Origin of the sequence: Pseudomonas sp. DD1 (assembly GCF_044510355.1) — a bacterium.
GTDB lineage: Bacteria > Pseudomonadota > Gammaproteobacteria > Pseudomonadales > Pseudomonadaceae > Aquipseudomonas > Aquipseudomonas shahriarae.
In genome coordinates this window covers 346,029-461,371 of record NZ_MSAJ01000029.1, presented here as the reverse complement: position 1 = coordinate 461,371, position 115,343 = coordinate 346,029, and the positions used below count along the sequence as shown (strand labels likewise).

Annotated in this window: 90 protein-coding genes, 2 tRNA genes and 1 riboswitch (2 of these 93 cut by a window edge); of the genes, 32 read left to right on the top strand and 60 right to left on the bottom strand. The window is 61.6% G+C overall.

The window, feature by feature from the left end; translation table 11 throughout:
* The 8 genes from PSFL_RS18370 to rnr all read right to left on the bottom strand — a co-directional run.
* Nucleotides 1-1,270, bottom strand: the 5' portion of a protein-coding gene (locus PSFL_RS18370) for a YgiQ family radical SAM protein (protein ID WP_057958158.1). It extends 1,034 nt beyond the left edge of the window; the window shows 1,270 of its 2,304 coding nt (coding positions 1-1,270); the start codon lies at nt 1,268-1,270; its stop codon lies beyond the left edge, outside the window.
* A gap of 191 nt (nt 1,271-1,461) precedes the next feature.
* Nucleotides 1,462-2,859 (bottom strand): replicative DNA helicase, encoded by a 1,398-nt coding sequence (gene dnaB / locus PSFL_RS18365; RefSeq protein ID WP_017138451.1) that lies wholly within the window; start codon nt 2,857-2,859, stop codon nt 1,462-1,464.
* Between the two features lie 110 nt (nt 2,860-2,969).
* Complete coding sequence (gene rplI / locus PSFL_RS18360) at nt 2,970-3,416, bottom strand: 50S ribosomal protein L9 (protein WP_003171376.1); 447 nt, start codon at nt 3,414-3,416, stop codon at nt 2,970-2,972.
* An 18-nt stretch (nt 3,417-3,434) separates the two neighbouring features.
* Nucleotides 3,435-4,328 (bottom strand): hypothetical protein, encoded by an 894-nt coding sequence (locus PSFL_RS18355; protein WP_057437422.1) that lies wholly within the window; start codon nt 4,326-4,328, stop codon nt 3,435-3,437.
* Between the two features lie 36 nt (nt 4,329-4,364).
* The gene (gene rpsR / locus PSFL_RS18350) at nt 4,365-4,595 is read right to left on the bottom strand and encodes a 30S ribosomal protein S18 (protein WP_003171373.1); all 231 of its coding nucleotides are present in this window, start codon (nt 4,593-4,595) and stop codon (nt 4,365-4,367) included.
* Between the two features lie 29 nt (nt 4,596-4,624).
* On the bottom strand, nt 4,625-5,047 hold the full coding sequence (rpsF, locus tag PSFL_RS18345; RefSeq protein WP_003217491.1) for a 30S ribosomal protein S6: 423 nt from the start codon (nt 5,045-5,047) through the stop codon (nt 4,625-4,627).
* A gap of 324 nt (nt 5,048-5,371) precedes the next feature.
* Nucleotides 5,372-6,127: a 23S rRNA (guanosine(2251)-2'-O)-methyltransferase RlmB gene (rlmB, locus tag PSFL_RS18340; protein WP_397470354.1), complete on the bottom strand. Its 756-nt coding sequence runs from the start codon at nt 6,125-6,127 to the stop codon at nt 5,372-5,374.
* The gene (gene rnr, locus PSFL_RS18335; RefSeq protein WP_115127258.1) at nt 6,124-8,757 is read right to left on the bottom strand and encodes a ribonuclease R; all 2,634 of its coding nucleotides are present in this window, start codon (nt 8,755-8,757) and stop codon (nt 6,124-6,126) included. The genes rlmB and rnr overlap by 4 nt, the downstream gene beginning before the upstream one ends.
* Before the next feature lie 224 nt (nt 8,758-8,981).
* Here rnr and PSFL_RS18330 point away from each other — a divergent pair.
* From PSFL_RS18330 to PSFL_RS18315, 4 genes are all read left to right on the top strand, one after another.
* Nucleotides 8,982-9,068 (top strand) — tRNA-Leu (locus tag PSFL_RS18330).
* Nucleotides 9,069-9,247: 179 nt separating this feature from the next.
* A tRNA-Leu gene (locus PSFL_RS18325) sits at nt 9,248-9,334 on the top strand.
* Nucleotides 9,335-9,478: 144 nt separating this feature from the next.
* The gene (locus PSFL_RS18320; protein ID WP_057958156.1) at nt 9,479-10,504 is read left to right on the top strand and encodes an extracellular solute-binding protein; all 1,026 of its coding nucleotides are present in this window, start codon (nt 9,479-9,481) and stop codon (nt 10,502-10,504) included.
* Entirely contained in the window at nt 10,504-12,069 is a 1,566-nt protein-coding gene (locus PSFL_RS18315; protein ID WP_128593133.1) for an iron ABC transporter permease, read from the top strand. The genes PSFL_RS18320 and PSFL_RS18315 overlap by 1 nt, the downstream gene beginning before the upstream one ends.
* A gap of 72 nt (nt 12,070-12,141) precedes the next feature.
* On the opposite strand, the gene PSFL_RS18310 is transcribed toward PSFL_RS18315, so the two are convergent.
* The 12 genes from PSFL_RS18310 to PSFL_RS18255 all read right to left on the bottom strand — a co-directional run bounded on the left by PSFL_RS18310 (nt 12,142) and on the right by PSFL_RS18255 (nt 26,493).
* A complete protein-coding gene (locus tag PSFL_RS18310; RefSeq protein WP_170059985.1) occupies nt 12,142-14,076 on the bottom strand; it encodes a methyl-accepting chemotaxis protein in 1,935 nt (644 codons plus the stop codon).
* 139 nt (nt 14,077-14,215) lie between these two features.
* On the bottom strand, nt 14,216-15,505 hold the full coding sequence (locus PSFL_RS18305) for an adenylosuccinate synthase (RefSeq protein ID WP_057437412.1): 1,290 nt from the start codon (nt 15,503-15,505) through the stop codon (nt 14,216-14,218).
* Nucleotides 15,506-15,559: 54 nt separating this feature from the next.
* Nucleotides 15,560-16,747, bottom strand: coding sequence for an ATP phosphoribosyltransferase regulatory subunit (locus PSFL_RS18300; RefSeq protein ID WP_057958153.1), 1,188 nt, complete (start codon nt 16,745-16,747; stop codon nt 15,560-15,562).
* Between the two features lie 296 nt (nt 16,748-17,043).
* Complete coding sequence (hflC, locus tag PSFL_RS18295) at nt 17,044-17,910, bottom strand: protease modulator HflC (RefSeq protein ID WP_017849753.1); 867 nt, start codon at nt 17,908-17,910, stop codon at nt 17,044-17,046.
* Nucleotides 17,910-19,088 (bottom strand): FtsH protease activity modulator HflK, encoded by a 1,179-nt coding sequence (gene hflK, locus PSFL_RS18290; protein WP_115127254.1) that lies wholly within the window; start codon nt 19,086-19,088, stop codon nt 17,910-17,912. The genes hflC and hflK overlap by 1 nt, the downstream gene beginning before the upstream one ends.
* A 96-nt stretch (nt 19,089-19,184) precedes the next feature.
* Complete coding sequence (hflX, locus tag PSFL_RS18285; protein ID WP_029299582.1) at nt 19,185-20,486, bottom strand: ribosome rescue GTPase HflX; 1,302 nt, start codon at nt 20,484-20,486, stop codon at nt 19,185-19,187.
* A 12-nt stretch (nt 20,487-20,498) separates the two neighbouring features.
* Entirely contained in the window at nt 20,499-20,759 is a 261-nt protein-coding gene (hfq, locus tag PSFL_RS18280; RefSeq protein WP_010221594.1) for an RNA chaperone Hfq, read from the bottom strand.
* Between the two features lie 95 nt (nt 20,760-20,854).
* Complete coding sequence (miaA, locus tag PSFL_RS18275; protein WP_057958151.1) at nt 20,855-21,826, bottom strand: tRNA (adenosine(37)-N6)-dimethylallyltransferase MiaA; 972 nt, start codon at nt 21,824-21,826, stop codon at nt 20,855-20,857.
* Complete coding sequence (gene mutL / locus PSFL_RS18270; protein WP_162947781.1) at nt 21,826-23,724, bottom strand: DNA mismatch repair endonuclease MutL; 1,899 nt, start codon at nt 23,722-23,724, stop codon at nt 21,826-21,828. The genes miaA and mutL overlap by 1 nt, the downstream gene beginning before the upstream one ends.
* A gap of 14 nt (nt 23,725-23,738) precedes the next feature.
* Complete coding sequence (locus PSFL_RS18265; RefSeq protein ID WP_115129351.1) at nt 23,739-25,160, bottom strand: N-acetylmuramoyl-L-alanine amidase; 1,422 nt, start codon at nt 25,158-25,160, stop codon at nt 23,739-23,741.
* A 17-nt stretch (nt 25,161-25,177) separates the two neighbouring features.
* Nucleotides 25,178-25,645 (bottom strand): tRNA (adenosine(37)-N6)-threonylcarbamoyltransferase complex ATPase subunit type 1 TsaE, encoded by a 468-nt coding sequence (gene tsaE, locus PSFL_RS18260; protein WP_397470353.1) that lies wholly within the window; start codon nt 25,643-25,645, stop codon nt 25,178-25,180.
* Complete coding sequence (locus tag PSFL_RS18255) at nt 25,633-26,493, bottom strand: NAD(P)H-hydrate dehydratase (protein ID WP_397470352.1); 861 nt, start codon at nt 26,491-26,493, stop codon at nt 25,633-25,635. Before PSFL_RS18255 ends, tsaE begins: the two co-directional genes overlap by 13 nt.
* Nucleotides 26,494-26,556: 63 nt before the next feature.
* Between PSFL_RS18255 and queG the strand changes: the two genes are divergently transcribed.
* Nucleotides 26,557-27,636 carry a tRNA epoxyqueuosine(34) reductase QueG gene (queG, locus tag PSFL_RS18250; RefSeq protein WP_057958149.1) on the top strand — a complete coding sequence of 360 codons (1,080 nt, stop codon included), beginning with the start codon at nt 26,557-26,559 and terminating at the stop codon, nt 27,634-27,636.
* On the opposite strand, the gene PSFL_RS18245 is transcribed toward queG, so the two are convergent.
* A complete protein-coding gene (locus PSFL_RS18245) occupies nt 27,618-28,232 on the bottom strand; it encodes a trimeric intracellular cation channel family protein (RefSeq protein WP_169851492.1) in 615 nt (204 codons plus the stop codon). The genes queG and PSFL_RS18245 overlap by 19 nt on opposite strands.
* 282 nt (nt 28,233-28,514) lie before the next feature.
* Nucleotides 28,515-29,057, bottom strand: a complete 543-nt coding sequence (gene orn, locus PSFL_RS18240) for an oligoribonuclease (protein WP_003188046.1) — start codon at nt 29,055-29,057, stop codon at nt 28,515-28,517.
* Nucleotides 29,058-29,163: 106 nt separating this feature from the next.
* Between orn and rsgA the strand changes: the two genes are divergently transcribed.
* Nucleotides 29,164-30,195 carry a small ribosomal subunit biogenesis GTPase RsgA gene (gene rsgA, locus PSFL_RS18235; RefSeq protein ID WP_057437388.1) on the top strand — a complete coding sequence of 344 codons (1,032 nt, stop codon included), beginning with the start codon at nt 29,164-29,166 and terminating at the stop codon, nt 30,193-30,195.
* 283 nt (nt 30,196-30,478) lie between these two features.
* Nucleotides 30,479-30,874 carry a type II toxin-antitoxin system PemK/MazF family toxin gene (locus PSFL_RS18230; protein WP_397470351.1) on the top strand — a complete coding sequence of 132 codons (396 nt, stop codon included), beginning with the start codon at nt 30,479-30,481 and terminating at the stop codon, nt 30,872-30,874.
* A gap of 53 nt (nt 30,875-30,927) precedes the next feature.
* Here the strand turns inward: PSFL_RS18230 and motB are convergent, their stop codons facing one another.
* Both motB and motA read right to left on the bottom strand, forming a co-directional pair.
* On the bottom strand, nt 30,928-31,950 hold the full coding sequence (gene motB, locus PSFL_RS18225) for a flagellar motor protein MotB (RefSeq protein WP_057437385.1): 1,023 nt from the start codon (nt 31,948-31,950) through the stop codon (nt 30,928-30,930).
* 3 nt (nt 31,951-31,953) lie between these two features.
* Nucleotides 31,954-32,805, bottom strand: coding sequence for a flagellar motor stator protein MotA (gene motA, locus PSFL_RS18220; RefSeq protein ID WP_057437383.1), 852 nt, complete (start codon nt 32,803-32,805; stop codon nt 31,954-31,956).
* A 166-nt stretch (nt 32,806-32,971) separates the two neighbouring features.
* Here motA and PSFL_RS18215 point away from each other — a divergent pair, with 166 nt between their 5' ends.
* The 3 genes from PSFL_RS18215 to asd are packed head-to-tail and all read left to right on the top strand — an operon-like array spanning nt 32,972 to nt 36,257.
* On the top strand, nt 32,972-34,507 hold the full coding sequence (locus tag PSFL_RS18215) for an HDOD domain-containing protein (protein WP_120731391.1): 1,536 nt from the start codon (nt 32,972-32,974) through the stop codon (nt 34,505-34,507).
* A gap of 57 nt (nt 34,508-34,564) precedes the next feature.
* Nucleotides 34,565-35,380: a rhodanese-like domain-containing protein gene (locus tag PSFL_RS18210; protein WP_315492232.1), complete on the top strand. Its 816-nt coding sequence runs from the start codon at nt 34,565-34,567 to the stop codon at nt 35,378-35,380.
* 16 nt (nt 35,381-35,396) lie between these two features.
* Entirely contained in the window at nt 35,397-36,257 is an 861-nt protein-coding gene (gene asd / locus PSFL_RS18205; protein ID WP_057437374.1) for an archaetidylserine decarboxylase, read from the top strand.
* Between the two features lie 126 nt (nt 36,258-36,383).
* On the opposite strand, the gene serB is transcribed toward asd, so the two are convergent.
* Nucleotides 36,384-37,595, bottom strand: a complete 1,212-nt coding sequence (serB, locus tag PSFL_RS18200; protein ID WP_115127251.1) for a phosphoserine phosphatase SerB — start codon at nt 37,593-37,595, stop codon at nt 36,384-36,386.
* 133 nt (nt 37,596-37,728) lie between these two features.
* Here serB and PSFL_RS18195 point away from each other — a divergent pair, with 133 nt between their 5' ends.
* Complete coding sequence (locus PSFL_RS18195; RefSeq protein ID WP_057437372.1) at nt 37,729-39,258, top strand: AhpA/YtjB family protein; 1,530 nt, start codon at nt 37,729-37,731, stop codon at nt 39,256-39,258.
* A gap of 163 nt (nt 39,259-39,421) precedes the next feature.
* Here PSFL_RS18195 and PSFL_RS18190 read toward each other — a convergent pair whose 3' ends face one another.
* From PSFL_RS18190 to PSFL_RS18165, 6 genes are all read right to left on the bottom strand, one after another.
* Complete coding sequence (locus PSFL_RS18190) at nt 39,422-40,129, bottom strand: membrane integrity-associated transporter subunit PqiC (protein ID WP_057444497.1); 708 nt, start codon at nt 40,127-40,129, stop codon at nt 39,422-39,424.
* Nucleotides 40,130-40,305: 176 nt separating this feature from the next.
* Nucleotides 40,306-42,570 (bottom strand): DNA topoisomerase IV subunit A, encoded by a 2,265-nt coding sequence (gene parC / locus PSFL_RS18185; RefSeq protein ID WP_057437367.1) that lies wholly within the window; start codon nt 42,568-42,570, stop codon nt 40,306-40,308.
* Nucleotides 42,571-42,580: 10 nt separating this feature from the next.
* Complete coding sequence (locus PSFL_RS18180; protein ID WP_057437365.1) at nt 42,581-43,102, bottom strand: TIGR02281 family clan AA aspartic protease; 522 nt, start codon at nt 43,100-43,102, stop codon at nt 42,581-42,583.
* Complete coding sequence (locus PSFL_RS18175) at nt 43,099-44,094, bottom strand: esterase-like activity of phytase family protein (protein WP_170059978.1); 996 nt, start codon at nt 44,092-44,094, stop codon at nt 43,099-43,101. The genes PSFL_RS18180 and PSFL_RS18175 overlap by 4 nt, the downstream gene beginning before the upstream one ends.
* Nucleotides 44,094-45,998 carry a DNA topoisomerase IV subunit B gene (parE, locus tag PSFL_RS18170; protein ID WP_057437361.1) on the bottom strand — a complete coding sequence of 635 codons (1,905 nt, stop codon included), beginning with the start codon at nt 45,996-45,998 and terminating at the stop codon, nt 44,094-44,096. The genes PSFL_RS18175 and parE overlap by 1 nt, the downstream gene beginning before the upstream one ends.
* A gap of 44 nt (nt 45,999-46,042) precedes the next feature.
* Nucleotides 46,043-46,651: a YqiA/YcfP family alpha/beta fold hydrolase gene (locus PSFL_RS18165; RefSeq protein WP_057437354.1), complete on the bottom strand. Its 609-nt coding sequence runs from the start codon at nt 46,649-46,651 to the stop codon at nt 46,043-46,045.
* Between the two features lie 133 nt (nt 46,652-46,784).
* Here PSFL_RS18165 and PSFL_RS18160 point away from each other — a divergent pair, with 133 nt between their 5' ends.
* From PSFL_RS18160 to PSFL_RS18150, 3 genes are all read left to right on the top strand, one after another.
* On the top strand, nt 46,785-47,675 hold the full coding sequence (locus PSFL_RS18160; protein WP_397470350.1) for a LysR family transcriptional regulator: 891 nt from the start codon (nt 46,785-46,787) through the stop codon (nt 47,673-47,675).
* Between the two features lie 226 nt (nt 47,676-47,901).
* Complete coding sequence (locus PSFL_RS18155; protein ID WP_315492230.1) at nt 47,902-49,251, top strand: MFS transporter; 1,350 nt, start codon at nt 47,902-47,904, stop codon at nt 49,249-49,251.
* 71 nt (nt 49,252-49,322) lie between these two features.
* Complete coding sequence (locus PSFL_RS18150; RefSeq protein WP_397470349.1) at nt 49,323-50,306, top strand: M14 family metallopeptidase; 984 nt, start codon at nt 49,323-49,325, stop codon at nt 50,304-50,306.
* Between the two features lies 1 nt (nt 50,307).
* Here PSFL_RS18150 and cpdA read toward each other — a convergent pair whose 3' ends face one another.
* From cpdA to PSFL_RS18135, 3 genes are all read right to left on the bottom strand, one after another.
* Entirely contained in the window at nt 50,308-51,123 is an 816-nt protein-coding gene (gene cpdA, locus PSFL_RS18145; RefSeq protein WP_115127244.1) for a 3',5'-cyclic-AMP phosphodiesterase, read from the bottom strand.
* A 98-nt stretch (nt 51,124-51,221) separates the two neighbouring features.
* Nucleotides 51,222-51,671 carry a DUF1249 domain-containing protein gene (locus tag PSFL_RS18140; protein ID WP_057437343.1) on the bottom strand — a complete coding sequence of 150 codons (450 nt, stop codon included), beginning with the start codon at nt 51,669-51,671 and terminating at the stop codon, nt 51,222-51,224.
* On the bottom strand, nt 51,662-52,279 hold the full coding sequence (locus PSFL_RS18135) for an NUDIX domain-containing protein (protein ID WP_397470348.1): 618 nt from the start codon (nt 52,277-52,279) through the stop codon (nt 51,662-51,664). The genes PSFL_RS18140 and PSFL_RS18135 overlap by 10 nt, the downstream gene beginning before the upstream one ends.
* A gap of 202 nt (nt 52,280-52,481) precedes the next feature.
* Here PSFL_RS18135 and PSFL_RS18130 point away from each other — a divergent pair, with 202 nt between their 5' ends.
* The gene (locus tag PSFL_RS18130; RefSeq protein ID WP_057437337.1) at nt 52,482-53,228 is read left to right on the top strand and encodes an RsiV family protein; all 747 of its coding nucleotides are present in this window, start codon (nt 52,482-52,484) and stop codon (nt 53,226-53,228) included.
* Here the strand turns inward: PSFL_RS18130 and cytX are convergent.
* The gene (gene cytX, locus PSFL_RS18125) at nt 53,197-54,486 is read right to left on the bottom strand and encodes a putative hydroxymethylpyrimidine transporter CytX (protein WP_115127243.1); all 1,290 of its coding nucleotides are present in this window, start codon (nt 54,484-54,486) and stop codon (nt 53,197-53,199) included. The two genes, PSFL_RS18130 and cytX, sit on opposite strands and share 32 nt — an antisense overlap.
* Nucleotides 54,487-54,546: 60 nt before the next feature.
* Nucleotides 54,547-56,436 carry a phosphomethylpyrimidine synthase ThiC gene (gene thiC, locus PSFL_RS18120; RefSeq protein ID WP_170044469.1) on the bottom strand — a complete coding sequence of 630 codons (1,890 nt, stop codon included), beginning with the start codon at nt 56,434-56,436 and terminating at the stop codon, nt 54,547-54,549.
* 150 nt (nt 56,437-56,586) lie between these two features.
* A riboswitch (TPP riboswitch) is annotated at nt 56,587-56,692 on the bottom strand.
* 196 nt (nt 56,693-56,888) lie between these two features.
* Here thiC and PSFL_RS18115 point away from each other — a divergent pair.
* Entirely contained in the window at nt 56,889-58,328 is a 1,440-nt protein-coding gene (locus PSFL_RS18115; protein WP_115127242.1) for a TolC family outer membrane protein, read from the top strand.
* 942 nt (nt 58,329-59,270) lie between these two features.
* On the opposite strand, the gene waaA is transcribed toward PSFL_RS18115, so the two are convergent.
* Nucleotides 59,271-60,548, bottom strand: a complete 1,278-nt coding sequence (gene waaA / locus PSFL_RS18110; protein ID WP_120731372.1) for a lipid IV(A) 3-deoxy-D-manno-octulosonic acid transferase — start codon at nt 60,546-60,548, stop codon at nt 59,271-59,273.
* Nucleotides 60,549-60,571: 23 nt separating this feature from the next.
* Nucleotides 60,572-61,462 carry a LysR family transcriptional regulator gene (locus PSFL_RS18105; RefSeq protein WP_057958130.1) on the bottom strand — a complete coding sequence of 297 codons (891 nt, stop codon included), beginning with the start codon at nt 61,460-61,462 and terminating at the stop codon, nt 60,572-60,574.
* Nucleotides 61,463-61,565: 103 nt separating this feature from the next.
* Between PSFL_RS18105 and PSFL_RS18100 the strand changes: the two genes are divergently transcribed.
* The 4 genes from PSFL_RS18100 (at nt 61,566) to PSFL_RS18085 (ending at nt 64,978) form a co-directional block, all read left to right on the top strand.
* Nucleotides 61,566-61,901: a multidrug efflux SMR transporter gene (locus tag PSFL_RS18100; RefSeq protein ID WP_057437331.1), complete on the top strand. Its 336-nt coding sequence runs from the start codon at nt 61,566-61,568 to the stop codon at nt 61,899-61,901.
* A gap of 85 nt (nt 61,902-61,986) precedes the next feature.
* Complete coding sequence (locus PSFL_RS18095) at nt 61,987-63,162, top strand: FAD-binding oxidoreductase (protein WP_169959893.1); 1,176 nt, start codon at nt 61,987-61,989, stop codon at nt 63,160-63,162.
* A complete protein-coding gene (locus PSFL_RS18090) occupies nt 63,159-63,971 on the top strand; it encodes an aldo/keto reductase (RefSeq protein ID WP_115127239.1) in 813 nt (270 codons plus the stop codon). The genes PSFL_RS18095 and PSFL_RS18090 overlap by 4 nt, the downstream gene beginning before the upstream one ends.
* Nucleotides 63,972-64,012: 41 nt before the next feature.
* Entirely contained in the window at nt 64,013-64,978 is a 966-nt protein-coding gene (locus PSFL_RS18085; protein WP_397470347.1) for a metal ABC transporter ATPase, read from the top strand.
* Between the two features lie 27 nt (nt 64,979-65,005).
* Here PSFL_RS18085 and PSFL_RS18080 read toward each other — a convergent pair whose 3' ends face one another.
* From PSFL_RS18080 to msbA, 3 genes are all read right to left on the bottom strand, one after another.
* Nucleotides 65,006-65,935, bottom strand: a complete 930-nt coding sequence (locus PSFL_RS18080; RefSeq protein ID WP_057437323.1) for an NAD-dependent epimerase/dehydratase family protein — start codon at nt 65,933-65,935, stop codon at nt 65,006-65,008.
* Nucleotides 65,936-65,945: 10 nt separating this feature from the next.
* The gene (gene hldE, locus PSFL_RS18075) at nt 65,946-67,382 is read right to left on the bottom strand and encodes a bifunctional D-glycero-beta-D-manno-heptose-7-phosphate kinase/D-glycero-beta-D-manno-heptose 1-phosphate adenylyltransferase HldE (protein WP_115129349.1); all 1,437 of its coding nucleotides are present in this window, start codon (nt 67,380-67,382) and stop codon (nt 65,946-65,948) included.
* A 105-nt stretch (nt 67,383-67,487) separates the two neighbouring features.
* The gene (msbA, locus tag PSFL_RS18070; RefSeq protein WP_397470346.1) at nt 67,488-69,308 is read right to left on the bottom strand and encodes a lipid A export permease/ATP-binding protein MsbA; all 1,821 of its coding nucleotides are present in this window, start codon (nt 69,306-69,308) and stop codon (nt 67,488-67,490) included.
* Nucleotides 69,309-69,432: 124 nt separating this feature from the next.
* Here msbA and PSFL_RS18065 point away from each other — a divergent pair, with 124 nt between their 5' ends.
* On the top strand, nt 69,433-70,089 hold the full coding sequence (locus PSFL_RS18065) for a phosphotransferase (protein WP_169989278.1): 657 nt from the start codon (nt 69,433-69,435) through the stop codon (nt 70,087-70,089).
* 2 nt (nt 70,090-70,091) lie between these two features.
* Here PSFL_RS18065 and PSFL_RS18060 read toward each other — a convergent pair whose 3' ends face one another.
* The 4 genes from PSFL_RS18060 to PSFL_RS18045 form a co-directional block, all read right to left on the bottom strand.
* Nucleotides 70,092-71,480, bottom strand: coding sequence for a hypothetical protein (locus PSFL_RS18060; RefSeq protein ID WP_397470345.1), 1,389 nt, complete (start codon nt 71,478-71,480; stop codon nt 70,092-70,094).
* 245 nt (nt 71,481-71,725) lie between these two features.
* Nucleotides 71,726-72,631 (bottom strand): glycosyltransferase family A protein, encoded by a 906-nt coding sequence (locus PSFL_RS18055; protein WP_057437703.1) that lies wholly within the window; start codon nt 72,629-72,631, stop codon nt 71,726-71,728.
* The gene (locus PSFL_RS18050) at nt 72,624-74,378 is read right to left on the bottom strand and encodes a carbamoyltransferase (RefSeq protein WP_057437314.1); all 1,755 of its coding nucleotides are present in this window, start codon (nt 74,376-74,378) and stop codon (nt 72,624-72,626) included. Before PSFL_RS18050 ends, PSFL_RS18055 begins: the two co-directional genes overlap by 8 nt.
* Nucleotides 74,379-74,529: 151 nt before the next feature.
* Nucleotides 74,530-74,871, bottom strand: coding sequence for a YceK/YidQ family lipoprotein (locus PSFL_RS18045; RefSeq protein ID WP_397470344.1), 342 nt, complete (start codon nt 74,869-74,871; stop codon nt 74,530-74,532).
* 163 nt (nt 74,872-75,034) lie between these two features.
* On the opposite strand from PSFL_RS18045, the gene PSFL_RS18040 reads away from it, so the two are divergent.
* Nucleotides 75,035-77,137, top strand: coding sequence for a TonB-dependent receptor family protein (locus PSFL_RS18040; protein ID WP_397470343.1), 2,103 nt, complete (start codon nt 75,035-75,037; stop codon nt 77,135-77,137).
* 150 nt (nt 77,138-77,287) lie between these two features.
* Here PSFL_RS18040 and PSFL_RS18035 read toward each other — a convergent pair whose 3' ends face one another.
* From PSFL_RS18035 to glnE, 9 genes are all read right to left on the bottom strand, one after another.
* On the bottom strand, nt 77,288-77,599 hold the full coding sequence (locus tag PSFL_RS18035) for a hypothetical protein (protein WP_157717210.1): 312 nt from the start codon (nt 77,597-77,599) through the stop codon (nt 77,288-77,290).
* A 209-nt stretch (nt 77,600-77,808) separates the two neighbouring features.
* Nucleotides 77,809-79,260 carry a lipopolysaccharide kinase InaA family protein gene (locus PSFL_RS18030; protein ID WP_397470342.1) on the bottom strand — a complete coding sequence of 484 codons (1,452 nt, stop codon included), beginning with the start codon at nt 79,258-79,260 and terminating at the stop codon, nt 77,809-77,811.
* Nucleotides 79,260-80,012 (bottom strand): lipopolysaccharide kinase InaA family protein, encoded by a 753-nt coding sequence (locus PSFL_RS18025; RefSeq protein WP_115127232.1) that lies wholly within the window; start codon nt 80,010-80,012, stop codon nt 79,260-79,262. Before PSFL_RS18025 ends, PSFL_RS18030 begins: the two co-directional genes overlap by 1 nt.
* Nucleotides 80,009-80,743 carry a lipopolysaccharide kinase InaA family protein gene (locus tag PSFL_RS18020; protein ID WP_057958119.1) on the bottom strand — a complete coding sequence of 245 codons (735 nt, stop codon included), beginning with the start codon at nt 80,741-80,743 and terminating at the stop codon, nt 80,009-80,011. The genes PSFL_RS18025 and PSFL_RS18020 overlap by 4 nt, the downstream gene beginning before the upstream one ends.
* Nucleotides 80,743-81,549 carry a lipopolysaccharide core heptose(I) kinase RfaP gene (gene rfaP / locus PSFL_RS18015; RefSeq protein ID WP_057958118.1) on the bottom strand — a complete coding sequence of 269 codons (807 nt, stop codon included), beginning with the start codon at nt 81,547-81,549 and terminating at the stop codon, nt 80,743-80,745. The genes PSFL_RS18020 and rfaP overlap by 1 nt, the downstream gene beginning before the upstream one ends.
* A complete protein-coding gene (locus tag PSFL_RS18010; protein WP_397470341.1) occupies nt 81,549-82,670 on the bottom strand; it encodes a glycosyltransferase family 4 protein in 1,122 nt (373 codons plus the stop codon). The genes rfaP and PSFL_RS18010 overlap by 1 nt, the downstream gene beginning before the upstream one ends.
* The gene (gene waaC, locus PSFL_RS18005; RefSeq protein ID WP_397470340.1) at nt 82,670-83,731 is read right to left on the bottom strand and encodes a lipopolysaccharide heptosyltransferase I; all 1,062 of its coding nucleotides are present in this window, start codon (nt 83,729-83,731) and stop codon (nt 82,670-82,672) included. The genes PSFL_RS18010 and waaC overlap by 1 nt, the downstream gene beginning before the upstream one ends.
* A 1-nt stretch (nt 83,732) precedes the next feature.
* Nucleotides 83,733-84,767 carry a lipopolysaccharide heptosyltransferase II gene (gene waaF / locus PSFL_RS18000; protein WP_115127229.1) on the bottom strand — a complete coding sequence of 345 codons (1,035 nt, stop codon included), beginning with the start codon at nt 84,765-84,767 and terminating at the stop codon, nt 83,733-83,735.
* A gap of 198 nt (nt 84,768-84,965) precedes the next feature.
* Nucleotides 84,966-87,905: a bifunctional [glutamate--ammonia ligase]-adenylyl-L-tyrosine phosphorylase/[glutamate--ammonia-ligase] adenylyltransferase gene (glnE, locus tag PSFL_RS17995; protein ID WP_273865232.1), complete on the bottom strand. Its 2,940-nt coding sequence runs from the start codon at nt 87,903-87,905 to the stop codon at nt 84,966-84,968.
* A 383-nt stretch (nt 87,906-88,288) separates the two neighbouring features.
* On the opposite strand from glnE, the gene aceE reads away from it, so the two are divergent.
* The 4 genes from aceE (at nt 88,289) to msrA (ending at nt 96,315) form a co-directional block, all read left to right on the top strand.
* Nucleotides 88,289-90,934 (top strand): pyruvate dehydrogenase (acetyl-transferring), homodimeric type, encoded by a 2,646-nt coding sequence (gene aceE, locus PSFL_RS17990; protein ID WP_057958114.1) that lies wholly within the window; start codon nt 88,289-88,291, stop codon nt 90,932-90,934.
* An 11-nt stretch (nt 90,935-90,945) separates the two neighbouring features.
* Nucleotides 90,946-92,595, top strand: coding sequence for a dihydrolipoyllysine-residue acetyltransferase (aceF, locus tag PSFL_RS17985; protein WP_120731358.1), 1,650 nt, complete (start codon nt 90,946-90,948; stop codon nt 92,593-92,595).
* 314 nt (nt 92,596-92,909) lie between these two features.
* Nucleotides 92,910-95,600: a bifunctional diguanylate cyclase/phosphodiesterase gene (locus PSFL_RS17980; protein ID WP_115127226.1), complete on the top strand. Its 2,691-nt coding sequence runs from the start codon at nt 92,910-92,912 to the stop codon at nt 95,598-95,600.
* A 67-nt stretch (nt 95,601-95,667) separates the two neighbouring features.
* On the top strand, nt 95,668-96,315 hold the full coding sequence (msrA, locus tag PSFL_RS17975; protein ID WP_057444633.1) for a peptide-methionine (S)-S-oxide reductase MsrA: 648 nt from the start codon (nt 95,668-95,670) through the stop codon (nt 96,313-96,315).
* A 96-nt stretch (nt 96,316-96,411) separates the two neighbouring features.
* On the opposite strand, the gene PSFL_RS17970 is transcribed toward msrA, so the two are convergent.
* Nucleotides 96,412-97,248, bottom strand: coding sequence for a 23S rRNA (adenine(2030)-N(6))-methyltransferase RlmJ (locus tag PSFL_RS17970; protein WP_057958111.1), 837 nt, complete (start codon nt 97,246-97,248; stop codon nt 96,412-96,414).
* A 252-nt stretch (nt 97,249-97,500) separates the two neighbouring features.
* Here PSFL_RS17970 and PSFL_RS17965 point away from each other — a divergent pair, with 252 nt between their 5' ends.
* On the top strand, nt 97,501-98,769 hold the full coding sequence (locus PSFL_RS17965) for an O-acetylhomoserine aminocarboxypropyltransferase/cysteine synthase family protein (protein WP_057437305.1): 1,269 nt from the start codon (nt 97,501-97,503) through the stop codon (nt 98,767-98,769).
* A gap of 1 nt (nt 98,770) precedes the next feature.
* Here PSFL_RS17965 and PSFL_RS17960 read toward each other — a convergent pair whose 3' ends face one another.
* The 3 genes from PSFL_RS17960 to putP all read right to left on the bottom strand — a co-directional run bounded on the left by PSFL_RS17960 (nt 98,771) and on the right by putP (nt 103,190).
* A complete protein-coding gene (locus PSFL_RS17960) occupies nt 98,771-99,484 on the bottom strand; it encodes a DUF4123 domain-containing protein (RefSeq protein ID WP_397470339.1) in 714 nt (237 codons plus the stop codon).
* Entirely contained in the window at nt 99,481-101,517 is a 2,037-nt protein-coding gene (locus PSFL_RS17955; RefSeq protein ID WP_397470338.1) for a type VI secretion system tip protein VgrG, read from the bottom strand. Before PSFL_RS17955 ends, PSFL_RS17960 begins: the two co-directional genes overlap by 4 nt.
* A gap of 188 nt (nt 101,518-101,705) precedes the next feature.
* Nucleotides 101,706-103,190 (bottom strand): sodium/proline symporter PutP, encoded by a 1,485-nt coding sequence (gene putP / locus PSFL_RS17950; RefSeq protein ID WP_115127223.1) that lies wholly within the window; start codon nt 103,188-103,190, stop codon nt 101,706-101,708.
* A 458-nt stretch (nt 103,191-103,648) separates the two neighbouring features.
* Between putP and putA the strand changes: the two genes are divergently transcribed.
* Nucleotides 103,649-107,602 (top strand): trifunctional transcriptional regulator/proline dehydrogenase/L-glutamate gamma-semialdehyde dehydrogenase, encoded by a 3,954-nt coding sequence (gene putA, locus PSFL_RS17945; RefSeq protein ID WP_115127222.1) that lies wholly within the window; start codon nt 103,649-103,651, stop codon nt 107,600-107,602.
* 221 nt (nt 107,603-107,823) lie between these two features.
* Nucleotides 107,824-109,626: an acyl-CoA dehydrogenase gene (locus PSFL_RS17940; RefSeq protein WP_169959907.1), complete on the top strand. Its 1,803-nt coding sequence runs from the start codon at nt 107,824-107,826 to the stop codon at nt 109,624-109,626.
* On the opposite strand, the gene PSFL_RS17935 is transcribed toward PSFL_RS17940, so the two are convergent.
* On the bottom strand, nt 109,627-109,920 hold the full coding sequence (locus PSFL_RS17935; RefSeq protein ID WP_057437293.1) for a cell division protein ZapA: 294 nt from the start codon (nt 109,918-109,920) through the stop codon (nt 109,627-109,629).
* Nucleotides 109,917-110,147 carry a hypothetical protein gene (locus PSFL_RS17930; RefSeq protein WP_029299225.1) on the bottom strand — a complete coding sequence of 77 codons (231 nt, stop codon included), beginning with the start codon at nt 110,145-110,147 and terminating at the stop codon, nt 109,917-109,919. The genes PSFL_RS17935 and PSFL_RS17930 overlap by 4 nt, the downstream gene beginning before the upstream one ends.
* Nucleotides 110,148-110,422: 275 nt before the next feature.
* Here PSFL_RS17930 and PSFL_RS17925 point away from each other — a divergent pair, with 275 nt between their 5' ends.
* From PSFL_RS17925 to mscK, 3 genes are all read left to right on the top strand, one after another.
* Nucleotides 110,423-112,048, top strand: coding sequence for a methyl-accepting chemotaxis protein (locus PSFL_RS17925; RefSeq protein WP_057437287.1), 1,626 nt, complete (start codon nt 110,423-110,425; stop codon nt 112,046-112,048).
* A 163-nt stretch (nt 112,049-112,211) separates the two neighbouring features.
* Nucleotides 112,212-113,954, top strand: coding sequence for a potassium/proton antiporter (locus PSFL_RS17920; RefSeq protein ID WP_115127220.1), 1,743 nt, complete (start codon nt 112,212-112,214; stop codon nt 113,952-113,954).
* A gap of 70 nt (nt 113,955-114,024) precedes the next feature.
* Nucleotides 114,025-115,343, top strand: partial view of a mechanosensitive channel MscK gene (mscK, locus tag PSFL_RS17915; protein WP_057437285.1) — the 5' end (the start) only. It continues 2,020 nt past the right edge of the window; the window shows 1,319 of its 3,339 coding nt (coding positions 1-1,319); the start codon lies at nt 114,025-114,027; its stop codon lies beyond the right edge, outside the window.

Sequence of the window (115,343 nt, the reverse complement as noted above, 5' to 3'; positions counted from 1 at the left end):
AGCCTGGGACCTTGTCGCGGATCTCTTCGATCTCGCGGATGATCGACTCTTCGGAACGGTTCTGAATGATCCGGCCTTCGTGCTCGGTAATCGAGCAGAAGGTGCAGCCGCCGAAGCAGCCACGCATGATGTTCACCGAGAAGCGGATCATGTCGTAGGCCGGGATTTTTTCCTTGCCGTACACAGGATGCGGGACACGGGCGTAAGGCATGCCAAACACGTAGTCCATTTCTTCGGTGGTCATGGGAATGGGCGGTGGGTTGAACCACACGTCCACTTCGCCGTGCTTCTGCACCAGGGCGCGGGCGTTGCCTGGGTTGGTTTCCAGGTGCAACACGCGGTTGGCGTGGGCATACAGCACTGCGTCGCCACGGACCTTTTCCACCGATGGCAGGCGGATCACGGTCTTGTCGCGGGTCATGCGCGGGCTGGCGAGGATCTGTACGACCTTGGCTTCTTCCGGGTCTTCAACCGGGCCCTTTTCCTGCTCGATGGCGCAGGCCTGGGTGTCCTGGGTATTCACGTACGGGTTGATGATCTTGTCGACCTTGCCCGGGCGGTCGATACGGGTGGAGTCCACTTCGTACCAGCCCGCTGGCGTGTCACGGCGAATGAACGCGGTGCCACGCACGTCGGTGATGTCTTCGATCTTGTGGCCCCACGACAGGCGCTGGGCAACTTCGACAATCGCCCGCTCGGCGTTGCCATACAACAGGATGTCGGCGGTGGCGTCGATCAGGATCGAGTTGCGCACCCGGTCCTGCCAGTAGTCGTAGTGGGCGATGCGGCGCAGGGAAGCTTCGATGCCACCGAGCACGATCGGCACGTTCTTGTAGGCTTCCTTGCAACGCTGGCTGTACACCAGGCTCGCACGGTCCGGACGTTTGCCGGCCATGCCGCCAGGGGTGTAGGCGTCGTCGGAGCGGATTTTCTTGTCGGCGGTGTAGCGGTTGATCATCGAGTCCATGTTGCCGGCCGCGACGCCGAAGAACAGGTTCGGCTCGCCGAGCTTCATGAAGTCGTCTTTGGACTGCCAGTTGGGCTGGGCAATGATCCCGACGCGGAAGCCCTGGGACTCCAGCAGCCGGCCAATGATCGCCATGCCGAACGAAGGATGGTCCACGTAGGCATCACCGGTGACGATGATGATGTCGCATGAATCCCAGCCAAGCTGATCCATCTCCTCCCTGCTCATGGGCAGGAATGGCGCTGGACCGAAACATTCGGCCCAGTACTTGGGATAGTCAAATAACGGCTTGGCTGTTTGCATGACGGTGACCGGTGTTGAGATGAAAAATCGCGGGCGCGGAATATAGCACAAAATTTGACCAATTCCGACGGTAATGGTCGGAATTGTGCTGACTCCATCGCGGGCTAGCCCCCCCCCCACACTTGAATGGTGAATGCTTTCAAATGTGCGGGCGGGCTTGCCTGCGACAGGGCCCTTATAGACGCTGGAAACTATTCGTCGTCGTCGAAGTTATAACTGCCCGGCGCCAGGTTCTCGAAGCGCGTGTACTTACCGATGAACGCCAGGCGGATAAAGCCGATCGGCCCGTTCCGCTGCTTGCCGATGATGATTTCGGCAATGCCCTTGTGCTCGGTTTCCGGGTGATACACCTCGTCGCGGTACACGAACATGATCACGTCGGCGTCCTGCTCGATCGCTCCGGATTCACGCAAGTCAGAGTTCACCGGGCGCTTGTTGGGACGCTGCTCCAGGGAACGGTTGAGCTGGGACAACGCCACCACCGGGCAGTTGAATTCCTTGGCCAGGGCTTTGAGGGACCGGGAGATTTCGGAAATCTCGTTGGTCCGGTTGTCGCCGCTGGAGCCGGGGATCTGCATCAACTGCAGGTAGTCGATCATGATCAGGGCGATATCGCCGTGCTCACGCACCAGGCGCCGGGTACGCGCACGCATCTCGGACGGGCTGATACCGGCGGTGTCGTCGATAAACAGCTTGCGGTCGTTGAGCAGGTTGACCGCCGAGGTCAGGCGCGGCCAGTCGTCGTCTTCCAGACGACCGGCACGCACTTTGGTCTGGTCGATCCGGCCCAGGGACGAGAGCATACGCATGATCAGCGATTCGCCTGGCATCTCCAGGGAGTACACCAGCACGGCCTTGTCGCTGCGCAACACGGCGTTTTCCACCAGGTTCATCGCAAAGGTCGTCTTACCCATGGATGGACGGCCGGCGACGATGATCAGATCGGACGGCTGCAGGCCGCTGGTCTTCTCGTCGAGGTCGGTGTAGCCGGTGGAAATACCGGTGATGGCGTTGTCAGTGTTGAACAAGGTGTCGATACGGTCGATGGCCTTGGTCAACAGGTCGTTGACGCTGACCGGGCCGCCAGTTTTCGGGCGGGCCTCAGCGATCTGGAAGATCTGCCGTTCGGCTTCGTCGAGGATCTCGGCGGCGGTGCGACCTTCAGGGTTAAAGGCACTGTCGGCGATTTCAGTGCTGATGCCGATCAACTGGCGCAGGGTCGCCCGCTCGCGCACGATCTGGGCATAGGCCTTGATGTTGGCGACGGACGGGGTGTTTTTTGCCAGTTCACCAAGGTAGCCGAGGCCACCGACTTGCGAGGTCTGGCCTTCCTTGTCCAGTTGCTCGGCCAGGGTCACCACGTCAATCGGTGAGTTCTGGTCGGCCAGCTTGGCAATGGCGCGGAAGATCAGGCGGTGGTCATGCCGATAGAAATCACCGTCCGAGACTTGATCGAGCACACGTTCCCAGGCGTTGTTATCCAGCATCAAGCCACCGAGCACGGCCTGTTCGGCCTCGATGGAATGCGGCGGCACCTTCAGGGCAGCGGTTTGCAGATCGTATTGCTCAGGAGCTGAAATATCGTTCATGGCCACTTGGAATTAGGGGGTGTGAAAAAAACAAAAGGCACGACCTGTAAACAGGATCGTGCCCGATGTTAACCGCCTGGCACGCGAGGTGCCAGTCAGTTAGGTGCTACTTAAGCTGCTACCACGACAACGCGTACGGTGGCTTCAACTTCAGCGTGCAGGTGCACGGCTACGTCGAATTCGCCTACGTTGCGGATGGTGCCGTTCGGCAGACGAACTTCGCTCTTCTGCACTTCAACGCCGGAGGCGGTCAGTGCATCAGCGATGTCGTGGGTGCCGATCGAACCGAACAGCTTGCCTTCGTCACCGGCGGTGGCAGTGATAGTCACTTCCAGCTCGGCCAGTTGGGCAGCACGGGTTTCAGCCGAAGCTTTCTTGTCTGCTGCGGCTTTTTCCAGCTCAGCGCGACGCTCTTCAAACGCGGCCAGGTTGGCAGCGGTTGCAGCGGTGGCTTTGCCGTATGGCAGCAGGTAGTTACGACCGTAGCCGGCCTTAACGTTTACTTTGTCGCCCAGGTTGCCCAGGTTGGCGACTTTTTCCAGAAGGATCAGTTGCATGTGAAAATCCTCTAACTTTTAACCTTCACCGTTCGCGTTATCGGCGTCTTTCGGCGCCAGACGACCGCGAAAATCAATCAGGCCGTCGACAATGGCCAAGACCACGAGTAACGGATAGATCAGTTGCATAAACAGCAACAGCGTCACGTACAACCCCACCAGCCAGAACTTGGCCAGGCGCTTTTGCGCCACCAGCCCGTGCATCAGGGCCAGCCCGGCAATCACCAGCGGTACGCTGCACAACGGCGTCAACATGGCCATTTGCGGACCAAAGTTCGGCCCTACAAGCATGCACGCCAGCAGCAACATCGCTGGTCCTGCGGGGATTCTGATACTGCGAAACTCGCGACCAAAACCACCCGGGTTATACAACAACGCCTGCCAGTAGCGCCCAAGAATCAGGCTCAGCACACTGACGATCTGCAACAGTGCCGCTATCAGGCCGGTAAGGACCGGAGCAATCAGTGTGGCCATGCGCGCTCGCTCATCTACCGACAATTGCTGGTAGAGATCCCCGAGGGCCAGTGGCAGGATTTTTACCAACTCCTGCGACAGCGCCTCGATTTGCGGGCGGAAAGCCGCGCCAAGCACCACTGAATACACCACTCCCAATGCCACGCTGACCAGCAGCGTACGGACCCAGGACTCACTTGCGCGTAAAACCAACGCAAGGCTCGAAGACCCCAGCAGTACCAGAAGTACCCGTGGATCGTCGAATTGCAGCCACCAGATCAAGGCCGGCAGCAACCCCAGGGCAAGAACGCCCAGGGCGTCCTTCAAACCGCGCCGCAGCAGCACAAGGCTTCCTGCGGCAGCACCCAACCAATACAACAACGGCAATGCAGCACATCCAGCCACTACCAGAGTGGCCTGCACACGACCGCGCATGATGAACTCAGCTAAGGCGCGCATGCATTCAATCCCTTACTACTTGTCGACTGCCCGGTCTCAGCGGCCGTGGCTGTCGGTGTAGGCCAGCAGGGCCAGGAAGCGGGCGCGCTTGATAGCGGTGGCCAGCTGACGCTGATAACGAGCTTTGGTACCGGTGATACGGCTTGGAACAATTTTGCCGGTCTCGGATACGTAGGCTTTCAGAGTGTTGAGATCTTTGTAGTCGATCTCCTTCACTTCTTCAGCGGTGAAGCGGCAAAACTTACGACGACGGAAGAAACGTGCCATTTGATAGGCTCCTTAATAAGGTCCGTGGATTACTCGTCAGCGTTATCGCTGTTGTCGCTGTCATCACTATCAGCGCTTTCAGCGCCTTCGTGCTCAGGACGGTCGCGACGCTCACGGCGCTCACTGCGGTTTTCTTCAGCCTTGAGCATCTCGGATTGGCCGGTAACGGCTTCTTCGCGACGGATGACCAGGTTACGGATCACTGCATCGTTGTAGCGGAAGTTGTCTTCCAGCTCGGCCAGGGCCTTGCCAGTGCACTCAACGTTCAGCATCACGTAGTGAGCCTTGTGAACATTGTTGATTGCGTAGGCCAGTTGACGACGGCCCCAATCTTCCAGACGGTGGATTTTGCCGCCGTCTTCTTCGATCAGCTTGGTGTAACGCTCTACCATGCCGCCGACTTGCTCGCTTTGATCCGGGTGGACCAAAAAGATGATTTCGTAATGACGCATGAATGCTCCTTACGGGTTGTAGCCTGCCGCTCAAAAACGGTCAGACAAGGAGTGAATGACACTTAGGAATCTTGCCGCTGGGAGGCACATGCGTGCCCGCCGGGAAGGCAAGGGGCGCAATTGTAGAGAAGGGGGAGAAAGGGCGCAAGGCAATTGGTGATTATTTGACCAAAAACCAATGTGGGAGCTGACTTGTGTGGGAGCTGGCTTGCCTGCGATAGCATCACCTCAGTACAACTGATGTACCGAGGTGCCCGCATCGCGGGCAAGCCCGACTCCCACACAAACCAGCTCCCACATTTTGCATCTATGCCAGGCTCAAAATTACTTCTTGGACTTGGCCTTGGCGCCACGCTGGCGCTGGGCTTCGAACAGGCAGACGCCCGTTGCGACTGAAACGTTGAGGCTGCTGACACTACCGACCATCGGCAAGTGCACCAGGTAGTCGCAATGCTCTCGGGTCAGGCGCCGCATGCCCTTGCCTTCAGCACCCATGATCAGGATGGTCGGGCCGGTGAGGTCCTGGTCATAGATACTGACCTCGGCCTCCCCCGCCGTACCCACGACCCACAAGCCGCGCTGCTGGAGTTTTTCCAGGGTGCGCGCCAGGTTGGTCACGGCCACCAACGGAATCACTTCCGCTGCGCCGCAGGCGACTTTACGCACGACCGGGGTCAAGGTAGCCGACTTGTCTTTCGGCACGATCACCGCCAGCGCGCCGGCAGCGTCCGCCGAACGCAGGCAGGCGCCAAGGTTGTGCGGGTCGGTCACGCCGTCCAGCACCAGCAACAGCGGCGCGCCTTCGGTGCGGTCGAGCAGCTCGTCGAGCATGGCCTCGCCCCAGACCTGGCTCGGACTCACGTCCGCCACCACGCCCTGGTGTACGCCTTCGACCCAGACGTCCATTTCGCGCCGCTCGGCCTGGCCGATGGCAACTTTATTCTGGTTGGCCAGCTCGACCAACGCTTGAACGCGCGGCTCGCTACGCCCCTCGGCCAACCACACTTGCTTGACGCGCTTGGGGTGGTGACGCAGCAACGCTTCTACGGCGTGTACGCCGTAGATTTTTTCCAGACTCATGACTTGGCCTTAGGTTTGCGCGACCCGCCGCTCTTGGCAGGGGCCGAACCCGCTTTTGGCGGGCCTTTACGGTGTTTACTCGGTTTGCTCGACGGCTTGTCGGCGGCCTGGGACTTTCCCCCAGACGCCGCTTTACCACCGCTTTTGGCTTCGTTGAGCAACTGCTGCTTCAACTCGCGACTCTTGCGCAACTCGGCGTTTTTCGCCGCCGCATCACTGGGGCGGTACGCGTCGCTGACCTTTTCCTTGGCCGAGGAGCGGCGCGCAGGCTTGGCCGGCGCAGGCTCGGCAGCCGCTGCAGCTTTCGCAGGAGCGCCTTTTTTCGCCGGCGCTGTGGTTTCGGCACCCCGCTTTTTGCGGCCAATCGGCGCTTCGAGGGTTTTTTCAGCCATCTCGAAGTCGATCTTGCGTTCGTCGAGATCGACGCGCATGACCCGTACTTCTACGGTATCGCCCAAACGGAAGCTGCGACCGGTGCGCTCGCCCGCCAGGCGGTGATGCACAGGATCGAAGTGGTAGTAGTCACCCGGCAAGGCGGTGACGTGCACCAGGCCTTCGACGTAGATGTCGGTCAGCTCGACGAACAGACCAAAACCGGTCACGGCGGTGATAACACCTGGGAACGACTCGCCTACGCGGTCCTTCATGAACTCGCACTTGAGCCAGTTCACCACGTCACGGGTGGCTTCGTCGGCACGGCGCTCGCTCATGGAGCACTGCTCGCCCAACTGTTCCAGGGCCGCTTCGTCGTACGGATAGATCCGTGCCTTCGGAATGGTCATGGCACCGGCGCGCTTGACGTGCGGGGTGTTCTGCTTGGAATGGATCACGCTGCGGATGGCGCGGTGCGTGAGCAGGTCCGGGTAACGGCGGATCGGCGAGGTGAAGTGGGTATACGCCTCGTAATTCAGGCCGAAGTGGCCCTGGTTGTCGGCGCTGTACACCGCCTGGCTGAGGGAGCGCAGCATCACGGTCTGGATCAGGTGGAAGTCCGGACGGTCCTTGATGCTGGCCAACAGAGCCTGGTAATCCTTCGGCGACGGGCCATCCTTGCCTTTGTGCAGGGACAGGCCAAGCTCGCCCAGGAAGGCGCGCAGTTTTTCCAGGCGCTCCGGTGGCGGACCATCGTGCACCCGGTACAGCGCAGGAATCTCGTGCTTCTTCAGGAATTCGGCGGTGGCCACGTTGGCCGCCAGCATGCATTCCTCGATCAGCTTGTGCGCGTCATTGCGGGTGGTCGGCGTGATTTCCGCGATTTTGCGCTCGGAACCGAAGATGATCCGGGTTTCCTGGGTTTCAAAATCTATCGCGCCACGGACATGACGTGCGCCCAGCAACACCTTGTACAGCGAGTAGAGCTGCTTGAGGTGTGGAACTACGTCAGCGTACTGGCTGCGCAAAGCCTTGGCTTCGCTGGTTTTCGGCGTTTCCAGGATGGTGCTGACCTTGTTGTAGGTCAGGCGGGCCTGGGAGTGGATCACCGCTTCGTAGAACTGGTAGTCGGTCATTTCGCCGGTTTTCGAGATGGTCATCTCGCACACCATGGCCAAACGGTCGACTTTCGGGTTCAGGGAGCACAGGCCGTTGGACAGCTGCTCAGGCAGCATCGGGATCACGCGCTCAGGGAAGTACACGGAGTTGCCGCGCACCTGGGCTTCGTTATCCAGGGCCGAACCGATCTTCACGTAGCTGGATACGTCGGCAATCGCGACGAACAACTTCCAGCCGCCGGAGAACAGGCGCAGCTTGCCGGGCTTGGCTTCGCAGTAGACCGCATCGTCGAAGTCGCGGGCATCTTCGCCGTCAATGGTGACGAACGGCAGATGACGCAGGTCGATGCGTTTCTCTTTGTCTTTTTCTTCGACTTCCGGCTTGAGCTTGGCGGCTTCTTTGAGCACAGCCTCAGGCCAGACGTGAGGAATATCGTAGGTGCGCAACGCAACATCGATTTCCATGCCCGGCGCCATGTAGTTGCCGACCACTTCGACGATATCGCCCTGTGGCTGGAAGCGCGGGGTTGGCCAGTGGGTGATTTTCACCTCGACGAACTGACCGACCTTGGCGGCGCCATTGCGGCCCGGAGTCACCAGCACTTCCTGCTGGACCTTCGGGTTGTCCGGAATCACGAAGCCGATGCCGCCTTCCTCGAAGTAGCGACCGACGATGGATTCGTGGGCACGGGACACCACTTCGACGATCACGCCTTCGCGTCGACCGCGACGGTCCAGGCCGGACACGCGCGCCAGGGCGCGGTCGCCATCGAACACCAGGCGCATTTGCGCCGGGCTCATGAACAGGTCGTCACTGCCGTCATCAGGGATCAGGAAGCCGAAGCCATCACGGTGACCGGCAATGCGGCCAAGGATCAGGTCGAGCTTGTCCACCGGCGCGTAAGTGCCGCGACGGGTGTAGATCAACTGTGCATCGCGCTCCATGGCGCGCAGGCGGCGGCGCAGTGCTTCGAGTTGGTCTTCGGTGGTCAGACCGAATTCTTCAACCAGCTGCTCGCGGCTAGCAGGCGAACCCCGATCGGCGAGATGCGCCAGGATCAGTTCGCGGCTAGGAATAGGGTTTTCATATTTTTCCGCTTCACGAGCGGCCTCGGGATCGAGGGACTGCCAATCGGCCATTAGAGAGTTTTCACCTTGTCTATATGTGGGTTAGTTTGGCATACGCGTATTGAAACGGGAAATTTCAAGCAATAACTAGCCCGCAAATGCGTTTTATAGCCGCGCAAAACCACCTTGCGTGACCGCCTGCGAAATTTTCCAGGCTTTTTTGATGACGGGGGTTTACAGCTCAAAAGCCACTCCGTATAGTGCGCGCCATCGACGACGGCAACGTTGAAGATACTGCCCAGATGGTGAAATTGGTAGACACGCCAGCTTCAGGTGCTGGTGACCGCAAGGTCGTGGAAGTTCGAGTCTTCTTCTGGGCACCAATTCAAAACTTGAGGTTTGCGCCTTGAGTCTCACAAAAACCCGCGAAAGCGGGTTTTTGCGTTATAGCCCTTTGATTTTTAACCCAAAAGTTGATTTATAAAATCAAATCAGGGGTTTACAGATCAAAAAGCCCGCCGTATAGTTCGCCCCATCAACAGCGGCAACGTTGCTTGATAATGCCCAGGTGGTGAAATTGGTAGACACGCCAGCTTCAGGTGCTGGTGATCGCAAGGTCGTGGAAGTTCGAGTCTTCTCCTGGGCACCAAATTCAGATCAAACCCGCGAAAGCGGGTTTTTTCGTTTCTGGGGTTTAAAAACTCCACCCGCAATTCCCGCTGCGCCCGCACTTGAGAAGTTTTATCGTTTATCCTTGCAATGATTTGTTGCACTCAAGTGAGGAACACCCCGGATGATGATCCGCGATATCCGTCTCAAGACATCCCTTCTGCGTGGCCTGACCATCACTCTGCTCGGCCTGACCCTGCTCTCTCCCACCGCCTACTCGGCCGACAAGGTTGAACTGACCCTGTACAACGGCCAGCACAAGGAAGTCGGCGATGAACTCGCCAAGGCCTTCGAAGCCAAGACCGGCATTCATGTGAATGTACGCAAGGGCAGCAGCAACCAACTGGCCAGCCAGGTCGTCGAAGAGGGTGAGCGCTCCCCCGCCGACGTGATCTACACCGAAGAATCCCCGCCACTGAACAAACTTGGCGAACAAGGTCTGCTGGCCACTATCGACGCCAGCACCCTGGATGTCCTGCCCAAGGAATACGTGGCCGCCAATGGCGCCTGGATGGGCGTCACCGCACGTACCCGGGTAGTGGCCTTCAACCCGAAATTGATCAAGGAAGAAGAGCTACCCAAGTCGGTACTGGATTTCGCCAACCCCGAGTGGCAGGGCAAAGTGGGCTTCGTCCCCACCAGCGGTGCCTTCCAGGAACAGGCCGTGGCCATCATCAAACTGCATGGTCGCGATGCCGCCGAAGAATGGCTGACCGGGCTGCGCGCGTTCGGCAAGGTCTACAGCAATAACATGGTCGCCCTCAAAGCCGTGGAAAACGGCGAAGTAGCGACGGTGCTGGTGAATAACTACTACTGGTTTGCCCTGAAAAAGGAAAAAACCAACCTGGATTCGCAACTGCACTACTTCACCGATGGCGATGCTGGCGGCCTGATCACCGTATCGGCAGCAGCGGCATTGAAATCCAGCAAGCACCCCAAGCAAGCCCAGCAACTGCTGGCGTTCATGGCCAGCGAAGAAGGCCAGCGGGTTATCACCAACACCTCCGCCGAGTACCCGCTGCGCAAGGGCATGCAGTCCAACCGCGGCCTCAAGCCATTCAGCGAACTGCAACCGCCCAAAGTCACTCCCGCCGACCTGGGCAACGCCGAAGAAGCCCTGGAGCTGGAACGTGACGTTGGCTTGAACTGATGACCCCATCGCAATCTGCCCCCGCCTTGCGCGGCGGCTTTAGCCCCCGGCGCAAACGCCCGTCAATCTGGCTGCTGCTGCCGGTCTTTTTACTGGTGGGCTTGAGCCTGCTGCCGTTGGTGTATGTGGGCCTCAAGGCCTGGCAAGCCGGCTGGGCCGAGGCTGTGCATCTGCTGTGGCGCCCGTATGTGTTCGGGCTACTGCGCAACACCTTGGCATTAATGGTCGGCGTGACCGTCGCCTGCGCGGTGATCGGCCTGTCCCTGGCCTGGCTGCTGGAGCGCAGCAACCTGCCGGGCCGGCGGATCTGGGGCGTAATCCTGTGCCTGCCGTTTGCCGTGCCGGCGTTTGTCAGCAGCTTTACCTGGGTATCCCTGAGCGCCCAGTTCGAAGGCCTGGGCGGCGCCATCCTGGTCATGACCCTGTCCAAATACCCCCTGGTGTTCCTGCCAGTGGCGGCCACCCTGCGTAACCTGGACCCGTCCCTGGAAGAGTCGGCCCGCACCCTGGGGCTCAATCGCTGGAGCGTGTTTTTTCGCATCACCCTGCCACTGCTGTGGCCGTCGCTGCTGGCCGGCGCCCTGTTGATCGCCTTGCATATGCTGGTGGAGTTCGGCGCCCTGTCGATCATCGGCCTGCAGACCTTCACCACGGCGATCTACCAACAGTTCGAATTGGAGTTCAGCAACGCCAATGCGGCGATGCTGTCTGCGGTGCTGCTGGTCATGTGCCTGACCCTGCTGTGGCTGGAACTGCGCGTGCGCGGCAAGGGCCGGCATGTGCGCACCGGACAAGGCGCGGCGCGGCATGCCGAACAGGTTCGATTGGGCAGATGGGCGCCATTGGGCCAGCTGTACTGCCTGATGCTGGCGATCATTGGCAGTGGCATTCCGTTGGGGATGCTCGGCTACTGGCTGGCCGTGGGTTCTTCAGCAGCCTTCCCGGTAGCCGAGATCAGCGAGGCGCTGCTGTCCTCCCTGGCGCTGTCCCTGGGCGGCGCGGCACTCTGCCTGGCGCTGGCCGTACCGGTGGGTCTTCTGGTGGTGCGCTACAAAGGCCAACTGGCGCTGTGGGCCGAACGCCTGCCCTACTTGCTGCACGCCCTGCCCGGCCTGGTGATTGCCCTGACCCTGGTGTATTTCGCCCTGCATTACGTGCCGGCGCTGTATCAGACCTCGGCGTTGCTGCTGATCGCCTACGCGCTGCTGTTCCTGCCACTGGCCCAGGCGCCGATCCGTACCGCCCTGAACAAGGCGGCACCGCAACTGGAAGAGGCCGCCCGCACCCTCGGCGCATCGTCGTTCAGCGCGTTTTGCCGGGTGACCCTACCGATTATCTTTCCGGCATTGGGCGCGGCGTTTGCGCTGGTATTCCTCGATGCGATGAAGGAGTTGACCGCGACTTTGCTGCTCAGTCCGACCGGGTTGAATACCCTGGCCACGGCGGTGTGGGCGCACACCTCGAATGTGGAGTTTGCGGCGGCGGCGCCTTATGCGGCGCTGTTGATTCTGGTGTCGGGGTTGCCTGTCTACCTGCTCACGACACGGATGTATCTGAGCCGCTGAGAGCGCTATCGCAGGCAAGCCAGCCCCCACACTGGAGCGGGTTTGCCCACGACAAGGTCCGAGCCGCCAACCTCAGGCCCGGAACTGCCCCAGGCTGGCCTTCAACTGCGCCGCCAACCCATCCAGCACCTTGCCGCTGGCCGTGGTTTCCACCACCGCCTGCGCTGCGCGCTCGGCCTGGGCATGGATCACCTCGACCCGCCCCCGCACCGCATGCGCGCCCTGGGCCTGATGTTCGGCAGCCCGGGTCGCCAGGCCAATCGCCGCATGCACCTGCTCCACTGAGTCTTGCACCGTTTGCTGCAAGCGCACACTTTCGCGCAGCACCAGCAGACCCTCGCTGGCCTGGCGCCCGGCCTTGCCGATGGTCTCCACCGCCTCGCGCGCGCCTTGCTGCAACGCCACGATATGCGCCTGGATATCACCGGTAGAGCTTTGGGTTTTACTGGCCAACGCCCGCACTTCGTCTGCCACCACCGCAAAACCCCGCCCGGTTTCACCGGCACGCGCTGCCTCAATGGCGGCATTCAGGGCCAGCAGGTTGGTTTGCTCGGCAATGCCGTGGATCACCGTCAACACCACTTCAATCTGCTCGCTTTGCTGGGCCAGGCGCTCGATCACCTTGGAGCCGGCCTGCACCTGCCCGGCCAAGGCCTCGATCAAACTGCCGACCTCGGCCGAAGTACGGGAGTTTTCATCCGTGGCCTGACGGATATCCACCACCTGCTGCAACGCGGCCTGCATGGCATGGCTTTCAGCCTGGGCCTCGTCAGCCATTTGCGACAGCGCCCGCAGGCTCTCGGCCACTTCATCACGCTGCAAACCTGCTGCGGCATCGGCGCCGGCATTGCGCAGGGTCATCGCGCCGATTTCCACGCCGGTACGCTGGGCCACATCCCCCGCCTCGCGCACGATGGGCTGCAACTTATCCACAAACCGATTGACCGCCGAAGCCATGGCGCCGATTTCATCCTTGCTGTTGATCTGCACACGCTTGGTCAGGTCACCGTCACCGGCCGCCAAATCATCCATGGCCGCGATCAGCAGCTTGAGGCGATTGACCACCCGCCGCCCCAGCACCACGGCAATCAGCAACAGCACTCCCAGGCCCACCACCGCCAGACCCAGGCCGATACGCCAGCGCAGGGCCTGCGCGGCCTCTTGTACGGCGCTGGAGGTATTAGCGGTCATTTGCGTGGCCGTGGCCTGCGCCGACTGCAGACGGGCACCCATGGCCGCCGCACTGTCCGCCGCCGCGCCTTTGAGGCTGTCGCCCACCAATTGACCGCCACTGGCGATCAGCGCGGTAAAACGCTGGTCCAGCGCCGCCAGGTCCGCCTCGACCGCTGCGGTGGAAACCCCCATCAGCACCTTGCCGATCTCTACACCATTGGGGCTGATGGACGCTTCGACGTAGTACACCGAAGGGTCGTTTTTCGCGGCATTCAACACTTTATCCAGCGCACGGTCGCCCTGGCCTTTTTCCAGGAGCGCCTTGTTGATCGGGTTTTCCCGGTTCAAATAACGGGTCAGGTGCTGGCCTGTGGCGTCGTCATACACCACAAACAGCACATTGGGATTGCGCTGGGCACGCCGGGCGAACTCCGACAACGCCGGAACATCGCTGTCCCACATTGCACGGGGTGCAACCGAGGCCAGCAACTGCGCCATGTCATTGGCAGAGTCCTTCAGGTCCTTTTCCAGGGTCGTACGCAGTTGCTGCTGCTCTTGCTTCAACCGCGCAGAAAGCCCGGCCGTCAGACGGTCGCTGGTGCTGGCCGACAAGCTATCCAGGCTGGACGTCACTTCCTTGCCGGCCTGGGTCAATTCGCCCGACAGTTTCTGGCTGTCCACACCCAGGCGTTTGCCCAAATCGGCTTCCAGGGCCGTGACTGTGCTCCGGGTCAGGGCGACCGCCACCAGCACTTGCACCAAAAGAGCGATACCAAGGGTAACGAACACCGGCCTCAACAGCCGGCTTTGTAACAATGAGAGAACGGCAGACATCGGGAATCCCTCCACCACGGGTGCCATTAAATTGATAGCACCGCGAAAGAGAGAAACATAGCAAGGGTCGTGCCGTGCGCACCGCAGAAACGACAAAGGGCCCCCGAAGGGACCCTTTGCTTTTTACATCAACAGCTTATTAAGCGAACGGATGACGCAAAACGATGGTCTCGTTGCGGTCCGGGCCCGTCGAAATAATGTCGATCGGCGCGCCAATCAGCTCTTCAACGCGCTTGATGTAGGCGCGGGCGTTAGCTGGCAGTTCTTCCAGGGTCTTGGCACCCACGGTCGACTCGCTCCAGCCCGGCACTTCTTCGTACACAGGCTGCAGGCCCACGTAGCTGTCAGCGTCGGTCGGGGCAACATCATTACCTTCTGCGTCTTTGTAGCCGACGCAGATGTTGATGGTTTCCAGGCCGTCGAGTACGTCCAGCTTGGTCAGGCAGATGCCCGAGATGCTGTTCACGTCGATAGCGCGACGCAGGATGACAGCATCGAACCAGCCACAACGACGGGCACGACCGGTCGTCGCGCCGAACTCGTGACCTTGCTTGGCCAGGTGCGCACCGACGTCGTCGAACAGCTCAGTCGGGAACGGACCCGAACCTACGCGCGTGGTGTAGGCCTTGGTGATGCCCAGGATGTAGTCCAGGAACATCGGACCAACGCCCGAACCCGTCGCAACGCCGCCAGCGGTGGTGTTGGAGCTGGTCACGTACGGGTAGGTACCGTGGTCGATGTCCAGCAACGAGCCCTGGGCACCTTCGAACATGATGTCTTTGCCGGCGCGACGCAGGTCGTGCAGCTCGGCAGTCACGTCCAGCATCAGCGGCTTGAGCAGCTCGGCGTATTCCTTGCACTCGGCCAAGGTCTTGTCGAACTCAATGGCTGGCTCTTTGTAGTAACCGACCAGCATGAAGTTGTGGTAATCCACCAGTTCACGCAGCTTGTCTTCAAAGCGCGGCATGTTGAGCAGGTCGCCCACACGCAGGCCACGACGTGCAACCTTGTCTTCGTAGGCCGGGCCGATACCGCGACCGGTGGTGCCAATCTTCAGCTCGCCACGGGCCTTTTCACGGGCCTGGTCCAGCGCAACGTGGAAGGACAGGATCAGCGGGCAGGACGGGCTGATACGCAGGCGCTCGCGCACCGGTACGCCTTTCTCTTCCAGCTTGGTGATCTCGCGCAGCAGGGCGTCAGGTGCAACCACCACGCCGTTGCCGATCAGGCACTGCACGCCTTCGCGCAGCACGCCCGACGGGATCAGGTGCAAGACGGTTTTTTCGCCATCGATGACCAGGGTGTGGCCAGCGTTGTGGCCACCTTGGTAGCGCACTACGGCGGCAGCATGTTCGGTCAGCAGATCAACGATCTTGCCTTTGCCCTCATCACCCCATTGGGTGCCCAGGACTACGACATTCTTACCCATAACACTTGTCCTCATTCGCGCAAACTTGGTGCCGGCGTTGGCCGGCAGGAAAACTCAAGAAGCCAGTGGCGATACTTGCCAAAGCCCGTTCTGCTGAATCAATTGCCGGTCGCAGTCCGCTTCACGGGCGGCGGCCAATGGCTGCCCAGGCAAGGCCTGGACGACACGCTGACCCTCACTGCGCAACTGGCAGACCTGCTGCCAGAGTGCCGCGTCCGTACTGTCTGGCATCCAGATACCGCCAGACGGTAGCTCGACTTCAGCACGCCCCAGGGTCACCAGGGTTTTCAAATCGGTGGAAAAGCCAGTCGCCGGACGGGCACGACCGAAGTCGGCGCCGATATCGTCATAACGACCGCCCTGGGCGATGGCTTGGCCAACGCCCGGAACAAACACCGCAAACACCACACCGGTGTGGTAGTGGTAGCCGCGCAGCTCACCCAGGTCAAAATACAACGGCAGTTGCGGGAAGCGCGCCGACAACTGCTCGGCAATCGCCAGCACGTCGTCCAGGGCCGCCAGCACCGGGGCCGGCGCGTTGGCCAGGCGATCACGGGCAGCGGTCAGCACTTCGCGACCACCACACAGATCCACCAGCGCACGCAGCATGCCAGCCAGGTCGGCAGGCACGCCTTCGGTCAGGGCGATCACTTCGTCGATGGCCTTGCGCTGCAGGGCATCGAACAACTGCTGCTCCACTTCGCCGGACAAACCGGCCGCACGGGCCAGGCCACGGTAGATACCGACATGCCCCAGGTCCATGTGGACATCCGGCACATCGGCCAGTTGCAGCATCGCCAGCATCAGGCTGATGACTTCAACGTCGCTGCTCGGGCTCGCATCGCCATACAACTCGGCGCCCAACTGGATCGGGCTACGGGACGATGACAAGGCGCGCGGTTGCGCATGCAGCACGCTGCCGGCGTAGCACAGGCGGCTCGGCCCTTCACGACGCAAGGTATGCGCATCAATGCGCGCCACTTGCGGCGTGATGTCGGCGCGAAAGCCCATTTGCCGGCCCGATTGCGGGTCGATGACCTTGAAGGTGCGCAGATCCAGGTCCTGGCCCGCGCCGGTCAGCAGGGATTCCAGGTACTCGATATGGGGAGTCACGACAAACTCGTAACCCCAGCTCTGGAACAGATCCAACACCTGGCGACGCGCGATTTCAATACGCGCAGCCTCTGGTGGCAGTACTTCTTCGATGCCATCTGGCAGCAGCCAGCGGTCTACCGTTGCCATTACGCCATTCCCCTATGACCCGGCCTGCCCTTGGGCGAGCCTTGAGTGAAGCAGAAAATACCCGGCCCCTGCATAAACCACGCGCAAGAGCGACGTGACGAATGGCCTGTAGACGGCCTCGTCGGGCACTTTCCTCGAAAAACCTGTCACGCCTGCAACGCACAACAACAATCAAACATGCAGACGCAAAAAAGCCGGGAATTTCCCGGCTGCCGCATCATACACCCGTTTTCCGAAAGGATCACCCCGCCGAGCGTTTTAGCCGCCCGACGGAGTGGAACCAGCCAGTCAGCGGGTTACTTGGACTTTTCCAGGTAGCGGAAGAAATCGCTACTTGGGTCCAGCACCATGACATCGGTTTTGTTCGCAAAGCTTTCACGGTAGGCACGCAGGCTACGGTAGAACGCGTAGAACTCCTGGTCCTGGCCATAAGCCTTGGCGTAGATCGACGCGGCTTGGGCATCACCATCACCACGAGCCTCTTCAGACTCACGATAGGCCTCTGCCAACAGTACGCGACGCTGACGGTCGGCATCCGCACGGATACCTTCAGCCAGTTCGTTACCCTTGGCACGGTGCTCACGCGCCTCACGCTCACGCTCGGTGCTCATACGCTCGAACACGCTGCGGTTCACTTCCTTGGGCAGGTCAATGGCCTTGACCCGAACATCGACCACTTCGATACCCAGCTCTTTTTCCGCCATGGTATTCAACGAACGGGTGATGTCAGCCATCAGCGCATCACGTTCACCGGATACCACCTCGTGCAGGGTGCGCTTACCAAACTGGTCGCGCAGGCCCGATTCCAGACGACGGGACAAACGCTCGTCGGCAATCTGCTTGAGGCCGGAAGTCGCGGTGTAGAAGCGCTCGGCATCCTTGACGCGCCACTTGGCGTAGGCGTCAACCATCACGGCTTTCTTTTCCAGGGTCAGGAAACGCTGTGTCGGTGCATCCAGGGTCATCAGGCGGGCGTCAAACTTGCGCACCTGGTTGACGTAGGGGACTTTCACATGCAGGCCCGGCTGGACATCAGCCTGGACCACACGCCCGAATTGCAGCAACACCGCACGCTCGGTCTGAGCCACGATGTAGAAGCAGTTCCAGGCAGCGATGACCACGACGACGCCCACAATCAGGGCGGTCAGCGATTTATTGCTCATCAACGACTCTCCCGGGAACGTGTTTGCTGTTGCTGCAAGTCAGCGGCCGCACGGGCGCTCGCTTCGTTGGCAGCGGCAGTCGAACTGGCGGAAGACGAAGTACTGCCGGCGCTACGACCACCTTCGATCATCTTGTCCAGCGGCAGGTACAGCAGGTTGTTCTGCCCACCTTTGTTGCCGGTCACGAGAACCTTGCTGGTGTTGGTGAAGACTTCCTGCATGGTGTCCAGGTACAGACGCTCGCGGGTGACTTCCGGTGCCTTGCGGTACTCGGCCACCAGCTTGGTGAAGCGGTCAGCCTCACCCTTGGCGCGGGACACGACTTCGTCGCGGTAACCGTTGGCATCTTCAAGGATGCGCTGGGCCTGACCACGGGCTTCCGGCACCACGCCGTTGGCGTAGGTTTCAGCCTGGTTGCGCGAACGCTGCTCGTCTTCACGGGCGCGGATCACGTCATCGAAGGCTTCCTGCACTTCACGCGGTGCCGCTGCGCTCTGTACGTTGACCTGGGTAACGGTGATACCGGTGCGATAGGTATCGAGGAACCGTTGCAGGCGCTCCTTGATCTCGCTGGCCATCAGTTCACGACCTTCGGTCAGCACCTGGTCCATCGCAGTGGAACCCACTACGTGGCGCAGGGCGCTTTCGGTCGCGTGCTGCAAGCTGATTTCCGGCTGGTCGACGTTAAGCACGAAGTCCTGCAGGTTGCTGATCTTGTACTGCACGGTCAGCGGCACTTCGACGATGTTCTCGTCTTCGGTCAGCATCTGGCCCTGCTTGGTGTAGGCACGCTCACGCGTGACGTTCTCCATGTACTTCTTGTCGATCGGCGGGAAGTAGATATTCAGGCCGGGGCCGACAGTCTCGTAGTACTTGCCGAAGCGCAGCACCACGGCTTGCTCCTGCTCGTCCACCACATAGACCGCGCTGTACAGCCAGACAGCCGCCAGCGCCACGAGGCCCAGGCCAAGCAGGCCGTAGCCGCCGCCCTTGCCTGTGCGACCGCCGTCGTCACCACCACGTTTTTTTCCACCACCGAACAACCCATTCAGGCTTTCCTGCAGCTTTCGGAAGGCCTCGTCGAGATCTGGTGGCCCCTTGCGGTCGCCATTATTGCGGCGTTTACCACCCCAAGGATCCTGATTATTCGAGTTGCCACCCGGCTCATTCCAAGCCATAGCGCTCTCCATCTGATAAAGCAAAGACGCACCCACGGCGCGCCGACCAATGCTACAGAATGCCTGCCACAGCGGCACAACCGCTTTCTCAGGCTTTTATTGCAAAGTGTGTTGTTCGAGGAACTCCGTCGGTACAACGCCCTCACGACTCACCAGCCGATTGAGCTCCGAACGAGGCAAACGAACAGCCAGCAGGCTGACACCCTCTTCGTCGTGTTCTTCTTTCTGTACGGCACCTAGCTCAAAGAACTGAGCACGCAGTCGAGCAAAACGCTGAGGCAAGCGCAAGGTGCCGACGAACAAATCGCCACCGAGCAACTCGGCAATCGCCTGCTCAAGCAATTCCAGACCGCTACCGTCCCGCGCCGACAGCCAGACCCGCTGGGGCCTGCCGTTTTCGTCGCGCTGGATTTGCGGCTCCACACCCTCAAGCAAATCGAGTTTGTTATAGACCTCGAGGATCGGCAAGTCCTGGGCGCCAATCTCACCCAGTACTACCATGACCTGCTCGATCTGCAACATCCGGTCAGGCTCGGCCGCATCAATGACGTGCAGCAGCAGGTCGGAGTTGCTCGACTCTTCGAGCGTAGACCGGAATGCCTCGACCAGCTTGTGCGGCAAGTGGCGGATGAAGCCCACGGTGTCGGCCAGCACAATCGGCCCCAGGTCGTCGAGTTCCAGACGGCGCAAGGTCGGGTCAAGGGTGGCGAACAGTTGGTCTGCCGCGTACACGTCCGATTTGGTCACGTTGTTGAACAGCGTGGATTTACCGGCGTTGGTGTAGCCCACCAGGGACACGGTAGGGATATCCGCACGGGTACGGCCGCGTCGCGATTGCTCGCGCTGGCTGCGCACCTTCTCCAGCCGGCCCTTGATCTGGCGCAGGCGCACCCGCAGCAGACGCCGGTCGGTTTCGAGCTGGGTTTCACCCGGCCCACGCATGCCGATACCGCCACCCTGACGCTCAAGGTGCGTCCAGCCGCGAACCAGGCGGGTGCTCATGTGGTCAAGCTGGGCCAGTTCGACCTGGAGCTTGCCTTCATGGGTACGGGCGCGTTGGGCGAAGATATCGAGAATCAGACCGGTACGGTCAATCACGCGACACTCGAAAACACGTTCGAGGTTACGTTCCTGACTGGGCGTGAGGATGTGATTGAAGATAACCAGATCGGCTTCTTCGGCATGGACCAGGTCGCGCAGTTCCTCGACCTTGCCGCTGCCAATCAGAAATTTGGCGGTTGGCCGATGACGCGGCACGTTAAAAAACGCGACGGTCTCGGCGCCGGCCGAATTTGCCAGCTCCTGAAACTCCTGCGGATCTTCGCGCGCCTCAGGGTCCTGTCCATCCAAGTGAACGAGGATTACTCGCTCACCACCACCGTGGCGCTCAAAGAACAAAGGAGACTCCTATCAGGCGTTACCTGGCTCAGCGTCACCCTGTTCGGATTCGGTTGCGCTAGGCAGACGAATTGGACGAACCGGCACTACTGTCGAGATAGCGTGTTTGTAGACCATCTGGCTGACGGTGTTTTTCAGCAGGATCACGAACTGGTCGAAAGACTCGATCGTACCTTGCAGCTTGATGCCGTTGACCAGATAGATGGAAACCCCAACTTTCTCTTTACGTAAAGTATTCAAGTAAGGGTCTTGTAGCGAATGCCCTTTTGACATGTGCCGCACTCCTTTAAGGATCAATAATAAAAAATCGGAAAAATAGATAGCTTGTGACCGTCACACCCCCAAGGATAGACGGCAATTGCAAGGACTCAGCTCAATATGGAGACCGTTCCCAAGTATTTCAAGGCGCGTGACAGATTGTCGCAATCCAGACTGTCCAGCCAATGCAGGTCAGTCCAGCTGCGCAGCCAAGTGAACTGGCGTTTTGCCAATTGGCGCGTGGCAATAATGCCGCGCTCCTGCATTTCGGCTGACGTCAGCTTGCCATCCAGATGATCCCAGACTTGGCGGTAGCCTACAGCACGTATCGAAGGCAATCCCGGATGCAGATCACCTCTTGAACGCAGTGCTACGACCTCCTCCACGAACCCCTGTTCCAACATAATTGTGAATCTTTGTGCAATTCGTTCATGCAGCACCTGCCGATTCGCCGGAGCGATAGCCAGATTGGCGACAGTATAGGGCAATTGTCCCGGTCCAGAGGTGCCTGCGTCAGTACTTTGCGCAGATTGTCTGAGGCGATGGGCCGTCATTGTCTGGCCACTCACGCGCCAGACTTCCAGAGCCCGGCTCAGGCGCTGGGGGTCGTTGGGGTGAATGCGCGCGGCAGATACCGGGTCAATCGCTGCCAATTGCTCGTGCAGGGCCTGCCAACCAAGGCGTGCAGCCTCTTCTTCGATTTCAGCGCGCACCTGCGGATCGGCGGGCGGCATGTCGGCCAAGCCTTCCTGCAGCGCCTTGTAATAGAGCATCGTGCCGCCCACCAGCAGCGGGATATTGCCCCGCGCGGTGATTTCAGCCATGGCCGCCAGGGCATCGGTACGAAAATCCGCCGCCGAGTAGCTTTGCGACGGATCAATAATGTCGATCAGTCGATGGGGATGGGCGGCCAACAGCTCCTTGGACGGCTTGGCGGTGCCAATGTCCATGTCCCGGTAAACCAGGGCTGAATCGACACTGATCAGCTCACAGGGCAAAACCTTGGTCAGCTCGATCGCAAGGTCTGTCTTGCCGGCGGCCGTCGGGCCCATCAGGAAGATGGCGGGAGGTAGAGAGCTCATCAGCGGCCGCGCAGGAATAGTTTGTCCAGATCATCCAGACCCATTTGGGTCCAGGTCGGTCGGCCATGGTTGCACTGGCCACTGCGCTCGGTGTTTTCCATGTCCCGCAGCAGGCCGTTCATTTCCGGCAGGGCCAGGCGCCGGTTGGCGCGGATCGCGCCGTGGCAGGCCATGGTGCCGAGCAGTTCGTTGATATGCGCCTGGATCCGGTCACTGGTGCCGTATTCCATCAGGTCCGCCAGCACGTCGGCCACCAGCCGATTGGCCTCGGCCTGCTTGAGCAAGGCGGGAATCTGCCGGATGGCCAGGGTTTCCGGGCCCAGGCGCTGCAACTCAAAACCCAGTTTCTGGAACACCGCGTGGTGCTCCTCGGCGCAATCGGCTTCCCGCTGGCTCACCGCCAGGGACTCCGGCACCAGCAATGGCTGCCCGCTCAGGCCTTCACTGGCCATGGCGATCTTCAGGCGCTCGTACATGATCCGTTCGTGGGCCGCGTGCATGTCCACCAGCACCAGGCCGTGGGCGTTTTCCGCGAGGATATAGATGCCCTTGAGCTGGGCCAGGGCATAACCCAGGGGTGGGATATCACCGCCGCCTTCCGGCAGGGCCACTGCGCCCGGCTCGGCACCGGGCAGCGGCGCGAAGAATTCGCGATAGGCCGCCTGGGCCTCGGCCACCGGCACCGCCGATTGCGGACGCGGGGTGTATTGATACTGATAGCCCGCCCCCGCGCCGGAACCCGGCGCCGGGTAACTTGGCTGCGCTTGCGGCGATTGCAGCAGGTTGGCCGCCAGGCTCATTTCGCCCTGGGGGCCGAATTCACCGGCCTCCGGCCCTGTCGGGCGGACGACGGCGGTGACAATCGGCGCCGCCAGTTGATCGTCCGGGCGCACATCGCCCAAGGCGCGGTGCAAGGTGCCATAGAGGAAGTCATGGACCATGCGCCCGTCACGGAAGCGCACCTCGTGCTTGGTCGGGTGCACGTTGACGTCGACCACCGCGGGGTCCACTTCAAAAAACAGTACAAAGGTTGGGTGCCGGCCATTGAACAGCACGTCGCGATAGGCCTGGCGTACCGCATGGGCCACCAGTTTGTCGCGCACGGCACGGCCATTCACAAAGAAATACTGCAAGTCTGCCTGGCTGCGGGAGAACGTCGGCAGGCCGACCCAACCCCACAAATGCAGGCCGTTACGCTCGATCTCAATCGGCAGCGCCTGTTCCAGGAAGCCTGCGCCGCAGATTGCCGACACGCGTCGGGCGCGGGCGGCATCGTCATTGGCCTCGTGCAGGCTGAGGATGGTCTTGCCGTTGTGGCGCAGGTGGAAGGCCACATCAAAACGCGCCAGGGCCAGGCGCTTGATGACTTCTTGCAGGTGATCGAATTCGGTTTTTTCGGCCTTGAGGAATTTGCGCCGCGCCGGGGTATTGAAGAACAGGTCGCGCACTTCCACCGAGGTGCCCACTGGATGGGCTGCCGGCTGGACCCGAGGGGCCATGTCGCGGCCTTCGGTTTCTACCTGCCAGGCCTGTTCGGCGCCACGGGTGCGGGAAGTAAGGGTCAGGCGCGCCACGGAGCTGATTGACGCCAGCGCCTCACCACGAAAGCCCAGGCTCATTACCCGCTCAAGGTCTTCCAGGTCACGGATTTTGCTGGTGGCATGGCGTGCCAGTGCCAGCGGCAGGTCGTCCGAGGAAATCCCGCTACCGTCGTCGCGCACCCGCAGCAGCTTGACGCCGCCCTGCTCGACATCCACGTCGATGCGCTTGGCGCCGGAGTCGAGGCTGTTTTCCAGCAGTTCCTTGATCACCGAGGCCGGGCGCTCAACCACCTCGCCCGCAGCGATCTGGTTGGCCAGCCGCGGGCTGAGCAGTTCGATGCGCGAAGCGCTGTTCAATACCGATTCGCTCATTACTGTGCTGCCAATTCAGTGCCGGGGATGGTCAACACCTGCCCAACTTTCAGTTCATCGGTTTTCAGGTTGTTGGCGCTGCGCAAGGTGGCGGCCGAAACCTGGAAACGCACGGCCAGCATGGCCACGGTGTCGCCGGGCTGCACCCGATGGTCACGCGGGCCCTGGGCGATTTTCCCGGAGTCCCGCAGCCAGGCGATATAGGTGCCGGGCGGCGGGTTCTGCTGGAAGAACTGACGCACGCCGGAACTGATGGAGCGCGCCAGCGCCTGCTGGTGGCTGGCGCTGGCCAGCTTGTTGGCTTCGTTGGCGTTGGAGATAAAGCCGGTTTCGACCAGGATCGACGGGATATCCGGCGACTTGAGCACCATAAACCCGGCCTGCTCCACCCGCTGCTTGTGCAACGGGGTGACCCGGCCCATGTTGGTCAGGACTTTCTGCCCGACGTTCAGGCTGGAGGTCAGCGAGGCAGTCATCGACAGATCCAGCAATACACCCGCGAGCATGCGGTCCTTGTCATCCAGGGACACGTTGCCGGCACCGCCGATCAAGTCGGAACGGTTTTCGCTGTCGGCCAGCCAGCGTGCGGTCTCGGATGTGGCGCCACGATCCGACAGGGCAAACACCGAGGCGCCAAAGGCGGCCTTCGACGGGGCGGCGTCGGCGTGGATCGACACGAACAGGTCGGCGCCCTTCTTGCGGGCGATTTCGGTACGCCCGCGCAGCGGGATGAAGTAGTCGCCGGTACGGGTCAATTCGGCGCGGTAGCCTTTCATCCCGTTGATCTGGCGCTGCAATTCGCGAGCGATGGCCAGGACCACGTCTTTTTCGTGCTGGCCACGGGAGCCCGAGGCGCCCGGGTCTTCACCGCCGTGGCCGGCGTCGATCACCACGATGACGTCACGTTTGCCGGCCGGGGCTGGCGGCAGCGGTGGCAACTTGACCTGGGGCTGCGCGGGGCTGACCGGCACGGCTGGCGTGGTGGCGACAGAAGGCGCAGGTGCCGGGGCTGGCGCCGCATCGGCAGGGTTATCGAACAGATCGACCACCAGGCGGTTGCCATACTGGGCGTTCGGCGCGAGGGAAAAACTCTTCGGCGTCACGACCTTTTTCAGGTCGATGACCACCCGCAGGTCGGTCGGCGTGCGCTGGGCCGAGCGCATCGCGGTAATCGGCGTGTTCGCAGTGGAGACCTTCAGGGGCGCGGCCAGGGTCGCACCGTTGATGTCAATCACCAGGCGATCAGGCGCCGTCAGGGTAAAGACACTGTGCTGGACCGGGCCAGACAGGTCGAACACCAGTCGCGTGTTATCCGGAGCTCGCCACAGGCGCACACTTTTCACCTGTGAAGCAGCCAGAGCATTGACAGTCATTGCCGCAAGCAACACCCCCACGACAGCAACCAACGCGCGAAAGCGCATACCTAACCCACCCATTATTAGAATTTCAAAGCCAAAGCGGCACACCAGGACTCACTGCGCGCGCTCTGGGACAACAATTTCAACTGACGCCCATGGTTATGCGCAGTAATGGTAATGGTCAGGTCGGGCTTTGGCAAAAAGCCTGTGCCCTTGTCCGGCCACTCGATCAGGCACAAGGCGTCGCCATCGAAGTAATCGCGGATGCCCATGTACTCCAATTCCTCGGGATCCACCAGGCGATACAGGTCGAAATGGAACGCCCGCACCTCATCGATCTCGTAAGGTTCTACCAGGGTGAACGTCGGACTTTTCACTGCACCGCTATGCCCAAGCCCGCGAATGATGCCGCGCGACAGCGTGGTTTTGCCGGCGCCCAGATCACCTTGCAGAAAAATCAGGCCCACACCCCCGGTGATCTCGGCAATGCTCTTGCCGAGAGCCACCATGGCCTCTTCATCCGCTATAAACAGCGTTACTTCAGACACGGTGACTGCTCCTCCAACAACTGACGAATGGCGGGAATCAGGTCACTGGCCACCAGGCCGCGACCCAAGGTGCCCTGACGATCGCCGGCCGTGGCGTGCAACCACACTGCCAGGCTGGCGGCCTCGAACGCCGGCATGCCTTGGGCCAGCAGCGCGCCGGTCAAGCCGGCGAGCACATCCCCCAGGCCCGCCGATGCCATGGCCGGATGCCCCTGGTCACAGCGCGCCACCCGCCCATCCGGGCTGGCGATCAGGCTGCCCGCGCCCTTGAGCACCGTGACTACATTGAATTTCTGGCTCAGCGCGCGCGCCACCTTAAGCCGGTCGGCCTGAACCTCGGCTGTCGAGATCCCCATCAGCCGCGCCGCCTCCCCTGGGTGCGGAGTGATCACGCAATCGGCCGGCAAGGTTACATGGCCTGCGGCCAGCAGGTTCAGCGCGTCTGCATCCCAGACCTGGGGTTGCCGGGCATTGGCGGCCACCGACAGCAGGCTTTTGCCCCACGCCATGTCGCCCAGGCCAGGGCCGATAACCATCACCGAGACTTTTTCCAGCAAACCCATCAACTGATTGGCCGAATGCACGCCGCGCACCATGACTTCCGGCAAGCGGGTCAAAGCGGCAGGGACATGTTCACTGCGGGTCGCCAGGGACACCAGGCCAGCACCGCTGCGCAAAGCGCTTTCGGCACTCAGTAGCGCCGCGCCGCCAAAACCATGGTCGCCACCAATCACCAGGACGTGGCCAAACTGCCCCTTGTGGGCCTCTGGGGAACGCGCAGCCAGTTGCGGCAATTGGCCGGGCAACAGGGGCTGCACGTCGGTTATTTCGTGTTTTGTCTGCGGCATGCGTCTTCAAGCTCCGATGTCTGGCAGAATTATACCCATCTAACCTGCGGTTTCTCTCGTCTCATGCCTGCTATTACCACCGATCTGCCCGCCCTCGCCCAATCGATCAAAGACTGGGGCCGCGAGCTGGGCTTTCAACAAGTCGGCATCAGCGGCCTGGACCTGGCTGAGCATGAACAGCACCTGCAGCGCTGGCTCGACGCGGGCTACCACGGCGAGATGGACTACATGGGCGCCCATGGCAGCAAACGCTCGCACCCGGACGAGTTGGTACCCGGCACCTTGCGCGTGGTGTCCCTGCGCATGGATTACCTACCCGGCGATACGCAAATGGCGCAGCTGCTGGCCCAACCCGAAAAAGCCTATATCTCCCGCTACGCCCTGGGCCGCGACTACCACAAGCTGATCCGCAAGCGCGTGCAGCAACTGGCCGACCGCATCCAGGCACAGATCGGCCCGTTTGGTTTTCGCGCCTTCGTCGACAGCGCCCCAGTGCTGGAAAAAGCCATCGCCGAACAAGCCGGCCTGGGCTGGATCGGCAAAAACACCCTGGTCCTCAACCGCAAGGCCGGTAGCTACTTCTTCCTCAGCGAACTGTTCGTCGACCTGCCACTGCCCGTCGACCCGCCCCACAGCACCGAACACTGCGGCCGCTGCACCGCCTGCCTGGACATCTGCCCCACCAATGCCTTCGTCGGGCCCTATGTGCTGGACGCCCGGCGCTGCATTTCCTACTTGACCATCGAGCTCAAGAGCGCAATCCCCGAGGATCTGCGGCCACTGATTGGCAACCGCGTGTTCGGCTGCGATGACTGTCAGATCGTTTGCCCGTGGAATCGTTTCGCCCGACCTTCAGGAGAAAGCGATTTCAAGCCGCGCCACAACCTGGATAACGCCGAACTGGCCGAGTTATTTATGTGGGATGAGGATAAATTCCTCAGCAGCACCGAAGGCTCGCCGCTACGCCGCGCCGGTTATGAGCGTTGGCTGCGTAACCTGGCCGTGGGCCTGGGCAACGCGCCTTCCAGCATTCCGGTGCTGGAAGCCTTGAAGGCGCGCCGGGACTACCCCTCCGAACTGGTCCGCGAACATGTCGAATGGGCGCTGAACCAGCACGCGACGCGTCAATGTTCGTCGTTGTAGACGAATTTGGGCATTTCCCAGTGAAAGCGGATGGCCAGCAGTCGCAGTAGAAAACCGCTGAACAGGGTGAGCAGAATCGCTTGCTCGCTGGGCAGTTCGAGGTAGATGCACAGCATGTAGCACCAGGCGGCGAGGAACGACACGCTGGCATACAACTCGCGGCGGAAGATCAACGGAATATCATTACAGAAAATATCCCGCAGGATCCCGCCGAAGACTCCGGTGATCACCCCGCTGACCGAGGCCACCAGCATGCCGTGCCCCATTTCCAGGGCCGTCATGCAGCCGATCAGGGTGAAAGCCACCAGACCCACGGCGTCCAGCGCCAAAAACAGTGAGCGCAAGTGGCGCATCAGCGGGGCGATAAAGATCGTCACCAATGCCGCTACCGAGGTCAGCACCAGGTATTCCGGATGTTTGACCCAGGTCAGCGGGTAATGGCCGAGCAACACATCGCGCACCGAACCGCCACCCAGCGCCGTCACGCAGGCGATCAACACCACGCCAAACCAGTCCATGCCACGACGGCCGGCGGACAAGGCGCCGGTCATGGCTTCGGCGGTGATGGCGATGAGGTAGAGCATCAGCAGCATGATGGCGATCCTTGCAAAGAGGCGCGCAGTCTAATCATTTGGCGAGGGCACCAAAAGGGGGCGCTCGGCGAAAGACCGAGCATGCCCACACGTGGAATGCGATCAAATGTGTGGCTTGCCTGCGATAGCGGTAGGTCAGTCGATACATCCTTACTTGTCCCACCGCCATCGCGGGCAAGCCCGCTCCCACAGGGGATCTGGGCAGGGCACAGAACTTTGCACACACCACACAGCAACTGTGGGAGCGGGCTTGCCCGCGATGGCGCCAGCCCTGGCGCCACGAACTCAAGCCTTGATGAAATGCTTACGGTAATGCTGCAACTCGGCAATCGACTCGCGGATATCATCCAGGGCCAGGTGGGTGCTGCCCTTATGGAAGCTGTCCTTGACCTCTGGCGCCCAACGCGCGGCCAGTTCTTTCAAGGTCGACACATCGAGGTTGCGGTAGTGGAAGTAGCTTTCCAGCCCCTTCATATGGGTATAAAGGAAGCGGCGGTCCTGGCAGATGCTGTTGCCACAGATCGGCGACTTGCCCTTGGGCACCCACTTTTCCAGGAAGGCAATCGTCTGGGCCTCAGCCTCGGCCATGCTGATGCGGCTGTCGCGCACGCGCTGGGTCAGGCCCGAGTTGCCGTGGGTGCGGGTGTTCCACTCGTCCATGGTGGCCAGCACCGCGTCGCTGTGGTGGATGGCGATCACCGGACCTTCGGCCAAGGTGTTGAGGTTGCTGTCGGTGACAATGGTCGCCATCTCGATGATGACGTCGGTGTCAGGGTTCAGACCGGTCATTTCCAGATCGATCCAAATCAGGTTCTGTGGGTTTTGCATGTCGTGGTTCCTTGGCACCTTGGCGTAGCTGCGCAGTTTAGCAGGCGGGGCGTGCTAGACTCGCGACCGTTTTATCCAACCTTTGCATTATCGACACGGAACACCAATGGCCAAACGCCAGCTCAACCGTCGCCAAAACTGGCGCATCGAAAAAATCCAGGGTGAACGCGCTGCCCGCGCCGCCAAACGTGAATCTTCCGCCGTGGAAGCGCTGGAGGGTGGCGACCTGGGCCCCGAACAAACGGGCCTGGTGATCGCGCACTTTGGGGTGCAGGTCGAAGTCGAGGCCCTGGAAGGCGAACTGGCCGGCGAAGTGTTCCGCTGCCACCTGCGCGCCAACCTGCCGGCCCTGGTAACCGGCGACAAAGTGGTGTGGCGTGCCGGCAACCAAGGCATCGGGGTGATCGTCGCGCAACTGCCGCGCAGCACCGAACTGCGCCGCCCGGACAGCCGTGGTCAACTCAAGCCGGTGGCGGCCAACGTCGACATGATTGTCATCGTCTTCGCCCCGCTGCCCGAGCCACACGCCAACCTGATCGACCGCTACCTGGTGGCGGCCGAGCACGCTGGCATCCGCCCGCTGTTGCTGCTGAACAAATTCGACCTGATCGACGACCAGAACGCCCCGGCGCTGAATGCGTTGCTTGCGGTGTATCGGCAGTTGGGCTACCCGGTGCTGGAAGTCTCGGCACACCATGGCAACGGCATGGAACAGCTGCAACAGCAGTTGGACGGGCGCATCAGCGTGTTCGTCGGCCAGTCGGGCGTGGGCAAGTCGTCGCTGGTCAACAGCCTGCTACCGGAAGTCGAGACCCGCGTCGGCCCGCTGTCGGAACTGTCCGGCCAGGGTACGCACACCACCACCACCGCACGCCTGTTCCACTTCCCGGGCGGTGGCGAGCTGATCGACTCCCCCGGCATCCGTGAATTCGGCCTGGGCCACGTCAGCCGCGCAGATGTAGAAGCGGGTTTCATCGAGTTCAACGACTTGATCGGCACGTGCCGCTTCCGCGACTGCAAGCACGACCGCGAGCCGGGTTGTGCGTTGCTCAAGGCCCTGGAAGACGGGCGCGTGCAGCAACAACGCATGAACAGCTATCGCTCGATCATCGCGAGTTTGCCGGAAAGCAGTTACTGAGTGGCCATGCCTCGATACACTTTAAGTGCAGCCTGCACCCCCCTACTCCATTGATTTAATAGGGGCCGGCATCAAGAATTCAGGACAACTGGGTGGCTCGTTGACACAAGCCAGCTTGAATTCGGAATTCCTGATGCCCATAATCACTCCGTCACCGGCGAAAGTCGGCAGGAGTCTGGATCCTTCCCGGAGTTGATCCAGCGGCGCAGAAGGGGCGAAGCAAGCTCCACTGCGTGTCGAATGAAGCCGCCTTCGGGCGGCTTTGCTTTTGCGGGACATTCGATTGACTCTCTACTATCACCCCAAACAAGGCGATGTTCTTCTCTGCGATTTCACACGAGGCTTTGTCGCCCCTGAAATGCTGAAGATCCGTAAAGTCGTGGTGATATCCCCTACCTCCAGCCACAATCGCAGGCTGTGCACTGTAGTCCCGACCTCCTCTACTGCCCCCGAAGTCCAGCATGCCTGGCACCACCTGTTACACATCAACCCTCTTCAGTCCGATGGCTACAAAGAGCTGTGGGTGAAGTGCGACATGATCTATACCGTGAGTTTCGAGCGCCTCGACAAGCTCCATAGAAAGACCCGCTCCAAAGGTCGGGAGTACTTCGTACCGCGGCTGACTACCGATGATATGCAAGGCGTGATCAGTGGCGTCAAAGCCTACCTCCCACTTTGAGCACAAGTAAAAACGCCCCGACTGATCGGGGCGCTTTCATTTAGACGGTACGCCTACGAGCCTGGCGCAGGCACCGTAGGAGCCTTCACCCCACCCTCATCAAACAGATTCAGCTTCTGCCGCAACTCATGGGCCGGCAACGGCTGCTGCTCAGGTGGCAGGGCATTCGGGTCTACCGGCACTTCACCCGGTGCGCCCTCGCCCTGGGTCGGTACCGGCGCAGGGGCACCCTGCTCGCCTTCGATGGCACGCTGGGCCTTTTTGGTCAGCACCACAATATCAATGCGCCGGTTGATCGGGTTGAACGGGTCCTGCGCATCAAACAGTTGGGATGAAGCAAAGCCTACGACGCGCGCCACCTGGGTATCCGGATAACTGCCGGCCACCAGGACGCGGCGGGCGGCGTTGGCACGGTTGGCCGACAACTCCCAGTTACCGAAATCGCCCAGGCCCGAATACGGCTTGGCATCGGTGTGGCCGCTGACGCTGATCTTGTTCGGCACCGCCTTGATGGTGTCGGCCATGGCCAGCAGGATGTCTTCGAAGTAAGGCTTCAGGCGTGCACTGCCAGAGTCGAACATCGGTCGATTGGCCGCATCCATGATCTGGATACGCAGGCCGTCCTGGGTGATATCGAAGTGGATCTGATCCTTGAATTTTTGCAGTTGCGGGTTTTCATCGACCTTGTTCTGCAACTCTTGCAGTAACAACTCCAGGCGTTCCTGCTCGACCTGTTCGGCCATGCTCTCGACGGTCTGGCGTTCGATCGGGATATTTTCCTGGGGCGCTTCGGTTTGCACCTCCGGGTTGATGGTGCGCTCAGGGGCCAATTCGGGCGAGCCGCCCAAGTCGATCACAAACGGCGTGCCGCTCTCGGAAAACCCAATGGGGTCCTTGAAGTAACCGGCGATGGCGATCTTCTGTTCCGGCGTCGCGGTGGACATCAGCCACAACACCAAAAAGAACGCCATCATCGCCGTCGCAAAGTCAGCGAAGGCAATTTTCCAGGCACCACCGTGGTGCCCGGCAGCGAAGCGCTTGACGCGCTTGATGATAATCGGCTGGTTGTTTTCCATGGCTTAGCGACCGCGAACTGCTTGTTCCAGCTCGGCAAAGCTTGGACGGTGCTTCGGATACAGCACCTTGCGCCCGAACTCCACCGCCAGGGATGGCGGCATGCCGGAAGCCGAAGCCACCAGGGACGCCTTGATCGCTTCGTAGATATTCAGCTCTTCCTTGGCGTCGTGGGCCAGGGAGGTGGCCAGCGGGCCAAAGAAGCCATAGGCCGCGAGAATACCGAAGAAGGTCCCCACCAGCGCCGCGCCGACGTGCATACCGATGGCCGCCTGGTCGCCTTCGCCCAGGGACGCCATGGTCACCACGATCCCCAGTACTGCCGCGACAATACCGAAACCGGGCATGCCGTCGGCGATACCGGTTACGGCGTGGGATGGGTGCTCGAGTTCTTCCTTGAGGCTGAACAGCTCCATGTCGAACAGGCCTTCCAGCTCGTGGGGGGCCATGTTGCCGGAGGACATGATGCGCAGGTAGTCGCAGACATAGGCGGTCATGCGGTCATCCTTGAGCACGGCAGGGTACTTGGCGAAGATCGGGCTCGCTGCGGCGTCCTCGATATCCGCCTCGATGGCCATCATGCCTTCGCGGCGGCTCTTGTTAAGGATCTCGTAGACCAGGCCCAGTACTTCCAGATAGAACGTGTGGGAAAAGCGCGAGCTGAACATGCCCAGCGACTTTTTGATCACGTGCATGGTCATGTAGCCAGGGTTGGCCTGCAGGAAAGCGCCAAACGCCGCACCACCGATGATCAGCACTTCGAAGGGCTGGATCAGCGCAGCAATTTTACCGTGGGACAGAACGTATCCGCCGAGCACGCTTGCGATGACGACGATGATGCCGATAATTTTAGCCATAGGGGATGAGTACTTGCGCCGTCGGGTTCATGGACATATTCGGAAGATCTAAAAACTCTTCTTCTACTTATCGGCAAAACTGCGCCAGACTATAGCCCGTTAAGGCGAAAAGCCAGTTCGGCCCACTCCGGGCGTGTTGACCGCAAGTGATGATCGCGCCCCAATCATGGCAAACGAAACGACAGTCCCAACTACAAAACCCAACTCTCTGGCTGGCTGGATCAAGCGTCTGGACGAGGTTCTCCTGCCCGTCCCGCAGGCGAGCCACATTGCCGTGTGCAAGGCCATCGGCGACAGTCGCCGTTCGTTGCGAGATATTGCAGAGCTGATGCAAGACAGCCCGGCACTGGTCCTGAGCGTCATGCGTGAAGCCAACAACCAGGCCCACGGCAGCCTGGCAGAGCCCGCAGAAAACCTTGAAGTGGCGATCAACCGCCTCGGCCTCAAGCGCACCGAAGAACTGCTCGCGCGCCTGCCGTCGGTGCCGCTCAACGAAATCCCCGTGGCCCTGCGCCAATTGCAGCTGATCAGCCAGCATGCCTCGCAGCAAGCCAGCGGCCTGTTTGCCAGCCGCCTGGCGCGCCTGTGGCAGGATATTCATTGGGGCAGCCTGCTGTTTCTTTCACCGCTGTGGCCGATGGCCGTTGCCTACCCCAAGCTCCTGGAGGAATGGGAGCTGCGGGTGATCCACAAGGGTCAATCGGCACGCAAGGTCGAACAGGAATTGTTTGGCGTGCCCCTGCTGGCACTGTGCCTGGAGCTGACCGAGGCCTGGCGCCTGCCGATCTGGGTGTCCCAGGGCTACCAACTGCTGCTCAAGGAACAACGCTTACTGGTCAAGGCCCTGCACATCGCCCGCGATGAAGTGCCGTTGAGCCAGCAGCAAAAACTCGATGCCGACCCGGCGCTGCGGCGCTGGCTGAACCAGCCGGCCAATACCGTGCTACTGGCCAATGGCATGGCACTGGCGGCCCAGGAATCCTGGGCCTGCCCCCATACCCAGCGCTGGCAGTACCTCACCGCGTTGTACCTGCAACAACCACTGGCCGACGTGCAGCAACAGGTGCACCAACAGGCGGTCATCAGCGCGCGCCATACCCTGACCGCCGGTCTCTGGCATCCGGCACTGGCGTTGATCTGGCCCTGGCATGTGCAACGGGTGCATCGCGGCCTGCTGCCCGCACCGCCGCCGACCGCCGAAGCCCTGGCGGTGTGGCGCAAGCGTTGTACTGAGCTGCTGGTGGAGCCCAGCCGCTTCGCCAATGCGATGCACTTGACCACCTGCGCCAAGGAGGCCCTGGTTGCCAGTGGCATGCAGCGCGTGATGTTGCTGATGGCCGACAAGGCCCTGGCCACTTTGCGCGTGCATCAGGTCGATGGCCTGCCCAAGGACGCTGCCAACCTGAGCCTCGAGTCCGCACAAAGCACGCTGCTGCAACGCTTGCTGGAAAAGCCTGCGCAAGTGCGCCTCAACCCGGAAAATCACGCACAATTCGCGGTGCTGCTGCCTGCTTCATTGCGGCGCCTGTTCGTCGGCGAGCATTTGCTGCTGCGCTCCCTGAGCTGTAACGGCCGGGTGGTGATGCTGATGATTGCCGACCAGGGGGGCGGGCCGTTCTCCGAAACCACCGTGCAGGCCTTCGGCAAAACCGCCCAATGCATCGAGAAAGCCCTGCACTGCTTTACCAACCGCACCGCTTGATGCTTGCGTTACAATCGCCCTCTTTTATCACCCAACCTAGCGCCCGGGAGACCTCACATGCCTGACTTTTCTGGCTTGCCGCTGGTGATCGAACCCAGCGACCTGCTTAGTCGCCTCGCCGCCGAGCCGTTGATTCTGGTGGACCTCACCAGCGCCGCCCGTTATGCCCAGGGGCATATCCCCGGCGCGCACTTTGTCGATCCCAAGCGCACCCAGTTGGGCCAGCCACCGGCCCCAGGGCTGCTGCCGGCCAAGGCCGACCTGGAGAAACTGTTCGGCGAACTGGGCCACACCCCGGATGCCACCTACGTGGTGTATGACGACGAAGGCGGCGGCTGGGCCGGGCGGTTTATCTGGTTGCTCGACGTGATCGGCCACAAGAAATATCACTACCTTGATGGCGGCCTGCTGGCATGGCTGGATGAACAGCACCCCGCGTCCACCGAGGCCACCGTTGCCGTCGGCGGCCCGGTCAGCCTGACCCTGCACGACGAGCCCACGGCCACCCGCGAATACCTGCAAAGCCGCCTCGGTGCTGCCGACCTGGGCATCTGGGATGCCCGTGGCCCGCTGGAATACAGCGGCGAAAAAGTCCTCGCGGCCAAGGGCGGGCATATTCCCGGTGCAGTCAACTTCGAATGGACGGCGGGCATGGACAAGGCACGCAACCTGCGGATCCGCCGCGACATGCCGCAGATCCTCGAAGGCCTGGGCCTGACCAAAGACAAAGAAATCATTACCCACTGCCAGACTCACCACCGTTCTGGCTTCACCTACCTGGTGGCCAAGGCGCTCGGTTATCCGCGAGTCAAAGGTTATGCCGGTTCCTGGGGCGAATGGGGCAACCACCCCGACACCCCCGTTGAGATTTAAGGTTTAAGGACAGTTCATGAAAAAGCGTTTGTTTATCCTCAGCCAGTACCTGCTGCCCCACCACCTGCTGTCGCGCCTGGCCGGCTGCATTGCCGAATGCCGTGTGCGCTGGTTTAAAAATGCCTTCACCACCTGGTTCGCCAAGCGCTACCAGGTGGATATGTCCCAGGCCCTGGTAGAAGACGTGACCGCTTACGAGCACTTCAACGCCTTCTTCACCCGTGCCCTGAAAGACGGCGCCCGCCCCCTGGACCCAACCCCAGGCGCGGTGCTGAGCCCGGCAGACGGCGCGGTCAGCCAGCTCGGCCCGATCGAGCACGGCCGCGTGTTCCAGGCCAAGGGCCACAGTTTCAGCGTGCTGGAACTGCTCGGTGGCGACGCCGCCGTTGCCGCACCGTTCATGGGTGGCGACTTTGCCACCATTTACCTGTCGCCGAAGGACTACCACCGCGTGCACATGCCACTGGCCGGCACCCTGCGGGAAATGGTCTACGTGCCTGGGCGGATTTTCTCGGTCAACCAGACCACGGCCGAAAACGTGCCGGAGTTGTTTGCGCGTAACGAGCGTGTGGTTTGCCTGTTCGACACCGAGCGCGGCCCGATGGCCGTGGTATTGGTGGGCGCGATGATTGTCGCGTCGATTGAAACCGTATGGGCCGGCCTGGTAACGCCGCCCAAGCGCGAGCTGAAAACCGTGCGCTACGACGAAGCCGCCCGTGCGCCGATCCACCTGGAAAAAGGTGCGGAACTGGGGCGTTTCAAGCTGGGTTCGACCGCTATCGTGCTGTTTGGGCCGGATCAGGTGAAGTGGGCTGAAGAACTGGTGGCGGGAACGCCGGTGCAGATGGGCCAGGGTATCGCGCTGCCAAAAGCCTGATCCGAATACAGCGAAAATCAAATGTGGGAGCGGGCTTGCTCGCGAAAGCGGTGTGACACCTTAGTTGACTGACACACCGCCTTCGCGAGCAAGCCCGCTCCCACATTTTTGACCGCGCTCCTGTCGTTATTGACCGTCGCGGTCACGCAGCCCCAACAGATACAACACACCATCCAGCCCCAAGGTCGAAATCGCCTGCTTGGCCGACTGTTTGACCAGCGGCTTGGCCCGGAACGCCACGCCCAACCCCGCAATAGCCAGCATCGGCAGGTCGTTAGCGCCGTCGCCGACCGCAATGGTCTGCTCCAGACGCAAACCTTCCTTGTGTGCCAGCTCCTTGAGCAAGTCAGCCTTGCGTTGCGCATCGACAATCGGTTCGACCGCCACGCCCGTCACCTTGCCATCCACCACTTCCAGCTCGTTGGCGAACACGTAGTCGATGCCCAGCTTGGCCTGCAATTGCTTGGCGAAGTAGGTAAAGCCGCCCGAGAGGATCGCGGTCTTGTAGCCCAGGCGCTTGAGTTCGGCGAACAGGGTTTCGGCACCTTCGGTCAAGCGCAGGGAGGCGCCGATGGAGTCGAGGACGCTGACGTCCAGGCCCTTGAGCAATGCCAGGCGCTCCTTGAAGCTGGCGCGAAAATCCAGCTCGCCGGCCATGGCGCGCTCGGTGATCGCCGAGACTTGCTCGCCCACACCTGCGGCCTTGGCCAACTCGTCGATAACTTCGGCTTCGATCAGAGTCGAGTCCATGTCGAACACCGCCAGGCGCCGGTTACGACGGAACAGCGAATCTTCCTGGAAGGCGATATCCACGTTCAGTTCCTGGGCCACGCTGAGGAACTCGGCGCGCAAGGCTTGCGGGTCAGCCGGCTCACCGCGTACGGAGAACTCGATGCAGCCCTTGCCCTGGTCCGCCGGGGTGTCCAGGGGCATGCGACCCGACAGACGGTCGATATGGTCGATATTCAAGCCATATTGCGCAGTGATCGAGCTGACCCGCTGCAATTGTTCAGCGGTGACCTTGCGCGTCAGCAGGGTGACGATGTGGCGTTTCTTGCCTTGGCCGGCCACCCAGTGCTGGTAATCCGCTTCGGATACCGGGGTGAAACGCACCTGCTGGTCCAGCTTATAGGCGGTAAACAGGATGTCCTTGAGCACAGACGACGCCTGTTCGGTATCTGGAATCTCCACCAGGATGCCGAACGACAGGGTGTCGTGGATCACGGCCTGGCCGATGTCGAGAATGGTCACGCCACCCTGGGCCAGAACACCGGTAATGGCTGCGGTAAGACCCGGACGGTCAACACCGGTGATGTTAATCAGGACAATTTCGCGCAAAGCGCACCCCCGAGCTGGAAAAAAACCGCATTCTACCCACTTTCAGTGACCATCGGGCACAGCCAGCGCTTTGCCGGTCTTGGGCCTGTCGCTATACTGCGCGTCAACTTCACGGACCAAGAGCCGAGCGCAAGTGAACCGGCCCACGCCAGTAAAAACCGATAACTTCTTCCTGCTGATCTTCCGGGCACTGCGCCACCGCCGTGTACCGATCGCATTACGCATCGCCAGCCATAACGTGATCCTGGTCGCCCTGGCCCTGGTGATCTACGCCTGCGTGATGGGTTTGCAGTTCAAACAGGCCATGCACGAGCAAGCCGACGCCCTGGGCGAGAGCTTGACGACCCAGACCGCCACCTCGGCGACCGAGCTGTTGGTGTCCAACGACATCCTCAGTCTCAACGTGCTGCTCAACAACCTGACCAAGAACCCGCTGGTGGCCCATGCGGCCATCTACAGCGTGGACAACCGGATCATGGCCGAAGCCGGGCAACGCCCGAAAAACGGCCTGCTGGGTGAGGCCGAAGGCCTGTACCAGAGCAATATCACGTTTCAGGATGTGAAAGCCGGCCAATTGCGCATCAGCCTGGACATGCAACAGTTCCAGCAGCCGATGACCATCAGCCTGCAAAGCATGGGCATCCTCAGCGCGATCCTGCTGGCCTTGGCCCTGGCCTTGAGCCTGCGCCTGGGCCGGCATATCTCCACGCCGCTGATGCAATTGCGCATCTGGCTGCGCGATATCGACGAACACACCCCGGCCACCGACCGCCAGGATGAGATCGGCGACCTTGCCCGCCAGTTGCACACCAGCTTTGCCCCGGAGCCGGTCATACCTGAAGCCAAGCCCGAGCCGGAGTTCGACGACACCGACTATGACGACGAACCCGAGTTCGAAGTGCGCAACCTGCGCGATCCGAGCTTCGACGAGTCGACGCCGATGGCTGGCCTCAAGCCGGCACCGCGTACGGCCATCAAGGCCGAAGAAGACAGCCTGGACGATGACGATCCGTTTGCCGACCTGCGTGACGAGTCGGCGCCAAGCCCGGTGGTGGCGCCCCGGCCTGCGAGCAGCCAGCCCCAGCACAGCGCGGTATTGGCCGTGCAATTGGGCGCCCAGGAGCAATTGCGCCGCCTGCCACGGGCACGCTTGACCGAGTTGCTGGAACGCTACCGCGACTGTCTGGACCAGGCGGCCTCGCTGTACCAGAGCGAACTGCACACCCTGAACGACGGCAGCACGTTGATGCTGTTTCACAGCGAAGACAGCGGCGAAGACTACCTGACCAATGCCATCTGCTGCGGTGAACTGCTGCGCGCCCTGGGTCATGCCTTGCAGATCGAAGTCGCCGACAGCGGCATCACCCTGCAACTGCAACTGGGCCTGACATTGGGCGATGATCTGTATGGCATGAGCCAGATTGATCTGCTGCTGACCGAAAACGCCCAGGACGCCCTGGCCTTGTCGCAACACAGCCGCAACCTGCTGCTGGTGGAGCGCAAGATCAGCGACGACGCCTTGATCCGCCAACGCGCACGTATCCGCCCGATTGCCAGCCCTGAAGGCGCGTGCTGTGTAGAGCGCCTGATGGAGCCTTACCCGTCGATGCTGGAACGTCAGTTGGCACGGATGCATGAGACCCGCAACAAGCCAGCAATGTGACACAGGCTTGTGTGGGAGCGGGCTTGCCCGCGATAGCGCTGGATCAGTCATCAGGTGTCGACTGACACTGCGCTATCGCGGGCAAGCCCGCTCCCACATTGGATCTGCGCCAAACAAAAAGGCCCGCTTACTCAGCGGGCCTTTTATTTGGCTGCGATTCAGGTCAGAACCTGAACACTTCCATATCCGTACGAATCGGCGATGCCATCGGGATCTTGGGCTTTTCCGGGGCTGCCGGCTTGGCCGGCGCCGGGGCCTGCTTGCGCGGGGCCTCGGCAATCGGTGGCTGGTTGGCCAATGGCTTGAGGGCAACCGACAACTGCTCAGCCAAACGCTGCAACAACACGCCCTGGGCCTGGACCTGGGAAGCGGTGCTACCGGCATGCTGCTCCTGCAGATGCACGATGCGGTTGTCCCGCACCTGGCCACGGCGGTCGATCAGGCGCCATTGCGCGTCAAGGATGGCCGGCTGCGAAGCCCCGGAGTCCAGACGCGTAATGGTCAGCAACACCTGCACATCCGGCGTGAAGCTGGTGGGCGCCGGCGACAGCACCACACGCTGGCTGTCCAGATGGCCGGCCACCTGGCGCAGCATCAACTGGTTGATATCCGAAGACAGGCTACCGGCCCAACGGCCGTCGATGGAGCCTTGCAGGCTGCCATCGTCCTGGCGTTGCAGCAGGGTTTCACGTTGCAGGTAATCGGCAACCACGACCGGCCCGAGCAAGACCGCCATGCCAGCACTTTGCGCAGGCTGCGCCGGATTTCCGCTATCCAGCTGGTACAGCGACACCGGTTGGTGCGTAGTGCAACCCGCCAACCCCAAAAGGCCAGCGAGCATCAAAAATAAAGGAAGGCGTGGAGCAGTCATCATCCCATCCAGGTGGCTGCCACAAGGCAAACCACAATGTAATACTAAAAATAACCTATACGCGCTCAGCCACGCCGGCGCTGGAAAGGCCATATCATCCGTGAATATGCGCCATGACTCCAGCGCGAAAGCGCCGATCTACGCGTTAAATCGTAGATCGGGCGCTCTATATCGCTTTAAGCAGGTGTTTCTACCAGCAAAGCATCCACCCGCTGGAAGCCACGGGGCAATTTGTTCCCGCGGCGTCCACGTTCACCCTTGTAATGCTCAAGGTCATCAGGGCGCAGGGACAGCGTACGTTTACCGGCCTGCAGCACCAGGGTAGAGCCTTCCGGGATCACCGCGATGTCGGTCACGTACTCTTCGCGACTGGCCACCCGCTCCCCTGGGATACCAATGATCTTGTTGCCCTTGCCCTTGCCCAACTGCGGCAGGTCGCTGATCTTGAACACCAGCAAACGCCCCTCGGTGGTCACCGAGGCCAGCCAATTGCCTTCACGGTCCTCGACCGGACGCGGCAGGATCACCTTGGCGTTGTTCGGCAGGCTCAACAGCGCCTTGCCCGCCTTGTTCTTGGCCTGCAAATCCTCGCCCTTGACCACGAAACCGTAGCCGGCGTCAGAGGCGATGACGTACAGCGAGTCATCATCGGGCAGCAATACACACTCAAAACTTGCCCCTGGCGGCGGCGCCAGGCGGCCGGTCAACGGCTCACCCTGGCCCCGTGCAGATGGCAGGGTATGGGCCGGCACCGAATAACTGCGCCCGGTAGAGTCGATAAACACCGCGAACTGGTTGGAACGCCCGGCTGCGGCGGTCTTGAACCCATCGCCGGCTTTGTACGACAAGCCAGTGGCATCAATATCATGCCCCTTGGCGGAACGAACCCAACCCTTTTCCGACAGAACGACGGTAATTTTCTCGTTGGGCAACAGCTCGGTTTCGGTCAGGGCCTTGGCTTCGGCACGCTCGACAATCGGCGAGCGGCGGTCGTCGCCATAGGTTTCGGCATCTTTGATCAATTCGCTGCGCACCAACTTCTTGAGCTTGGCTTCGCTGCCCAGCAGGGCTTGCAGCTTGGCTTGTTCCTTGAGCAGCGCGTCCTGTTCGTCGCGCAGCTTCATCTCTTCCAGGCGCGCCAACTGACGCAGGCGGGTGTCGAGGATGTAGTCCGCCTGGATCTCACTCAGCTCGAAACGCGCGATCAGCTCGGCTTTCGGGTGCTCGGCGGTGCGGATGATGTGGATCACTTCATCCAGGTTGAGATAGGCGATCAGCAAGCCGTCCAACAGGTGCAGGCGACGCTCGACCTTGTCCAGGCGGAACTGCAGGCGGCGGCGCACGGTATTGACCCGGAACTCCAGCCACTCCACCAGCAGGTTGCGCAGGTTTTTCAGCTGCGGCTTGCCGTCCAGGCCAATGATGTTGACGTTGACCCGGTAGCTGGACTCCAGCTCGGTGCTGGCAAACAGATGCTGCATCAGCACTTCGTGATCGACCCGGCTATTGGTCGGGATGATCACGATGCGGCAAGGGTTCTCGTGGTCGGACTCGTCACGCAGGTCCGCCACTTGCGGCAGCTTCGACGGTTTGGCCTGCATCAGCGCGGCAATCTGTTCCAGCACCTTGGCGCCGGAGACCTGGTGCGGCAAGGCGGTGACGATGATGTCGCCATCTTCGATGTGGTACACCGCACGCATGCGCACCGAGCCCTTGCCGGTCTCGTACATTTTCAGCAGGTCGGCACGCGGCGTGATGATTTCCGCTTCGGTCGGGTAATCCGGGCCCTGGATATGCTCACACAGTTGCTCAACCGTGGCCTTGGGCTCATCGAGCAGGCGCACGCAGGCAGTGGCGACTTCACGCAGGTTGTGCGGTGGCACATCAGTGGCCATGCCCACGGCAATGCCGGTGGTGCCGTTGAGCAGGATATTGGGCAGGCGCGCCGGCAATACCAATGGCTCGTCGAGGGTGCCGTCGAAGTTCGGGCCCCAGTCTGCCGTGCCCTGGCCCAGCTCGCTGAGCAGCACTTCGGAGTAACGCGACAGCCGCGCCTCGGTATAACGCATGGCGGCGAACGACTTGGGATCATCCGGCGCACCCCAGTTGCCCTGGCCATCGACCAGGGTGTAGCGGTAGCTGAACGGCTGGGCCATCAGCACCATGGCTTCGTAGCACGCCGAGTCGCCGTGGGGGTGGAACTTGCCGAGCACGTCACCGACGGTACGCGCCGACTTCTTGTGCTTGGAGTCCGCGTCCAGGCCCAACTCACTCATGGCGTAGATAATGCGCCGCTGTACCGGTTTCAGGCCGTCGCCGATATGCGGCAAGGCACGGTCCATGATCACGTACATGGAGTAGTTGAGGTAGGCATTTTCGGTGAAGTCAGCCAGCGACCGGCGTTCTACGCCGTCTAAGCTGTCTGCAAGGATGTCACTCATGCGGGCCTCATCATTGTCTGGTCTGGCGTAGCAGCAAGGTGCCGCCACGCTGGGTAAATTCAAGTTGTTTCAATGCGCTCATGCCCAACAGCACTTGCTCGCCACCCAGCCCCGGCGCCACCAGGGCGCGCACGTCCTGCAGGACGATATCGCCCAACTGCAGGCGGTCGAGGTGGGTGCGATAGCCCTGGCTGCGGCCGTTGGCGGTGCTCAAGGTCACCGGCAAACCGCGCTTGAGCCCCAGGCGTTCGGCCAACTCGGCCGGCACCGCCACATCGGTGGCGCCGGTATCGAGCATGAAATCCACCGGCTGGCCGTTGATCTGGCCAGTGGCGACGAAATGCCCCTGGCCGTTGCCGACCAGTTTCACTTCGATATAACCCTCGTGTTGCTGTGAGGTGACCACGGCATTGGGGTTTTCCTGCCGCGCCTCCCATTGCCCGAAAAACCGCGTGGCCAGAAACAGTCCGGCCCCCCAGGCCACGAACATCAACACCCGCCCGGCACGCTTGCCCGGTGGTTGCGCACTCAAGGCTGGGCGCTCCAGCCACCGGCCGGGGCGGCAAAACGATAGACCATCGGGCGTTTTTCAGCATCGGCCCGAGCGCCGAAATTATTGTCGATGCCAATCCAGGCGCCGTCGGCGTCAATCAACAGGGCTTCCGCCAGGCCGTAGCTCTGGGAGTAACGTCGATTTGGCACCAGGGCCTCATCGGCATACGACCAACACAACTCGACCTTGGCCGTCACGCTGTCGCGCCGGCAGATCTGGAACGCGTTGCGCTCCAGGGTAAACAGCTTGCCGTTGAACAACGCCAGGTCGGCAAAGTCCTTGGACACCGCCTTGGCCCCCGGAAACTGCGCCGGTTGCATTTCCTGGCCGGCTTCGCTCAACAGTACGCATGGGCCATCACAATCCCAAACGCTTTGCCCGCGCTTGATCGAGATCAGCCCGCGCCGCTCACGCTCGGCTGCCAGCCAGATCTGGTTGCCCTCGGGGTTGACCGCCAAGCCCTCAAACAAGGCATTGAAGTGCAACAACAGGCCACTGGCCCGCGCCTCGCGGACCATGCCAGGGGCAATCTTCAGCCACTCGGGATCACCGCTTGCCGGCACCTGCAGCACGGCCGCATGGGCTTCGCTGACGATATAGCGATTACCCGCGGCGTCACAGCTGATGCCTTCAAAATCCAGGTCGCCGCCGCGAATCACCGACGCCGCCGTGGTGCGTGCGCGCAAGCCCCAGGGCAGGCCAGACTCGGGCACCGGCGGCACGTTGATCGTTACCGTCTCGGCCTGCCAGGTGTCGGCGCGGGTATCGAGGCGGTAGATCTGGTCGTCGTCGCGGTCAGAGACCGTCCACAAGTCCTTGCCACACAAGGCCAGGCCCGACAGGTTGCCGCCGCGCATGCCGTCTACCGGGTGTTCGGACAACAACTTGAGTTCGGCCGCAGGTTGGGCAACCACTGAGGTAGCTGCCAACCCGCTCAACAACAGTATCGCCAGGGCGAAACCGCTGCGCATCAGCCCAATACCTCGGCCAGGTTGCCTTTGGACTCCAGCCAGGCCTTGCGGTCGCCGGCGCGCTTCTTGGCCAGCAACATGTCCATCATTTCCGAAGTGGCGGCATAGTCTTCGAGGGTCAACTGCACCAGGCGCCGGGTGTTCGGGTCCATGGTGGTTTCGCGCAGTTGCGGCGGATTCATTTCACCCAGGCCCTTGAATCGGGTGACTTGTGGCTTGCCGCGCTTCTTCTCGGCCACCAGGCGGTCGAGGATGCCGTCGCGTTCGGCCTCGTCCAGGGCGTAGAAGATTTCTTTGCCCAGGTCGATGCGGTACAGCGGCGGCATGGCCACGTAGACGTGACCGGCATCCACCAGCGGGCGGAAATGCTGGACGAACAGTGCGCAGAGCAACGTGGCAATGTGCAGACCATCGGAGTCGGCGTCGGCCAGGATGCAGATCTTGCCGTAGCGCAACTGGCTCATGTCCTCGGCGCCTGGATCGACGCCAATGGCCACGGCGATGTTGTGCACTTCCTGGCTGGCCAGGACTTCGCTGCCATCGACTTCCCAGGTGTTGAGGATCTTGCCGCGCAACGGCAGGATCGCCTGGAATTCCTTGTCCCGCGCCTGTTTGGCCGAACCACCGGCGGAATCACCTTCGACCAGGAACAGTTCGGAGCGCATCGGGTCCTGGCCGGCGCAGTCCGCCAGCTTGCCGGGCAATGCCGGGCCCTGGGTAATGCGCTTGCGCTCGACCTTTTTGCTGGCCTTGAGGCGACGGCCGGCGTTGTTGATCGCCAGCTCCGCCAGGGCCAGGCCCAGTTCCGGGTGCTCGTTGAGCCACAGGCTGAACGCATCCTTGACCACGCCCGAGACAAACGCCGCGGCCTCGCGGGACGACAGGCGTTCCTTGGTCTGGCCGGAGAATTGCGGCTCCTGCATTTTCATCGACAGCACAAAGGCGATGCGTTCCCAGACGTCTTCCGGCGCCAGCTTCACACCGCGCGGCAACAGGCTGCGGTATTCGCAGAATTCGCGCATGGCATCCAGCAAGCCCTGGCGCAGACCGTTGACGTGGGTACCGCCCTGGGCGGTGGGGATCAGGTTGACGTAGCTTTCCTGGACGCTGTCGCCACCTTCAGGCAACCACAGCAAGGCCCAGTCCACGGCCTCCTTGTTACCTGCCAGGCTGCCGCAGAACGGCTCGTTGGGCAGGCGTTCGAACTCGCTGACCGAGTCTTCGAGGTAGGAGCGCAGGCCGTCTTCGTAGTGCCACTCGACCTTTTCGCCGGTGCCTTTGTCTTCAAAACTGACCAGCAAGCCCGGGCACAGCACGGCCTTGGCCTTGAGTACGTGCTTGAGGCGGCTGATGGAGAATTTCGGGGAATCAAAGTATTTCGGGTCCGGCGCGAAGTACACGCTGGTCCCGGTATTGCGCTTGCCGACCGTGCCGACCACTTCCAGCTCGGTGGCCTTGTAGCCATCGGCGAAGGTCATCTGGTATTCGTTGCCGTCGCGCTTGACCTTGACCCGCACCTGCGTGGACAAGGCGTTGACCACGGAAATACCCACACCGTGCAAGCCGCCGGAAAACTGGTAGTTCTTGTTGGAGAACTTGCCGCCCGCGTGCAGCTTGGTGAGGATCAGCTCGACACCCGACACGCCCTCTTCCGGGTGGATGTCCACCGGCATACCGCGCCCGTCGTCGGACACTTCCAGGGAATGGTCGGCGTGCAGGATGACCTGGACCGACTTGGCATGCCCGGCCAAGGCTTCGTCGACGCTGTTGTCGATGACTTCCTGGGCAAGGTGGTTCGGCCGACTGGTGTCGGTGTACATGCCGGGGCGTTTGCGCACCGGGTCGAGGCCCGAGAGGACTTCGATGGCGTCGGCGTTATAAGAGCTAGCGCTGGGAGTGGCCATGGGGTCTCGTCGTGAGTCGTTCGATTAAAAAGTAACCTGCGCTTTCACAATGCGGTGAAATCGAAGGATTGGTACTGATCTGCGCCAATGCCGGCAAAACTCAACAGCGCCGGCAACTGTCGGCCAAAGCCCTGGTAACCGTGGTCGCCGCCAGCCTGGATACGCAAGGCACAGGCCCGGTAATACTGCTCGGCGAGGCGATAATCCAGTGTTTCGTCCCCGGTCTGCAACCACACCTGATAGCGCTGGGCATCCTGGGGCGCTGCAACCTCAAGCTCAGCCAGGGCCGCGACGTGATCGTGGGTCAGTTCCCAGGTTTCATCGGTGTAGAGGTTCTTCTGGGTGCCCAGGTAACCGTCGAACATGCGATGGGGGCTGACAGCCGGGTTGACCAACAGCGCCTTGAGGCCATGGTGTTCGGCAAGATGGGTTGCATAGTAGCCGCCGAGTGAGCTGCCGACCAGCAGCGGCCGCCCCAGCTCGCCGATCGCCTGCTCCAGCTGGACCATCGCCTGGCGCGGGTGATGATGCAAGGCCGGCACCCGCAATTGGTCGGCCAGACCGAGACTGTCCATCACGCCCATCAGCAAGCTGGCCTTGGTCGAGGCCGGCGCACTGTTGAAACCGTGGATATACAAGATCGAAGCGGACATGCAGGGCTCTCCGTGCGTTATCAGCCAAAGGGGCGCAGTTTACAGGGAACGCGGGGGTTGTGGGTGCAGCCCATCGCCGCTGGCGGTACTATCGCTGACGCCGCGTTGATGAGCCGCCAGGCAGGAAAACCGCATGCAACTAGAATGGCTTGAGGATTTTATCGAACTGGCCCGCACCCGCAGCCTGTCGCGGGCCGCCGAAAATCGCTGTGTCACGCACCCGGCGTTCGGCCGACGTATCCGCGCCCTGGAAGAATGGGTCGGTACACCCTTGATCGAGCGCAAACAGCCCCTGTCACTGACGCCTTGCGGCGTGCTGTTCCTGGACGCCGCGACACAATCATTGCAACTGCTGACCACTGTCAGGGCGCAATTCAAAGGCACCACCCTGAGCCGCGACGAGCCTGTGCGCATCGCCACCGGCCGGACCCTGGCCAGCGATTTTTTCCCGGACTGGTACGAGTCATTGCACCAGCGCCTGGGCAATTTTGCAGTGTCATTGGTCACCAGCGGGGCGCAAGAAGCGATCAGCAAGCTGTCCGCCGGTGAGGTCGACCTGCTGTTGAGCTTTTCCAGCCCATTGACCCAGACACTGCTGGGCGCGGAGCGTTGCGACTCCCGGGTACTGGCCAATGAGGAACTGTTGCCGGTCAGTGCGCCGGACGCCAATGGCCTGCCGCGCCAGCAGATCTGCACCGCGCCCTGCGCCATGAGCATCCCCTGGCTGGCCTTTTCTCCGTCCCTGGCACTGCGCGGCGTGCTGGCCCAGCACCTTGAGCGGCTGCCACAGCACCTGGCGCTGCGCATGGTCTACCAGGCGGACTCTTATGACGCCATCCTGGAAATGGCCAAGCGTGGCAGAGGCCTGGCATGGCTGCCGCGCATGGTGGTCAAGGATGCGCTGGCCTCGGGCGAGTTGCTGATTGCAGGCGGCCTCGAGTTTCACGTCGCCTTCGACGTCTCGCTGCATCGCCTGCACGCCAACCAGAGCGAAATGGTCATGAAGATCTGGGAAGGTCTGTGAACCTGTCGTTGCGCCAACAGCGTTTGCGATCATAGCTTCTAGCATTGCATCAACTCCAAGATGCGTAAAACCCAATGCCTGTCGGCCCCGTGCCAAAACAGCTCAAACCTGTGCCGAAACGGCAATTGCTGTTCGTGCGCACTTGATTCAATTTCACCCGGGCTTTCACCCATAACAATTAATGCCTTCGATCTCGTCAGGCCGCGCTGCGGTTCGGCGAATCCGAATGCCAACTGTGAAACAGACCCGGTGCACACCCATGACAGTCCCATCATCCGTCTTATCATCGGCACAGGCTCCAACCCAGCGAGGTCCATGGAAGGAGATCGTCGCTGCCAGTGTCGGTAACGCCTTGGAGTTTTATGATTTGCTGATCTACGGCTATTTCGCAGTAGTGATCAGCAAACAGTTTTTCCCATCCGATAACGAAACCACCTCACTGCTGCTGGCCGTAGGCTCGTTTGGCATTTCCTTCCTGATGCGCCCCCTGGGCGCCATCGTGCTCGGCTCCTACACCGACAGGGCCGGGCGAAAGGCATCGTTAACGATGTCGATCATGATCATGCTGATCGGCACCGCAATGATTACCTTCGCCCCGACCTATGAGCAGATCGGCTTGGCAGCGCCGCTGTTGATCATCGTTGCGCGCATGCTCCAGGGCTTTTCTACGGGCGGTGAGTTTGGTGCGGCGACCGCATTCATGGTCGAGCACGCCGATGCCAAACGCCGTGGCTTCTTTGCCAGCTGGCAATTGTCGACCCAGGGGCTGGCGACCGTACTGGCCGCGGGTGTCAGTGCAATCCTCAGCTATGTGCTGTCGGATGTGCAGTTGAACGACTGGGGTTGGCGTGTGGCCTTCGGCTTCGGCCTGCTGATCGGGCCGGTGGGTTTCTACATTCGCACGCAAATCGATGAAACCCCGGACTTCAAGAAAACCGCCGCCAGCACAAAGGTGAAGACGCCGCTGCGCGATGTGTTGGTCAAAGGGCACGTCAGCCTGTTGCTGGCTATCGGCGTGGTGGCCGGGGCCACAGCATTCAACTATGTGCACAAGCTGTACATGCCCATTTATGCACTTAAACAACTGAACATCACCGCCACCTCTTCGTATCTCGGGGCGCTGATGACTGGCGTGACCCTGATGTTGATGGCCCCGGTATTTGGTGGCTTATCCGATCGCTACGGACGCTTTCGGGTACTGACAATCGCCTTGCTGCTTACCGGGTTTTCGTCCTATCCGATGTTCGCCCTGCTCAACGCCTTCCCCAGCTTTTCTACGCTGCTGACCGTGCAGGCGATTGTCGGGTTGTTGATCGCTGCCTGCCTGGGGCCCATCCCGGCAATGCTTGCCGATATTTTCCCAACCAGCATTCGCGGGACCGGCCTGGCGCTGAGCTACAACTTTTCCGTCACCCTGTTTGGTGGTTTTGCGCCCTTGATCGTGACGTGGATGATCGACGCCAGCGGTAGCAAGCTGGCCCCTAGCTTTTATGTCATGGCGACCATTCTGATCAGCGTACTGGCGATTATCTGCCTGGGCCGACGCATGCGCGGCACCCACCCCGCTGCCCATTAAACAAACCCTTCTTGCTTGTCGCGCGCCAAGCCCGCGCGGCAAGTGCACACATCGGTCAGTCGGAGACTGAAATGAAAACCCTTGAGCAGGTTCGTGCAGCACTCAAACCCTACCCCGTGGAGGTCCAGTTCCCTGATCTGAGCCAATGGAAAACCGGTAACTGCGGGATCGACTACATCCACAGCTTCGACAGCGGCACGCCAGGGCCCCATGTGCTGATCATGGCGCTGACCCATGGCAATGAAGTCAGCGGCGCAATCGCGGTGGACGCCCTGTTGCGCAGCGGGGTGCGCCCGCGCCAGGGGCGATTGTCACTGGGCTTTGCCAACATACAGGCCTATCAACGCTTCGACCCACAGGACATTGATGCGACCCGCTTTATTGACGAGGACATGAACCGCGTCTGGCTGCCATCAACCCTCGACGGCCCGCGCGACTCCGCCGAATTGCGCCGCGCCCGGGAGCTGCGCCCGCTGATCGACAGCGTCGATTTGCTGCTCGATATCCACTCAATGCACGAAGAATCACCGCCGCTGATGATGTGCGGTGCATGCGCCAAAGGCCTGGCGTTCGCCCAATCATTAGGCGTACCGGCAACCATCGTCGCAGACGCCGGCCACGCCAACGGCCGGCGCATGCGTGACTACGGCGGATTCGGCGATGCCGCCAGCCCCAATAATGCGCTGCTGATCGAGACCGGCCAGCACTTTTCGAAAACCAGTGAACGGGTCGCCCTCGACGTCGCGGCCCGCTTCCTGATTGCGACTCAGGCAGTCGCCGAGGCGGATGTGGCGACGTTTCTCAGCCAGGAAAAACCTGCAGCCCAGCAATGTTTACAAGTCACCGACCCAGTGATCGCCCACAGCATGGACTTCAGTTTCACCGATGACTTTCGTGGCCTGGAACGGATCAGCCACGCTGGCACGGTGATCGCCCGGGATGCCCAGCGCGAAATCGTCACGCCGTATGACAACTGCGTGTTGATTCAGCCTTCGCTGCGGCATCTGGGGCAAGGCGTTACGGTGGTGAGGTTAGCGCGGGACCACCGTCAATAGATCAGTAGCCATTGCTGGCGTAATCGACGGTGAAGGCAAACCCCTGGACCCGCTCTACGCCTGTTTCCAAGCGTCCATCGGCATGCAAACGCAGCCAGCGATAGCCAGGGGCCTGTTCGCTGACGTTGAAATCCTCACTGCCCGGGGTGAACTGGATACAGGTCGACGGCGACGCCAGCAGGCGCACGCCATGGCGTTCACGGTCGATTTCCTGGTGCACATGCCCCCACAGCACCGCCCGTACCTGGGGAAACCGGTCGAGGACGGCGAACAGCGCCTCAGGGTTACGCAGGCCAATCGGCTCCATCCAGGCACAGCCGATAGGCACGGGGTGATGATGGAAGCACACCAGGTGATGGCGGCCCGGTGCTTCGCTCAACGCCTGGGCCAAGAGCTGCAGTTGCACATCCGCCAGATAACCCGGCACCGAGCCCGGCACGGCGGAGTCCAGCATAATGACCCGCCAGTTGCCCACATCCACCACCGGCTCCAGCAACGCACTGCCCATGGTGGCCTCGGCCATGACCTGCGGCTCATCGTGGTTGCCCGGGATCCAGCGCGCCGGGGCCCCGACCTGCTGGCTCAGTTCGCGAAACAGCTGGTAGGACGCAAGCGTGCCGTCCTGGGACAGGTCGCCGGTGGCCAGCAGCAAATCAATCTGCGGCTGCTGGGCGCGGACCAGGTCAATCACCCGCTGCAGGCTGTCACGGGTGTTCATGCCCAGCAGCGTGCCGTCGGCCTCGGCAAACAGGTGGCTGTCAGACAGTTGCACCAGCAACGCCGGCGCATCAGGGTTCACGATGGATACGCTCGGCAAGGCGTTCTCCCAGGGCGATCACGAAAAATGGACAATGGGCGCAATTATGCTGGGGCAGGATACAAAGAGGAAACCCGTGAAGCAGACGCAGTTCACATCTACCGCACGACTTCAAACTCATGGCCCAACGCCAGGCAATGGCTCAACCACTCGCCGAGAAACACATTGAGCTGGGCTTTCTCATCGGGCTGGTGCATGAACACATTGGGGTAAGGATAGATGCTGCGAAAGCGCCGTGCATGTTCGGCGCTGACTACTTCGGCCATCTGTGCATCGTGATACACCTGCACTTCCAACTGCGGCACCGGCAGCCACGGCAGGCTGTGCTCCTGGCGCACCCGCAGGGTGCTGGTGTACGGGCAGGTGAGGATCACTTCCAGGTTCAACACGCCGAGCATCTGGTCGCCGTGGGTCACGGCGATCCGGCGCGCTTCGGGCGCGTGGCGCATGTCCGGCAACAGGCGCATCAGCCGCGCGTAGTTGGCCTCGCAAGCGGCTTGCAAGCCGATCAGATCAACCCGGTAGCGTTCCCGTACCTTTACTGCCATAGCCCCCTCACTTCCGCGCGATTAAGCGCAAGCCATTGCAGGGCGATAATGCTGGCTGCGTTGGAAATTTTACCGTCGCGTACCGCTTGCAGGGCATCTTCAAAAGCCCAGACGGTGACACGGATATCTTCTGCCTCCTCGGCCAGGCCATGGATACCGCCGGCACCGGCACTGTCGCAACGCCCCAAAAACAGGTGGACGAATTCGGTGCTGCCACCCGGCGAGGGGAAGTATTTGGTGATCGGCCACAGCGCGGAGAAGGTCAGCCCAGCTTCCTCTTCGGCTTCGCGGTGTGCAACCTCCTCCGGTTGCTCGTTCTTGTCGATCAGGCCGGCCACCATTTCCACCAGCCAGGGGTTGTCGGTGCGCCCCATGGCGCCCACACGAAATTGCTCGATCAACACCACTTCATCGCGCTGTGGGTCGTAGGGCAGTACACACACGGCATCGTGGCGTACAAAAATCTCACGGTTGATAACCGGGCTCATGCCGCCATCGAACAACTCGTGACGCAGTTGCACGCGATCGAGCTTGTAGAAGCCGCTGTAGGCATTGTCGCGCTGAACCTCTTCGAATCTGGTCGGCGTCGATTTCGCACTGTCGGTCATATCAACCCTCGTTTAATCCAGTGTGTGTCTTAGCATCGCGCCATCCTACAGCGCTCGCGCGCCTCGGTGCAGCCCCTTTGCGGTTGCCGGGACGGGCGGCGGCGGTCACACTCACTGTAATCAGCTTAGTGGCGAACTGACTGGGATGCCGATAGTCGAAGCCCCATATCTTTCGCTCTTCTCCGCTTTATGAAGGACGCCCATGTCGCTGTTAAAAGTCGCCTCCGTGGCCTGTATTGCCCTGACGCTCGGTGCTTGCCAGAGCCTGTTCCAACCCAGCTACCGTGCGCCGCTGGAAGCCACTCGCGATGCCTCCGAGGTGGTGCAACCCGGCTGCACCACTGCCGATTGCCCGCTGGTGAACATCGATACGGTGCATTTCGCCAGCGAGCCCAAGCTCGATGCGTTGATCGAGCAACGCCTGCTGGAAATGACCCGCACCACCCCCGGCGCCCCGGTGCCGGCGACCTTGAATGCCTATCGAGAAAAATTCCTGCGTGAGTCCGGCCCGCGCAACAGCATGTATTTGCAGGCCAAGGTACGGGAGCAGCATGACGGCTTGGTGATCATCGAGCTGTCCAGCTACCTGGACACCGGCGGTGCCCACGGCGAACCCGGCCGTGGCTTCATCAACTACTCGCGCCAACAGCAAAAAAACCTGACCCTGGCGGACATGCTGCGCCCGGGCAAGGAAGACGCGTTCTGGAAAGCCGCCCAAGTGGCCCACAACAGCTGGCTGATCAGCACTCGCCTGAGCCTGGAGCCGGAGTACGTGAAAAGCTGGCCCTTCCAGAAAACCCCGAACGTGGCGCTGACCTACGGTGCCGTGGTGCTCAAGTACCCTACGACCACCATTGCGCCTTACGCCATGGGCCACGTCGAGTTGCAGATTCCTTACGCTCGCCTCGACGGCATCATCAAGCCTGAGCTGGTGCCCGTGCGCCGCTGAAAGCGCGCCCAAGGATAAATTGCAACAGCCCTGCCAGCGCCAGTGCCGGCAGGGTCGCGCCAATATCCGGGTACAGATTGGCCAGCAGATGATAGGTACTGATTCCTCCCAGCCAGGCCAGCAATGCCGGCCAGCGCAGGCTTGTAGCCAGGGCCTGGCCACGCCGGCGCAGGATGAAGTGGTCCACCAGCACCACGCCAAACAGCGGCGCGAATACCGAGCCGATCAACAGCAGGAAGTTCTGATACTGGGCCAAGGGCGCAAAGCAGGCGATCAGCGTGCACACAAGCCCAATCGCCAGCGCCAGGTGCTCGACTTTCAGGCGCAATAGCATGCCGCTGGACACCGCCGCCGAGTGAATATCAGCGAAGGCGTTTTCTGATTCATCCAACAGAATCAGCAACAGCGGAATCCCCAGGCCAGCCCCGGCCAACGCCAGCAACAGCGCATTGACTTCGCCACTGGGCGCAAACGCCAGGGTGTAGGCCACGCCCAGGCTCATCAGCCAGAAATTACCGATAAAAAAGCCCAGGGCGGTGCCGCCGAACACACGGGTGGCGCGCTGGCCGAAGCGTGAGTAATCGGCAATCAGCGGCAGCCAGGACAACGGCATGGCAATGGCGATATCAAACCCGACGGCAAACGGCAGCGAACCATCGCCGGCCTGGGCCCACAGCGCGGCCAGGTCGGCCTTGGCGAACAGGTTCCAGGTCAGCCACAGGCACGCCGCCAGCAACAGCCAGATCCCCCACTTGCGCAGGATCTGCCGCACGAAGGTCAACGGGCCGCTGACCGCGAGCAACGTGGCGAGGCCGCCGAAGAACACGGTCCAGAGCAACGGGCTGGCCCACAGGCTGCCGGCGCTGAAAGCCCGGGTACCCAGCAGGCTGGCGGCATCGCGCATGACAATGATTTCGAACGAGCCCCAGCCGATCAGTTGCAACAGGTTCAACAGCGCCGGCAGGCTCGCCCCCTTGGCGCCGAGGCTGAGCTTGAGGGCGGCCATGGACGACAGGCCGGTGTCACTGCCGATCACCCCGACGGCGGCCAGCAACAGCACGCCCACCAGGGTACCGAGCAAGATCGCCAGCAACGACCCCGACAGGCCCAGCCCCGGCGCCAACAGTGCACCGGTTTGCAGGACCATCAGGCCGATGCCGAGGGAGAACCATAGGGAAAACAGATCGCGGGCGCCGAAGACTCTTTTATCGGCAGGCACCGCGATGTCAGGGGAATAGGTGCTGGGTTGAATGCTCAAGGGGGTTATCTCAGAGGGACATGATCGTTCCCACGCTCTGCGTGGGAACGATCATTGGGGTCAGACCTTTTTGTAGAGCTGACTGCCTTCCTGCTTGAACCGCTCCGCCTGCTCGGCCAAGCCCTTGGCCACATCCACGTCCACCGCCTCGATGCGCTGGTTGGCCGCGTACTCGCGCACTTCCTGGGTGATTTTCATCGAGCAGAATTTCGGCCCGCACATCGAGCAGAAATGCGCGACCTTGGCCGAGTCCTTGGGCAGGGTTTCATCGTGATAGGAACGTGCGGTGTCCGGGTCCAGGCCGAGGTTGAACTGATCTTCCCAGCGGAACTCGAACCGCGCCTTGCTCAAGGCGTTGTCGCGGATCTGCGCGCCCGGATGACCTTTTGCCAAGTCGGCCGCGTGGGCCGCAATCTTGTAGGTGATGATCCCGGTCTTCACGTCATCCTTGTTCGGCAGGCCCAGGTGTTCCTTGGGCGTGACGTAGCAGAGCATGGCGCAACCGAACCAGCCGATCATCGCCGCGCCAATGCCCGAGGTGATGTGGTCGTAGCCCGGTGCAATATCGGTGGTCAGCGGGCCCAGGGTGTAGAACGGCGCTTCGTCACAGCACTCCAGCTGCTTGTCCATGTTCTCCTTGATCAACTGCATCGGCACATGGCCAGGGCCTTCGATCATGGTTTGCACATCGTGTTTCCAGGCGATCTTCGTCAACTCGCCGAGGGTTTCCAGCTCGCCGAACTGCGCCGCATCGTTGGCGTCGGCAATCGAGCCTGGGCGCAGGCCATCGCCGAGGGAGAAACTGACATCGTAGGCCTTCATGATTTCGCAGATTTCGTCGAAATGCGTGTAGGTGAAGTTCTCTTTATGGTGCGCCAGGCACCACTTGGCCATGATCGAGCCGCCCCGGGACACAATGCCGGTGACGCGCTTGGCGGTCAGCGGCACATAGCGCAGCAACACGCCGGCGTGGATGGTGAAGTAGTCGACGCCCTGCTCGGCCTGTTCGATCAAGGTGTCGCGGAACAGCTCCCAGGTCAGGTCTTCGGCGGCGCCGCCGACTTTTTCCAGGGCCTGGTAGATCGGCACGGTACCGATCGGCACCGGCGAGTTGCGGATGATCCACTCGCGGGTTTCGTGGATGTGCTTGCCGGTGGACAGGTCCATCACCGTGTCCGAGCCCCAGCGAATGCCCCAGGTGAGTTTCGCCACTTCTTCTTCGATGGACGAACCCAGGGCGCTGTTGCCGATATTGCCGTTGACCTTCACCAGGAAGTTACGGCCGATGATCATCGGCTCCAGTTCGGTGTGGTTGATGTTGGCCGGAATGATGGCGCGGCCACGGGCGATTTCTTCGCGCACAAATTCCGGGGTGATGATTTTCGGCACGCTGGCCCCGAAGCTGTGCCCGGCGTGTTGCTGGTCGAGCAGGCCAGTGGCGCGAGCCTCTTCAAGCTTCATGTTTTCGCGGATGGCGACGTATTCCATCTCGGCGGTGATGATGCCTTTGCGTGCGTAATGCATCTGGGTCACGTTGGCCCCGGCCTTGGCGCGGCGCGGGTTTTTCACGTGGGCAAAACGCAGGGCGGTCAGCTCGGCGTCGCTCAGGCGCTGCTGGCCGAAGTGCGAACTGAGGCCCGACAGGCGCTCGGTGTCGCCACGGGATTCGATCCACGGCGAGCGCACATCGCCCAGGCCTTTGCGCACGTCGATGATGATATTCGGGTCGGTATACGGCCCGGAGGTGTCGTAGACCACCACTGGCGCATTGATTTCGCCGCCGAAGTCGGTGGGGGTCACGTCCAGGCTGACTTCACGCATCGGCACGCGGATATCCGGGCGAGTGCCCTGCACATAGACTTTTTGCGAGCGGGTAAACGGCTGCACGGATCCGGAATCGACCTTGGCCGACTCACTCAAATGCACGGTGTTTTTTAGTTTTGTACTCATCACGGGCTCTCCAGACACATCCAGGCAGTGGATTTTTGTCGGAGTGAACCTGTGGCGGACGGACGCACTGGAAGCAGTGCTGTGCTTGGCGCACGAGGGCTGTTCGATTGTCGAACAACATCCCGGACGAAGCACAAGAGGACTCGCCGGGTGACGAGAAATCTTGTTCCCTACGCAGGCGCTAACCTGATCAGGTTCAACGGGATCCGGTATTTACCGATCTCAGCCTCATAGCAAGGCACCCCGACAAGAACGCGGCCAGTCTAGACCATGGAGCAGGCAAATTGCCAATAGCGGTGCATTCAGCGTGATGAATGGCGCAATTACAGGATTGTTGTGCCGGGGTACGGCCACTACACTCGGCTCCTGCCTCAGCGGCTTGACGCTATGGATTGCTCGTCGTAGCCTTGAACGCTAAATTATTGTCGTAATATTTATCTAGGGATCGCCTCATGCTGCGCAAACTTTCACTGGCTCTTGCCGTGTCTTGTGCGACCAATGGAATGGTCTGGGCAGCAGAAGCGCCCTTGTCGACCAAAACCGACCTGGTCAGCGTCTACCAGGAAGCGGTGGACAACAACGCCGACCTGGCCGCCGCCCGCGCCCAATATGGCGCGCAAAAAGAAGTGGTGCCCCAGGCCCGTGCCGGCTTGCTGCCCAACCTTTCGGCCGGCGCCGACGTGAACAACGTACGCACCCAGATCGACACCCCGTCAGCCACCGCCAATCGCGACGCCCACACCTGGCGTGCGACCCTTAGCCAGCCACTGTTCCGTGCCGACCGCTGGTTCCAGTTGCAGGCGGCCGAAGCGGTCAATGAACAGGCCGCACTGCAGCTGTCGGCCACCGAGCAGGAACTGATCCTGCAAAGCGCGGAAAACTACTTTGCCGTGCTGCGCGCCCAGGACAACCTGGCCTCGACCAAGGCCGAAGAAGCCGCTTTCAAGCGCCAACTGGACCAGTCCAACGAGCGTTTCGACGTGGGCCTGTCGGACAAGACCGACGTGCTGCAATCCCAGGCCAGCTACGACACCGCGCGGGCCAACCGGATCCTCGCCCAGCGCCAGGTGGATGACGCGTTTGAAGCGCTGATCACCCTGACCAACCGCCAGTACAACGCGATCCAGGGCATTGTCCACACCCTGCCCGTTTTGCCGCCAGCGCCGAATGACGCCAAGGCCTGGGTCGACACCGCCGGACGGCAGAACCTGAACCTGCTGGCCAGCAACTATGCGGTCACCGCTGCCGAAGAAACCCTCAAGCAACGCAAGGCCGGCCACGCGCCGACCCTGGACGCGGTGGCGCAATACGAAAAAGGCGACAACGACGCCCTCGGTTTCAGCAACCCCAACGCGTTCGGCCAGCCCTATCGTGGTGATGTCGAGCAACGCACCATCGGCCTGCGCCTGAATATCCCGCTGTACAGCGGCGGCCTCACCAGCTCCCAGGTACGTGAATCCTATTCGCGCCTGGGCCAGACCGAACAGCAACGCGAAGGCCTGCGCCGCCAGGTGGTGGAAAACACCCGCAACCTGCACCGCGCGGTGAACACCGATGTGGAACAGGTACAGGCACGCCGCCAGTCGATCATCTCCAACCAGAGCGCAGTGGAAGCCACGGAAATCGGTTACCAGGTGGGCACACGCAATATCGTCGACGTGCTCGACGCCCAGCGCCAGCTGTACACTTCGGTGCGCAACTACAACAACAGCCGTTATGACTACATCCTCGACAACCTGCGCTTGAAGCAGGCGGCGGGGACGTTGAACCCGGGGGATCTGCAGGATCTGGCGCGGTACCTGAAGGCTGACTACAACCCGGACAAGGATTTCCTGCCGCCGGATCTGGCCAAGGCCGCGGCCGAACAACTGAAGGCCCGCCCCAACAATTGAGCCACGCCACAACACCCGTGTGAGAGTTGGCTGGTGTGGGAGTCGGGCTTGCCCGCGATACAGGCACCTCGGTTTATCTACACGTCTCTTTAGTGATTCTTAGGTTTGTGTACATATCCGTTGCTGCGGTCATGGCCACTTAGGGTTCCGCCCTTACGGCGGCTCACTTTGGAAAGCCCCAAAGTAAGCAAAGGGCTCTTGCCCCACCACTCGGCACCTCGCCCAGGCTCGGAGTGCCCGTCATCCGACATTGATTTGGGGGGCCGCCGCGATGGGCCATCCCTGGCCCAGCGCGGCTAAACCGGCGTCCTGCCGGTTTACCCCCCAAATCAATATCGGATGACGGCCAGCGTGGTTTAACGGGGCGCCTCAGATCAAAAGCAAAGCGAGGCGGCCTGACAGCCGACCTGATCTTCGAGGCGTGCGCGTCACCCTGTGGGAGCGGGCTTGCCTGCGATGACGGTGCATCAGCCAATACATTTATCGACTGATACACCGCCATCGCAGGCAAGCCAGCTCCCACAGGGGGGGAATGCAGCTTCGCGCTCTGGGTTTGCTGTTGCTCTGCTTTTGATTTGGCTTTTGATCTTAGGCGCCCCGTTAAACCACGATGGCCGCAGGCAGGTGTTGCGCAGTGGGCACCCCGGCATGGATGCCGGGGTAGCCGCGACACGGCCATGGATGGCCGATCGCGGCGGGCCCACGGAGCAATGCCTGACTGCGGGCATGCCGAGCCTAGGCGAGGCACAGAGTGGTGGGGCAAGAGCCCTTTGCTTACTTTGGGGTTTTCCAAAGTGAGCCGCCGTAAGGGCGGAACCAATAGCCGCCGTAACCGCAGCAACGGATATGTACACAACCCCAATAAGCACTAGATAAAAGAGTTATGTAGATACCTATGGCTATCGCAAGCAAGCCAGCTCCCACATTTTTGACCGAGCGGGGTCAGGGTTTGATTAGTCTGTCCAAGCCATCGAGCAAACGCTTCAACGCGCCCTGATTAGCCTGCATCACCTTAAGCCCCGCCAGCGCCCGCTTGCGCGCATCCTGCGGTAGCTCGAACAGCTGCCGCACCACCTCGGCCAACCCCTCGGCCTCATCCACTTCCTGCAACGCTCCGGCCTCGCGCATCATCGCGGCGATTTCGAGGAAGTTGAACAGGTGCGGGCCACTGATCACCGGTTTGGCCAGCGCCGCCGGCTCCAGCAGGTTGTGCCCGCCATTGGGCACCAGGCTGCCGCCGACAAAGGCGCTATCGGCCAAGGCGTAGAGAAACAGCAGCTCGCCCATGGTGTCGCCGAGCAATACCGAGGTGTCGGCACCGACCGGCGCGCCGCTGGAGCGCTGCACCGTAGCAAAACCCTGCTGTTGGCAAAGCTCCAGCACTGCGTTGAACCGCTCCGGGTGACGGGGCACCAGGATCAGCAGCGCGTTGGGGTAACTGGCCAGTAGTTGCCGATGCGCAGCCAGCACCACTTCATCTTCGCCCTCGTGGGTACTGGCGGCGATCCATACCGGGCGCTCGCTGGCCTGCCATTGCTCGCGCAACGCAGCGGCGCGCGCCAGCAGTTCGGGGTTGATGGTCAGGTCAAACTTGATCGAGCCGGTGACTTCGACTGTTTCCGGGCGCGCGCCCAGGCTGCGGAAGCGCTCGGCCTCGGTGGCGGTCTGCACGGCAAACAGGCTCATTTCTGCCAGCATTGGCGCAGTCAGCTTGGCGAAACGCCCGTAACCCTTGGCCGAACGTGCCGACAGCCGCGCATTGGCCAAGGCCACGGGGATCCCGCGCTTGGCACATTGATGAATATGGTTGGGCCACAATTCGGTTTCCATGATGACCGCAAGCCTGGGCTGCACCCGGTCCAGAAAACGCTTGGCGGCACACGGTAAATCGTAAGGCAGGTAGCAATGCTGGATGCGCGGTTCATCGGCGAACAGCGCCTGGATCCGCTCGGAACCGGTGGGCGTCATGCAGGTAACGGTGATCGGCAACTGTGGATGCCGCTCCAGCAAACCGCGGATCATCGGCGCGGCGGCGATGCTCTCGCCCACCGACACCGCGTGCACCCAGATCCCGCCGGGCTTGAGTACCGGCAAGCCGTAGGAAAAGCGCTCGCTGACGCGCTTGGCGTAGGCCGGCGCCTTGCGGGCCCGTAGCCATAGACGTAAGGCCACCAACGGCAGCGCCAGGTAAAACAGACAGCTATAGAGAGTTCTATTCATGGCGGCGGAGTTTATCGGCTTTTTCAGCCGATCGCCTGCAAACACGCGGTAAAACGTTCGGCCAGAAAGCGCGCCGCCGGACCAAGGGGCTCATCGCGCCGCCACACCAATTCCACCACCAGGGCCGGCGGCGTCCACTCGCTGTCCAACTCGACCATCTGCCCCTGATACGTCGGGTACTGCACCACATGCCGGGGCAACCAGGCCCAGCCCAGGCCGCGCACCAACCATTCGGCCAGCACGTAGAAACTGTCGGCGCGCCATACCTGGGGGCTGGCCGCCTCGCTGCCGGGGTAGACGCTGGTCTGGGTCGACATCAGCAATTGGCGAAACTGCGCCAAACGCTGGCAATCGACAAACCCACCCCTGGCCAGCGGGTGCCCGACGCCACACACCGTGACCATTTCCACACTGCCGACCACCCGCCGTTCAAGGGCCTCAGGGATCTGATCGTGGTAGAACAGCAACCCCAGGTCGGCCTTGCGCTCCACCAACTTGCGAGCGACATCGCCCTGAGCCGTGCTGGACAACTGCACCTCCAGGCTGGGAAATTTCCCGGCCAGCGCCTCAAGACTGTCGAGTACCGGCTGATACAGCATGGCTTCGTCCTGGGCCAGACGCAGCCGCGCTTCTTCGCCGCGCATCAGGGACAGGGCGCGGCCGTTGAGGCGCTCACACTGGCGCAGCACTTCCCGGGCTTCCTCCAGCAATACCGTGCCGGCCTCGGTCAGGCGTGGCTGACGACCGCTGCTGCGATCAAACAGGCTCACGCCCAGGTCGGCCTCCAGCAGGGCGATGCCATTGCTCACCGCCGATTGCGCCTTGCGCTGGTCCCGTGCCACCGCCGAGAACGAACGCTGCTCGGCGACGCTGACAAACAGACGCATCTGCTCCAGATTCCACTGCACGCTCATCGGCTCAACCCATCTTTAATTCGGATAGGTAATGACTTTACCCCATCTGCGGATTCTCTAGAATGCCGGCCTTATTACGCGCCCCAATTCCGAGGAACACCCCATGAACGCCGCCTACTACTACCTGGCCATTGCCATCTGCTCGGAAGTGATCGCCACCGTTTCCATGAAAGCGATCAAGGGCTGGAGCACGCCGATCCCCCTGCTGCTGGTGATCGTCGGCTATGGCGTCGCATTCTGGATGCTGACCCTGGTGGTGCGCACCGTGCCCGTGGGCGTGGCCTACGCGGTGTGGGCGGGGCTGGGGATCGTCATGGTCAGCATCGCGGCGCTGTTTATCTATGGGCAAAAACTCGATCTGCCGGCGATGCTGGGGATGGGCATGATTGTGCTGGGGGTGGTGGTGATTCAGTTGTTTTCGAAAACCGCGGGCCACTGACCTTCTACAGTTGTTGATCCTGGGCAAAGATCCCGCTGTCGAGTCTGTATACTTGGCCTCTTGTTCTGAACACTGAGGTCGCCCCATGCCATCCGTTATTTCCACCGACGTCCTGATTGTCGGCGCCGGGGTTGCCGGCCTCTGGCTCAATGCGCGCCTGCGCAGCCAGGGGTTCTCCACGATTGTGGTGGAGAACGCGACCTTGGGTGGCGGGCAGAGCGTGAAGTCCCAGGGGATCATTCACGGCGGTGCGAAGTACGCCCTGCATGGCGCCCTGACCGGCGCCTCCGAAGCCATTGCCGATATGCCGCGACGCTGGCGGGAAGCGCTGGCGGGTACTGGCGAGCTGGACCTGACGGGCGTGCGCCTGTTGTCCCAGGCCCATTACCTGTGGTCGCCGGGCACCCTGGCCGGCAACCTCACCAGCTTCTTCGCCAGCAAGGCGGTGCGTGGCCGCGTCGATCAGGTCAAGGGCGACGATTTGCCGCCGGCCCTGCAAGACCGCCGCTTCAAGGGCAAGGTCTATCGCCTGGCCGAACTGGTGGTGGACGTGCCGAGCCTGATCGAGCGCCTGGCACAATTGGCCGGCGACGGCCTGCTCGCCGGGCAACAGATCGAACCGCTGCTGGAAGGTGGCATCCTCGTTGGCCTGAAAGTCGATGGCCGGGCGATCCGCGCCCAGCGCATCGTGCTGAGTGCCGGCGGCGGCACCGCCGAGCTGCTGACGGCCCTGGGCCTGAGCCAGCCGGCCATGCAAAAACGCCCGCTGCATATGATCATCGCCAAGGGCCCCGGCCTCAAACCTCTGTACGCGCACTGCCTGGGTGGCGGCACCAAGCCACGGATCACCATCACCACCCACCCGGCCGCCGATGGCCATTGGGTGTGGTACATGGGCGGTGATATTGCCGAGACCGAAGGTGTGCACCGCACGCCCGCCGAGCAGATCGCCACGGCGCAAAAGGAGCTGGCGCACCTGCTGCCATGGATCGACATGAGCCAGACCCAATGGGCGACCCTGCGGGTAGACCGCGCCGAGCCCCTGCAAACGGGCCTGACCCGGCCGGACAACGCGTTCCTCGCCGAACAGGGCCGCTTGCTGGTGGGCTGGCCGACCAAGCTGGCCCTGGCGCCGGACTTCGCCGACCGGGTGCTCGGCGCCCTGCAACGTGACGGCATCCAGCCAACGCCAAGCACACCGCTGCCCGAACTGCCGCGCCCGGCCATCGCCCAACCTGCCTGGGAGCAATTGTTGCCATGAGCCTACCGACCCTGCATGACCTCCATCGCCCCCTGGGCAGCACCGGCCTGCTGGTGTCGCCACTGGGCCTGGGCACCGTGAAGCTGGGGCGCGACCAGGGGGTGAAGTACCCCAATGGTTTCCAGATCCCCAATGATGAAGAAGCGCGCATGTTGCTGCGCCAGGCCCGCGAGCTGGGGATCAACCTGATCGACACCGCACCCGCCTACGGCCATAGCGAAGAGCGCCTGGGGCCGTTGCTGCGAGGCCAGCGCCAGGACTGGGTGATTGTCAGCAAGGTCGGCGAAGAATTTGCCGACGGCGTGTCCCATCACGATTTCAGTGCCGCCCACACCCGGTTGTCCGTGGAGCGCAGCTTGAAACGCCTGGAAACGGATTTTATCGACCTGGTGCTGGTGCATTCCGACGGCAACGACTTGCATATCCTAAACGACTGCGAGGTGTACCAGACTCTGGCGGAGCTTAAGCGCGAGGGCAAGATTCGCGGTTTCGGCTTCTCCGGCAAAACCGTCGAAGGCGGGGTGAAGGCTCTGGAACAAGGCGATTGCGCCATGGTCACCTACAATCTGAGCGAGCAAAACGAAAAAGCCGTGATTGATTATGCCGCCGCCCATGGCAAAGGCATCCTGGTGAAAAAGGCTCTGGCCAGTGGCCATGCCTGCCTTGAGCCGGGAGTGGATCCAATTCACGCCAGTTTCACCTTGTTGTTTGCGCAAACGGGCGTGGCCAGTGCTATTGTCGGGACCATCAACCCGCTGCACCTTGCCCATAATGTGGCAACCGCTGCCAAGATCATTCGCCAATCCTGATGCCGCCGACGCGGCCGACCCCGACGCAAGAAGGAGCCGACATGCCGCGAACGCTCATAAGAAAAAACCCCAGCAACTTCAAAACACTGCCGCTGTACGTCGAAGCCACCCCCGAAGGCCTGAGCTACCAGAGCGTGGGCATGCCGCTCAACTTTGCCCAGACCCTGCAGCGGCGCAAGCCAGTGGACGTGGCAGACGCCGAACGCTTTGCCCTGGAACTGGCCAACCTCGGGGTGTCGGTGCGCCTGACGCTGCATTGGCAAAACCGCGATTACTGGGTGTTAGTCCGCCAGCGCCGGCAGGACCGTGGCGATGTGGTGCTCAAGCTGATCTCCGGCTACGTGCCAGCCCATGAACTGAACCTGCCGCTGCACACCGCTATCCAGGAAATCGCCGAGGAATGCCTGCTGGAAACCCCGGAGGGCTGGCTCGGCGGACGTTTCAATGACACCTGGCTGCCGGCGCCCTACTCCAGCGCCCTGCACTACCGCGAGGCCTTGCCGTTTCGCCTGTCGCCGCTGTCCGGCGCCGCCCGCCCGGTGCGCTGCGCCAGCATGCAGTTGATCGAACGCCCGCGGGCCTATGTGCACCTGCCGACGGCCTCACTGCAATTGATCTATGACCTGCGCCTGGAGGTGCCCAAGGAAGCCAAGTCCTTGAGCCTGTTCCATGTGGACGAACGCCTGGAGGGCGACCAACTGGTGGCGCGCCTGGACCGCCAGCGCCCGGATTTGTACCTGATGCCCCTGAAGGACGGCCAGCCGTGCGCCGAGCTGTATACCCTGAAGAAGGATCAACTGATCCCGGCGAGCACCCGTGGGTTGTACCTGGCGGAGAGTTTTGCCCAGCAGGAGGGCTGGTTGGTGCGCGATGAGCGGATCCGCTGGAAGGACTGGCTCAGGCAACAGGGCCTGAGCGCGCCGGAGAAGGAATCGAAGTTGAAGCAATTGACCGGGCGGGCCAGGCAGATCTTGCGCAAGATGGTGCCGAAGAAGCCGGGTCGCTGAAGCAGCCCCGCCTGTGGCGAGCGGTACCTACTGGTTGAGTAGTCGCTCCAGACCAACCTTCAGCGGCGTCGGCTCAGGCAATGTGAAGCTTGCCGCCAAGCGCTGGTTGTTGGCTCTGGAGTGCCGGATATCCCCCGAGCGCGGCTCTGTGTAGCTGACAGCCGGCAACGAGCCGATGATTTCCGACAGCGCCTGCAGCAACTGCTTGAGGGTGGTGGTGTGGTTCCAGCCGACATTGATCGCGCCCAGGGGGGCATCCGCCATTTCCACAGCCTGCACCAGCACCGCTACCAGATCCCCGACGTACATGAAGTCACGGGTTTGCTCACCGTCGCCGAATACGGCAATCGGCAGGCCTTTTTGCGCGCGCTCGCTGAAGATGCTGATCACCCCGGAATACGGCGATGACGGATCCTGGCGCGGGCCAAAAATATTGAAGAAGCGGAAAATCACCGGCTCCAGGCCATGCTGGCGGCGATAGAAGTCAAAGTAGTGCTCGCTGGCCAGCTTGTCCGAGGCATATGGCGTCAACGGTGCCTTGGCGGTTTGCTCGTCGATCGAGTCGCCTTCGCCGTTATTGCCATACACCGCCGCACTGGAGGCAAACACCACGCGCTTGACCCCAGCCTGGCGCATGGCCTCGCAGACATTCAGGCTGCCCACGAAGTTGCTCTGGTGCGTACTGACCGGGTCATCCACCGACGCCTGCACCGAAGCAACCGCCGCCAGATGCACCACCGCCGTCGCCCCCACCGCTGCGCGAGCGACCAGTGCGGCATCGGCCACATCGCCTTCGAGCAGTTGCAGGCGCGGGTTATCCAATGGCAGGTTACTGCGCTTGCCGGTGGACAGGTTATCCAGCACGCGCACCGCATAGCCCTTGGCTAGCAGTGCATCGACCAGATTGGAGCCGATAAAACCAGCGCCGCCGGTAATCAGTACGAGAGCATCAGACATAGCGGTAAACCTATCGGGCGGCATCGTTGGTTTGACGAATTTTATCGACAATCGCGGTGGTCGAGCTGTTCTCCACCAATCCCAGGACTTTGACCTTGCCGCCATAGGCATTGACGATATCGGCACCGACCACCTGGTCGACCGAGTAATCCCCGCCCTTGACCAATACATCTGGCTTGACCTGGGCCAACAGGTTTTCCGGGGTGCCCTCGGAGAAGCTGATCACCCAGTCCACCGCGCCTAACCCAGCCAGCACCGCCATGCGCCGATCCACGCTGTTGATCGGCCGGCCAGGGCCTTTGAGGCGACTGACCGAAGCATCGTCGTTGATCGCCACGATCAGGCGATCACCCTGGGCGCGAGCCTGCTCCAGGTAAGTCACATGGCCAGCATGCAGGATGTCGAAGCAACCGTTGGTGAAGACAATGCTTTCGTTATGGGCGCGGGCATCGTCAATCGCCAGCAGCAACTGCTCAAGGCTCAACACGCCACGCTCCGAACCTTCCTCACGCTGGATCGCGCGACGCAGTTCCGGGGCGCTGATGGACGCCGTACCCAGTTTGCCGACCACGATGCTCGCCGCCAGGTTGGCCAGGGCCACCGCGTGGGGCAACTCCTCGCCGGCGGCGATCGCCGCCGCCAGGGTGGAGATAACGGTGTCGCCGGCGCCGGTGACGTCGAACACTTCCCGCGCTCGCGCAGGCAGGTGCATGGCCGGGTGACCGGGGCGCAGCAGGGTCATGCCGTGTTCGCCACGGGTCACCAGCAACGCGCCGAGGTCGAGGTCGGCCATCAGGCTTGCGCCTTTGCTCACCAAGTCGTGCTCATCGACGCAGCCGCCGACGATGGTTTCAAATTCGCTGAGATTCGGCGTGATCAGGCTGGCGCCCCGGTAGACCGAGAAGTCCTTGCCCTTGGGATCGGCCAGCACCGGGATGCCCCGGGCCTTGGCAGCCTGGATCAGCACCTGGTGGTTTTTCAGTGCGCCTTTGCCGTAGTCCGACAGCACCAGCACCTTGATGCCTTCAAGCAACGCGTCGACCTGGTCACTAAGGGCCAGGGCGTCGGTGGCAAAGGGTTCTTCAAAGTCGATACGCAGCAATTGCTGGTGACGGCTCATGACCCGCAGCTTGACGATGGTCGGCTGGTGGGCAATGCGCTGGAACAACGCACGCACGCCAGCGCCGCGCAGGCTGTTGGTCAGGCTGTCGGCGGCTTCGTCGTCGCCGGTCACGCCAACCAGGGAGGCCGGGGCGCCGAGCGCGGCGATGTTAAGGGCAACGTTGGCGGCGCCACCTGGACGGTCTTCGATTTGCTCGACCTTGACTACCGGTACCGGTGCCTCAGGGGAAATCCGTGAGGTACCGCCATGCCAGTAACGGTCGAGCATGACATCGCCGACCACCAAGACAGGGGCTTGATCGAATCGCGGCATGGACAACTTCATGGAGCAACCCACATACAAAATGAACAGGGGCGCGATATTAGCACAGGGAAAAGCATCGACCGATTCAATCCTGGCGGTCAATGCCAGCCTGGCTGCAATGGCGCCTCAATAGGCATCTGTCACGTGGGAGGGCGTCACCGGGTCACCTTCTTCGAACTCCTTGGCGTGCAACCGCGCGTAGTAGCCATTCTTCGCCAGCAACTCAACGTGGGTGCCGCGCTCGACAATCTGGCCGTCATCCATCACCAGGATCAGGTCGGCTTTCTCGATGGTGCTCAGGCGGTGGGCAATCACCAGGGTCGTGCGGTTCTTCACCACATGGTCCAGGGCGGCCTGGATATGGCGCTCGGACTCGGTATCCAGGGCCGAGGTGGCCTCGTCGAGAATCAACAGCGGCGCATCCTTGAGCAGGGCCCGGGCAATCGCGATGCGTTGGCGCTGGCCACCGGACAGCAACACGCCGTTCTCGCCCACCAGGGTTTCATAGCCCTGGGGCATCTTCACGATGAACTCATCGGCATAGGCTTCGCGAGCGGCATGATGCACCGCGTCGGTGGGCGCGCCGGCCAGGTCGCCATAGGCGATGTTGTTGGTCACGGTGTCGTTGAACAAGGTGACCTGCTGGGTCACCAGGGCGATTTGCCGGCGCAGGTTACGCAGGGTGAAATCCTGCACGCGTACGCCATCGAGCAGAATCTGCCCCTGTTCGTGCTGATAGAAGCGTGGGATCAAACCCGCCAGGGTGGATTTTCCGCTGCCCGAACGCCCTACCAATGCGACCATTTGCCCAGGCTCGACGATAAAGCTGATGTCGTTGAGCACCTTCTTGTCGCTATCCGGGTATTGGAAGCTGAGGTTGCGCACTTCAATGCGCCCCGCCAGACGCTCATGTTCAATCACGCCCTGGTCAACTTCTACCGGCTCATCCAACTGCTCGAAAATACTTTCGGCACCCGCCACACCCTTCTGGATGGTCGAGCTGACTTCGGAAAGCTGGCGAATCGGCTTAGGCAACAAGCCAGCCATGGTGATGTAGGCCACCAGATCACCCGGCGAGGCATCGCCACGCAAATACAGGACCAGGAACATGACCACGGCCATCGCACTGTAGGTCACCAACTGCAACATCGGCGTGTACACCGCGCCGGTCTTGGTCATCGCCAGTTGCTTCTCGGTGTTGCTCAGGCTCGCCTGCTTGAAGCGCACCTTTTCATACTGCTCACCGCCAAAGCTGCGGACCACGCGGTAGCCGTGGATCGTCTCGGATGCCACATGGGTCACGTCGCCCATGGACACCTGGATTTTCTTGCTTTGCTTGCGAAATTTACGGCTGGTGCTATTCACCATCATGCCGATCACCGGCAGGATCGCCAGCATCACCAGGGTCAGTTTCCAGTTCATCCACACCAGGGTGCAGAACAGGAAAATCACGGTCATGCCTTCACGGATAACCACCTTGATCGCATCGGTGGCAGCGCCGGTAACCATGGTCACGTTAAAGGTAATGCGCGAGATCAGATGGCCGGAGTTGTTCTTGTCAAAGAAGCGGTTGGGCAACTCCAACAGCTTGTTGAACAGCACTACACGCAGGTCGTGGACCAGCCCCAGGGAAACCCGGGCCAGGAAGAAGTTGCCGAGGAACGAACCTACGCCCTGCCAGGCCGCGATCAGCACGATCATCAGCGGCACGGTTTCCAGCAACTGCAACTTGCCCAGATAGGGGTTGCCGGGGAACAGACTGGCCTCGGGGTTCGCCAGGCCATCGACGAAATATTTGAGGATATAAGCGAGCATCGGCTGGGTCGATGCGAAGATCAGGAACCCGACGATACTCAGGATGAACAGACCCACATAAGGCCGTACGTAAGTCAGGAGGCGAAAGTAAATCGCCAGCGTCGACTGGGTTTTCGGTTCAGGACTGCTCATGGGAATCCGCGCAAATCAGTAAGGCGCGGATCATATCACAGGCCTCTTCAGCCCAAAAAACATGAGCAGGGGCCAGCCTTGCACCAAGTCGGTTAAGATAACCGGCTATTGATGGGAGTCAGGCATGCAAGTAATCGATCACAACACCTATGAGGCACTGCGCGCCGGCGCGCAGGTGCTGGAAGCCGATGGTTCTGGCGACAAGGTGCTCCGGTTGACCGATGGTTGCATGCTCAAACTGTTCCGGCGCAAGCGCCTGCTCAGTTCGGCGCTGTTCTACCCGTATGCACAACGTTTCGCCAACAACACCCGCGCCCTGCAGCAACGGGATATCCCCTGCCCGCGCATCATTGCGGTGTATCGCATCCCCAGCATTGCGCGGGATGCGGTGTACTACAGCCCGCTGGCCGGAGAAACCATCCGCCAGTTGCAGCTTGCCAAAACCGAGGCCGACGCCCTGCGTGTGCGTCTTGGCAGCTTCATTGCGCAATTGCATGAGAAGGGCGTGTACTTTCGCTCGCTGCACTTTGGCAACGTGGTCCTGACACCGGAAAACACCCTGGGGCTGATCGACATTGCCGACCTGAGTTGCCAGACCGCCCCCCTGAGCCAGAGCAAGCGCCTGCGTAACTTCAGCCACCTGCGACGCTACCCTGAGGACCGCCAGTGGCTGCTGGGCGATGATGCCGGGCAAGCCTTTTTCGATGGCTATCGCCAGGGCTTGCCGGCAGGCAGTCAACAGGCGCCGTTGATTGAGCGCCTGCGGCAATTACTGGACTGATCTCACTGGGTGATGACCAGTACCGTGGCGCCTCGGCGATTGGCGAAGCGCTCGACGATGCGCAGGTTGCGCTCGGCCAGCCAGCTGGTGAGCCAGGGCTCGTTACCGCGGGCTTCGATCAGGAAGTAGCGGAATTTATCCGCATAGGCCGGTGACATTGCCACCTCCCGCGTCAATTGCTTGAGCAGATAACCCCGTCCAGCGTAATAGCCGATACGACCATCATCGAAGTAAGCAGGCACATCCGGCTCGACATTCGCCGCCATCCAGCGCCCCGCCTCGACGTACTGGACCTTGCCCGGCCCGGTGGACACCACATTGGACAGCATCACCAATAGGCATATCGCCACCAGCGCCTTGCCCAGGCGCGGGAACTGCTGGGCAAACATCTGCAGCGCCATCGCCAGCGCCGGCACCAACAGCAGGTTCAAGAAGCTCATGTAGCGCACGTTCATGAACTGCTGCTGGATAAAGAACAACAACAATACCAGCAGGTACAACACCGCCGCCCAGGCAAAAGGCCGGTATTCATGCCAGTAGCGCTTGATCGCCTGCCAATTGCGGCCCCGTAAAAACGGCACGGCAAACGGACCGCAAATATTCACAAAGCTGATGGCCATGGCCGCCAGGATGCCAAAAAAGATGATGCGTCCGGCTTCATCCTGGGAGTACTTGTTGATCAGCGAGTTGGCGAACTGCTCGCGCAGCAAATCAAATGACGCCAGGACACTGCTCGGGTTGATCAGGTCCATATAGTAGGCAACGCGCGCCGATGAAAAACCACCGGTTGCCGAGACCAGTACCATCCCCGCCACCACGCCGAGCAGCGGTAGCGCAACAAACTGCAGGAGCGCCAGGCGCCGCTCACGCAGCCACAGGCCAGGCAACTGCCATAAGCCCAGCGCAGGCAACAGCAACAACGCTTCCAGCCGGAAGGCTGCCGCCGCGACAATTGCCAGGTGGATGGTTGACGCACGCAGCCAACCCCCTCGGGCCTGCCAACGCATGGCCAGCCAGAGCGTCAGGGTGCAGAAAAACCAGAAGCCGAACTCACGCAGGATCTCGCCACGAAACTGGTTGAACGCCGGCATCGCCAACACCACCAGGCACGCCCAGGGCGCAACCTGCACCGAGCGCTGGCGAACGCAGTCAACCAGCAGGGCACAAGTCCCGGCGGCAAACAGCGAACACCACAAGTAAGCACTCAGCTCTATGGGCAGGGCTGTAACCGAATGGGTGCCCGCCAGGAGCAGGGAGAACCAGGGCCAGTTGAACAGGGCAAAGGCGGCTTTCGGGCCGTGGACGTGAGCGTCCTGGGCAATGGTCAGGTAGAACGCCGCATCACGCCCGACTGTCGCGGCGCCCAATACGGCGATCAGGGATAGCAGCAAACTCCCGAAAAATGCCACTCGAACGGGATGTTCGACGACAACACTCAAAACCCGGGCCCACAACTTACTGCCGAAACCAACCACACCCCCCCCTTAAAACCTGGCGTCACATCGTGTGCACAAGATTTGAAAACATATGTTCCAGAAAAACCACCACGCCACAAAAAAACCAACGCCCGATCATTGCAATCAACTCAGGCGCTTCATAGGTCATTCCAGGCGTAGCGTAACAGGCTACAAAACGCTTACTTGAACATCAGCTGAAGCGCCTTGCGTGTGTACGACCAACGCGTCAGGGCGCGCCAGTCTGTACGCACCGCCTGGCAGTAAAACTGCCTGGCAAGCGTGTACTCCCCAGCACTGAAGCAATTGCGAAACAAAGACAGGCAGCGCTGCGCGAGAAACGCACTGCGCAAGCCTTGCAACTCTGCCGGCATACGCACTGGCGAAAACACCTCGTCAACCAGACTCACGCCTGCCGCCACACTGTGCTTGATGTCATGCCGCAAGCTGTCCGCATGTTTGTAGACCAACGCCAGCGGCTGGTCGATAACCGTGCAGGGCACGCGCGCCAGGGCCTGGGCAAACACCGGGATATCCTCGGCGTTGCGCATGCGCTCCGGGTAGTTGCCTACCGCAAAAATCTCCCGGTGCATGGCGCAGGCGCCATTGGAGATGGCGATGGTCTTGTCCAGCAAATACCCGCGCACCCGCAGATAAGGCGTCGCAGGCAACGGCTTGACGGCATGCAGGCGGCGCTTGCCATCTTCAAATACCGACCAGTGGCCACCGATGATCAGGCGGCTATCCGGGTGAGCAGCAATATGCTGCGCAACCAGGGCCAGGGCGCCCGGGGCCATTTCATCATCGGCGTCCAGGAACATCAGGTACTGGCCCGCAGACTCCTCAATGCCACGATTGCGCACCGAGGCCAGGCCGCCATTGGGCTTGCGCAGCACCTGGAAGCGTCCGGGATGCTTGGCCAGCAGAGCGTCCAGCACCTGCGGCGTATCGTCGGTAGAGCCGTCATCAATCACCAACAACTGCGCATCAGCTTCGTCGAGTTGCGCCAGCACCGACTCAACCGCGCGCCCCAGGGTGCGCGCGTAGTTGTAGGCAGGGATGACGACGCCAATCAGTGCTTCAGTCAACGGCTTGCCCTTCCACACCATCTTTGACGACCAGGATGTCTTCCATGATCAGGTACTGCAGGTCGGAGCCGAAGAACATGTTCAGGGCGTCGGTCGGCGAGCAGATCATCGCTTCGCCACGGCGGTTGAGCGAGGTGTTCAGGGACACACCGTTGCCGGTCAGCACTTCCAGCTCTTTCATCATGTCGTAGTAGCGCGGGTTGTACTCGCGCTTGAGCACCTGGGCGCGAGAGGTGCCATCTTCATGGACCACTTCCGGCACGCGGGTTTTCCACTCTTCGGCCACTTCAAAGGTGAAGGTCATGAACGGGGCCGGGTGATCGACCTTGATCATCTGCGGGGCCACGGTGTCGAGCATCGACGGGCAGAAAGGCCTCCAGCGCTCGCGGAACTTGATCTGGTGGTTGATCCGGTCAGCCACGCCCACGGCGCTCGGGCAACCGATGATCGAACGACCGCCCAAGGCACGCGGACCGAACTCCATGCGTCCCTGGAACCAGGCCACCGGGTTGCCGTCGACCATGATCTGGGCGATGCGCTTGGGCATATCGTCGATCTGGCGCCACTTCGGCTTGCTCGGGTGCTTGGCACACGCGGCAATCACTTCTTCGTTGCTGTAGGACGGGCCGAGATAGACGTGCTCCATCTTCTCTACCGGTACCCCACGGGCATGGGACACATAGGCCGCAGCACCCACGGCGGTACCGGCATCGCCGGACGCCGGCTGCACGAACAGCTCCTTGACGTCGTCGCGGGCAATGATCTTCTGGTTCAACTTGACGTTCAACGCGCAGCCGCCGGCGAAGGCCAGCTTGCCGGTTTCTTTGAGGATATCGCCCAGGTAATGGTCGATCATCTGCAACGACAGCTTCTCGAACAGCGCTTGCATGCTGGCCGCGTAGTGGATGTACGGCTCGTCGGCGATGTCGCCTTCGCGCTTGGGGCCCAGCCACTCGATCAGTTTTGGCGAGAAGTAGAAGCCCTTGCCCTTCTCTTTATAGCGGCGCAGGCCGATGACGTTGGCGTAGTCGGTGTTGATCACCAGCTCGCCATTTTCAAAAGAGGCCAGGCGCGAGAAATCGTACTTGCTGGCATCGCCATAGGGTGCCATGCCCATGACCTTGAACTCGCCGTCGAGCATCTCGAAACCGAGGAACTCGGTGATCGCGCCGTACAGGCCGCCCAGGGAGTCCGGATCGTAGAATTCTTTGATCTTGTGGATCTTGCCGTTCTCGCCATAACCGAAGAAGGTCGTGGCGTACTCGCCTTTACCGTCGATCCCGAGGATCGCGGTCTTCTCCTGGAAGCCCGAGCAGTGATAGGCGCTGGAGGCGTGGGCCAGGTGGTGTTCAACCGGCTCGATCTTGATCTTCTTCGGATCGAAGCCCAGTTGCTCCAGGCACCAGACAATCTTGTTGCGATAGCGCTTGTAGCGCCGGTTGCCCATCAGGATCGCGTCAAGGGCGCGGTCCGGGGCGTACCAGTAACGCTTGGCATAGTGCCAGCGAGCCTCGCCGAACAAGCTGATCGGGGCAAACGGGATCGCCACCACATCAACGTCGGAGGGTTTGATGCCAGCCTGTTCCAGGCAGAACTTCGCCGATTCGTAGGGCATGCGGTTCTTTGCATGTTTATCGCGTACGAAGCGCTCTTCTTCGGCGGCCGCGATCAGCTTGCCGTCGATATACAGGGCTGCGGAGGGATCATGGCTAAGGGCGCCGGACAGGCCAAGAATCGTCAATGCCACTGGGGTCTAGCCTCTTTTAGTCTGCATGCAGGCGCTGGCGCCTGAAAAAATGTGTGCCCCTCGCCTCAGCGAGAAAAGCTAAAGGGCGGGATTATAGCTTAAAAGCGGCAAAACGCCTCTAGCCGCAAATGGCAGGGAGAAACAAGAGGCATCATCGGAAAATCTCGATACTGCCATCGCGGCTCTGTCGGTAGACGGTGTAGGGCAGTACCAAAGTATCGAGGACGCCCGACAGGGCAAAATCAATGGCAATCCAGGGCACCGAGGCAATCTGCTGGTCTTCCAGGCTTTTCTTGCCGTTGGGTTCGCCATTCAGGGAGCAGAAGTCATACACCACCCCGCTGTAGATACGGGGCACGCTCTCGCAGTGGCTGCGCAGGTCCTTGAGTTTCTGGCTGGCTACTGCGTCTTCGCGAAACACCGTGTCGAGGGTGCCGCAGGCAGTGGTCGAAAGGACAATGGCGGCAAGCAGCAGAATGTTTGTAGGATTCACGGGCAACCCTCTTTGGCATGGAGCGGACAGCCTAACCCAAGATGGCGTAAGACGAATATGCCGGTATTTTGCGGGAATATTCTTCGGAAACGCCACGCAGAATCGTTAAACTCGCGCCCTTTTTTCCGCGCCGGCGCTGCGCGTCATGGAAGTTGGTTCGCTCATGAAAGTTGTTGCTCCCACCTGTTTTGCGATGTTGCTCCCCAGCCTGCTGGGCCTGCAGCAAACGGCCCTGGCCGAAGACGCCCCACTGATTCTCGACCCCAGTGTGGTGACGGGCTCGCGTAGCGCCAGCCGCAGTTTCGACCTGCCCTACTCGGTGGACAGCATCAGCCGTGAGCAGATCAGCGACGGCCAGTTGGGCGTCAATGCCTCGGAAGCCCTGTCCCGCGTGCCGGGGCTGGTGGTGCAGAACCGCCAGAACTATGCCCAGGACCTGCAGATTTCCTCCCGTGGTTTTGGCGCGCGTTCGGCGTTTGGCGTACGCGGGATCAAGCTGATTGCCGATGGCATCCCCGCCAGCACCCCGGATGGCCAGGGCCAGGCCGCCACCTTCAACCTCGACACCGCCGACCGCATCGAAGTCCTGCGCGGCCCGGCCGCCACCCTGTATGGCAGCAACGCCGGCGGGGTGATCCAGATGTTCTCGCGCAACGGCGAAGGCCCACCCCGTATCGGCGCCGAAACCCTGGTCGGCAGCGATGGCCTGAACAAGCACCACCTCAGCGCCGAGGGCGCGGTGCAGGGCGCCGGTTTTGTCCTCGATGCCTCACGCATGGACACCGACGGCTACCGCGACCACAGCAGCGCCCGCCGCGACCAGACCTTCGCCAAGCTCAACCTCGAGCCCGATGACGACAGCAAGCTGGCCCTGATCTACAGCAGCCTGGAGCAGAACGGCACCCAGGACCCGCTGGGGCAGACCTGGGCAGGCTACAAGGCCGACCCGCGCTCGGTGAGCAGCAATGCCCTGGCGTACAACACACGCAAGAGCATTGATCACCAACAGGTAGGGATGAATTACGAGCGGTACATTGGCGATGCGACATTGCAGGTGAATGCCTACACCGGGCGCAGGAGTGTGATTCAGTATTTGTCGATTCCCAAAGGCACACCCACAAACGAGCTTGGCGGCGGCGGCGTAGTGCAATTCGACCGCAAGTTCTACGGCGGTGGCGTGCGCTGGATGCAGCCCATAGACAGCGTGCCGGGCGAATTGATGATCATCACCGGCCTGGACTTCGACCAGAGCGAAGACAGCCGTCACGGCTACCAGAACTACAACGGCAACACCCTCGGCGTGAAAGGCGAATTACGCCGCAATGAAATCGACACCGCCCGCAGCCTCGACCCGTACATCCAGGCCAACTGGGCCATCGACCGCTGGACCCTGCAAGCCGGGGTGCGCCACAGCACCATGGAGCTTGACGTCAATGACAAGTTCTTTAGCAATGGTAATGGCGATGCCAGCGGCAACAAGACCTATCAAAAGAATACGCCCTCAGTGAGCGTGATGTACGCCTTCACACCCGATCTGCATGGTTACATCAGCGCCGGCAAAGGCTTCGAGACACCGACCCAGGCAGAGCTGGCTTACGCCCCTGGTGACATCGAAGGTTTCAACTTTGGCCTGAAGCCGTCAGAAAGCACTCAATATGAAGTGGGCTTGAAGGCGCAGGTGAACAACAGCACGCGGGTCAACGCTGCCGTATTCCAAATAACTACGGAAGATGAGTTGGTGGTCAATGCATCGAAGGATGGACGCACCAGCTACCAAAACGCCGGCCGCACCCTGCGCCGTGGCTTTGAGCTGGGTATCGAAAGCCAACTGAGCGAACAGTGGAGCGCCAACCTCGCCTACACCCGCCTGCAAGCCACCTACGACAGCAACTTCAGCAACAGCGGCAAAACCGTGGAGAAGGGCAACTACCTACCCGGCGTCCCACAGACCACGCTCTTTGCCGAACTGAACTGGAAACCACGGGACTGGGTCAGCACCGCCGTCGAAGGCATGTACCGCAGCAAGATCTATGTCGAAGACACCAACCAGAAACAAGCGGCACCGGCTTACAGCGTTTTCAACTGGCGTGCACGCTTTGAACAGAAAGTCGAACACTGGACCTTTCACCAGACCCTGCGCCTGGACAACCTGCTGGATCGCCAGTACATCGGTTCGGTGATTGTCGGCGATGGCAACGATCGTTATTACGAAGCCGCGCCCGGCAGGTCGTGGTATGCGGGCGCAGGAGTCCAGTACAGCTTTTGAGTGATAAAAACCAATGGGCAAATAACATTGCCCATTTGGCTCCCACATTAATAACAGAAACTTCCTATAACCCGACCCCTACACTTTGAAAAGTACCCACCAAAATTACAAAGAACTACAAACAAAAATACCCACTCAACTTTTAAGCAATCATCCATCAGCTTTTAATTGCCACTCCCCATTGGCTCCGTAAACCAGCTCATGATCTATGGGCTCTCGATAGGGATCACCGAAGTTCACATAACCGCCATCACCTTTGCCATTAGAGGCGGTTGGCTGCCATTCCTGGGTATCGGCGTTAAAAAATTCGGCATCATCACCAGCGGTTGTGTCCTTTGGATTGCGCACACCCGACTGCACTTTATCTATTGGGCTTGTTGGATTCACCGGATCTATCGGCTTATTTTTACCGGCCAGATCACTGTAAAAAGAAAACGGATGAAAGCCTGTTATCGAAGTCATTTGCACACTCCCGGAATTAACATTTCGACCATTCAATAAACATCTATATAAGATATTCCTATCAAGCGTCGATACAACCTATTAACCCCAATAAACAATGTCCAGAGCACTACTTAATCAAAATATTAAGTAATGCCCCTTGCCTTCGAAAACACTGTGATTTCCCAGACCTGAAGAAATCGCTACGACTTATGACGGCCTAACGCGAATCACCCAACTAACTCGCTCACCTTGGGCAAGCGCTGATCAATCACACGATACAAAGCACTATCAGCCGGCCAGTTGCGCATAAACCGCGCACGGTCCTTGGCAAACGCCGGTGCGAAGCTGCTCAGCGAGCCATGCTGACACATCGAATCCAGATCAATCAGCACCCAACGCCCTCCTTGCCAGAACAGGTTGCGCCCCTTGAAGTCGCCATGGCTGATCCGCTCGCGAATCAGCTCGCCAAACAGGCGATCCAGGGCCAGCAGTTCAGGCTCGGGCACCTCGCCGTTGTCCACGTAAGGGGCCAGGTGTTCGATCAGGTCGGGCCCGGACAGGTGCTCGGTGACCAGATAAGCCCGGCTGCGCAGCCAGAAAAAGCGTCGCTCCAGAAGCGCCAGGGGCTTGGGCGTGGCAATCCCCAGGAATGTCAGGCGGTTGCCTTCGCTCCAGGCGTGCCAGGCGCGGCTGGGCCTCCAGAAGCGCCTGAGCCAGTGTGTAAAACCCTTGATGTTGTAGCGTTTGATCACCAGCGCTCGACCCGCAGCATCAACCCCGGCCACCGTGGCCGAGGCGCCGGCCTTGTACATTTGGCCCTGGTCGACAAGCCTATCGACGTTTGCCAGTACCGGCAGCAGGGTGGCTTCTTCTTCACGCCGGATGGCGCGCAGCCCAAAGGCCCCGCGCACTACGCTGAACAAGGTGCACTCACGGCCGATCTTGCCCATGAAGTCTTTCAGGCGCCAGGCGCGCACTTTGCGCACCTGTTTTTGCAAGGCTTCCAGGGGCAACGCGTGCTCGCCGTTGCTTAACAGGTAGTGCACCAGTAATTCTTCGGTAAACGGTTCGAGGTCGCTCGGTAACTGGGCAAAAAACACCCCGAGGTTTTCCAGCACCCGGTTACGTGACAGAGGTTTACCCGCCTGTTCGACGCAGATGCCCCCCCCGTCGATCAAATACAGCTTGTCCGCCTGACGCATCAGGTTGTCCAGGTGCAGATCTTCCTGCCACAAACCCTTGGCGTGCATCTGGGCAATCGCACCCAGCGCTTCGGCCAGTACCGCCTGTTGCTCATCGGCCAAGGGCGGCAAGGCTTCGACTGCCGCCCAGGCGTCGGCCAGGCTTTGGGCCCCTTCCAGAAACTCGAACAGCAGCCAGCCACCCTCACCGTCTTGCAGGCCGTCGGCGAGCAACAGCGGGGTGGTGAGGCCTTGCTCGGCGAGCAGGCGCACGCCCTGGAGTTCGCGCTGGAAATGTCGCGCGGCGTTGCTACCCACCAGCAACTTGGCCAGCACCGGCCGGCCGCGCCAGATGGCCGCGCCCACATAACGCTGACCGGGCAACACCCGCAACAGGCTCAGCAATTGCAACTGCCCAGGGCCCGCTGCATCCGCCAACTCAATACTCAAGGGCAACGTGGGCGTGCGCCCGGCGTTTTTGAGCTCAGACAACCGCATCAGCGGGCCTCCTTGTGACTGCGCCGCCCCGCCAGGTACTGCGCCCAGGTATCCACCAGCGAACTGTCCTCCGGCTGGTCGAGGTAGGCCGCCAGGAATTGCCGCACCTGCGCAGATGTCCATGCGCCAGCACGGCGCAGCAATGGCTCAAGGTCTTTGACCCGATCACGCCGGCCCAGCAACAGCGGCCGGGTTTTTTCCAGGTCGATCAACTGCGCTGCGTAACCGTCGCCGGTGGCCTGCAGGAAGATATGTTTGGGGTAAAAACAGCCATGCACCTGGCCGACGCCATGGAGCTTGCGCGCCAATTGGCCGCAAGCCACGAGGATCGCGTGGTGCTGGTCAGCACTCAGGGCCGGCCACTGCTCGAGCAGTGAGTCCAGGTCATTCCAGCCATCCAGCGCGCGGGTCAGCAGCAAGGCGCGGTATTCGCCGGCAACCTTGCGCTCGCCATAAAAGGCGGCCTGCAAGGCCGGGATCGCCTTCTGCCGATAGCGGCTGATATTGCGAAACTCACGGGCAAAGGTCGGCTCGCCAAAGGGCCGATGCAGGGTGCGCGTCAGGTAGTTGCTCTGGCGCTTGAGGTAAAAGCCACGGCCTTCCAGTTCCAGGCGGAACACACTGCTCCAGCCGCCGCGACTGGTGTTGGGCTCATCCACTGCGTCCAGTTGCCTGGCCCACAGGGCGTCGAAGTCAGCCAGGCCATTGCGCTCCAGCAAGGCCCGGTCTTCAGTTGCCAGGAAGTCATTCATTCGCGTCCCTCGAAAAACTTCAGCACATGGCGAATCCGCTGTTTATCCGACGTATTCAGGTGCTTGCGCCGACAATATTGCATGTAGAAGCGTAGGCGCTGGGTGGCCGACAAGTGGTATTTGGCAACCTTGTCCAGGCACGCCAGGTCCTTGGTGATCCGGTACTTGAGCCAGAACCCGCGCCAGAAGTCGCCGTTGGGGCAGTCGATCAGGTACAGGGTCTGCTGGTCGTCGATCAACAGGTTGCGCCACTTCAAATCGTTGTGGGTAAACCGGTGGTCGTGCATGGTCCGGGTGTATTCGGCGAGCTGGCGGCTGACCTTGTCGACCCATACCGGGTCGGACAATTGCGGATCCTTGCGTTCGGCCAGGGCCGCCAGGTCTTCGGTGCGGGGCAACTCGCGGGTGATCATCGCCCCACGATCATAGGCCAGGCCCTTGCGCTCCAGGCCCCAGGCCACGACTTCGGCCGTGGGAATGCCCCACTTGGCGAAGCGCTTGAGGTTCTGCCATTCGGACTTGACCCGTGGTTTGCCCAGGTAACGCCGCAACCCCTTGCCGGCGCCGGTGTAGCGCTTGACGTAATAGTTGACCCCGCCGCGCTGCACACGAATGACTTCGGACAGCGGATCCCGGGTCAGCCGCTCGCCTTGCAGGGCAAACACCGCATCGAGGCTACCAAAATCGTCCACAAGCTCCGAGTAAGCAGGTTCCAGGTTCCAACCCGCCATCAGAGCGCACCTCCGTACCGGACTTTACGGTCATAGAGCTTGCTGGCCTTGCGCTCCAGCCACTGCAGCAGCGCGCCTTCCTCGGCCAGGATCTGGCGCAGGGGTTGCTGGAAGTAGCCTTTGAGGAAGCGCAACTTGTCGCGGCGGGTCAGGCCGATATCCAGGATCGAGAAATACAGGGCCGCCAAGTCCTTGTTGCGCCAGCGCTGACTGATACGCGGGCGCACTTGGGCACGGTGCAGGTCGATCACCGACAGTTTGAAGTCATCGGCCGTCACCGGTTTGTCGGTGTGCAGCAGGAAGTGGCAGATGTAGCAGTCACGATGGTTGACGCCAGCGCGATGCATCATCCCGGTCATACGGGCCACTTCGGCAATCAGCGCGCGCTTGAGACGCGGCTCGGGTGGCTGCTTGAGCCAGTCCATGCTCAAGTCTTCCAGGCTGATGGTCGGTGCCAGCTCTTGGGTGACAATAAAGGAATGCTGGTCGGCCGGGTTGGCGCCGCGCTCGCCGTAGGCCACGGCGGTCATGGTCGGTACGCCCACTTCGTGCAGGCGCTGGATTGCCTGCCACTCCTGCCCGGCGCCCAGCACCGGCAGTTTGGCGGTGAACAGGTTCTTGAAAATTTCACCCCAGCCGATGCCACGGTGGATTTTCACAAAGTAGCCGCGTCCATCCACCTCGGTGCGCAAGGTGCGACGGGCTTCCAGTTCACGGTAAACCTCACCCTCCAACAGCTCGACTTCGGCGAACGCATCGCGCCCGGCCCAAAGGCTCTTGAACGGTTCGGCAAGAATCAACTTCATCAGTGTTGCTCCGCCAGAATTACATCCGCAGCGTGCTGCGGCATGCTATAGAGGTCGGCCGTCTCGGCGAAGGCCAGACCATTGCGGCTCCAGGCCGCACGTTGCTGCTGATCACTGAGCATCCCGGCCAGGTACTGGTTGAGCTGGGCCTGTTCGAAAGGCTCGTCCAGCACACGCCCGCAATCAGCTTCGCTGATGTAATGGGCATAACCACACACCGCTGTGACCAGTACCGGCAACCCGGCCACCAGGGCTTCGAGCAGCACGGTCCCGGTGTTTTCGTTGTACGCCGGGTGAATCAACAGGTCGGCGCCCAGCAGGAAACGCGGGATATCACTGCGCCCCTTGAGGAACTGCACATTGTCGCCCAGGCCCAGGGTAGCACTCTGCAATTGGAATACTTTGGGGTCGTCCTGGCCAATTACAAACAGGCGGGTGCGCTTCTTCAGGTCTGGCGGCAGTGCGGCCAGCGCCTTGAGGCTGCGGTCCACGCCCTTGGTCTTGAAGCCCGAACCGATCTGCACCAGCAGCAGATCGTCGTCCGCGAGGTTGAATTCGGCACGGAAGCCAGCGCGGATCTCGGCCGCATTCGGCGGCGCCCGACGGTCCAGGGCGATGCCCGGTGGCAGCAGGTGGAAGCGCGCCAGCGGCGTGTCGTAGTGTTTGATAAACAGCGGCTGCTGGACCTCGGAGATCATCAGCACTTGGGTCTTGGCCTCCTTGGCAAACACCGCGCGCTCGTACTCGGCAAAGTGCCGGTAGCGGCCAAAGCTGCGATACAGCGAATGCCGCAGGTTCTGCGCCTTGTCCTCAAAACAGCCGTCTGCCGCGTAGTACACATCCAGGCCGGGCATTTTGTTGAAGCCGATCAAGCGGTCCACCGGGCGCTTGGCCAGGTCGGCCTGCATCCAGGCGGTCAACTTCTCGTTGCGCCGATGGTTGAAGAACGCCTTGACCGGCGCCACCAGCACTTCAAAACCGGGTGGCACGTCGCCTTCCCAGATCAAGGTGTACACACGAATCTGGTGACCGCGTTGCTGGCACTCCAGGGCGATGCGCATGAAGTCGCGCTGCAAGCCACCAAAGGGGAAATATTTGTACAGTACAAATGCCAGTTGCATCAGTGCAGCTCCTCAGCCAATAACAACGTGCTCAGTCGGCTGGCCACACGCTCAGGGTTCAGGCGAGTAAAACACAGTGGCCACTCGCGCTTGAGATCAAACCGGCGCTGGTCTTCAGCGCTCGGTTGGTAGGTGCATTTCTTTTGCAGGCAGGGCGCGCAGGGGAAATCGCTGCCCAGATGAATCTGCGCCTTGCCATAGGCACCGGTCAGGCCCGGGTTGGTCGGGCCGAACAGGGATATCGTCGGCACATCCAGCGCAGCGGCCAGGTGCCCGAGGCCGGTATCCACCGCCACACAGGCCCTGGCGCCGGCCAATACCCGCGCCACACCGGCCAGGTTCAGCTTGGGCAAGACTTCGGCATTGGTCAGGCCCTGGGCCAGGCGTTCGGCGCGGGCTTTTTCGGCGGCATTGCCCCACGGCAGTTTCACATCCACTCCCAGGCTGCCCATGCGCTCGGCCAGCTCGCGCCAGTAGGCTTCGGGCCAGTGCTTGGTGTCCCAGGTGGTGCCGTGCAGCAGCAGCACAAAAGGTTTCTTCGGCGGTAGGCCGAGCAGTTTCTCAGTGCTCAGGCCGTAATCCCCAAGACCTTTGGGCAGGTCATAGCCCAGGGCCACGGCGAACAGCTGGCGCAAGCGCTCCACCGCATGCTGGCCACGAGCAACCGCCAGGCGCCGGGAATAGAAGCGCGCAGCAATGGGTTCGCGAGCTGAATCTCTGTCAAAGCCCGCCACCGGCGCCCGCACATAGCGGGTCAGCCAGGCGCTTTTAAGCAGGCCCTGAGCGTCGATCACCAGGTCGTATTTAGTCGACTGGATCTGCTTCTTGAAGCGGCGCCACTCGCCACTCTTGAAGGTCTGCCAGAGGTTCTTGCGCCAGCGGCGAATCGCCACGGGGATCACCTTGTCCACCGCAGGGTGCCAGGTGGGGATTTCGGCGAAGCCTTCTTCCACCACCCAGTCAAAGCGAATCCCCGGGATCGCCCGGGCCGCGTCGGTCAATGCCGGCAAGGCGTGGATCACATCGCCCAGGGATGAGGTCTTGATTACCAGTACCCGCAACTCAATGAACCTCGACCACGTTGCCCTGCAAACGCTGCAAGGCTTCGGCTACCGCATCGGGCAGCAACTGGCGCAGGCAATTGTAGTGGCCGAAACGGCAGGTGCGGTCAAAGCACGGACTGCAATCGAGGCCCAGGCGCACCACTTCGACCTTGTCGGCCAATGGCGGGGTAAAGCCCGGCGAGGTGGAGCCGTACACCGCCACCAGCGGGCGGTTCAGCGCGGCGGCCACGTGCATCAGGCCGGAGTCGTTGGACACCACCGAGTCGGCGCAGGACAACAGGTCGATGGCCTCGGCCAATGACGTATCGCCACTGAGATTGACCGCTTCTTCGCGCAGGCCGGGGATCAGGCGCTGGCGGATATCCTCGCCCACCGAGTGATCGTTTTTCGAGCCAAACAGCCAGACTTGCCAGCCTTCGCGGATTTTCAGCTCGGCGACCTTGGCGTAATGCTCCGACGGCCAGCGCTTGGACTCGCCAAACTCGGCGCCTGGGCACAGCGCCAGCACCGGCCGATCGAGGCTCAGGCCGAACTTGGCCAGGGCCGCGTCGCGGGTGACCGGGTCGATGAGCAGGCTCGGCCGTGGATACGGCGTCGGCAACTCGGCATTGGGCGCATAGGCCAGGGCCATGAAGCGCTCGATCATCAGCGGGTAGCGGGCCTTGTCGAGCTTGCGCACGTCATTGAGCAAGCCATAGCGGAACTCACCGCGCCAGCCGGTACGCTTGGGGATGCCGGCGAAGAACGGCACCAGGGCCGACTTCATCGAGTTGGGCAGCAGGATCGCCTGGTCGTACTGGCCGGCCAGAGACTTGCCGATCCGCCGCCGGGTCGCCAGCTCCAGCGCGCCATGGCCGAGCGGGAAGCTCAAGGCCTGCCGTACCTCGGGCATGCGTTCCAGGATCGGCCGGCTCCACTCGGGGGCGAGCACGTCGATTTGGCAGTCGGGATGACGCTGTTTCAGGCACTGGAACAGTGTCTGCGCCATTACCATGTCACCGACCCAACTGGGCCCAACGATCAGAATATTCATGTAGTTTCCACAAACGATTCGGGGAGGCTCATGCCTCCCCGCCTCGATAATTACTGTAGGTCACGGTTTGTGTGGGAGCGGGCTGGCCCGCGATAGCATCACCGCGTGCTGTCAGCCAGACCGCAGCGCCTGCATCGCGGGCCCGCCCGCTTCCACCTAAAGCCGGTCTCCACATTCAATTGGGGTCGCCGTAGTGTTTTAGCTTAACCCCAGTTCTTGCCAGATCCGTTTCACCTGCCGCCGTTCGTCGGCAAACTGATCCCCGGCCACCACACCCGCCTCGTTCTGCAAGGCCTGGCGATGGGCTGCCGAGCGGTACGCCTTATACACCTCGCGCAACAGGTGGGCATCGGCGGCGGGCATCAGCCCGACCTGCTCCAAGCCTTCCAGGATGCGGATATTGTCGGTATAGCGCAGCAGCAATGGATGTTGCGCAGACCACGCCAAAGCGGCGTATTGCACCATAAATTCAATATCGACGATACCTCCTGCGTCCTGCTTGAGATCGAACAGCGCCGTGGGCTCGAAGGCATTCGCCGCGGTGCCGGCTGCGGTCGACTTGGTGCCCAGGTTGTCACGCATCTTGGCGCGCATCTCGCTGACCTCCTGGCGCAGCTTCGCCAGGTCCTGCGTGCGCCCCAGTACCCGCGCCCGTACGGCCTCAAACGCCCGGCCCACGTCCTGGCTGCCGACCAGCACCCGCGCGCGCACCAGGGCTTGATGCTCCCAGGTCCAGGCCTCGTTTTCCTGATAACGGGCAAATGCCCCCAGAGAGCTGACCAGCAGGCCGGATGCGCCAGAAGGTCGCAGGCGCATATCCACTTCGTACAATTGCCCGGAGTTGGTCTGGGTGGTCAGCAAGTGAATGATGCGCTGGCCCAGGCGGGTAAAGAACTGCGCGCCATCAATCGGCTTGGCGCCGTCGGTTTCGGCCTGGGGGTCTCCGTCGTGGATAAACACCAGGTCCAGGTCCGAGCCATGCCCCAGTTCGATACCGCCGACCTTGCCATAACCGACGATGATAAAACCGGGATCGCACAAGGTACCGTCCAGGCGTTGCGGCGTACCATGGCGGGCCACGGTCTGGCGCCAGGCCAGGGCCAGCACCTGCTCCAGAATCGCCTCGGCGAGCCAGGTCAGGTAGTCGCTGACCTTCATCAGCGGCAGGCTGCCAGCGATTTCCGAGGCCGCGACCCGCAACCGGTGCGCCAGCTTGAAGTGGCGCAGGGCTTCCATTTGCTGCTCAAGGTCATCCTCAGGGATGCGTGTGAGGCGCTCGCGCAGTTCGGCGGCCAGTTCCGGCGCCAAGGGCGGTTTGAACAGGCGGCCTTCGTTGAGCAATTCGTCCAGCAGCAGCGGGAAGCGGGTGATCTGCTCGGCAATCCACGGGCTGGCGGCGCACAGGGTCAACAACCGACGCAAGGCGTCAGGGTTTTCCGTCAACAGCACCAGATAAGCAGAACGCCGCGCGACGGCCTCTACCAACGGCAGCACACGCTCCAGCACCAGGTCCGGGTCGGCATGTTCGACAGCCTGGGCCAGCAGGCGCGGGATAAACGCATCCAGACGCTCACGCCCCAGGCGCTGCATAGCGCGCAATTGCGGACTGCCGCGCAGACTGGCCAAGGCTTTCAGGGCCTTGGGCGCGTCGGCAAAGCCGCCTTCGGCCAATTGGCGACAGGCGGCCTCCTCATTTTGGGATTCTTCCCACAAGGGCAGCCACTCGCCACCCACCACCAATTCGCTTTCCACCCCCTCCTCTTCGTCCGGATCGGCAATCACCTGGCGGAAATGCCAGTCCACCCGGCCACGCCAGTACATCAACTGTTCATGGAACGCCGTCCAGTTGGCAAAACCCAACATAAAGGCAATGCGCGCCTGGTCCTCATCCGTGTTGGGCAGCATTTGCGTCTGGCGATCGGCAATGGCCTGGATCGCATGCTCGGTGTAGCGCAGGAACTCATAGCCGGCACGCAACTCGGCAATCACCGCCGGCGGCAGGTAGCCCTGGCCTTCCAGGGTGCCCAGCACCTTCAGCAGCGGCCGTTGTTGCAGGCTGAGGTCGCGGCCACCGTGAATCAGCTGGAACGCCTGGGCGATAAACTCCACTTCGCGGATGCCGCCAGCCCCCAGCTTGATGTTGTCGGCCATGCCCTTGCGCCGCACTTCCTGCTGGATCAACTGCTTCATGGTGCGCAGCGCTTCGATCGCAGAAAAGTCCAGGTAACGCCGATAGACAAACGGGCGCAGCAGGTCGAGCAGTTGCGCGCCGGCCACCTGGTCGCCGGCCACCACCCGCGCCTTGATCATCGCGTAGCGTTCCCAGTCGCGGCCCTGGTCCTGGTAGTACTGCTCCAATGCGTTGAAGCTCAACACCAGCGCCCCTGCTGAACCGTAGGGCCGCAGGCGCATGTCGACCCGGAACACAAAGCCGTCGACGGTCATCGGGTCCAGGGCCTTGATCAGTTTCTGGCCCAGGCGGATAAAGAACTCCTGGTTGTCGAGGGCCCGCTTGGCGCCCACGGTCTCGCCGCCTTCGGGGTAGGCGAAGATCAGGTCGATGTCCGACGACAGGTTCAACTCCACCGCACCCAGCTTGCCCATGCCGAGGATGACCATCTGCTGCGGCTCGCCGCTGCGCCCGCCGATGGGGGTGCCGAATTGCGCGCAGTGGCGCTGGTACAGCCACTGGTAAGCCTGGTCGATGCTGGCGTCGGCCATGTCCGACAGGTCGCGGCAGGTCTGTACCAGGTCCGCCTGTCGGGTCAGGTCGCGCCAGATGATCCGCACTTGCTGGCGGGTGCGCTGGCGACGCAGCACACGCCCCAGCTCATCTTCTGTTTCAGCCTGTTGCACGGCTGCGGCAATCTGCCCACACAGTTCATCAGGCGCAAAGCCGCGGTCCAGCTCGCCCCAGGCCACCAGCTCAAGCAACATCAAAGGGTCACGAACACTCTGTTCAATCACAAAATCGCTGGCGGCACATACCCGGGCGAAGTCGGCCCAACGTTGCGGCGTCCACGCAGACAGGCCATGATCGGCATCCAGCATGGCCGCTGCGTCACGAAATGACTGCTCGGCCCGGCTGGCAAATGGCAACAGAACGGCTGGGAGTTCAACCAGCGTTGGAAGGCTCATGGTCTATCCTTGATCGGCGCGTGAATGGCGAGTGGCTGTGAACGCAAGAACCACGCTCGATGAAGGACTGTCGAACAAAAGTTAGAAATAGCTGAAAAATCATTAATTTTGGCAGGCAACATTAAACTTCTACCTTTTCTTGTTCGCAAAAGATCAACAATAACGATTATGCTCACCAGCCAGACCGAGCAACCACCTCGGTCTTGTGTAGTTTTACTACTCGTATATACATTCGAAAGGCTGAAATGGCCGACGATTTGTAGTAAAACTACAGGACGCCGAAGCAACCTTCGGCCATCCAAGAATTTATGTCGTCTGCCCACAAGGCCAGTCGCAAACTTCAGGCAACCGATTCTGGTAGCCTTTCCGCCCTGGAGCAAGCCATGCAAGACCTCGATCCCGTCGAAACCCAGGAATGGCTGGACGCCCTGGAATCGGTTCTCGACAAAGAAGGCGAAGACCGTGCTCACTACCTGATGACCCGTATGGGCGAACTCGCGACCCGCAGCGGCTCGCAACTGCCCTACGCCATCACCACGCCATACCGCAACACCATCCCCGTTACCCACGAAGCACGCATGCCTGGCGACCTGTTCATGGAACGCCGCATTCGCTCGCTGGTACGCTGGAACGCGATGGCGATGGTTATGCGCACGAACTTGAAAGATTCTGACCTGGGCGGTCACATCTCCAGCTTCGCTTCCAGCGCAACCCTGTATGACATTGGCTTCAACTACTTCTTCCAGGCCCCGACCGAAGAACACGGCGGCGACCTGATCTACTTCCAGGGTCACACCTCGCCAGGCGTCTACGCCCGTGCGTTCATGGAAGGTCGCATCACCGAAGACCAGATGAACAACTTCCGCCAGGAAGTCGACGGTGGCGGCCTGTCGTCGTACCCGCACCCTTGGCTGATGCCTGACTTCTGGCAGTTCCCGACCGTATCCATGGGTCTGGGCCCGATCCAGGCGATCTACCAGGCACGTTTCATGAAGTACCTGGAAGCCCGTGGCTTCATCCCCGAAGGCAAGCAGAAGGTCTGGTGTTTCCTGGGCGACGGCGAGTGCGACGAGCCGGAATCCCTGGGCGCCATCTCCCTGGCCGGCCGCGAGAAGCTGGACAACCTGATCTTCGTCATCAACTGCAACCTGCAGCGCCTCGACGGCCCGGTTCGCGGCAACGGCAAGATCATCCAGGAACTCGAAGGCGTGTTCCGCGGTGCCCAGTGGAACGTAACCAAAGTCATCTGGGGCCGTTTCTGGGACCCACTGCTGGCCAAGGACGTCGACGGTATCCTGCAACGCCGCATGGACGAAGTCATCGACGGCGAGTACCAGAACTACAAAGCCAAAGACGGCGCGTTCGTGCGTGAACACTTCTTCAACACGCCTGAACTCAAGGCGATGGTTGCCGACCTGTCCGACGACGAGATCTGGAAACTCAACCGTGGCGGCCACGACCCGTACAAGGTCTACGCGGCGTACCACGAAGCGGTCAACCACAAAGAACAACCGACCGTCATCCTGGCCAAGACCATCAAGGGTTATGGCACCGGTGCCGGCGAAGCGAAGAACACCGCGCACAACACCAAGAAAGTCGATGTCGACAGCCTGAAGTTGTTCCGCGACCGCTTCGACATTCCGGTCAAGGACGAAGAGCTGGAGAACCTGCCGTTCTTCAAGCCCGAGCCAAACAGCGCCGAAGCCCGCTACCTCAGCGAGCGTCGCACTGCACTGGGCGGTTTCGTGCCACAGCGCCGGGCACAGAGCTTCAGCGTACCGACGCCGGACCTCAGCACCCTCAAGGCAATCCTTGACGGTTCGGGCGACCGTGAAATCTCCACCACCATGGCCTTCGTGCGGATCCTCGCGCAACTGGTCAAGGACAAGGAAATCGGCCCGCGCATCGTCCCGATCATCCCGGACGAAGCCCGTACCTTTGGTATGGAAGGCATGTTCCGCCAGTTGGGCATCTACTCCTCCGTCGGCCAGCTCTACGAGCCAGTCGATAAAGACCAGGTGATGTTCTACAAGGAAGACAAGAAGGGCCAGATCCTCGAAGAAGGCATCAACGAAGCGGGCGCCATGAGCTCCTTCATCGCTGCCGGTACTTCGTACTCCAGCCACAACCAGCCGATGCTGCCGTTCTACATCTTCTACTCGATGTTCGGCTTCCAGCGCATTGGCGACCTGGCTTGGGCAGCAGGCGACAGCCGTACCCGTGGTTTCCTGATCGGCGGTACCGCCGGGCGCACCACGCTGAACGGCGAAGGCCTGCAACACGAAGACGGTCACAGCCACATCCTGGCTGCCACCATCCCGAACTGCCGCACCTTTGATCCAACCTACGGCTACGAGCTGGCGGTGATCATCCAGGACGGCATGAAGAAGATGACCGAAGAGCAGCAGGACGTTTTCTACTACATCACCGTGATGAACGAGTCCTACCAGCAACCAGCCATGCCGGCCGGTGTTGAAGAAGGCATCATCAAGGGTATGTACCTGCTCGAAGAAGACACCAAGGAAGCGGCACACCACGTGCAACTGATGGGCTCCGGCACCATCCTGCGCGAAGTGCGTGAAGCGGCGAAGATCCTGCGTGAAGAGTTCAACGTCGGCGCTGATGTGTGGAGCGTTACCAGCTTTAACGAACTGCGTCGCGACGGCCTGGCCGTAGAGCGCAGCAACCGCCTGCACCCAGGCCAGAAGCCTGCGCTGAGCTACGTCGAAGAGTGCCTGGCTGGCCGTAAGGGTCCGGTTATCGCCTCTACCGACTACATGAAACTGTTTGCTGAACAAATTCGCCAGTGGGTCCCGTCCAAGGAATTCAAAGTCCTGGGCACCGATGGTTTCGGCCGCAGTGACAGCCGCAAGAAGCTGCGTCACTTCTTCGAAGTCGACCGTCACTTTGTGGTGTTGGCAGCCCTGGAAGCCTTGGCTGACCGTGGTGAGATCGAACCCAAGGTGGTGGCTGACGCCATCGTCAAGTTCGGGATCAACCCGGAAAAACGCAACCCACTGGACTGCTGAGGAGACTTTTTGTGAGCGAACTCATTCGCGTACCTGACATCGGCAGCGGTGAAGGTGAAGTAATCGAACTGTTTGTAAAGGTCGGCGACACCGTCGAAGCCGACCAGAGCATCCTGACCCTGGAATCGGACAAGGCGAGCATGGAAATCCCTGCTCCCAAGGCCGGCGTGGTCAAAAGCCTGAAAGTGAAGCTGGGCGACCGCCTGAAAGAAGGCGACGAACTGCTGGAGCTGGAAATCGAAGGTGCCGCTGATGCGGCCCCGGCGGCGGCGCCTGCTGCCGCTGCTGCTCCGGCACCAGCCGCCGAGAAACCTGCTGCTGCCGAGGCGCCTGCTGCCCCGGCCGCAGCTCCGGCCGCAGCCACTGTCCAGGACATTCACGTCCCGGACATCGGCTCGTCGGGCAAGGCCAAGATCATCGAGCTGCTGGTCAAAGTCGGCGACACCGTCGAAGCCGACCAGTCGCTGATCACCCTGGAGTCCGACAAGGCCTCCATGGAAATCCCATCGCCGGCTGCCGGCGTAGTGGAAAGCATCGCGGTCAAGCTCGAAGACGAAGTCGGCACTGGTGACTTCATCCTCAAGCTGAAAGTACAAGGCGCTGCGCCTGCTGCTGCGGCGCCTGCCGCTGCCGCTGCTGCTCCGGCCGCCAAAGCTGAAGCTGCACCGGCTGCTGCCGCCCCGGCTCCTGCGGCAAAAGCCGAGGCCGCACCGGCCCCGGCGGCTGCCCCTGCGCCAAGTGGTGCCAAGGCTCACGCCGGCCCTGCCGTGCGTCAACTGGCCCGTGAATTCGGCGTCGAGCTGAGCGCTGTCAGCCCTACCGGCCCACATGGTCGCGTGCTCAAGGAAGACGTGCAGGTCTACGTCAAGTCCATGATGCAAAAAGCCAAGGAAGCTCCGGCTGCCGGCACTGCTACCGGTGGCTCGGGCATTCCGCCGATCCGCACCGTAGACTTCAGCCGCTTCGGCGAAATCGAAGAGGTGCCGATGACGCGCCTGATGCAAATCGGCGCAGCCGGTCTGCACGCCAGCTGGCTGAACATTCCGCACGTGACTCAGTTCGACCAGGCCGACATCACCGACCTGGAAGCTTTCCGCGTTGCGCAGAAAGCCGTGGCCGAGAAGGCTGGCGTCAAGCTGACCGTGCTGCCACTGCTGCTCAAGGCCTGCGCGCACCTGCTCAAGGAGCTGCCGGACTTCAACAGTTCGCTGGCCCCAAGCGGCAAGGCGATCATTCGCAAGAAATACGTGCACATCGGCTTCGCCGTAGACACCCCGGATGGCCTGCTGGTACCGGTCATCAAGAACGTCGACCAGAAGAGCCTGCTGCAACTGGCTGCCGAAGCGGCTGCACTGGCTGCCAAGGCCCGCGACAAGAAGCTGACTCCGGACGATATGCAAGGTGCCTGCTTCACCATCTCCAGCCTCGGGCACATTGGCGGCACTGGCTTCACGCCAATCGTCAACGCGCCGGAAGTGGCGATCCTCGGTGTTTCCAAGGCCACTATCCAGCCTGTGTGGGACGGCAAGGCCTTCCAGCCGAAGCTGATGCTGCCACTGTCGCTGTCCTACGATCACCGCGTGATCAATGGCGCGGCCGCTGCACGCTTCACCCAGCGCCTGAGCCAGTTGCTGAACGACATCCGCACCATCCTGCTGTAAACGGCAGCGGCCTCCCCTTCACCGGGGAGGCCTGGCTGCAACGATTTCCGAGCGCCACGCTCGTACCTCAACCCCGCCAATTTGGCGGGGCTTTTTTTGCCCGCCTCAACTGCCCAAGCGCCGACAAAGGCCACGCAGGATAACCGTCCATCATTGCGACTGTAGAAATCCGCTGCACGGCCGATAACCCACTTATAGCACTTAGCCTTCATCCTCTCTTGTCAGTCCGTGCTGCATGATGCAACCTTGCCGCAGACAGCAACAAAGAGGGCGATAGCCCGGCGCGATGCGCATTTTTCCAAGCGAGCTCCCCCATGAAAAGCCAACCCGATGTCGCCCGAACGGCGGCCGAGGTCGTGACGCAATTACCGGTGCCTTCGCGCCTCGGTATGCTGCGTTTCGAGCGGCTGAATGAGGCCAGCTGGGCGCTGCTGTACCTTGACCCCAATTGTGAACGCCAATTCGGCTTGCCCGCCGTAGAGCTGTGCTCGCTGATCGGCTCGCCCTACGCCAGCCTGATGGAGCCCCAGGCACGCTACCAGTTGCATGACGCGATCCAGCAGCAACTGACCGCCAGCCCCCACTACCTGGTGCGCTACACCTTGCACACCAACGACGGCCAGTTGAGCCTGCTGGAGGTCGGCGAGGCCTACAAGCAACACAATCGCCACCTGCTACGCGGCTACCTGATGGTGGTAGACGGCTTGTTCAGCAACCTGGCGCCGATGCCCACCGCCGACCTGGAGGACCAGAACAGCCGCCTGCAGATCGCCCTGGAGCTCAACCAGCGTGCACAACAGGAACAGTTGCAGCACCTGGAGCGGGTGCGCGCCCAGCAGGAGCTGATCCTGCTGCTGGCCCGCCAGCGCTACAGCACCAACAATTCCCTGCAAGAAGCCGCCGAACTGATCACCCGCAGTGCCTGCGATATCTACCAGATCGACTGCGCCAGTATCTGGAACCTCGAAGGCCAGCAACTGGTGCCGATTTCCGCTTTTCTCCGCGCCGACCAACAGCACCATCTGCCCTTGCCGATTGATGCCAGCGGCTTCCCGGACTACCTGGAAGCCCTGCACAGCAGCCGCGCCATCGACGCCGGCAATGCCCTGCGCGATCCGCGCACCCGGGACATGGCCGAAAGCCTGCGCCCTCTGGAAGTCCACGCCATGCTCGACGCCAGTATCCGCGTGGATGGCCAGGTGGTGGGCGTGCTGTGCCTGGAACAAAGCACTTGCACCCGGGATTGGCTGTCCGATGAAATTGCCTTTGCCGGTGAATTGGCCGACCAGTTCGCCCAGGTCATCAACAACCACAACCGTCGCACCGCCACCAGCGCCCTGCACCTGTTCCAGCGCGCCGTGGAGCAAAGTGCCAACGCCTTCCTGCTGGTCAATTGCGACGGCGTGGTGGAGTACGTCAACCCCAGCTTTACCGCAATCACCCAGTACAGCACCGAAGAAGTCCACGGCCATCGCCTGGCCCAGTTGCCGGCCCTGGAGAACCTCAGCGAACTGCTGTTCGACGCGCCCTCCAGCCTGGCCCAAAGCAACAGCTGGCAGGGCGAGTTCAAGAGCCGGCGCAAAAACCTCGAACCGTACTGGGGCCAGTTGTCGATTTCCAAAGTGTATGGCGACAACCGCGAACTGACCCACTACATCGGCATCTACGAAGACATCACCCAGGCCAAGCTGGCCCAGCAGCGTATCGAGCGCCTGGCCTACACCGACAACCTGACCAACCTGGGCAACCGCCCGGCGTTTATCCGCAACCTCGACGAACGCTTCGCCCGCGACAGCGACGCGCCCATCAGCCTGTTGCTGGTGGATATCGACAACTTCAAGCGGATCAACGACAGCCTCGGCCACCAGACCGGCGACAAGTTGCTGATCAGCCTTGCCCGGCGCCTGCGCAACAGCCTCAATGCCGGCGGCAGCCTGGCGCGTTTTGCCAGTAACGAATTTGCGGTGCTGCTCGACAACGCCGACCTTGAAGTCGGCCAGCAAATGGCCTGCCAGTTGTTGATGACCCTCGACAAACCGATGTTCGTCGACAACCAGTTGATCAGCGTCACCGGCTCCGTGGGCCTGGCCTGCGCCCCGCTGCATGGCCGCGACCCCCAGACCCTGATGCGCAACGCCGGCCTGGCGCTGCACAAGGCCAAGGCCAACGGCAAGCACCAGGTGCAGGTGTTTACCGAAACCCTGAATGCCGAGGCCAGTTACAAACTGTTCGTGGAAAACAATCTGCGCCGCGCCCTGACCCAGAACGAGCTGGACGTGTTCTACCAGCCCAAGCTGTGCCTGCGCAGCGGGCGCCTGCTCGGCATGGAGGCGCTGTTGCGCTGGAACCACCCGGAAAAGGGCATGATCCGTCCAGACCAGTTCATCAGCGTCGCCGAAGAGACCGGCCTGATCATCCCCATCGGCAAATGGATCGCGCGCCAGGCCTGCCGCATGAGCAAGCAGTTGAGTGCCGCGGGCATGGGCAACTTGCAGGTGGCGATCAACCTGTCGCCCAAGCAGTTTTCCGACCCGGACCTGGTGGCCTCCATCGCCAGCATCCTCAAGGAAGAACAGCTACCGGCCAACCTGCTGGAGCTGGAGCTGACCGAGGGCCTGCTGCTGGAAGCCACCGAGGACACGCGCCTGCAACTGGATCAGTTGAAGAGTTTCGGCCTGACCCTGGCCATGGATGATTTCGGCACCGGCTACTCGTCCCTGAGTTACCTGAAGAAATTCCCCATCGACATCATCAAGATCGACCGCAGCTTTATCCATGAAATCCCGGACAACCAGGACGACATGGAAATCACCTCGGCGGTGATCGCCATGGCGCACAACCTCAAGCTCAAGGTGGTCGCCGAAGGCATCGAGACTGCCGAGCAACTGGCGTTCCTGCGCCGCCATCGCTGCGACGTCGGCCAGGGCTACCTGTTCGACCGGCCAATCCCCGGCTCCGAGTTGCTGGACAGGCTCAAACGCTATCCACGCGGGCCAATCGCCTGACAGCGCTGTAACACTCGGGCACACTGATGGTCTGAACTGTTAACTCAACCTGACGAGAGGACTGATCATGGTCTTGCGCTCGGAAATCCTGGTGAATAAAAACGTGCTGCCTACTGCCGAACAAGCCCTGCCTGGTCGTGAAACCCCGATGAATCTGCCCGAGACGCACTTCGTCAACGGCAACCCGCTGCTGGGTCCGTTTATGGACGATGTGGGGTTTGCGATTTTTGGCCTCGGCTGTTTCTGGGGCGCAGAACGCAAATTCTGGCAGCGCGACGGCGTGGTTAGTACCGTGGTCGGCTACGCCGGCGGCTTCACACCAAACCCGACCTACGAAGAAGTCTGCTCGGGCCTGACCGGCCATAGCGAAGTGGTGCTGGTGGTGTATGACCAGGCCAAACTCAAGTACGAAGACCTGTTGAAGATGTTCTGGGAACTGCACAACCCAACCCAGGGCATGCGCCAGGGCAATGACATTGGCAGCCAGTATCGCTCGGTGATCTACGCGACCACGCCTGAGCAACTGGAGGCTGCGAAGGCCAGTGCACAGGCCTATCAGGAAGAACTGACCAAGGCCGGCCTGGGCGAGATCACCACGGAAATCGACGAGGCGCCCACGGTGTACTTCGCCGAGGCCTATCACCAGCAGTACCTGGCGAAGAATCCCCAGGGTTATTGTGGGATCGGCGGTACTGGCGTGACCTGCCCGATCTGACGTCAAAAGCATCGCGGGCAAGTCCGCTCCCCCATGGGATCACATCACCATGTGGGAGCGGGCTTGCCCGCGATAGCACTCTAAAGAGCGATGCCGTTACTCGGCGATCAGCCAATCCATCTGCCACCCACCCTGAGTCTGCCCCAGTTTCTTCGACAGCCACGGCAGCAGCTCACGCAACTCCTCCTCCAGCCCCCACGGCGGGTTGGCAATCGCCAGGCCCGAACCGGTCAGGGTGTTGGGGGTATCCAGCGGATGCACCAGCAACTCCACGCGTAGCAGCTTTGGCGCGCCGGTGCCGGCCAGGTCCTGGTAGAAGCGGCGCAACATGCGCTGGTCCTTGACCGGGTACCAGATCGCGGCGACCGTCTGGCGCATGCGGCCCACGGCTTCCTTGAGGGAGGCGGCGCAACGCTGCATCTCGTCGAGTTGCTCGAACGGCGGGTCGATCAGCATCAACGCACGCTTTTCCGGCACCGGCAGCAAGGCCCGTGGCACGTGCCAGCCTTCGCCCAGATGGACCTTCACGCGGCGGTCGCCCTTCATGTTGTCCTTGAGCAACACGCCGTCTTCCGGGTGTTTTTCGTTGAGCAGCACGCGGTCCTGGGGGCGGGTCAGGCGCCGCGCCAGCTCTGGCGAACCGGGGTAATAGCGCAATTGGCCATCCGGGTTCATCTCGTGCAGCACCCGCATGTAGTCAGCGGTCAGCGCCGGCAGGTCCGCCTCGCCCCACAGGCGGGCAATGCCTTCCAGGTATTCACCGGTGCGGTTGGCCTGGTCGCCTTGCAGGTCATACAGACCAATTCCGGCGTGGGTGTCGAGATAGGCAAACGGCTGTTCCTTGCGCGACATCAGGGCGATGAGGCGGGTCAAGGTCAGGTGTTTGAAGACATCGGCGTGGTTGCCGGCGTGAAAGGCGTGACGATAATTCATGGTTGCTCCTGCGCAGGGGGCGAAGTTTACCTTTTACGCGGGCAAAGGTGCAGGGCTGCATGCCGGGCGGTGCTTATGTCGCAAATGTAGGAACAGCAGCGAAAACGTTCTAGCGAGTTATGTGCGAGCGGGCTTGCCCGCGATGCAGGCGACGCGGTATTACCCGTACTCTGCGCTGATGCCATCGCAGGCAAGCCAGCTCCTACCTTATCCGGGGCTGCCCCATGCAATCCAGGGAGGTCAGTATCCACCATGAAAGACGCCACAATCGCATTGCACCACGGCTTCAAATCGGACCCGACCACCAAGGCGGTCGCCGTGCCGATCTACCAGAACGTCGCCTTCGAGTTCGATAACGCCCAGCATGGCGCCGATCTGTTCAACCTCGACGTACCCGGCAATATCTACACGCGGATCATGAACCCCACCAACGACGTGCTGGAACAGCGCATGGCTGCGCTGGAAGGCGGGATCGCGGCCCTGGCCGTGTCGGCGGGCAGCGCGGCCATTCACTATGCCATCCAGGCCCTGACCCGTGCCGGCGACAATATCGTCTCCACCCCACAGCTGTACGGCGGCACCTACACCCTGTTCGCCCACCTGCTGCCGAGCTTCGGCGTTGATGTGCGCTTCGCCCGCAATGACTCGGCCGAGGCCATCGCCGAGCTGATCGACGACAACACCAAGCTGGTGTACTGCGAGAGCATCGGCAACCCGGCAGGCAATATCGTCGACCTGCAGGCCCTGGCCGACGTCGCCCATGCCCGCGGCGTACCGCTGATGGTGGATAACACCGTCGCCACGCCGATCCTGTGCAAGCCGATCCAGTTTGGCGCGGATATCGTCGTGCATTCCCTGACCAAGTATGTCGGCGGCCACGGTAACTCCCTGGGCGGGGTGATTGTCGACAGCGGCACCTTCCCCTGGACCGACTACCCGCAGAAATTCCCCGGACTCAACCAACCCGAGCCGGCCTACCATGGCGTGGTGTACAGCGAGAAATTCGGCCCGGCAGCCTTTATTGCCCGTGCCCGCACCGTGCCGCTGCGCAACACCGGTGCCGCCCTGGCCCCGATGAACGCCTTCCTGCTGCTGCAAGGCCTGGAAACCCTGGCCTTGCGCATGGAGCGCCACACCGAGAACGCGTTGAAAGTCGCACAGTTCCTGCAGGCCCACGAGCAGGTGGAATGGGTCAGCTACGCCGGCCTGCCGGATCACCCGCACCATCACTTGGCGCAAAAGTACATGCAGGGCAAACCCTCGGCGATCCTGTCCTTCGGCCTGAAGGGCGGCTATGCCGCCGGGGTGCGCTTCTACGATGCGCTGCAGATCTTCAAGCGCCTGGTGAATATCGGCGACGCCAAGTCCCTGGCCTGCCACCCGGCGTCCACCACCCACCGGCAGATGAACGAGCAGGAGCAGGCCAAGGCCGGCGTACGTCCGGAGATGATCCGCCTGTCGGTGGGCATCGAGGCGATCGAGGACCTGCTTGATGACTTGCAGCAGTCACTGAACGCCTGACTCAACCCCGCTCGCCGGCCAGGTAGGCAATCAATGCCTGCTGCCCGGCGTAGGGTGGGCGCACAAAGTACGCGACCTTGTGCTGCAAGGTCGCTGGCGCGAAGGCGTCGTGCACGTCGGGATGCTCCTGGGCCAGCCATTGCAGCAGGTTATCCACCAGGGTCACGCTGGACTGTTCGCCAAGCTGCTTGAGTAGCGTGGGGGGCACCTCCCACCAGGGACTTTTCCTCGCCGCCCCCACTGCCGTGGCCGGCACTTCCTGAAGCTGGCCGTTGATCCAGTAGCGTCGAAATACCGCAAGCACCTCCCCCGCACCAGGCCCCAGCCCTTGCAGGATCGGCAGCAGGTAACCACCATCCCAGAAGCGGAAAAACACTTCCTGCCCCTCGGGCAAACGCACCTTGGTCAGGCTGGCGAGATGTTCGACCACCGTGGGCAGCGGGCTGGAGGAAATGGCCAACCAACCCCAATCGGTAGCCGCGCATTCGGCCACCCAGTCGAGAAACCCACTGCTCTCGCTGACCAATGCCACATAGGGCATCACCTCAGCCCAGGCGGCGTACTCGCTGCCGGCCCACACCGGGCTCAATGGCCCGCCATCTGCCTGGCGCCAGGCCGCCACCGGCTGACACTCACTGGTGCTGGCCAGGATGACAAACAGCTGCTCGCCGTCCTGCAGCGGCTCCTGGGCCAGCCACTCACGGGGGGGCATCATCGCAAGCCCCCCACTCGATGCTGCGGAGTGTCGCAGACGCCATTGTTGCAGCGCTCACACTCCTCACAGAACGGCGCACTGCGCTTGAAGCTGAACACCTGTGCGGCACTCAACGGTGCGGCCAACGCCGCCAGCAGGGTTTCCTGAACCCCTGGACGCAGGGGTGATGGCGCCGTGGCAGCCGACGGCGCACCGCCCAACTGGATCGGTGTGCTGCTGAAAATCCCCCCGGCCGACAATGTGATCCATTGCCCACCGGCCTGCAGCGTCAGGCTGGCGCCGCCATCGACCACCATTTGCTGGCCTGCGCCGAGGCTGATCTGCTCGCCCGCCTGCAACGAATAACGCGCCACTTGCACCTGTTGCTGCCCCGCGATCACCAGGTGATCGTCCTGCTTGAGTTCCGTCAGCCGGTTGCCGTGGGTAATCCGCTGCTCTTCGCCGTGCAACTCGTGGTGCGACTCGCCACTTACCTGCACATGCCGCTGGTGATCCACCTGCAGGCGCAGATCGTGGAGCACGTGCTGGGTCCAGTCGCGCTGGGCACGCAGGTAGATCTGCTCGGCGCCCTTGCGGTCTTCGATGCGCAGCTCGTTATAGCCACCACCCCCAGGGCTGCTCTGGCTGCGGAAGACGCTGCGAGTCTTGTCCGCCGGCAGGTCGAGGGGCACTGGCGTCGCGCCATTGGCCAGGCAGCCGACCACCAGCGGCATATCGACATCGCCGTTGACGAACCCCACCAGCACTTCCATGCCCACCCGCGGGATCACCACGCTGCCGTAGTGCTCGTGGGCCCAGGCGCTGGCAACCCGCAGCCAGCAGCTGGAGTGTTCGCTGTATTGGCCGTGGCGATCCCAGGCCAGTTGCACCTTGACCCGGCCAAACTCATCGCAATGGATTTCGCTGTCGACCGGCCCGGTGACCACGGCGTTCTGAAAGCCTGCAACCGGCGCCCTCGCCGCAGGCAACGGCGGGCGAAACGGCACGTCCCAGGGCGTGGCGAAGAACTCGTTGCGGTACCCCTGCTCATCCATCGCGCCGACGGACTCCTCCAGCACTTGCGGTTGCCGGCCCTGGTGGATCACCCGCGTCACCAGCCACAGGCCATTCCATGCCTGGCGCGGATGGTCGGCCAGTGTGAGGAACTGTCCGCTGACCAGCGCCGTCTGGTCGCCCTCGCCGCGGGCTTGCCGCTGGTCGCTGCGATGACGCTCCAGCGCCCGCTGCGCCAGGTGCTTGCCATGGGTACGGTCGGTAAAGTGCCCAGGGTAGCCCTGGGCCTCCAGCGGCGGTAGCTGCTCGCCGAGGGCGGCGCTTTCCAGCACCAGGCGCGGCTTGCGAAAATCATAGTCGCGCAGGTTGACCCCGGTAGTCCGCGCCTCCAGGCGCACCGTGAAACGCTTGATCACCGGCGCCGCCGCCACCATGCCCGAACCCGGCGCATAGCCCGTCGGCTGGTCTGCCTGGGCAAACACCGTCTGATCATCGCCGAACACCAGCAGATGCCCGTCCGGCCGGTGCTGAAAGTGATAGTGAATCCCCAGTTCGGCGCATAGCCGCTGGATAAATGCCAGGTCGGTTTCATCGAACTGCACGCAGTACTCGCGCTCGGGATAGGTCGCGCCCAGTCGCCACTCAAAGGCATCGCGCTGGATGCCCTGCCCCTCCAGCACCAGGCTGACAATCTGCGGCACCGTCTTGTGCTGGAAAATGCGTTGCCGGGCACTGTGTTGCAGATAGGCCAACTGCGGCACCAGGCTCAATTGATAATGGGTCAGGCGCCGGCCCGAGTCACCTTGCGCGACCCGCTGGATTTGCCCATGGATGCCATGGCCCTGGGCATCAAAGGCGAGAAAGGCCTGGCGGTGCAGGAGGTTTTCCAGATCCAGGTCCGGCTGTTCGCTGACCAACTCAAGATCGAAACGATAGGGCTGGCTGATAGCCTCCTCGCCCTTGAACGCCAGGACCTTGAGGTCACTGGGCTGGCCATCGACAGTCAGGCTAAACGCACTTTGATTGGCAGGAGCGAACATCCGGTGTTTCTCTGCAAGTGGAGGGCCTGGAATTCTGCACCAGCCATTTGCCGAGCTGCGTACGCTGCAGGCAATTCAGTTAATCCCTACAACGCAGGCTCCATCGTCACACCCAAAAAAAACGGCCCGACATCCAGGGATGCGGGCCGCTTTCAGTTCAGCAGGCCATCAAGGCCTGCATGAACGCCTCACTTGTTGAGGTTGTAGTCTTTCTCGGCAGCGGTGAAGCGCTCGACCATACCGGCAGTCGGGGCGCCCATCTTGCTCACGAAGTAGATCGCCAGGCTGGCGAACAGGAAGCCTGGGATGATTTCGTACAGACCCAGCAGCTCGAAGTGTTTCCACACGATCACGGTGATCGCGCCGACCAGGATACCGGCCAGTGCGCCGTTGCGGGTCATGCCTTTCCACAGGACCGAGATCAGGACCACAGGACCGAACGCGGCGCCGAAGCCGGCCCAGGCGTAGCTCACCAGGCCCAGTACGCGGTTTTCCGGGTTGGCAGCCATCGCAATGGCGATCAACGCAACCACCAGCACCATGATCCGGCCGACCCATACCAGCTCAAGCTGGGACGCGCCCTTGCGCAGGAACGCCTTGTAGAAGTCTTCGGTCAGGGCGCTGGAGCACACCAGCAACTGGCAGCTCAGGGTGCTCATCACGGCAGCCAGGATGGCCGACAGCAGCACGCCAGCAACCCAAGGGTTGAACAGCAGCTTGGCCAGTTCGATGAACACACGCTCTGGGTTTTCGGTCACGGGACCAGCGACTTCCGGGTGCGCCGAGAAGTAGGCAATACCGAAGAAGCCTACGGCCACGGTGCCGGCCAGGCACAGGATCATCCAGGTCATGGAGATACGACGTGCATTGGCAATCGACTTGACCGAATCCGCCGCCATGAAACGCGCGAGGATGTGCGGCTGGCCGAAGTAGCCCAGGCCCCAGCCCATCAGCGAGATGATGCCGATGAAGGTGGTGTTTTTCAGCATGTCGAAGCTGGTTGGATCCTTCGCTTCAATAGCCAGGAAGGTGGTATCGACACCGCCGGTGGCCAGCAGCACGATGATGGGCGTCAGGATCAACGCGAAGATCATCAGGGTGGCTTGTACGGTATCTGTCCAGCTTACTGCCAGGAAACCACCGATAAAGGTGTAGGCAATCGTCGCCGCAGCACCGGCCCACAGCGCCGTCTCGTAGGACATGCCGAAGGTGCTTTCGAACAGACGGGCACCGGCCACGATGCCGGAAGCGCAGTAGATGGTGAAGAACACCAGGATCACTACCGCCGAGATAATCCGCAGCAGGCCGCTCTTGTCTTCAAAACGGCTGGAGAAGTAGTCCGGCAGGGTCAGGGCGTCGCCGTTGTGTTCGGTCTGCACGCGCAGGCGACCTGCCACAAACAGCCAGTTCAGGTAAGCACCGACGATCAGGCCGATGGCGATCCAGCTTTCCGACAGGCCCGACATGTAGATGGCACCTGGCAGGCCCATCAACAACCAGCCGCTCATATCCGAAGCGCCAGCCGAGAGTGCGGTGACGACGCTGCCGAGGCTGCGACCACCGAGGATGTAATCGGAAAGGTTATTGGTGGAGCGATAGGCCATGAGACCAATCAGCACCATTGCCGCGATGTAGATCACAAATGTGATCAAGGTTGGATTACTTACGCTCATTGAGTTACGCCCTGGCTTTGTTTTTATGTAGCGGCGGTCTGTCAGGCCATCTACAACCGAGTAGTGTGTAGACGAAGCTGCGTGCCGCGCATTTATGACTGACGTTTCCCCAGGAAAGCCATCAGCCGATGAACCGAACCCTAGGGTTGGTTGCACCTTGGGCGTGAATGCTATTCAACAAAGCAAATAAGGTGCAACCAGTTTCGTGAGAATTAGTTGCACCCTGGCGCGTTTTTCGGCAAACGGCGGTTTTTTGCTCCTTTTCGGAGCAAGAACAGCCAAATCCAGAAGCAAATGCACCAATATTCAGCCGATTTGGTCGAGTGAAAATGATTTCTGACGAGCAGCGTGAATTTCATGAAGAAAATGGGTTGCACCCGGTTGCACCTCGTACGGCGCAAAGCTAATCTTGCCGCCAGCTGATGCCACACAGTAGTGGCACCCATGAGGATAAAAATATGGCTACGACCACCCTTGGGGTCAAACTCGATGACCCAACCCGCGAACGCCTCAAGGCCGCCGCGACCTCCATTGATCGCACGCCGCACTGGCTGATCAAGCAGGCAATTTTCAATTACCTGGAGAAACTCGAGGGTGGTGCAACCCTGACCGAGCTCAACGGTTCGGGCCTCAAGGACGCAGACGACGCGGGCGAGGTGCAGAACGACCACGCTCACCAGTGCTTCCTCGAATTTGCCGAAAGCATCCTGCCGCAATCGGTGCTGCGCGCCTCGATCACCGCCGCTTACCGCCGCCCCGAGCCGGAAGTGGTGCCGATGCTGATCGAGCAGGCTCGCCTGCCGGCCCAGATGGCCGAAGCCACCAACAAGCTGGCGGCCTCGATTGCCGAAAAACTGCGTAACCAGAAGAGCGCCGGCGGCCGTGCCGGTATCGTCCAGGGCCTGTTGCAGGAATTTTCCCTGTCGTCCCAGGAAGGCGTGGCCCTGATGTGCCTGGCCGAAGCGCTGCTGCGGATCCCCGACAAGGGCACCCGTGACGCGCTGATCCGCGACAAGATCAGCACCGGCAACTGGCAGCCGCACCTGGGCAACAGCCCATCGTTGTTCGTCAACGCCGCCACCTGGGGCCTGCTGCTGACCGGTAAACTGGTCGCCACCCACAATGAGGCCGGCCTGACCTCCTCCCTGAGCCGCATTATCGGCAAGAGCGGCGAGCCGATGATCCGCAAGGGCGTCGACATGGCCATGCGCCTGATGGGCGAGCAGTTCGTCACCGGCGAAACCATCGCCGAAGCCCTGGCCAATGCGAGCAAGTTCGAAGCCAAGGGCTTCCGCTACTCCTACGACATGCTCGGTGAAGCTGCACTGACCGAACACGACGCACAGAAGTACCTGGCCTCGTATGAACAAGCCATTCACTCCATCGGCAAAGCCTCTCACGGCCGTGGGATTTATGAAGGCCCGGGCATCTCCATCAAGCTGTCGGCCCTGCACCCGCGCTACAGCCGCGCCCAGTACGAGCGCGTGATGGACGAGCTGTACCCGCGCCTGCTGTCCCTGACGCTGCTGGCCAAGCAATACGACATCGGCCTGAACATCGACGCCGAAGAAGCCGACCGTCTGGAGCTGTCCCTGGACCTGCTCGAGCGCCTGTGCTTCGAGCCGCAACTGACCGGCTGGAACGGTATCGGTTTCGTGATCCAGGCTTACCAGAAGCGCTGCCCGTACGTGATCGACTACGTGATCGACCTGGCACGCCGCAGCCGTCACCGCCTGATGATCCGCCTGGTAAAAGGCGCGTACTGGGACAGCGAAATCAAGCGCGCCCAGGTCGAAGGCCTGGAAGGCTACCCGGTCTACACCCGCAAGGTGTACACCGACGTTTCCTACATCGCCTGCGCACGCAAGCTGCTGTCGGTACCGGAAGTCATCTACCCGCAGTTCGCCACGCACAACGCCCACACCCTGTCGGCCATCTACCACATCGCCGGCCAGAACTATTACCCCGGCCAGTACGAGTTCCAGTGCCTGCACGGCATGGGTGAACCGCTGTATGAACAAGTCGTAGGCAAAGTTTCCGAAGGCAAGCTGAACCGTCCATGCCGCGTGTACGCGCCGGTCGGCACCCACGAAACCCTGCTGGCCTACCTGGTGCGTCGCCTGCTGGAAAACGGCGCCAACACCTCGTTCGTCAACCGTATCGCCGACCAATCCATCTCGATCCAGGAGCTGGTGGCCGATCCAGTGGCCAGCATCGAGCAGATGGCGACGCTGGAAGGCGGCTTCGGCCTGCCGCACCCGCGTATCCCACTGCCACGCGACCTGTATGGCAGCGAGCGCGCCAACTCGGCCGGTATCGACCTGGCCAACGAACATCGCCTGGCGTCGCTGTCCTGCGCCTTGCTGGCCACCGCGCACAACAACTGGAAGGCCGCGCCGATGCTCGGTTGCGCGTCCAGCAATGAAGCCGCTGTGCCGGTGCTGAACCCGTCCGACCTGCGTGATGTGGTTGGTCACGTCCAGGAAGCCACGGTCGAAGACGTCGACAACGCTATCCAGTGCGCCCTGAATGCCGCACCGATCTGGCAGGCCACCCCGCCGGCCGAACGCGCCGCGATCCTCGAACGTGCCGCCGACTTGATGGAAGGCGAGATCCAGCCACTGATGGGCCTGCTGGCCCGTGAAGCCGGCAAGACCTTCGCCAACGCCATCGCCGAAGTGCGTGAAGCCGTGGACTTCCTGCGTTATTACGCGGTGCAGGCGCGTAACGATTTCACCAACGACGCCCACCGCCCACTGGGCCCGGTGGTGTGCATCAGCCCGTGGAACTTCCCGCTGGCGATCTTCAGCGGCCAAGTCGCCGCCGCACTAGCCGCCGGTAACCCGGTATTGGCCAAGCCGGCCGAACAGACCCCGCTGGTTGCCGCGCAAGCCGTGCGCCTGCTGCTCGAAGCTGGCATTCCGGAAGGCGTGCTGCAACTGCTGCCGGGCCAGGGCGAAAGCGTTGGTGCCCGCCTGGTGGGTGATGATCGCGTCAAAGGCGTGATGTTCACCGGCTCCACCGAAGTGGCGCGCCTGCTGCAACGCAATGTCGCCGGACGCCTGGATGCCCAGGGCCGCCCAATCCCGCTGATCGCCGAAACCGGTGGCCAGAACGCGATGATCGTCGACTCCTCGGCTCTGACCGAACAGGTGGTGATCGACGTCGTCTCCTCGGCCTTCGACAGTGCCGGCCAGCGTTGCTCGGCCCTGCGTGTACTGTGCCTGCAGGAAGATTCGGCAGACCGCGTCATCGAAATGCTCAAGGGTGCCATGGCCGAATGCCGTCTCGGCAACCCGGAGCGCCTGTCTGTGGATATCGGCCCGGTAATCGACGCCGAAGCCAAGGCGGGCATCGAGAAGCACATCCAGGCCATGCGCGACAAAGGCCGTACCGTGTACCAGGTGGCAATTACCGACAGCGAAGAAATCAAGCGCGGCACCTTCGTGATGCCAACCCTGATCGAGCTGGAAAGCTTCGACGAGTTGCAACGGGAGATCTTCGGCCCGGTCCTGCACGTGGTGCGCTACAAGCGTAAGGAAATCGACCAGTTGATCGGTCAGATCAATGCTTCTGGCTACGGTCTGACCCTGGGCGTGCACACCCGTATCGACGAGACCATCGCCAAGGTGATCGACAACGTCCATGCCGGTAACGTCTACGTTAACCGCAACATCGTCGGTGCCGTGGTCGGCGTGCAGCCATTCGGTGGCGAAGGCCTGTCGGGTACCGGCCCGAAAGCCGGTGGCCCGCTGTACCTGTACCGCCTGCTGTCGACCCGTCCTACCGATGCGATCGAGCAATCCTTCGTACGGGGCGATGCACTGGCCGCACCGGATGTGCGCCTGCGTGACGCCATGAGCCAACCGCTGAGCGCCCTGAAAACCTGGGCCGACGGCAACAAGTTCAGCGAACTGAGCGCCCTGTGCAGCCAGTTCGCCGCGCAATCGCAAAGCGGTATCACCCGCCTGCTGGCCGGCCCGACCGGCGAGCGCAACAGCTACGCCATCCTGCCCCGCGAGCACGTGCTGTGCCTGGCGGACGTAGAAGGCGATCTGCTGGCGCAACTGGCGGCCGTACTGGCTGTGGGTAGCTCGGCAGTGTGGCCGGAGTCTGACCTGACCAAGGCGCTGTTCCCACGGCTGCCCAAGGAAGTTCAGGCGAAGATCCAGCGTGTAGCCGATTGGACCAAGGACGAAGTGATCTTCGACGCCGTCCTGCACCACGGCGATTCCGACCAACTGCGTGGGGTTTGCCAGCAAGTGGCGCAGCGCAGCGGCGCGATTGTCGGGGTCAATGGCCTGTCCTCGGGCGAAACCAACATTGCGTTGGAGCGCCTGGTGATCGAGCGTGCGTTGAGCGTCAACACCGCTGCGGCGGGTGGTAACGCGAGCCTGATGACTATCGGCTAGTCACCACCGAGCACTCCCACGCTCTGCGTGGGAGTGCTGCCCAGGACACTCCGCGTCCGCGACGCAGAGCGTCGCAAGAGGCGTTCCCACGCAGAGCGTGGGAACGATCTTGTACATCCATCCTGCCTTTGTTTTGCTGCTCCATCACCCAGATCAATCTTGCTATCGCGCCTCTATTCGCGCACTTAGACTGCGGCCTATTCCCAAATAGGTAAGCCGCCATGTCCGAGACGCTCCTCAGTTCCCGCAATCTGGCTTTCGAGCTGTATGAAGTCCTCGATGCCGAGGGCCTGACCCAGCGCGAGCGGTTTGCCGAACACACTCGCGAAACCTTCGATGCCGCCATCGGCACCGCCCGCCACATCGCCGAAAAGTACTTCGCCCCCCACAACCGCAAGGGCGACGAGAACGAACCGCGCTACGAAGATGGCCAGGCGATCCTGATCCCGGAAGTGAAACCTGCCGTGGATGCCTTCCTCGAAGCCGGTTTTCTCAATGCAGCGCGCAGTTTTGAAGCCGGTGGCATGCAACTGCCGACGCTGCTGTCCCAGGCCTGTTTTGCGCACTTTCAGTCAGCCAATGCGGCTTCCACCTCGTACCCGTTCCTGACCATGGGCGCGGCCAACCTGATCGAAAGTTTTGGCACCGAGGAGCAGAAGCAACGCTTTCTGCAACCGATGATCGAGGGCCGCTTCTTCGGCACCATGGCCTTGACCGAACCCCATGCCGGCTCGTCGCTGTCGGATATCCGCACCCGCGCCGAGCCGGCGGCGGATGGCACCTACCGCCTCAAGGGCAACAAGATCTTTATCTCCGGTGGCGATCACCCGCTGTCGGAAAACATCGTGCACATGGTCTTGGCCAAACTGCCGGACGCCCCCGCCGGGGTGAAGGGCATTTCGCTGTTTATCGTGCCCAAGTTCCTGGTCAACGACGACGGCAGCCTGGGCCCGCGCAATGATGTGCTGCTGGCCGGGCTGTTCCACAAGATGGGCTGGCGTGGTACCACCTCCACCGCGCTGAACTTCGGCGATAACGGCGAGTGTGTCGGCTATCTGGTGGGCAAGCCGCACCAGGGTCTGGCCTGTATGTTCCAGATGATGAACGAGGCGCGGATTGGGGTCGGCATGGGTGCGGTGATGCTCGGTTACGCCGGTTACCTGTACTCCCTGGAATACGCCCGGGAACGCCCGCAAGGCCGCCTGCCCGACAGCAAAGACCCGAACACCGCGCCGGTGTCGATCATCCAGCACGCTGATATCAAGCGCATGTTGCTTACGCAAAAAGCCTATGTAGAAGGCGCCTTCGACCTGGGCCTATATGCCGCGCGCCTGTTCGATGACACGACCACCCTGGACAGCGAAACCGGGCGCAGGCAGGCCCATGAGTTGCTGGACCTGCTGACCCCGATCGTCAAATCCTGGCCTTCGGAGTTCTGCCTGAAGGCCAACGAGCTGGCGATCCAGATTCTCGGCGGCCACGGCTACACCCGCGAATACCCGGTGGAGCAGTACTACCGCGACAACCGCCTGAACCCGATCCACGAAGGCACCCACGGCATCCAGTCCCTGGACCTGCTGGGACGCAAGCTTGCGCAAAATGGCGGTTCGGGCCTGAAGCAGTTGATTCGCCTGATCGCCGAGACCGGCGCACGGGCCCAGCAATACCCGTCACTCACGGCCATGCGCGAACCGCTGGAGCAGTTGGTGGCGCGCCTGCAAAGCGTAACCCTGGGGCTGTTGACGGATCTCGCCCAGGGCAAGGTCAACAGCAGCCTGGCGAACTCGGCGCTGTACCTGAAAGTGTTTGGGCATACGGTGATTGGCTGGCGCTGGCTGGAACAGGCGATCCGCGCCGAAGAAGGGCTGGCCAGGGGCAATGCGGCAGATGTGGCCTTCTATAAAGGCAAGCTGCAAGCGGCCCGGTACTTCCTGACGTGGGAAGTACCGGGCTGCCATCATGAACTGTCGATCCTGCAGGCGCGGGACGATACGTGCCTGGCCATGCAGGATGAATGGTTCTGATCAGGGCTGGCCGATGGCCTTGGCAATCACATCGACCGTGGCGCTGACTTGCTCTTGGTAACGGTCGAGTTCCTGCTGGTGACGCTGCTGCATGTCGATCTGCTCGGCACATAGATTCAGCGCCGCCAGCACCAGCAGCTTGTCGCCGATCAGGGTCGGGTACTTCTGCTTGGTGGTTGCCAGGGACGCCTTGAGCAGGGTCACGGCCTTGAGCAGGGTGCTGTCTTCCCCATCCGGGGCCTTGATCGAGTAATCCTCACCGAGAATCGAAACGACCTTTATCCCTTCACTCATGCGCTGACAGGACCTGCGCTCACACGCTCAACCAACGCCTGGATACGGGCTGCGGTGGCGCCCTGCTTTTCTTCCTGTTCCATCAGGTTCAGTTGCAAGCTGTCGTTCTCATCCTTGGCGCGGGCCAGCTCGGCCTTGAGGGATTCGTTGGTGCCCAGCAGTGCTTGATTCTGCTGCACCAGGTCACTGACCAGTTGTTCCAGTTGGCTGAGGGATGTTTCTAACATTTTGAATTCTCGGGCTTTTTCAAAGGGCGGTGACGATAAAGAAAATTCACCGTGGAAGCCAGGGTTATCCTGGCGCGCAGCCCCGATTTCACGGGTCAGGCCACGCTGTGGAGCCTTAGTGACTGCATTTACGCCATCTGGTTCCTGAATCCATTCCAATCCGCGCAGGGTGCGACAAAAGCGCGCACCCCCTCAAGACTTTAGTCGTACGTCCGATAGGTCTTGCTTACCCCGCCTCAAAGCCGCACGGATCGCGCCTCTCCCAGGACCACTGCATGTCTCTTCGTAATATGAATATCGCGCCGCGCGCGTTTCTCGGCTTCGCGTGCATTGGTGCGCTGATGTTGTTTCTCGGTGTTTTTGCGCTGAATCAGATGGGCAAGATCCGTGGCGCGACCGAAGACATCACCCTCAGAAGTGTGCCGAGCATTCGCGCCCTCGACGACTTCACCCAACTGACCCTGCGCCTGCGTGTGTTGTCCTATCGACTGCTGACCAACCGCGAGCCCGAGGTTCAACAGAAAACCCTGGAAGCCTTTGAACTGCGCAACCAGCAGATCCGTGCCGCCCAGAGCGTGTATGAAAAGCTGATCGACAGCCGCGAGGAGCGCTCGGCCTACGACGATTATGTGCGCCTGCTGGGCCAGTACCGGCAGATCGAAGAGCGGATGAAGAGCCTGTCGCGCAACAATCAGATCGAAGAGCTGCGCACCTTGCTCAACACCGAACTGCTGAGCAACTCCGAGGCAGTCAACACGGTGCTGACGCGCCTGCTGGACATCAACAATTCGATGGCCAACGACAGCAACCAGAAAGCCGCCGAGCAATATGATTCGGCCTTCGGCCTGGTGGTCGCCCTGCTGGTACTGGCCACGGCGCTGACCATGCTATTTGCCTGGCTGCTGACCCGCAGCATCACCCTGCCCATCGCCCAGGCCCTGGACGCCGCCGAGAACATTGCCGAGGGTAACCTGACCCAGCCGATCAAGGTCGATGGCGATGACGAAGCCGGCCGCCTGTTGCGCGCGATGAATAAAATGCAGGAGAAATTGCGCGACACCCTGCAGCGCATTTCCGGCTCGGCCACCCAACTGGCCTCGGCTGCCGAAGAACTGAACGCCGTCACCGATGAAAGCGCCCGTGGCCTGACCCAACAGAACAACGAGATCGAGCAGGCGGCCACCGCCGTCAACGAGATGACCAGCGCCGTCGAAGAAGTGGCGCGCAATGCCGTCAGCACTTCCGAAGCCTCGAAAAACGCCACCGCCTCGGCCGGCGATGGCCGCGACCTGGTGCAGGAAACCGTCAGCGCGATTGAGCGCATGAGCGGCGATGTGCAGGGCACCGCCACGCTGATCGGCGCCCTGGCCGAAGAGTCGCGGGATATCGGCAAGGTATTGGATGTGATTCGCGGCCTGGCCGACCAGACCAACCTGCTGGCCCTGAACGCCGCCATCGAAGCCGCGCGTGCAGGGGAAGCCGGGCGTGGGTTTGCCGTGGTTGCCGATGAAGTACGGGCCCTGGCCCATCGGACCCAGCAATCGACCAGTGAAATCGAGCGGATGATCGGCAGTATCCAGGCCGGCACCGAACAGGCAGTGGATTCGATGCGCAACAGCACCGAACGCGCCGAATCGACGCTCAATATAGCCAAAGGCGCGGGGATGTCCCTGGATACCATCAATAGCGCAATTATCGAGATCAACGAGCGCAACCTGGTGATCGCCAGCGCCGCAGAAGAGCAGGCGCAGGTCGCGCGGGAAGTGGACCGCAACCTGGTGAACATCCGCGACTTGTCGGTGCAGTCGGCCACCGGCGCCAGCCAGACCAGTGCGGCGAGCAGTGAGTTGTCGCGCCTGGCGGTGGATTTGAATGGGATGGTGGGTAGATTCCGTCTCTAACAGACACTGCATCATAAATGTGTGAGCGGGCTTGCCTGCTCCCACATTGGTTCTGTGTAAACCTGAAAAGCTTTTTGACAGCGCAGCAATTCAACAGGTTAGAATCGCTGGCACGCAGACTGCATGGTCAGTCTGCGCCCGCCTTATTTTCGGAGTACTGCCTTTGAATGCGACGACCATCAACAGCCTGTTCTTGATCGGCGCGTTGCTGGTAAGTGCGAGCATTCTGGTGAGTTCTCTTTCGTCCCGCCTGGGGATCCCGATCCTGGTGATCATCCTGGCCGTGGGCATGCTGGCCGGCGTCGATGGCGGCGGGATCATTTTCGATAACTACCCAACCGCGTACCTGGTGGGCAACCTGGCATTGGCAGTGATCCTGCTCGATGGCGGCTTGCGGACCCGGGTCGCGAGTTTTCGCGTGGCACTGTGGCCAGCCCTGTCGCTGGCGACCGTGGGGGTGTTGATAACCACCGGCCTCACCGGTATGGCGGCGGCCTGGCTGTTCGACCTCAATATCATCCAGGGCCTGCTGATCGGCGCCATCGTCGGCTCCACCGATGCCGCCGCCGTGTTCTCGCTGCTGGGCGGCAAGGGCCTGAACGAACGGGTCAGTGCCAGCCTGGAAATCGAATCCGGCAGCAACGACCCGATGGCGGTGTTCCTCACCGTGACCCTGATCGACATGCTTGCCAGCGGCCAGACCGGCTTGCACTGGAGCCTGTTGACCCACCTGATCCGCGAGTTCGGCATCGGCGGCATTATCGGCCTGGGCGGCGGCTGGTTGATGCTGCAACTGGTCAACCGGATCAACCTGGCCAACGGTCTGTACCCGATCCTGGTGATCGCCGGCGGCCTGTTCGTCTTCGCCCTGACCAATGCCTTGCACGGCAGCGGCTTCCTCGCCGTGTACCTGTGCGGCCTGGTGATCGGCAACCGCCCGGTACGCAGCCGCCACGGCATCCTGCATATGCTCGACGGCATGGCCTGGCTGGCGCAGATCGGCATGTTCCTGGTGCTGGGCCTGCTGGTCACGCCCCATGACCTACTGCCCATCGCCCTGCCGGCCCTGGGCCTGGCGCTGTGGATGATCCTGTTTGCGCGGCCGCTGTCGGTGGCCGTCGGCCTGCTGCCGTTCAAGGCCTTCCATGGTCGCGAAAAAGTGTTTATCGCCTGGGTCGGCCTGCGCGGCGCGGTGCCGATCATTCTCGCGGTGTTCCCGTTGATGGCCGGCCTGCCCCACGCCCAGCTGTATTTCAACCTGGCGTTCTTTATCGTACTGGTGTCGTTGCTGGTGCAAGGCACCAGCCTGCCGTGGGTCGCCAAGCTCTTGAAAGTGACGGTCCCGCCCGAGCCTGCGCCGATTTCCCGGGCAGCCCTGGAAGTGCACGTCACCAGCGAGTGGGAGCTGTTCGTCTACCGCCTGGGTGCGGAGAAATGGTGCATCGGCGCGGCCCTGCGCGAGCTGAAAATGCCCGAAGGCACGCGGATCGCCGCGTTGTTTCGTGGCCAGCAACTGCTCCATCCGTCGGGTAGTACGGTGCTGGAAGCCGATGACCTGCTGTGCGTGATCGGCCATGAACACAACCTCGCCGCCCTCGGCAAGCTGTTCAGCCAGGCACCACAACGGGGCCTGGACCTGCGCTTCTTCGGCGACTTCGTGCTGGAAGGCGACGCCCAGCTGGGCGCGGTTTCGGCGCTGTACGGGCTCAAGCTCGACGGCATCGACCCGGACATGCCACTGAGCAGCTTTATTACCCAGAAAGTCGGTGGCGCGCCGATTGTCGGCGACCAGGTGGAGTGGAACAACACCATTTGGACGGTTGCCGTGATGGACGGGAACAAGATCGGCAAAGTCGGCGTCAGATTCCCCGAAGGAAGTCGCCCGGGGCCCGGACTCTTCCTCTAAACTGCGGGGCGACGGTGTGCCAGTGGCCATCAGCACGCCCCCTATTCTTCATCTTGTTCGATCGGTCTCTATGACATTCCTGCGCACTTTTTTAGCCACTGCCCTGCTGGGTCTGACCCTCTGCGTCAGCCCCGTATATGCCGCCGCCCCGCCAAGCATCGAGAGCGTGCAACAGACCCTGGACAAGCTGCCTGACCGCAAACTGCCCGACGCCGACATGAAGGCGCTGCAAAATGTGTTGCAGCAGACCCTGACCCTGCTGGGCAACAAGCAGGATTACGAGCAACGCCTGACTGACCTCAAGCGTCAGCTCGAAGGCGCGCCCCGCCAGACCACGGAAAACTCCCGTGAACTGGCCCGCCTCAAAAGCACCAAAGTGGTGCCTGTGGCCCAGCGCTACGCCAGCCTGCCGGTGCCGCAGCTCGAACAACTGCTGGTGCAGCGCAGCACCCAGCAGGGCGATCTGCAAAAGGAGTTGGCCGACGCCAACAGCCTGAGCATCGCCGCCCAGACCCGCCCCGAGCGCGCCCAGACCGAAATCAGCAACAGCCAGACGCGCATCCAGCAGATCAACGGCATCCTCAAGGCCGGCAAGGACAATGGCAAACCCCTCAACGGCGACCAGCGCAACCTGCTGAACGCCGAACTGGCGGCGCTCAATGCCTTGATCCCGCTGCGCCGCCAGGAGCTGGCGGGCAACAGCCAGCTGCAAGACCTGGGCAACAGCCAGCATGACTTGGCCGTGGAAAAAACCGCGCGCCTGGAGCAGGAAATCCAGGATCTGCAAACCCTGATCAACCAGAAACGCCTGGCCCAGTCCCAGGAAACCGTGACTCAGCAGTCCATCGAAGCGCAGAAGGCCGGCGGCAGCAGCCTGCTGACCACGGAAAGCGCGGCCAACCTGAAACTGTCCGACTACCTGCTCAGAAGCACCGACCGGCTCAACGAGCTGACCCAAGAGAACCTGAAAACCAAGCAGTTGCTGGACAACATGACCCAGAGCGATTCGGCCCTGGACGAGCAGATCAACGTGCTCAAGGGCAGCCTGCTGCTGTCGAAAATTCTCTATCAACAGAAACAGGCCTTGCCGCGCCTGAAGGTCGACCGGGACCTGGCGGACGATATCGCCAACATTCGCCTGTACCAGTTCGAGGTCAACCAGCAGCGCGAACTGATCAACTCGCCGAGTGCCTACGTCGATAACTTGCTGGCCAACCAGCCCGAAGACCAGGTCACCCCGCAATTGCGCCGCACCCTGCTGGAACTGGCCGTGACCCGCAGCGACCTGCTCGAGCGCCTGAGCCGGGAACTGAGCGCACTGCTCAACGAATCCATCACCCTGCAACTGAACCAGAAACAGCTGCTCAGCACCGCCGCCAGCCTGCGCGC

What these genes read in the sequence shown, in the direction of transcription:
- dnaB (WP_017138451.1), bottom strand. Translation starts at nt 2,859, where the DNA reads ATGAACGATATTTCAGCTCCTGAGCAATACGATCTGCAAACCGCTGCC.
- rplI (WP_003171376.1), bottom strand. Translation starts at nt 3,416, where the DNA reads ATGCAACTGATCCTTCTGGAAAAAGTCGCCAACCTGGGCAACCTGGGC.
- PSFL_RS18355 (WP_057437422.1), bottom strand. Translation starts at nt 4,328, where the DNA reads ATGCGCGCCTTAGCTGAGTTCATCATGCGCGGTCGTGTGCAGGCCACT.
- rpsR (WP_003171373.1), bottom strand. Translation starts at nt 4,595, where the DNA reads ATGGCACGTTTCTTCCGTCGTCGTAAGTTTTGCCGCTTCACCGCTGAA.
- rpsF (WP_003217491.1), bottom strand. Translation starts at nt 5,047, where the DNA reads ATGCGTCATTACGAAATCATCTTTTTGGTCCACCCGGATCAAAGCGAG.
- rlmB (WP_397470354.1), bottom strand. Translation starts at nt 6,127, where the DNA reads ATGAGTCTGGAAAAAATCTACGGCGTACACGCCGTAGAAGCGTTGCTG.
- rnr (WP_115127258.1), bottom strand. Translation starts at nt 8,757, where the DNA reads ATGGCCGATTGGCAGTCCCTCGATCCCGAGGCCGCTCGTGAAGCGGAA.
- PSFL_RS18320 (WP_057958156.1), top strand. Translation starts at nt 9,479, where the DNA reads ATGATGATCCGCGATATCCGTCTCAAGACATCCCTTCTGCGTGGCCTG.
- PSFL_RS18315 (WP_128593133.1), top strand. Translation starts at nt 10,504, where the DNA reads ATGACCCCATCGCAATCTGCCCCCGCCTTGCGCGGCGGCTTTAGCCCC.
- PSFL_RS18310 (WP_170059985.1), bottom strand. Translation starts at nt 14,076, where the DNA reads ATGTCTGCCGTTCTCTCATTGTTACAAAGCCGGCTGTTGAGGCCGGTG.
- PSFL_RS18305 (WP_057437412.1), bottom strand. Translation starts at nt 15,505, where the DNA reads ATGGGTAAGAATGTCGTAGTCCTGGGCACCCAATGGGGTGATGAGGGC.
- PSFL_RS18300 (WP_057958153.1), bottom strand. Translation starts at nt 16,747, where the DNA reads ATGGCAACGGTAGACCGCTGGCTGCTGCCAGATGGCATCGAAGAAGTA.
- hflC (WP_017849753.1), bottom strand. Translation starts at nt 17,910, where the DNA reads ATGAGCAATAAATCGCTGACCGCCCTGATTGTGGGCGTCGTCGTGGTC.
- hflK (WP_115127254.1), bottom strand. Translation starts at nt 19,088, where the DNA reads ATGGCTTGGAATGAGCCGGGTGGCAACTCGAATAATCAGGATCCTTGG.
- hfq (WP_010221594.1), bottom strand. Translation starts at nt 20,759, where the DNA reads ATGTCAAAAGGGCATTCGCTACAAGACCCTTACTTGAATACTTTACGT.
- miaA (WP_057958151.1), bottom strand. Translation starts at nt 21,826, where the DNA reads ATGAGCTCTCTACCTCCCGCCATCTTCCTGATGGGCCCGACGGCCGCC.
- PSFL_RS18265 (WP_115129351.1), bottom strand. Translation starts at nt 25,160, where the DNA reads ATGCGCTTTCGCGCGTTGGTTGCTGTCGTGGGGGTGTTGCTTGCGGCA.
- PSFL_RS18255 (WP_397470352.1), bottom strand. Translation starts at nt 26,493, where the DNA reads ATGCCGCAGACAAAACACGAAATAACCGACGTGCAGCCCCTGTTGCCC.
- queG (WP_057958149.1), top strand. Translation starts at nt 26,557, where the DNA reads ATGCCTGCTATTACCACCGATCTGCCCGCCCTCGCCCAATCGATCAAA.
- orn (WP_003188046.1), bottom strand. Translation starts at nt 29,057, where the DNA reads ATGCAAAACCCACAGAACCTGATTTGGATCGATCTGGAAATGACCGGT.
- rsgA (WP_057437388.1), top strand. Translation starts at nt 29,164, where the DNA reads ATGGCCAAACGCCAGCTCAACCGTCGCCAAAACTGGCGCATCGAAAAA.
- motB (WP_057437385.1), bottom strand. Translation starts at nt 31,950, where the DNA reads ATGGAAAACAACCAGCCGATTATCATCAAGCGCGTCAAGCGCTTCGCT.
- motA (WP_057437383.1), bottom strand. Translation starts at nt 32,805, where the DNA reads ATGGCTAAAATTATCGGCATCATCGTCGTCATCGCAAGCGTGCTCGGC.
- PSFL_RS18215 (WP_120731391.1), top strand. Translation starts at nt 32,972, where the DNA reads ATGGCAAACGAAACGACAGTCCCAACTACAAAACCCAACTCTCTGGCT.
- PSFL_RS18210 (WP_315492232.1), top strand. Translation starts at nt 34,565, where the DNA reads ATGCCTGACTTTTCTGGCTTGCCGCTGGTGATCGAACCCAGCGACCTG.
- asd (WP_057437374.1), top strand. Translation starts at nt 35,397, where the DNA reads ATGAAAAAGCGTTTGTTTATCCTCAGCCAGTACCTGCTGCCCCACCAC.
- PSFL_RS18190 (WP_057444497.1), bottom strand. Translation starts at nt 40,129, where the DNA reads ATGACTGCTCCACGCCTTCCTTTATTTTTGATGCTCGCTGGCCTTTTG.
- parC (WP_057437367.1), bottom strand. Translation starts at nt 42,570, where the DNA reads ATGAGTGACATCCTTGCAGACAGCTTAGACGGCGTAGAACGCCGGTCG.
- PSFL_RS18175 (WP_170059978.1), bottom strand. Translation starts at nt 44,094, where the DNA reads ATGCGCAGCGGTTTCGCCCTGGCGATACTGTTGTTGAGCGGGTTGGCA.
- parE (WP_057437361.1), bottom strand. Translation starts at nt 45,998, where the DNA reads ATGGCCACTCCCAGCGCTAGCTCTTATAACGCCGACGCCATCGAAGTC.
- PSFL_RS18165 (WP_057437354.1), bottom strand. Translation starts at nt 46,651, where the DNA reads ATGTCCGCTTCGATCTTGTATATCCACGGTTTCAACAGTGCGCCGGCC.
- PSFL_RS18160 (WP_397470350.1), top strand. Translation starts at nt 46,785, where the DNA reads ATGCAACTAGAATGGCTTGAGGATTTTATCGAACTGGCCCGCACCCGC.
- PSFL_RS18155 (WP_315492230.1), top strand. Translation starts at nt 47,902, where the DNA reads ATGCCAACTGTGAAACAGACCCGGTGCACACCCATGACAGTCCCATCA.
- PSFL_RS18150 (WP_397470349.1), top strand. Translation starts at nt 49,323, where the DNA reads ATGAAAACCCTTGAGCAGGTTCGTGCAGCACTCAAACCCTACCCCGTG.
- PSFL_RS18140 (WP_057437343.1), bottom strand. Translation starts at nt 51,671, where the DNA reads ATGGCAGTAAAGGTACGGGAACGCTACCGGGTTGATCTGATCGGCTTG.
- PSFL_RS18135 (WP_397470348.1), bottom strand. Translation starts at nt 52,279, where the DNA reads ATGACCGACAGTGCGAAATCGACGCCGACCAGATTCGAAGAGGTTCAG.
- PSFL_RS18130 (WP_057437337.1), top strand. Translation starts at nt 52,482, where the DNA reads ATGTCGCTGTTAAAAGTCGCCTCCGTGGCCTGTATTGCCCTGACGCTC.
- thiC (WP_170044469.1), bottom strand. Translation starts at nt 56,436, where the DNA reads ATGAGTACAAAACTAAAAAACACCGTGCATTTGAGTGAGTCGGCCAAG.
- PSFL_RS18115 (WP_115127242.1), top strand. Translation starts at nt 56,889, where the DNA reads ATGCTGCGCAAACTTTCACTGGCTCTTGCCGTGTCTTGTGCGACCAAT.
- waaA (WP_120731372.1), bottom strand. Translation starts at nt 60,548, where the DNA reads ATGAATAGAACTCTCTATAGCTGTCTGTTTTACCTGGCGCTGCCGTTG.
- PSFL_RS18105 (WP_057958130.1), bottom strand. Translation starts at nt 61,462, where the DNA reads ATGAGCGTGCAGTGGAATCTGGAGCAGATGCGTCTGTTTGTCAGCGTC.
- PSFL_RS18100 (WP_057437331.1), top strand. Translation starts at nt 61,566, where the DNA reads ATGAACGCCGCCTACTACTACCTGGCCATTGCCATCTGCTCGGAAGTG.
- PSFL_RS18095 (WP_169959893.1), top strand. Translation starts at nt 61,987, where the DNA reads ATGCCATCCGTTATTTCCACCGACGTCCTGATTGTCGGCGCCGGGGTT.
- PSFL_RS18090 (WP_115127239.1), top strand. Translation starts at nt 63,159, where the DNA reads ATGAGCCTACCGACCCTGCATGACCTCCATCGCCCCCTGGGCAGCACC.
- PSFL_RS18085 (WP_397470347.1), top strand. Translation starts at nt 64,013, where the DNA reads ATGCCGCGAACGCTCATAAGAAAAAACCCCAGCAACTTCAAAACACTG.
- PSFL_RS18080 (WP_057437323.1), bottom strand. Translation starts at nt 65,935, where the DNA reads ATGTCTGATGCTCTCGTACTGATTACCGGCGGCGCTGGTTTTATCGGC.
- hldE (WP_115129349.1), bottom strand. Translation starts at nt 67,382, where the DNA reads ATGAAGTTGTCCATGCCGCGATTCGATCAAGCCCCTGTCTTGGTGGTC.
- msbA (WP_397470346.1), bottom strand. Translation starts at nt 69,308, where the DNA reads ATGAGCAGTCCTGAACCGAAAACCCAGTCGACGCTGGCGATTTACTTT.
- PSFL_RS18065 (WP_169989278.1), top strand. Translation starts at nt 69,433, where the DNA reads ATGCAAGTAATCGATCACAACACCTATGAGGCACTGCGCGCCGGCGCG.
- PSFL_RS18040 (WP_397470343.1), top strand. Translation starts at nt 75,035, where the DNA reads ATGAAAGTTGTTGCTCCCACCTGTTTTGCGATGTTGCTCCCCAGCCTG.
- PSFL_RS18035 (WP_157717210.1), bottom strand. Translation starts at nt 77,599, where the DNA reads ATGACTTCGATAACAGGCTTTCATCCGTTTTCTTTTTACAGTGATCTG.
- PSFL_RS18030 (WP_397470342.1), bottom strand. Translation starts at nt 79,260, where the DNA reads ATGCGGTTGTCTGAGCTCAAAAACGCCGGGCGCACGCCCACGTTGCCC.
- PSFL_RS18025 (WP_115127232.1), bottom strand. Translation starts at nt 80,012, where the DNA reads ATGAATGACTTCCTGGCAACTGAAGACCGGGCCTTGCTGGAGCGCAAT.
- PSFL_RS18020 (WP_057958119.1), bottom strand. Translation starts at nt 80,743, where the DNA reads ATGGCGGGTTGGAACCTGGAACCTGCTTACTCGGAGCTTGTGGACGAT.
- rfaP (WP_057958118.1), bottom strand. Translation starts at nt 81,549, where the DNA reads ATGAAGTTGATTCTTGCCGAACCGTTCAAGAGCCTTTGGGCCGGGCGC.
- PSFL_RS18010 (WP_397470341.1), bottom strand. Translation starts at nt 82,670, where the DNA reads ATGCAACTGGCATTTGTACTGTACAAATATTTCCCCTTTGGTGGCTTG.
- waaF (WP_115127229.1), bottom strand. Translation starts at nt 84,767, where the DNA reads ATGAATATTCTGATCGTTGGGCCCAGTTGGGTCGGTGACATGGTAATG.
- glnE (WP_273865232.1), bottom strand. Translation starts at nt 87,905, where the DNA reads ATGAGCCTTCCAACGCTGGTTGAACTCCCAGCCGTTCTGTTGCCATTT.
- aceE (WP_057958114.1), top strand. Translation starts at nt 88,289, where the DNA reads ATGCAAGACCTCGATCCCGTCGAAACCCAGGAATGGCTGGACGCCCTG.
- PSFL_RS17980 (WP_115127226.1), top strand. Translation starts at nt 92,910, where the DNA reads ATGAAAAGCCAACCCGATGTCGCCCGAACGGCGGCCGAGGTCGTGACG.
- msrA (WP_057444633.1), top strand. Translation starts at nt 95,668, where the DNA reads ATGGTCTTGCGCTCGGAAATCCTGGTGAATAAAAACGTGCTGCCTACT.
- PSFL_RS17970 (WP_057958111.1), bottom strand. Translation starts at nt 97,248, where the DNA reads ATGAATTATCGTCACGCCTTTCACGCCGGCAACCACGCCGATGTCTTC.
- PSFL_RS17965 (WP_057437305.1), top strand. Translation starts at nt 97,501, where the DNA reads ATGAAAGACGCCACAATCGCATTGCACCACGGCTTCAAATCGGACCCG.
- PSFL_RS17960 (WP_397470339.1), bottom strand. Translation starts at nt 99,484, where the DNA reads ATGATGCCCCCCCGTGAGTGGCTGGCCCAGGAGCCGCTGCAGGACGGC.
- PSFL_RS17955 (WP_397470338.1), bottom strand. Translation starts at nt 101,517, where the DNA reads ATGTTCGCTCCTGCCAATCAAAGTGCGTTTAGCCTGACTGTCGATGGC.
- putP (WP_115127223.1), bottom strand. Translation starts at nt 103,190, where the DNA reads ATGAGCGTAAGTAATCCAACCTTGATCACATTTGTGATCTACATCGCG.
- putA (WP_115127222.1), top strand. Translation starts at nt 103,649, where the DNA reads ATGGCTACGACCACCCTTGGGGTCAAACTCGATGACCCAACCCGCGAA.
- PSFL_RS17940 (WP_169959907.1), top strand. Translation starts at nt 107,824, where the DNA reads ATGTCCGAGACGCTCCTCAGTTCCCGCAATCTGGCTTTCGAGCTGTAT.
- PSFL_RS17935 (WP_057437293.1), bottom strand. Translation starts at nt 109,920, where the DNA reads ATGAGTGAAGGGATAAAGGTCGTTTCGATTCTCGGTGAGGATTACTCG.
- PSFL_RS17930 (WP_029299225.1), bottom strand. Translation starts at nt 110,147, where the DNA reads ATGTTAGAAACATCCCTCAGCCAACTGGAACAACTGGTCAGTGACCTG.
- PSFL_RS17925 (WP_057437287.1), top strand. Translation starts at nt 110,423, where the DNA reads ATGTCTCTTCGTAATATGAATATCGCGCCGCGCGCGTTTCTCGGCTTC.